The 106,241-nt window shown below is 68.2% G+C and carries 97 protein-coding genes, 1 tRNA gene and 1 pseudogene (1 of these 99 cut by a window edge); 36 read left to right on the top strand and 63 right to left on the bottom strand.

The features are described 5' to 3' along the window. The first annotated feature begins 189 nt into the window (after window positions 1–189). Window positions 190–1,041 carry a mycofactocin oligosaccharide methyltransferase MftM gene (mftM, locus tag SCNU_RS04105; RefSeq protein ID WP_009678095.1) on the top strand — a complete coding sequence of 284 codons (852 nt, stop codon included), beginning with the start codon at window positions 190–192 and terminating at the stop codon, window positions 1,039–1,041. Window positions 1,042–1,099: 58 nt separating this feature from the next. On the opposite strand, the gene SCNU_RS04100 is transcribed toward mftM, so the two are convergent. From SCNU_RS04100 to murA, 7 genes are all read right to left on the bottom strand, one after another. Further along, window positions 1,100–1,741: a MadR family response regulator transcription factor gene (locus tag SCNU_RS04100; protein WP_009678094.1), complete on the bottom strand. Its 642-nt coding sequence runs from the start codon at window positions 1,739–1,741 to the stop codon at window positions 1,100–1,102. Continuing rightward, entirely contained in the window at window positions 1,738–3,072 is a 1,335-nt protein-coding gene (locus tag SCNU_RS04095) for a MadS family sensor histidine kinase (protein ID WP_009678093.1), read from the bottom strand. Before SCNU_RS04095 ends, SCNU_RS04100 begins: the two co-directional genes overlap by 4 nt. Continuing rightward, window positions 3,069–4,247 carry an iron-containing alcohol dehydrogenase gene (locus tag SCNU_RS04090; RefSeq protein WP_009678092.1) on the bottom strand — a complete coding sequence of 393 codons (1,179 nt, stop codon included), beginning with the start codon at window positions 4,245–4,247 and terminating at the stop codon, window positions 3,069–3,071. The genes SCNU_RS04095 and SCNU_RS04090 overlap by 4 nt, the downstream gene beginning before the upstream one ends. A 67-nt stretch (window positions 4,248–4,314) precedes the next feature. Further along, window positions 4,315–5,853, bottom strand: coding sequence for a MadC family VWA domain-containing protein (gene madC, locus SCNU_RS04085; protein ID WP_009678091.1), 1,539 nt, complete (start codon window positions 5,851–5,853; stop codon window positions 4,315–4,317). A gap of 7 nt (window positions 5,854–5,860) precedes the next feature. Next, a complete protein-coding gene (locus tag SCNU_RS04080; protein WP_009678090.1) occupies window positions 5,861–6,874 on the bottom strand; it encodes a MadB family AAA-type ATPase in 1,014 nt (337 codons plus the stop codon). Window positions 6,875–6,903: 29 nt separating this feature from the next. Continuing rightward, window positions 6,904–8,175 (bottom strand): NDMA-dependent methanol dehydrogenase, encoded by a 1,272-nt coding sequence (gene mdo, locus SCNU_RS04075; RefSeq protein ID WP_009678089.1) that lies wholly within the window; start codon window positions 8,173–8,175, stop codon window positions 6,904–6,906. A gap of 200 nt (window positions 8,176–8,375) precedes the next feature. Next, a complete protein-coding gene (gene murA / locus SCNU_RS04070) occupies window positions 8,376–9,632 on the bottom strand; it encodes a UDP-N-acetylglucosamine 1-carboxyvinyltransferase (protein ID WP_009678088.1) in 1,257 nt (418 codons plus the stop codon). A 37-nt stretch (window positions 9,633–9,669) separates the two neighbouring features. Here murA and SCNU_RS04065 point away from each other — a divergent pair, with 37 nt between their 5' ends. Next, window positions 9,670–10,260 (top strand): cob(I)yrinic acid a,c-diamide adenosyltransferase, encoded by a 591-nt coding sequence (locus SCNU_RS04065; RefSeq protein WP_009678087.1) that lies wholly within the window; start codon window positions 9,670–9,672, stop codon window positions 10,258–10,260. A 14-nt stretch (window positions 10,261–10,274) separates the two neighbouring features. On the opposite strand, the gene SCNU_RS04060 is transcribed toward SCNU_RS04065, so the two are convergent. From SCNU_RS04060 to rpmE, 16 genes are all read right to left on the bottom strand, one after another. Next, a complete protein-coding gene (locus SCNU_RS04060; protein WP_009678086.1) occupies window positions 10,275–10,730 on the bottom strand; it encodes a DUF2550 domain-containing protein in 456 nt (151 codons plus the stop codon). 130 nt (window positions 10,731–10,860) lie between these two features. Then, entirely contained in the window at window positions 10,861–11,238 is a 378-nt protein-coding gene (locus tag SCNU_RS04055) for a F0F1 ATP synthase subunit epsilon (RefSeq protein ID WP_009678085.1), read from the bottom strand. 9 nt (window positions 11,239–11,247) lie between these two features. Beyond that, window positions 11,248–12,693 carry a F0F1 ATP synthase subunit beta gene (atpD, locus tag SCNU_RS04050; RefSeq protein ID WP_009678084.1) on the bottom strand — a complete coding sequence of 482 codons (1,446 nt, stop codon included), beginning with the start codon at window positions 12,691–12,693 and terminating at the stop codon, window positions 11,248–11,250. 39 nt (window positions 12,694–12,732) lie between these two features. Further along, a complete protein-coding gene (locus SCNU_RS04045) occupies window positions 12,733–13,686 on the bottom strand; it encodes a F0F1 ATP synthase subunit gamma (RefSeq protein WP_009678083.1) in 954 nt (317 codons plus the stop codon). A 1-nt stretch (window position 13,687) separates the two neighbouring features. After that, a complete protein-coding gene (gene atpA / locus SCNU_RS04040; RefSeq protein ID WP_009678082.1) occupies window positions 13,688–15,322 on the bottom strand; it encodes a F0F1 ATP synthase subunit alpha in 1,635 nt (544 codons plus the stop codon). Between the two features lie 66 nt (window positions 15,323–15,388). Then, a complete protein-coding gene (locus SCNU_RS04035; protein ID WP_040517528.1) occupies window positions 15,389–16,207 on the bottom strand; it encodes a F0F1 ATP synthase subunit delta in 819 nt (272 codons plus the stop codon). A gap of 124 nt (window positions 16,208–16,331) precedes the next feature. After that, the gene (locus tag SCNU_RS04030; protein ID WP_009678080.1) at window positions 16,332–16,886 is read right to left on the bottom strand and encodes a F0F1 ATP synthase subunit B; all 555 of its coding nucleotides are present in this window, start codon (window positions 16,884–16,886) and stop codon (window positions 16,332–16,334) included. A gap of 14 nt (window positions 16,887–16,900) precedes the next feature. Further along, window positions 16,901–17,143 (bottom strand): ATP synthase F0 subunit C, encoded by a 243-nt coding sequence (locus tag SCNU_RS04025; RefSeq protein WP_006896403.1) that lies wholly within the window; start codon window positions 17,141–17,143, stop codon window positions 16,901–16,903. 98 nt (window positions 17,144–17,241) lie between these two features. After that, entirely contained in the window at window positions 17,242–17,970 is a 729-nt protein-coding gene (gene atpB, locus SCNU_RS04020; RefSeq protein ID WP_009678079.1) for a F0F1 ATP synthase subunit A, read from the bottom strand. 301 nt (window positions 17,971–18,271) lie between these two features. After that, the gene (locus tag SCNU_RS04015; RefSeq protein WP_009678078.1) at window positions 18,272–18,763 is read right to left on the bottom strand and encodes a Cg1360 family ATP-synthase-associated protein; all 492 of its coding nucleotides are present in this window, start codon (window positions 18,761–18,763) and stop codon (window positions 18,272–18,274) included. A 27-nt stretch (window positions 18,764–18,790) separates the two neighbouring features. Further along, window positions 18,791–19,948, bottom strand: coding sequence for a glycosyltransferase family 4 protein (locus SCNU_RS04010; protein WP_009678077.1), 1,158 nt, complete (start codon window positions 19,946–19,948; stop codon window positions 18,791–18,793). A gap of 2 nt (window positions 19,949–19,950) precedes the next feature. Further along, the gene (locus tag SCNU_RS04005; protein WP_009678076.1) at window positions 19,951–21,201 is read right to left on the bottom strand and encodes a serine hydroxymethyltransferase; all 1,251 of its coding nucleotides are present in this window, start codon (window positions 21,199–21,201) and stop codon (window positions 19,951–19,953) included. Next, on the bottom strand, window positions 21,198–21,857 hold the full coding sequence (locus tag SCNU_RS04000; protein WP_009678075.1) for an L-threonylcarbamoyladenylate synthase: 660 nt from the start codon (window positions 21,855–21,857) through the stop codon (window positions 21,198–21,200). Before SCNU_RS04000 ends, SCNU_RS04005 begins: the two co-directional genes overlap by 4 nt. Further along, entirely contained in the window at window positions 21,854–22,786 is a 933-nt protein-coding gene (prmC, locus tag SCNU_RS03995) for a peptide chain release factor N(5)-glutamine methyltransferase (RefSeq protein WP_009678074.1), read from the bottom strand. The genes SCNU_RS04000 and prmC overlap by 4 nt, the downstream gene beginning before the upstream one ends. Continuing rightward, complete coding sequence (gene prfA / locus SCNU_RS03990) at window positions 22,783–23,856, bottom strand: peptide chain release factor 1 (protein ID WP_050792749.1); 1,074 nt, start codon at window positions 23,854–23,856, stop codon at window positions 22,783–22,785. Before prfA ends, prmC begins: the two co-directional genes overlap by 4 nt. Window positions 23,857–23,990: 134 nt before the next feature. After that, window positions 23,991–24,203: a 50S ribosomal protein L31 gene (gene rpmE / locus SCNU_RS03985; protein ID WP_009678072.1), complete on the bottom strand. Its 213-nt coding sequence runs from the start codon at window positions 24,201–24,203 to the stop codon at window positions 23,991–23,993. 294 nt (window positions 24,204–24,497) lie between these two features. Between rpmE and SCNU_RS03980 the strand changes: the two genes are divergently transcribed. Then, window positions 24,498–25,682, top strand: coding sequence for a diflavin oxidoreductase (locus SCNU_RS03980; RefSeq protein ID WP_009678071.1), 1,185 nt, complete (start codon window positions 24,498–24,500; stop codon window positions 25,680–25,682). A gap of 309 nt (window positions 25,683–25,991) precedes the next feature. Here the strand turns inward: SCNU_RS03980 and rho are convergent, their stop codons facing one another. From rho to SCNU_RS03945, 7 genes are all read right to left on the bottom strand, one after another. Next, window positions 25,992–27,908 (bottom strand): transcription termination factor Rho, encoded by a 1,917-nt coding sequence (rho, locus tag SCNU_RS03975; RefSeq protein WP_009678070.1) that lies wholly within the window; start codon window positions 27,906–27,908, stop codon window positions 25,992–25,994. A gap of 212 nt (window positions 27,909–28,120) precedes the next feature. Next, window positions 28,121–29,071: a homoserine kinase gene (gene thrB, locus SCNU_RS03970; protein WP_009678069.1), complete on the bottom strand. Its 951-nt coding sequence runs from the start codon at window positions 29,069–29,071 to the stop codon at window positions 28,121–28,123. Window positions 29,072–29,087: 16 nt separating this feature from the next. Beyond that, complete coding sequence (thrC, locus tag SCNU_RS03965) at window positions 29,088–30,173, bottom strand: threonine synthase (protein ID WP_009678068.1); 1,086 nt, start codon at window positions 30,171–30,173, stop codon at window positions 29,088–29,090. Further along, entirely contained in the window at window positions 30,166–31,473 is a 1,308-nt protein-coding gene (locus SCNU_RS03960; protein WP_009678067.1) for a homoserine dehydrogenase, read from the bottom strand. The genes thrC and SCNU_RS03960 overlap by 8 nt, the downstream gene beginning before the upstream one ends. Beyond that, window positions 31,470–32,894, bottom strand: coding sequence for a diaminopimelate decarboxylase (gene lysA, locus SCNU_RS03955; RefSeq protein WP_175284064.1), 1,425 nt, complete (start codon window positions 32,892–32,894; stop codon window positions 31,470–31,472). Before lysA ends, SCNU_RS03960 begins: the two co-directional genes overlap by 4 nt. Continuing rightward, the gene (argS, locus tag SCNU_RS03950) at window positions 32,891–34,543 is read right to left on the bottom strand and encodes an arginine--tRNA ligase (protein ID WP_009678065.1); all 1,653 of its coding nucleotides are present in this window, start codon (window positions 34,541–34,543) and stop codon (window positions 32,891–32,893) included. Before argS ends, lysA begins: the two co-directional genes overlap by 4 nt. A 133-nt stretch (window positions 34,544–34,676) precedes the next feature. Continuing rightward, window positions 34,677–35,060 (bottom strand): VOC family protein, encoded by a 384-nt coding sequence (locus SCNU_RS03945; protein WP_009678064.1) that lies wholly within the window; start codon window positions 35,058–35,060, stop codon window positions 34,677–34,679. 59 nt (window positions 35,061–35,119) lie between these two features. On the opposite strand from SCNU_RS03945, the gene SCNU_RS03940 reads away from it, so the two are divergent. After that, entirely contained in the window at window positions 35,120–35,941 is an 822-nt protein-coding gene (locus SCNU_RS03940) for a ribokinase (RefSeq protein WP_009678063.1), read from the top strand. Here SCNU_RS03940 and SCNU_RS03935 read toward each other — a convergent pair. Genes SCNU_RS03935 through SCNU_RS03925 form a run of 3 tightly spaced genes read right to left on the bottom strand, consistent with a single transcriptional unit; the run spans window position 35,926 to window position 37,888 of the window. Beyond that, entirely contained in the window at window positions 35,926–36,636 is a 711-nt protein-coding gene (locus SCNU_RS03935) for a haloacid dehalogenase type II (protein ID WP_238526289.1), read from the bottom strand. The genes SCNU_RS03940 and SCNU_RS03935 overlap by 16 nt on opposite strands. 25 nt (window positions 36,637–36,661) lie before the next feature. Further along, a complete protein-coding gene (locus tag SCNU_RS03930) occupies window positions 36,662–37,492 on the bottom strand; it encodes a shikimate 5-dehydrogenase (RefSeq protein ID WP_009678061.1) in 831 nt (276 codons plus the stop codon). A gap of 36 nt (window positions 37,493–37,528) precedes the next feature. Further along, complete coding sequence (locus SCNU_RS03925) at window positions 37,529–37,888, bottom strand: hypothetical protein (protein WP_009678060.1); 360 nt, start codon at window positions 37,886–37,888, stop codon at window positions 37,529–37,531. Between the two features lie 182 nt (window positions 37,889–38,070). On the opposite strand from SCNU_RS03925, the gene SCNU_RS03920 reads away from it, so the two are divergent. The 3 genes from SCNU_RS03920 to SCNU_RS03910 all read left to right on the top strand — a co-directional run bounded on the left by SCNU_RS03920 (window position 38,071) and on the right by SCNU_RS03910 (window position 41,376). Further along, complete coding sequence (locus SCNU_RS03920; RefSeq protein WP_009678059.1) at window positions 38,071–38,439, top strand: VOC family protein; 369 nt, start codon at window positions 38,071–38,073, stop codon at window positions 38,437–38,439. Between the two features lie 183 nt (window positions 38,440–38,622). Then, on the top strand, window positions 38,623–39,993 hold the full coding sequence (locus SCNU_RS03915; RefSeq protein WP_274378023.1) for an NAD(P)-binding domain-containing protein: 1,371 nt from the start codon (window positions 38,623–38,625) through the stop codon (window positions 39,991–39,993). A 75-nt stretch (window positions 39,994–40,068) separates the two neighbouring features. Further along, window positions 40,069–41,376, top strand: a complete 1,308-nt coding sequence (locus SCNU_RS03910; RefSeq protein ID WP_009678057.1) for a replication-associated recombination protein A — start codon at window positions 40,069–40,071, stop codon at window positions 41,374–41,376. 39 nt (window positions 41,377–41,415) lie between these two features. Here SCNU_RS03910 and SCNU_RS03905 read toward each other — a convergent pair. After that, window positions 41,416–41,488 (bottom strand) — tRNA-Arg (locus SCNU_RS03905). A 172-nt stretch (window positions 41,489–41,660) separates the two neighbouring features. Between SCNU_RS03905 and SCNU_RS03900 the strand changes: the two genes are divergently transcribed. Further along, on the top strand, window positions 41,661–42,893 hold the full coding sequence (locus tag SCNU_RS03900) for a DUF6745 domain-containing protein (protein WP_040517522.1): 1,233 nt from the start codon (window positions 41,661–41,663) through the stop codon (window positions 42,891–42,893). A 47-nt stretch (window positions 42,894–42,940) separates the two neighbouring features. After that, window positions 42,941–43,396, top strand: coding sequence for a hypothetical protein (locus SCNU_RS03895; protein ID WP_040517587.1), 456 nt, complete (start codon window positions 42,941–42,943; stop codon window positions 43,394–43,396). 31 nt (window positions 43,397–43,427) lie between these two features. On the opposite strand, the gene SCNU_RS03890 is transcribed toward SCNU_RS03895, so the two are convergent. The 4 genes from SCNU_RS03890 to SCNU_RS03875 all read right to left on the bottom strand — a co-directional run bounded on the left by SCNU_RS03890 (window position 43,428) and on the right by SCNU_RS03875 (window position 50,073). Then, entirely contained in the window at window positions 43,428–46,028 is a 2,601-nt protein-coding gene (locus SCNU_RS03890) for an AAA family ATPase (protein WP_040517521.1), read from the bottom strand. Then, window positions 46,025–47,329 (bottom strand): metallophosphoesterase family protein, encoded by a 1,305-nt coding sequence (locus SCNU_RS03885; protein ID WP_009678053.1) that lies wholly within the window; start codon window positions 47,327–47,329, stop codon window positions 46,025–46,027. The genes SCNU_RS03890 and SCNU_RS03885 overlap by 4 nt, the downstream gene beginning before the upstream one ends. Before the next feature lie 79 nt (window positions 47,330–47,408). Continuing rightward, window positions 47,409–48,581: a serine hydrolase domain-containing protein gene (locus SCNU_RS03880; protein ID WP_238526288.1), complete on the bottom strand. Its 1,173-nt coding sequence runs from the start codon at window positions 48,579–48,581 to the stop codon at window positions 47,409–47,411. Between the two features lie 28 nt (window positions 48,582–48,609). Further along, on the bottom strand, window positions 48,610–50,073 hold the full coding sequence (locus SCNU_RS03875; RefSeq protein ID WP_050792748.1) for a DHA2 family efflux MFS transporter permease subunit: 1,464 nt from the start codon (window positions 50,071–50,073) through the stop codon (window positions 48,610–48,612). Window positions 50,074–50,457: 384 nt separating this feature from the next. On the opposite strand from SCNU_RS03875, the gene SCNU_RS03870 reads away from it, so the two are divergent. The 4 genes from SCNU_RS03870 to SCNU_RS03855 all read left to right on the top strand — a co-directional run bounded on the left by SCNU_RS03870 (window position 50,458) and on the right by SCNU_RS03855 (window position 60,207). After that, a complete protein-coding gene (locus SCNU_RS03870) occupies window positions 50,458–51,255 on the top strand; it encodes a hypothetical protein (protein ID WP_009678050.1) in 798 nt (265 codons plus the stop codon). Continuing rightward, on the top strand, window positions 51,252–55,067 hold the full coding sequence (locus tag SCNU_RS03865; RefSeq protein WP_009678049.1) for an ABC transporter ATP-binding protein: 3,816 nt from the start codon (window positions 51,252–51,254) through the stop codon (window positions 55,065–55,067). The genes SCNU_RS03870 and SCNU_RS03865 overlap by 4 nt, the downstream gene beginning before the upstream one ends. 274 nt (window positions 55,068–55,341) lie before the next feature. Next, a complete protein-coding gene (locus SCNU_RS03860) occupies window positions 55,342–59,076 on the top strand; it encodes a multifunctional oxoglutarate decarboxylase/oxoglutarate dehydrogenase thiamine pyrophosphate-binding subunit/dihydrolipoyllysine-residue succinyltransferase subunit (protein ID WP_009678048.1) in 3,735 nt (1,244 codons plus the stop codon). A gap of 207 nt (window positions 59,077–59,283) precedes the next feature. Next, window positions 59,284–60,207, top strand: a complete 924-nt coding sequence (locus SCNU_RS03855; RefSeq protein WP_009678047.1) for a hypothetical protein — start codon at window positions 59,284–59,286, stop codon at window positions 60,205–60,207. A 111-nt stretch (window positions 60,208–60,318) separates the two neighbouring features. On the opposite strand, the gene SCNU_RS03850 is transcribed toward SCNU_RS03855, so the two are convergent. Next, window positions 60,319–60,924: a TetR/AcrR family transcriptional regulator gene (locus SCNU_RS03850; RefSeq protein ID WP_009678046.1), complete on the bottom strand. Its 606-nt coding sequence runs from the start codon at window positions 60,922–60,924 to the stop codon at window positions 60,319–60,321. A 78-nt stretch (window positions 60,925–61,002) separates the two neighbouring features. Here SCNU_RS03850 and SCNU_RS03845 point away from each other — a divergent pair, with 78 nt between their 5' ends. Continuing rightward, on the top strand, window positions 61,003–62,547 hold the full coding sequence (locus SCNU_RS03845; RefSeq protein ID WP_009678045.1) for a flavin-containing monooxygenase: 1,545 nt from the start codon (window positions 61,003–61,005) through the stop codon (window positions 62,545–62,547). 44 nt (window positions 62,548–62,591) lie between these two features. Then, complete coding sequence (locus tag SCNU_RS03840; RefSeq protein WP_009678044.1) at window positions 62,592–63,422, top strand: SDR family NAD(P)-dependent oxidoreductase; 831 nt, start codon at window positions 62,592–62,594, stop codon at window positions 63,420–63,422. 66 nt (window positions 63,423–63,488) lie between these two features. On the opposite strand, the gene SCNU_RS03835 is transcribed toward SCNU_RS03840, so the two are convergent. After that, window positions 63,489–64,367, bottom strand: coding sequence for a glycine betaine ABC transporter substrate-binding protein (locus SCNU_RS03835; RefSeq protein WP_050792741.1), 879 nt, complete (start codon window positions 64,365–64,367; stop codon window positions 63,489–63,491). A gap of 22 nt (window positions 64,368–64,389) precedes the next feature. After that, complete coding sequence (locus SCNU_RS03830) at window positions 64,390–65,007, bottom strand: MarC family protein (RefSeq protein WP_009678042.1); 618 nt, start codon at window positions 65,005–65,007, stop codon at window positions 64,390–64,392. Window positions 65,008–65,062: 55 nt separating this feature from the next. Here SCNU_RS03830 and SCNU_RS03825 point away from each other — a divergent pair, with 55 nt between their 5' ends. Then, a complete protein-coding gene (locus SCNU_RS03825; RefSeq protein ID WP_040517519.1) occupies window positions 65,063–66,160 on the top strand; it encodes a magnesium and cobalt transport protein CorA in 1,098 nt (365 codons plus the stop codon). A 276-nt stretch (window positions 66,161–66,436) separates the two neighbouring features. On the opposite strand, the gene SCNU_RS03820 is transcribed toward SCNU_RS03825, so the two are convergent. From SCNU_RS03820 to SCNU_RS03795, 6 genes are all read right to left on the bottom strand, one after another. Beyond that, on the bottom strand, window positions 66,437–67,012 hold the full coding sequence (locus tag SCNU_RS03820) for a suppressor of fused domain protein (protein WP_009678040.1): 576 nt from the start codon (window positions 67,010–67,012) through the stop codon (window positions 66,437–66,439). Window positions 67,013–67,103: 91 nt separating this feature from the next. Further along, window positions 67,104–68,273 (bottom strand): ABC transporter ATP-binding protein, encoded by a 1,170-nt coding sequence (locus SCNU_RS03815; RefSeq protein WP_009678039.1) that lies wholly within the window; start codon window positions 68,271–68,273, stop codon window positions 67,104–67,106. A 3-nt stretch (window positions 68,274–68,276) separates the two neighbouring features. Then, window positions 68,277–69,107 carry a carbohydrate ABC transporter permease gene (locus SCNU_RS03810; protein WP_009678038.1) on the bottom strand — a complete coding sequence of 277 codons (831 nt, stop codon included), beginning with the start codon at window positions 69,105–69,107 and terminating at the stop codon, window positions 68,277–68,279. Between the two features lie 6 nt (window positions 69,108–69,113). Then, window positions 69,114–70,373 (bottom strand): carbohydrate ABC transporter permease, encoded by a 1,260-nt coding sequence (locus SCNU_RS03805; RefSeq protein ID WP_083812549.1) that lies wholly within the window; start codon window positions 70,371–70,373, stop codon window positions 69,114–69,116. 38 nt (window positions 70,374–70,411) lie between these two features. After that, a complete protein-coding gene (locus tag SCNU_RS03800) occupies window positions 70,412–71,869 on the bottom strand; it encodes an extracellular solute-binding protein (RefSeq protein WP_009678036.1) in 1,458 nt (485 codons plus the stop codon). 160 nt (window positions 71,870–72,029) lie between these two features. Next, on the bottom strand, window positions 72,030–72,506 hold the full coding sequence (locus SCNU_RS03795; protein WP_040517518.1) for a YflT domain-containing protein: 477 nt from the start codon (window positions 72,504–72,506) through the stop codon (window positions 72,030–72,032). 37 nt (window positions 72,507–72,543) lie between these two features. Between SCNU_RS03795 and SCNU_RS03790 the strand changes: the two genes are divergently transcribed. The 4 genes from SCNU_RS03790 (at window position 72,544) to SCNU_RS03775 (ending at window position 76,743) form a co-directional block, all read left to right on the top strand. Further along, window positions 72,544–73,824, top strand: a complete 1,281-nt coding sequence (locus SCNU_RS03790) for a magnesium transporter MgtE N-terminal domain-containing protein (RefSeq protein WP_009678034.1) — start codon at window positions 72,544–72,546, stop codon at window positions 73,822–73,824. Next, a complete protein-coding gene (locus tag SCNU_RS03785; protein ID WP_009678033.1) occupies window positions 73,821–74,330 on the top strand; it encodes a DUF1003 domain-containing protein in 510 nt (169 codons plus the stop codon). Before SCNU_RS03790 ends, SCNU_RS03785 begins: the two co-directional genes overlap by 4 nt. Window positions 74,331–74,433: 103 nt before the next feature. Further along, on the top strand, window positions 74,434–75,558 hold the full coding sequence (locus tag SCNU_RS03780; protein WP_009678032.1) for a lytic transglycosylase domain-containing protein: 1,125 nt from the start codon (window positions 74,434–74,436) through the stop codon (window positions 75,556–75,558). Between the two features lie 42 nt (window positions 75,559–75,600). Next, window positions 75,601–76,743, top strand: a complete 1,143-nt coding sequence (locus SCNU_RS03775; protein WP_009678031.1) for an Mrp/NBP35 family ATP-binding protein — start codon at window positions 75,601–75,603, stop codon at window positions 76,741–76,743. A 61-nt stretch (window positions 76,744–76,804) separates the two neighbouring features. On the opposite strand, the gene tatB is transcribed toward SCNU_RS03775, so the two are convergent. From tatB to sigE, 4 genes are all read right to left on the bottom strand, one after another. Continuing rightward, a complete protein-coding gene (gene tatB / locus SCNU_RS03770; RefSeq protein WP_009678030.1) occupies window positions 76,805–77,224 on the bottom strand; it encodes a Sec-independent protein translocase protein TatB in 420 nt (139 codons plus the stop codon). Between the two features lie 38 nt (window positions 77,225–77,262). Continuing rightward, complete coding sequence (locus tag SCNU_RS03765; protein WP_009678029.1) at window positions 77,263–78,693, bottom strand: S1C family serine protease; 1,431 nt, start codon at window positions 78,691–78,693, stop codon at window positions 77,263–77,265. Between the two features lie 48 nt (window positions 78,694–78,741). Continuing rightward, the gene (locus SCNU_RS03760) at window positions 78,742–79,110 is read right to left on the bottom strand and encodes a zf-HC2 domain-containing protein (RefSeq protein ID WP_009678028.1); all 369 of its coding nucleotides are present in this window, start codon (window positions 79,108–79,110) and stop codon (window positions 78,742–78,744) included. An 89-nt stretch (window positions 79,111–79,199) separates the two neighbouring features. Next, window positions 79,200–79,913 (bottom strand): RNA polymerase sigma factor SigE, encoded by a 714-nt coding sequence (gene sigE, locus SCNU_RS03755; protein WP_420795013.1) that lies wholly within the window; start codon window positions 79,911–79,913, stop codon window positions 79,200–79,202. Window positions 79,914–80,041: 128 nt separating this feature from the next. Between sigE and SCNU_RS03750 the strand changes: the two genes are divergently transcribed. Beyond that, complete coding sequence (locus tag SCNU_RS03750; protein WP_009678026.1) at window positions 80,042–80,683, top strand: O-methyltransferase; 642 nt, start codon at window positions 80,042–80,044, stop codon at window positions 80,681–80,683. Between the two features lie 15 nt (window positions 80,684–80,698). Here SCNU_RS03750 and manB read toward each other — a convergent pair. The 3 genes and pseudogenes from manB to rfbD form a co-directional block, all read right to left on the bottom strand. Beyond that, window positions 80,699–81,792 (bottom strand): annotated as a pseudogene (manB, locus tag SCNU_RS03745) (mannose-1-phosphate guanylyltransferase). 38 nt (window positions 81,793–81,830) lie between these two features. Further along, complete coding sequence (locus SCNU_RS03740) at window positions 81,831–82,712, bottom strand: glycosyltransferase family 2 protein (RefSeq protein WP_009678024.1); 882 nt, start codon at window positions 82,710–82,712, stop codon at window positions 81,831–81,833. Window positions 82,713–82,721: 9 nt separating this feature from the next. Continuing rightward, window positions 82,722–83,639 carry a dTDP-4-dehydrorhamnose reductase gene (gene rfbD, locus SCNU_RS03735; RefSeq protein WP_009678023.1) on the bottom strand — a complete coding sequence of 306 codons (918 nt, stop codon included), beginning with the start codon at window positions 83,637–83,639 and terminating at the stop codon, window positions 82,722–82,724. A gap of 167 nt (window positions 83,640–83,806) precedes the next feature. Between rfbD and SCNU_RS03730 the strand changes: the two genes are divergently transcribed. Then, the gene (locus SCNU_RS03730) at window positions 83,807–85,522 is read left to right on the top strand and encodes an LCP family protein (RefSeq protein WP_009678022.1); all 1,716 of its coding nucleotides are present in this window, start codon (window positions 83,807–83,809) and stop codon (window positions 85,520–85,522) included. Between the two features lie 20 nt (window positions 85,523–85,542). After that, window positions 85,543–86,238 carry a TIGR03089 family protein gene (locus tag SCNU_RS03725; protein WP_009678021.1) on the top strand — a complete coding sequence of 232 codons (696 nt, stop codon included), beginning with the start codon at window positions 85,543–85,545 and terminating at the stop codon, window positions 86,236–86,238. 70 nt (window positions 86,239–86,308) lie between these two features. Here SCNU_RS03725 and SCNU_RS03720 read toward each other — a convergent pair whose 3' ends face one another. After that, window positions 86,309–87,478: an acyl-CoA dehydrogenase gene (locus SCNU_RS03720; protein ID WP_009678020.1), complete on the bottom strand. Its 1,170-nt coding sequence runs from the start codon at window positions 87,476–87,478 to the stop codon at window positions 86,309–86,311. Between the two features lie 75 nt (window positions 87,479–87,553). Further along, a complete protein-coding gene (locus tag SCNU_RS03715) occupies window positions 87,554–88,252 on the bottom strand; it encodes a TetR/AcrR family transcriptional regulator (protein WP_009678019.1) in 699 nt (232 codons plus the stop codon). A gap of 78 nt (window positions 88,253–88,330) precedes the next feature. Here SCNU_RS03715 and SCNU_RS03710 point away from each other — a divergent pair, with 78 nt between their 5' ends. The 4 genes from SCNU_RS03710 to SCNU_RS03695 are packed head-to-tail and all read left to right on the top strand — an operon-like array spanning window position 88,331 to window position 91,230. Next, on the top strand, window positions 88,331–88,705 hold the full coding sequence (locus SCNU_RS03710; protein ID WP_009678018.1) for a nitroreductase family deazaflavin-dependent oxidoreductase: 375 nt from the start codon (window positions 88,331–88,333) through the stop codon (window positions 88,703–88,705). After that, complete coding sequence (locus tag SCNU_RS03705) at window positions 88,702–89,520, top strand: dienelactone hydrolase family protein (protein WP_009678017.1); 819 nt, start codon at window positions 88,702–88,704, stop codon at window positions 89,518–89,520. The genes SCNU_RS03710 and SCNU_RS03705 overlap by 4 nt, the downstream gene beginning before the upstream one ends. Continuing rightward, window positions 89,517–90,215, top strand: a complete 699-nt coding sequence (locus tag SCNU_RS03700) for a GNAT family N-acetyltransferase (RefSeq protein ID WP_009678016.1) — start codon at window positions 89,517–89,519, stop codon at window positions 90,213–90,215. The genes SCNU_RS03705 and SCNU_RS03700 overlap by 4 nt, the downstream gene beginning before the upstream one ends. Window positions 90,216–90,219: 4 nt before the next feature. After that, a complete protein-coding gene (locus SCNU_RS03695) occupies window positions 90,220–91,230 on the top strand; it encodes an NAD(P)H-dependent flavin oxidoreductase (protein ID WP_009678015.1) in 1,011 nt (336 codons plus the stop codon). Window positions 91,231–91,245: 15 nt separating this feature from the next. Here SCNU_RS03695 and purE read toward each other — a convergent pair whose 3' ends face one another. Beyond that, window positions 91,246–91,767: a 5-(carboxyamino)imidazole ribonucleotide mutase gene (gene purE, locus SCNU_RS03690; RefSeq protein ID WP_009678014.1), complete on the bottom strand. Its 522-nt coding sequence runs from the start codon at window positions 91,765–91,767 to the stop codon at window positions 91,246–91,248. Between the two features lie 61 nt (window positions 91,768–91,828). Next, complete coding sequence (locus tag SCNU_RS03685; RefSeq protein WP_009678013.1) at window positions 91,829–93,061, bottom strand: 5-(carboxyamino)imidazole ribonucleotide synthase; 1,233 nt, start codon at window positions 93,059–93,061, stop codon at window positions 91,829–91,831. Between the two features lie 90 nt (window positions 93,062–93,151). On the opposite strand from SCNU_RS03685, the gene SCNU_RS03680 reads away from it, so the two are divergent. Next, window positions 93,152–93,712: a GtrA family protein gene (locus SCNU_RS03680; RefSeq protein ID WP_050792740.1), complete on the top strand. Its 561-nt coding sequence runs from the start codon at window positions 93,152–93,154 to the stop codon at window positions 93,710–93,712. Here the strand turns inward: SCNU_RS03680 and SCNU_RS03675 are convergent. The 3 genes from SCNU_RS03675 to SCNU_RS03665 are packed head-to-tail and all read right to left on the bottom strand — an operon-like array spanning window position 93,684 to window position 96,301. Then, entirely contained in the window at window positions 93,684–95,051 is a 1,368-nt protein-coding gene (locus SCNU_RS03675; RefSeq protein ID WP_009678011.1) for a HAMP domain-containing sensor histidine kinase, read from the bottom strand. The genes SCNU_RS03680 and SCNU_RS03675 overlap by 29 nt on opposite strands. 6 nt (window positions 95,052–95,057) lie before the next feature. Continuing rightward, window positions 95,058–95,750, bottom strand: coding sequence for a response regulator transcription factor (locus SCNU_RS03670; RefSeq protein WP_040517575.1), 693 nt, complete (start codon window positions 95,748–95,750; stop codon window positions 95,058–95,060). Beyond that, window positions 95,747–96,301: a PH domain-containing protein gene (locus SCNU_RS03665; RefSeq protein WP_009678009.1), complete on the bottom strand. Its 555-nt coding sequence runs from the start codon at window positions 96,299–96,301 to the stop codon at window positions 95,747–95,749. The genes SCNU_RS03670 and SCNU_RS03665 overlap by 4 nt, the downstream gene beginning before the upstream one ends. A gap of 122 nt (window positions 96,302–96,423) precedes the next feature. Here SCNU_RS03665 and SCNU_RS03660 point away from each other — a divergent pair, with 122 nt between their 5' ends. Continuing rightward, window positions 96,424–97,029 (top strand): hypothetical protein, encoded by a 606-nt coding sequence (locus tag SCNU_RS03660; RefSeq protein WP_009678008.1) that lies wholly within the window; start codon window positions 96,424–96,426, stop codon window positions 97,027–97,029. A gap of 4 nt (window positions 97,030–97,033) precedes the next feature. Here the strand turns inward: SCNU_RS03660 and SCNU_RS03655 are convergent, their stop codons facing one another. Then, a complete protein-coding gene (locus SCNU_RS03655) occupies window positions 97,034–97,834 on the bottom strand; it encodes a biotin--[acetyl-CoA-carboxylase] ligase (protein WP_009678007.1) in 801 nt (266 codons plus the stop codon). 133 nt (window positions 97,835–97,967) lie between these two features. Between SCNU_RS03655 and SCNU_RS03650 the strand changes: the two genes are divergently transcribed. The 3 genes from SCNU_RS03650 to SCNU_RS03640 are packed head-to-tail and all read left to right on the top strand — an operon-like array spanning window position 97,968 to window position 100,551. After that, window positions 97,968–99,593: an acyl-CoA carboxylase subunit beta gene (locus SCNU_RS03650; RefSeq protein WP_009678006.1), complete on the top strand. Its 1,626-nt coding sequence runs from the start codon at window positions 97,968–97,970 to the stop codon at window positions 99,591–99,593. A gap of 32 nt (window positions 99,594–99,625) precedes the next feature. Beyond that, window positions 99,626–99,880, top strand: a complete 255-nt coding sequence (locus SCNU_RS03645) for an acyl-CoA carboxylase subunit epsilon (RefSeq protein ID WP_009678005.1) — start codon at window positions 99,626–99,628, stop codon at window positions 99,878–99,880. Continuing rightward, a complete protein-coding gene (locus SCNU_RS03640) occupies window positions 99,877–100,551 on the top strand; it encodes a Maf family protein (RefSeq protein ID WP_009678004.1) in 675 nt (224 codons plus the stop codon). The genes SCNU_RS03645 and SCNU_RS03640 overlap by 4 nt, the downstream gene beginning before the upstream one ends. Window positions 100,552–100,642: 91 nt before the next feature. Here the strand turns inward: SCNU_RS03640 and SCNU_RS03635 are convergent, their stop codons facing one another. Next, window positions 100,643–101,548, bottom strand: coding sequence for a neutral zinc metallopeptidase (locus SCNU_RS03635; protein ID WP_040517515.1), 906 nt, complete (start codon window positions 101,546–101,548; stop codon window positions 100,643–100,645). Window positions 101,549–101,738: 190 nt separating this feature from the next. On the opposite strand from SCNU_RS03635, the gene SCNU_RS03630 reads away from it, so the two are divergent. From SCNU_RS03630 to SCNU_RS03615, 4 genes are all read left to right on the top strand, one after another. Beyond that, window positions 101,739–102,632, top strand: coding sequence for a sulfurtransferase (locus SCNU_RS03630; protein ID WP_040517573.1), 894 nt, complete (start codon window positions 101,739–101,741; stop codon window positions 102,630–102,632). Window positions 102,633–102,648: 16 nt separating this feature from the next. Beyond that, on the top strand, window positions 102,649–103,074 hold the full coding sequence (locus SCNU_RS03625) for a SufE family protein (protein ID WP_009678001.1): 426 nt from the start codon (window positions 102,649–102,651) through the stop codon (window positions 103,072–103,074). A gap of 16 nt (window positions 103,075–103,090) precedes the next feature. Further along, entirely contained in the window at window positions 103,091–104,524 is a 1,434-nt protein-coding gene (locus SCNU_RS03620) for a condensation domain-containing protein (RefSeq protein ID WP_009678000.1), read from the top strand. A gap of 207 nt (window positions 104,525–104,731) precedes the next feature. Further along, window positions 104,732–106,241 carry the 5' portion of an acetyl/propionyl/methylcrotonyl-CoA carboxylase subunit alpha gene (locus SCNU_RS03615; RefSeq protein WP_420795012.1) on the top strand. The gene runs 308 nt beyond the window's last position, so 1,510 of the gene's 1,818 nt are visible here — the first part of the coding sequence; its start codon is at window positions 104,732–104,734; its stop codon lies beyond the right edge, outside the window.

Raw genomic sequence — 106,241 nt, 5'->3', positions numbered from 1 at the left:
CGCCAGCACCGACGCGCTGACCTGGAATAAGTTACACACCCTTGCCGCTGACTCCCAAATCGCCAGGTCAACGAACCGATGGCTGGGTCGAACCCTGATCCGAGCACTGCTTCCGGCCTGTCCTTTCGGTCAGCGACAGGAGCCGACAGGTCAGTTACGGCCACCGGCATCCGGCCATAGCGTCGGATCATGACAACCGATTCAATCCTTCTCGCCGGGCCGGCGCAGTGCGACGACGAGCCGGATCTGCTCGTCTCAACCGTTCGATCGCCGGCAGACCTGGGGCGTTTCCACCGCGCCGGTCGGCTCCACTGGAGCCGCGAGCGGAATCTCCTGCGCATCGCGCACCCGTACTCCCCCGCGGATATCAGCGATGCGGTGGTGGTCGAAGAGTTGACGACGCTTGTCGAGGTCGGCGCGATCTCGGGCCAAGAGGAGTTCGAGGCGACCGCGGCGGAGTTCGTCGGCGGATGTGCGGACAACCCGCGCGATGGATGGCTGGGGTTCTATGCGAACTCGGTCAGGGAACTGCGCGCCGGAGCGGTTCCGTTCAGCGCAGTCCATCGTCGGGCGCGACGGCTGCTCGTCGGCGAATCGGTGCTGGAGGTCGGCTGCTGCTTCGGCTTCTTCGCCCTGCAGTGCGCCTCCGACGGATTCGATGTGACAGCGACTGACATCTGCGCCGGGGCGCTCGACCTGCTCGACGAGGCCGCGCGGGATCTCGGAGTCGGCGTCCAGACCGCCCTCAGCGACGTTCGGTCGCTGCGGTTTCCGGACAATCGTTTCGACACAGTGACGATGATCCATCTGCTTGAGCACCTGGCTCCGGTGGATGTCGATGCCGCGATCGCCGAATGCTGCCGGGTCGCCCGCCGTCGCGTCGTGATCGCGGTTCCGTACGAAGACGAGGTCTCACCGCACTTCGGGCATCGGACGATCCTCCGCGAACGGGATCTCGACGGCTGGGCCACGCGGCTGCCCGGTCTTCGAACGACGATCTTCTCCGAGCACGGCGGCTGGCTGGTGATCGATCTCGACTGATCGGGCGGGCGTGCGGTGGCGCGGCCCATTCGGGGAGTGCTCGCTCGCCGGACATCAGTCAGATCAGACCCCGTTTGCTCGCGACGTAGACCGCGTCGGTCCGCTTCGTGACACCGAGCTTCCGGATCACATTGCGAATGTGGAACTTCACCGTCGACTCGGAGATGAAGAGTGCGCGTCCGACCTCGGCGTTCGACTTCCCGTCCGCCAGCAGTTTGAGGACCTCATGCTCCCGGTCTGTCAGTGTCGCCGTGGACTCCTGCTCACCCGACACGGTACGCAGCACGATCGCGGCACTCCTCGGATCGAACGCGCTTCCGCCGTTCGAGACCGTGCGGATCGCACGGATGAGCTCGGTGGTGTCGACGTCCTTGACGACATATCCCTTCGCTCCGGCCCGTACCGCGCGAACCACGACGTCGTCGTCGAGGAAGGTGGTGAGCACCAGACTCGCGACACCGGGATGGCGGCGGGCGATCTCCCTGATCAGTCGCAGCCCCTCGTACTCGGTGCCCGCGGTGAGCTTGAGGTCCACCACGACGACGTCGGGCGCGGTGTGCGCGATCTCGGCGAGCGCGGCGTCGAAGGACCCGGCCTCCCCGACCACCTCCAGGTCCGCATCGCGGCCGAGCAGCGATCGAAGACCCTCGCGCAACAGCGCGTGGTCGTCGACGAGAACAGTCCGAATCGTTCCGCTCATGGTGTCCGCTCCTCTGCATCGGGGTGACCGGCGGTGGGCAGGTCGGTGGCGACCCGGACGCCGCCCAGGCGCGACCTGCGTATTCGGAAGGAGCCACCGAGTTCCTCGGCCCGTGACGCCATGTTCGCCAGCCCTCGGTGCTGAGCGGCGTCGCGGTCCCCGGCACGGGCCGAGCGGAGCATGCGGCGCAATTCGTCCGGGTCGCCGCCACCGTCGTCGTCGACGTGCAGGGTGACCCGATCGCCTGAGTATCCGAAGGTGACGGTCACCTGCGTCGCATCGGAGTGGACCGCGGCATTGAACAGCGATTCGCCCGCGATCCGGAGGACGGCGTGCTGGATCTCGCCGGGCAGCTCACGCGGACGGCCACGGACGGCCACTGAGGTGCGGGTGCGCGACGGCATGTGGAGCGCGCAGAGCTCGTCGAGCGTCTCGGCGATACTCGGCGCGGGCGTGCGTGCGTCGGCCAGCGTGTAGATGGCGTTCCGCAACTGCGCCATGGCGTCTCGCGTGAGCCGAACGGCCTTGTCGAGATGCTCGACGGCGGGTCCGGACACCGCGGGCCGGCACAGTTCCATCTGCAGACCCGCGGACATGACCGACTGACCGACCGAGTCGTGCAGTTCGCGCGCGATGCGCGACCGTTCGCGGCCGAGGAGCGCGGTCCGCTGCGCCGCCGACAACTCCCGTTGCGTCCGAAGCAGCTCTTCGTTGCGCTCGGCGAGTTCGGCTGCGCGACTGTTGGCCTCGGCGAAGAGCACGGCGTTCACCATCGCCACCGTCGCCTGGCCTGCGAGGATGCGCAGCACCGGCAAGTCGGCCGGATCGACGTCCCGCTCGGCCGCCGTCCACGCGGACAGACCGCCGACCACCCGCCCGTCGAGTTCGACCGGAACGTGGATGTGATGGTCGGAGACGATCGGCCCGTTCAGCACGTCCCGCTCGCCGCGGAGGACGTCGTTGAGCCGATTCAGCACCGGGTCCGGCAACTCCGTCGGCTGGACCGCCGTACGCGCGCCCTCGAAGGCCATGATCGCACCGTCGCCGGACGCGATCAGGTGCCGCGGCGTCGTCTCACCGAGCTGCCCGTCCGCGAGCGCGAACAACACCCATTCCGCCCCGAGGTGGTCACGTACGGTCTCCACCACCGCGACCACCAGTGCCTCCGGCCCCTCCGCGGTCTGGACGAGGGCCTTCGAGATGCCTTCCAGCGCCGTCATCACCCGACTGAGCCGGGCCGCGGTTCCCCGGAGCTCGGCGTAGTGCCCGCCCTTGACCGTGCGCAGGCCGACCAGGCTGGCCAGGTCCGGATCCGGGTCGGCCACGATCACATCGCCTGTCGGTAGAGGTCGAGGATCGCGGTCTCCTCGGGTCTGCGCGGATTGGTGATCATGCACGAGTCGGCCAGCGCATGCGTCGTCAACATGCCGAGGTCATCGGTCCTGACGCCCAGCGGCGACAGCGTCTCCGGCATCCCGACCCGCCCCGCGAGTCCGGCCACCGCGTCGGCCAGGCGGTCGGCGACGCTGCGCGGATCGCCCGACGTCGCCAGCCCGACAGCGTCGGCCAGCCGGACGAAGTCGTCGGCGCACACCACGGCGTTGTAGCGGATCACGTGCGGCAGCAGGACCGAGTTGATGGTGCCGTGGGGCGCATCGCAATAGCCGCCCACCGGATGACTCATCGCATGGGCCGCACCGAGGATCGCGTTCGTGAACGCCATCCCCGCACGCAAGGAGGCCATCGCCATCTCCTCGCCCGCCACCGCATCACCCGGATCGTCGACGAGTCGTTCGAGGTGGTTCCAGACGCCGACCATGGACTCCAGCGCCAACGAGTCGGTCAGCCTCCCGTGCGCCAGCGACACATAGGCCTCGATGCAGTGCGTCAGCGTGTCCATACCGGCCTGCGCCGTGACCTCCGGCGGCGCCGTGGTCAGCAGTGTCGGGTCGATGACCGACACGTTCGGCACCAGCGTCCGGCCGATGATGGTGACCTTCGTGCGACGGTCGAGGTCGTTGATGATGCAGAACTGAGAGACGTCCGCGCCACTGCCCGCGGTGGTCGGAACGGCGACCAGCGGCGGCAGCGGCCGGGCCGCCCGATCGATGCCCTCGTACTCGAGGATGAGTCCGCCGTTCGAGGCGAGGACCGCGATGCCCTTCGCGGTGTCGATCACCGAACCGCCGCCGAGAGCGATCAGGCCGTCCGCGCCATGCGCGCGGTAGTCGGCGAATCCCCGCGCGACCTCGGTGGCACGCGGGTTCGGGGTCACTCCCAGATAGACGGCGGGGACCGGTCCGTGCCGAGTGAGCTCGTCGACCAGCCGGTCCGGCCACGGCGTCTCCGCCAGCCGCCGGTCGGAGACGACCAGCGGACGGCGGACCCCGAGACCCGCCACCACACCGGCCACCTCGGCGAATGCCCCACGACCGAGCACGATCTCCGGGGTGTGGAACTTCGCGACGCTGGTCGCGGCCCGCCGGGATGTTCGGTCGGCGATCACCGGTCACCTCCTGGTCCGCATCCGTCCACTTCGGATCGGTTCGATCTCGCCCGGAACGGTACCGCGATCACCGCAGTGCCGCGCCCAGTTCGCCGGAGCGAGCGAGGATCTCCGCACCGTCCCGGGCAACGACGACACCGTCGCAGCTGTCGGCGTACTCGCTGAGCGCACAGCCTGTCTGACTCCAGTACCGAGACGGTTCCGGAGTCAGCCATGCGGTCCGATGGGCCCGCCTGGTCAGCTCCTCGAACACTTCGACTCGCGGGTCGAAGGCATTGCTCCGGGCGTCGCCGACGATCAACAGGCTGGTCCGTCGCGTGATCAGGTCGCCGAACCGATCCATCGTCTCCGACCACATCCGGCCGTAATCGCTCGTGGCGGCCAGATCGAGCCCGTCAGCGGCCAGCACCGCGGTGAGCGCTCCGTCAGCGCCCACCGTGCGCAAGGCGCTCGTGACCAGCACCGGTCGGTCGACGAAGGCGATCACTTCGCAACGATCACCGAACCGATGCAGAGTCTGCGCGAGCCGCAGGATGAATCCAGCCACCGGGCGGACCGAGATCGAGACGTCGACCATCACCAGCATCCGGACCGGGCCGGGCACCGCGCACCGCCGCCAGAGTTCGACCGGAACGCCGTCGGCGCGGACCGACGCGCGCATCGTGGCACGGACATCCAGCCGACCGACGTCGGTCCGGCGCGCAATCCTGCGGGGCGCGCCGCGCATCTGCTGCACGAGTCGATGACAAGCGCGATCGATGTCCGCCTGGTCCCGGTGCACCCGGTCGACCGCGGCCGACGGCGGGAGATCCGTGGCGGCCGCCTCCAGGCGCTGAGACAAGGCGCCGACGAACCGTTCCAAGGCGGCCTCGAGTTCGCGGAGCCGGACCTCGTCGAGTCCCTCAGCACCGTCGGCGCCGTACGCGCTCCGACCGTCCGCCGCATCGAGTGCCCGCAGCAGCGCCGCCGCGTCCGCCAGTCTGAGCGCCGTCCCCTCCACGCGCGCTGCGGAACCGACCAACTCGCCGACCTGCGCCGCGTCGGCGTGATCGACCTCGACGGTGTAAGTCACCCCGCCGACGACCGTCGACTCCTCGGTGCCCACCTCGAGTCGCTCCGATCCCGAAGACACGGAGAAGTCGTCGTTCTCGCGGTGCGCGCTCTGCGCGTGTCGTTCGCGCGCGTCCGGATCGTCGACCATCAGCTCGCCGATCTCGAATGAATGCTCATCCGCACCGATCATCCGACCGGCACCCGTGAACTCATCGTCCCATTGGACGTCCAGCGGCAGGTCGCCGAACAAGCCGCGAACCGCCATCGGGGCCCGGGTCCCGTCGCTGCCGTCCGCGCCGGCGAAGAAGAGCGCGAATGCGACGTCGAACGCCGGCGACTCGAACCCGTACTTGACCGTCACGCTGCGCAGTGCGATCCGCAGCCGGTCGAGGTCCGCGCCGCCGACGATCGCGAACGTCCGGCGGATCTCGATCACCTCGGCCGGCGAGGCACCGATCCCGAACGACCGCAGCGTGCGGCCGAACTGAACCGCCAGCGCGTCCAGTATCCTGTCGCTCACCGTGTCCGGGCCGTCCTGGCGCAGCTTCGTCATCGACCGCTCAGCTCCGCACCGCACTGCGCGCCCGCCCGGCGCCGAACGCCCGCGCGGTGGGCGATCCGACCGGGAGCGTGCCGTCGATGGACACCCGCTCCCCTTGCGTGGCCACCGTCGTCGCCATCGCGCTCCGCACATGGTCGAGGTCGGTGCCGAACTTCACCAGCATCGACAGCAGTGCGGGGTCCGGACCGTCGACCGGCTGGTCGGCACGACCGAGGATCGCCGCCGCCCGCGCGGCATCGATCACCTCCGCGATCGACGGACTCTTGCGCAGCGGCAGCTCGCGCAGTCGGCGCGCCAGTCCGACGACGTCGGCGATCACCGACTCCTCGACGTCCGGCGCTCGTACCGCGACGATCCGCTGTTCGCGCTCGGCGGTCGGGTACGACACCTGGAAGTGCAGGCATCGCCGCTTGAGTGCGGGCGACAGTTCCCGCGTGTCGTTCGACGTCAGGATCACCCAGGGCGCCGACCGTGCCGCGAAGGTCCCGAGTTCGGGCACCGTGACCTGCCGCTCGGCGAGGACCTCCAGCATCACCGCCTCCATCGCCTCGTCGGTGCGATCGATCTCGTCGACGAGCAGCACGGTCGGTGTCGGCGACAGGATCGCCGCCAGCAGCGGCCGTGCGACCAGGAAGTCCTCGGTGTAGATCCCGACGTCGGTGCCCGCGAGCGCAGCCGACGCGGCCGACAGGCTCTCGTACGACGACAGCTCGTCGCCGATCCGGTCCCGCAGCATCTGCACATGGAGCAGTTGGCGCGCGTAGTCCCACTCGTACAGCGCACGGGAGTCGTCGAGGCCCTCGTAGCACTGCAGCCGGATCAGGTCCCGGCCGGACGCGGCCGCCAGCGCTTTGGCCAGTTCCGTCTTCCCGACGCCCGCCGGGCCCTCGAGCAGCAGCGGGCGGTCGAGCAACGTCGCCAGGTGCACGACCACCGCCAGCTCGGAGTCGACGAGGTACCCCTCGCCGGCGAGCGCCTCGGTCAGCTGATCTGCAGTCTCGAATCCGATCATCGTCGCCGCCTCTCCGCTGTCTCGCCGAATCAGTACGTGCCGGTCAGCGCGTGGCGGACCATCGGCAGCATCGACTCGACGGTGCACTCGCGCGGATTGCCCGGCGTGCACCAGTCGCCCATCATGTGCTCGGCGATGGCGATCGCCTGCTTCTCCGACGTGTCGACTCCATCGCCGCGCCCCTCGTACTTTCCGGTGTTCATCCGGTTCTTGTCGTAGCTCGCGGTGGTCAGTGAACCGAAGTTGTCGGGGATGCCGAGGTCCTTCGACAGCCGGATGGCCTCCTCGACAGCGGCGTCGGCCGCCTGCACCGTGGTCATCCGGCTGGTGTCGACGCCCATCAGCCGCGCGATCTCCGCGAACCGTTCATAACGCGACGGCAGGTTGTACTCCCACACTCGCGGCAACGCGATCGCGTTGTTGAGTCCGTGATGGCTGTCGTAGAAGGCGCTGAACGCGTGGGAGAACGAATGGATCAGGCCGAGTCCGCCGGAATTGAACGCCTGCGCCGCGATGTACTGCGCATGCATCATCCCGGTCCGCGCCTGGAGATTGTGCGGGTCGTACACGGCGGTGCGCAGGTGCTGAGCCGTCAGTTCCATCGAGTACTTCGCGTTGCCGAGCGACGGCGCGAAGTCCAGACGAGAGACGAACGGCTCGCTCGCATGCGCGAGCACGTCGAATCCGCAATAGGCGGTGAAGTGCTCCGGGCACGAGTAGTACAGCAGCGGGTCGTCCATCGCGAGATCGACGAGGCAGGTGTCGTCGAACGCCACCCACTTGTGCGGATCGGCCATGTCGGAGGTGTCCGTCACGACATACGCCCAGGAGGTCTCCGAGCCGGTGCCCGCGGTGGTCGAGACCGCGATGTGCTTCGGGTTCTCCTTGTTCGTCGCCTTCGAGAAGCCCTCGAACTCGTTGATGTTGCGGCCGTCGTGCGCAATGACCATGCGTGCGCCCTTCGCGGCGTCGTGGCTCGACCCGCCGCCCACCGAGATGATGCCGTCGCACTTCTCGGACTGATAGCGCGCCGCCGCGTCCATCACGTTGAAGTCCTTCGGGTTCGACTGGACCTCGTCGAACAGCACCACGTCGACGCCTTGATACTCGATCTTTCCCGTGAGCTCCTCGATGATGCCCGAACCGCGCAGCCCGGTGGTCATCAGCAGCACTCGGGTCATGCCGAGTTCCTTGGCCTCGACGCCGAGCATGTCGTGGGCGCCGACGCCCAGCTTCGCCTTCGGGAACGGGTGGAACTCCTTGATCGGGAAGTCCCAGATCTGATTCATCTCGATCGCCATGGGGGTCAGCTCCTTCGGTGAGAGTGCCCGGCACTGGCCCGTGCCGAACTGTCCTCACCAGCGTGTTCGACGTCACATGGCGTCGACAAGAGCACCTGACCGGGTGCCGGAGAGATCAGCCCGGGAGGGCAGGAGTGTCCCTGTCCGATCGGACAGGTGATGGAGCCGGTTGCCCGACGGCGCGCTCGATCGCCCCTCGGTCAGCCCACCGCGCGCTCGATCTTTCCGCCGAGGTCGATCAACTGCTGCTCGAAGTTCGGGTAACCGCGATCGATGTGCTCGACGTCGTGTACCTCGGTGACCCCGTCGGCGACCAGTCCGGCCAGCACGAGGCCGACGCCGGCCCGGATGTCCGACGACCACACGGGTGCGCTCGACAGGGCCTCGACCCCGCGGATGACCGCGTGGTGGCCGTCGGTACGCGCGTCGGCGCCGAGCCGGACCATCTCCTCGACGAACCGGAACCGCGCCTCGAAGACGTTCTCGGTGATCATCGACATCCCGTCGGAGACCGCCGCGAGGCCGATCGCCATCGGCTGCATGTCCGTCGGATAGCCCGGATACGGCAGCGTCGCCGTGTTCACCGCCACCGGGCGCGTCGCCTGCGCCACGCGGAATCCGTCGTCGAACCGCTCCACGACGGCACCGGCGTCCTCGAGCTTCTTCAGCACGAGCCGCAGGTGGTCGGGATCCACCCCGCGCACCCGGATGTCGCCACGCGTCATCGCCGCCGCCACGCCCCACGTGCCCGCCACGATCCGGTCCCCGACGACATGATGGCGGGTCGGGGTCAACGAGGTGACCCCGGTCACGGTGAGCGTGGGCGAACCCGCGCCGTCGATCCGCGCGCCCATCTCGATCAGCATCTCGCAGAGATCGACGATCTCCGGCTCGCGAGCGGCGTTGTCGATGGTCGTGACCCCGTCGGCGAGCACCGCGGCCATCAGGATGTTCTCGGTCGCGCCGACAGACGGGAACTCGAGCGCGACGGCCGCGCCGGTCAGGGCCTCCGCTTCGGCGACCACGCACCCGTGCTCGATGGCGCTCTGCGCGCCGAGCGCACGCAGACCCGCCTGATGCATGTCGAGAGGACGCGAGCCGATGGCGTCGCCGCCGGGCAGCGCCACCACCGCGCGGTGCCTCCGCGCCATCAACGGGCCGAGGACGCACACCGAGGCGCGGAACTGCTTCACCGCGTCGAAGTCGGCGTGATACTCGGGTTCTGCGGGGACGTCGATGGTGACGACGTCCCCCTCGATGACGACCTCGGCGCCCAGACCGCGCAGGACGTCCGCCATCAGCGGCACGTCGGCGATCTCGGGCGCGTTCGTCAGCACCGTCCTCCCCTCGGCGAGCAGCGCCGCCGCCATCAGCTTCAGAACGCTGTTCTTGGCTCCTCCAACAGTCACCTCTCCAGCCAGTCGTGCCCCACCGGTAACCAAGTAGCGATCACTCACGCACACAGCTTATCGCCGGACGCGTAGGTTGACAGACATGGCAGTCCATCTCACTCGCATCTACACCCGCACCGGCGACGACGGCACGACCGGACTCTCCGACTTCTCCCGCGTCCCGAAGACGGACGCTCGCGTGGTCGCCTACGCCGACTGCGACGAGGCCAACGCGGCGATCGGCGCGGCCCTGACCCTCAGCGGCGAGGTCCCCGCGGACATCGCCTCGGTGCTGACGACGGTGCAGAACGATCTCTTCGACGCCGGCGCCGATCTGTCGACACCGGTGGTGGCGGATCCCAAGTACCCGCCCCTGCGAATCGAACCCGACTACATCGAGGCCCTGGAGAAGTGGTGCGACGCCTTCGGCGCCGAGCTCGAACCACTGGACTCGTTCATCCTTCCCGGCGGCACCGCGCTGTCGGCCTACCTGCACCAGGCACGGGTGGTGACCCGACGGGCCGAGCGATCGGCGTGGGCGGCGATCGGCGAACACCCCGACGACTCGTCGGTGCTTCCGGCCAAGTACCTGAACAGGCTGTCGGATCTGCTGTTCATCCTCGGCCGTGTCGCGAACGTGCGCGCGGGCGTCGCCGATGTGAAGTGGGTACCGGGCGGCGAACGCGACCGCTGATCAGCAGGGCCGAGTCACGCCGCCGGGCGGCGCCTGCGCGACCGCTGCGGCGCGCGTGCCTCGATCCACGACTGAAACGCCGTCGACACCGCCGGACTCATGCCCAGTTCGTAGCGGCCGCCGCGGCCCGACCGGCCGATCGCGAGTTCGACTATGCCGAAGTCGTCATCCATGATCTCGAGTTCCGTCCCGACCGGGCGTCGGCGGCCGACGATCTCGATCCGTCGTCGGGACATGCTCACGGTGGGGCCGGGACGCAATGAGCTGAGGCGATAGTAGGTCAGATTGTCGTCTCCGTACTGAACGGATCCGTGGCGCCAGCCCTCGTCGGCGTCGGCGGGCAGCGAGCGGAGCAGCACCGGCGTACCGGCACGTCTCACCTCGACCAAGCGGTAGACGACGCCTGCGGCGACGAAGAATCCCGCCACGACGACGCCGATGATGATCCACACCCACAATGCCAACCCCATCAACCTCCTCACATGCAGGTATACACGACGACGGTTAAGCCCTTCCTGAGACGACGACAGCCGCCCTGCTGTGCAGGACGGCTGTCGTCGTGTATGTCACATCATGTGCGAAGCGGGTCGCAGTTCCGGATCAGGCCACAGCTTCCACTGCGCGGACCCGGGACCTGGCGGCGAGGTACTCCTCGCTGCCCTCGGCTGCCGACTCCAGCACCGCGCGCTCGGCGGCGACGTCGATGTCGGAGACGAACTGAGCGGCCTCGGCCAGCACCGTGATCGAATCACCGGTCACGGACAGGAACCCGCCCTGCACGGCGATCGCCGTCTGGTTGCCGGAGGCCTCGGTCACCTTGACGAAGCCGCCGGGCGCGAGCTCGGCGAGCATCGGCGCGTGGCTCGCGAGGATGCCCAGCTCGCCGACCGTCGTCTGTGCCACGAGGAACGTCGCATCGCCGGAGTACAGCTCGGAGTCCGGCGAGACGACCGAGAGTCGGAAAGTCTTGTCAGCCATGGCGGGTGACTACTTTCCGGCGATCTTCTTGGCTGCGGCCTCGACGTCGTCGAGTCCGCCACAGCTGTTGAACGCCTGCTCGGGCAGGTGATCGAACTCGCCCTTGCACACGCGGTCGAAGGCGTCGATGGTCTCCGACAGCGGCACGACCGAACCGACCTGACCGGTGAACTTCTCGGCGACCAGGAAGTTCTGGCCGAGGAACTTCTGCAGGCGACGGGCGCGGGCGACCGTGACCTTGTCCTCCTCCGAGAGCTCGTCCATACCGAGGATCGCGATGATGTCCTGCAGTTCCTTGTACTTCTGCAGGATGCGCTTGACCTCGTTGGCGACGCGGAAGTGCTCGTCACCGACGATCGAGGCCTCCAGGATGCGCGAGGTCGACGTCAGCGGATCCACGGCCGGGTAGATGCCCAGCTGCGAGATCGGACGCGAGAGCTCGGTGGTCGCATCGAGGTGAGCGAACGTGGTCGCCGGCGCCGGGTCGGTGTAGTCGTCGGCGGGGACGTAGATCGCCTGCAGCGAGGTGATCGAACGACCCTTGGTCGAGGTGATGCGCTCCTGCAGCTCGCCCATCTCGTCCGCCAGCGTGGGCTGGTAGCCCACGGCCGAAGGCATACGACCGAGCAGGGTCGAGACCTCGGAACCGGCCTGCGTGAAGCGGAAGATGTTGTCGATGAACAGCAGCACGTCCTGGTGCTGAACGTCGCGGAAGTACTCGGCCATGGTGAGGGCCGAGAGAGCGACGCGCATACGCGTGCCCGGCGGCTCGTCCATCTGACCGAACACCAGGGCGGTGTCCTGGAGAACGCCCATCTCCTCCATCTCGAGGTGGAGGTCGGTGCCCTCACGGGTACGCTCACCGACGCCCGCGAACACCGAGGTGCCCGAGAACTCGCGAGCGATACGGGTGATCATCTCCTGGATCAGAACGGTCTTGCCGACGCCTGCGCCGCCGAACAGACCGATCTTGCCGCCCTTGACGTACGGGGTCAGCAGGTCGATGACCTTGATGCCGGTCTCGAGGATCTCAGTCTTGCCCTCGAGCTGGTCGAAGGCCGGGGGCTTGCGGTGGATGCCCCACTGCTCGCCGTCGCGACCGGTGCCGGGAGCGTCCAGGCAGTCGCCCAGCGCGTTGAAGACGTGGCCCTTGACGACGTCGCCGACCGGAACCGAGATCGGCTTGCCGGTGTCGACGACAGCCGCGCCGCGGACCAGGCCGTCGGTCGGCTGCATCGAGACGGTGCGGACCACGTTGTCGCCGAGGTGCTGTGCGACCTCGAGCGTCAGCGTCTTCGCGACCGCCGGGAGGGTGACCTCCGCGTGCAGGGCGTTGAACAGGGCGGGGATGGCGCCGCGCGGGAACTCGACATCGACGACGGGGCCGATCACCCGGGCGACACGACCGGCGGTCGCGGAAGCGGCCCCCGGTGTATCAGTGACTGCTGCAGTCATTGTTACTTCACTTTCCTTCAGGTGTGTCTCTTGTCGCGATCAGTTCGCCAGCGCCTCGACGCCGCCGACGATCTCGCTGATTTCCTGGGTGATCTGCGCCTGACGGGCCGCGTTGGCCTGACGGGACAGGGTCTTCTCGAGCTCGGTGGCGTTGTCGGTCGCCGCCTTCATGGCGGTACGACGTGCCGCGTTCTCCGATGCCGCCGACTCGAGCAGCGCAGCGAAGATGCGCGACGCGACGTACTTGGGCAGCAGTGCGTCGAGCAGTTCCTTGGGCTCGGGTTCGAAGTCCACCTCAGCCGTGACGACGGCGTTGGCGGAGTCCTCGAGGATGTCCTCCCCCATGTTCAGATGCTCGACCTCGAACTCGACGTCGATCGGCGCCATGCGGCGAACCACCGGCTTCTGCGTCAGCATCGACACGAAACGCGTGTAGACGATGTGCAGTTCGTCGACGCCCTCGACCTCTCCACCGCCCGGCAGCGCCACCGTCTCACCCGAACCGGCGAGGAACGAGTCCACCAGATGGTGGACGGCGGCCGCGCTGTCGGAGAAGTTCGGCTGCTGAGAGAAGCCCGACCAGCCCGCGGCGACAGGACGCTCGCGGAAGGTGTAGTACCCGATGCCCTTACGGCCCATCACGTACACGACCGGCTCTTTGCCCTCGCTGCGCAGGAGCGAGAGAAGTTCCTCGGTCTCCTTGAGCACGTTCGAGTTGTAGCCGCCACACTGGCCGCTGTCGCTGGTCACGACCAGGACGGCGGCACGGCGCGGGTTCTCCCGATCGGTCAGCAGCGGGCTGTCCAGCGACGTCGAGGCGTTCGCCAGCGTCGTGACGACCCGGGTGATCTCCTGGGCGTAGGGACGGGCGGCAGCCACCCGTGCCTGTGCCTTGGTGATCCGCGAGGTCGCGATCAGCTCTTGCGCCTTCGTGATCTTCTTAGTCGATTGAATCGACTTGATCCGTGAGCGCAGCTCCCGAATGGTTGCCATGTTACTTCTGCTTCTTCGTCACTCGGATCGTCTCGGGCTCGACGTCTTCGGCGGCCAGCGGATCGGCGTCGACGTCGACCACACGGCTCCCGTCGGCGGCGATGAAGCCTGCCTTGAAGTTGTTCGTCGCGGTCGCGAGAGCGGCCTTGTCGTCGGCGGTCAGCTTCTTGCCGCCGGCGATGTTGCTGTAGACGCCCGAGGCGGTGTGGTGCAGCTCGCCGAGCAGCTCGGCCTCGAAGCGACGCACGTCCGCGACCGGAACCGAGTCCATGAAGCCTTCACCGCAGAGGTAGAGCGACACGATCTGGTCCTCGACGGCGACCGGGCTGTACTGGTCCTGCTTGAGCAGCTCCACCCAGCGGGCGCCGCGCTCGAGCTGTGCCTTCGATGCGGCGTCCAGGTCCGAGGCGAAGGCCGAGAAGGCCTCCAGCTCACGGAACTGAGCGAGCTCCAGACGCAGCGAGCCGGACACGTCCTTGAGGCCCTTGGTCTGCGCGGCGCCACCGACACGCGAGACCGAGATGCCGACGTTGATGGCCGGACGGACGCCCTTGTTGAACAGGTCCGACTCCAGGAAGACCTGACCGTCGGTGATCGAGATGACGTTGGTCGGGATGAACGCCGAGACGTCGTTGGCCTTGGTCTCGATGATCGGCAGACCGGTCATCGAGCCGCCGCCGAGCTCGTCGGACAGCTTCGCGCAACGCTCCAGCAGACGCGAGTGCAGGTAGAAGACGTCACCCGGGTAAGCCTCGCGGCCCGGCGGGCGACGCAGCAGCAGCGAGATGGCGCGGTAGGCCTCGGCCTGCTTCGACAGGTCGTCGAACACGATGAGGACGTGCTTGCCCTGGTACATCCAGTGCTGGCCGAGGGCCGAACCGGTGTACGGAGCCAGCCACTTGAAGCCGGCCGAATCGGATGCCGGTGCGGCGACGATGGTGGTGTACTCCATCGCGCCGGCCTCCTCGAGGGCGGACTTGACGCCGGCGATGGTCGAACCCTTCTGACCGACGGCGACGTAGATGCAGCGGACCTGCTTCTCCGGATCGCCCGTCGCCCAGTTGGCCTTCTGGTTCAGGATGGCGTCGATGCAGAGCGCGGTCTTACCGGTCTTGCGGTCACCGATGACCAGCTGGCGCTGGCCGCGGCCGATCGCGGTCATGGCGTCGACGGCCTTGATGCCGGTGGCGAGGGACTCCTCGACCGGCTGACGCTCGAGGACGGAGGCTGCCTGGAGCTCGAGGACGCGGTCGCCCTCGGACTCGATGGCGCCCAGTCCGTCGATCGGTGCGCCCAGCGGGTCGATGACGCGACCGAGGAACTTGTCGCCGACCGGGACCGACAGGACGTTGCCGGTGCGCTTGACTTCCTGGCCCTCTTCGATGTTCTCCGAGTCACCGAGGATGACGGCGCCGACCTCATCCAGGTCGAGGTTCAGTGCGACACCGCGGATGCCGCCGGGAAACTCCAGCAGCTCGTTGGCCATGGCACCCGGAAGGCCGCTGACGTGAGCGATGCCGTCACCGGTGTCAGTGACGGTGCCGATCTCTTCGCGCGAGGCCTGGTTGCCCACGTCTTCGGTGTAACTTGCGATCGCGCTCCGAATTTCATCGGAGGAGATGGTCAACTCCGCCATGTTCCTGCTCTTCCTGGCTTTCTGGTTCTTGGTCTTGGGAATCGTTAGTGGTGGCGTGCGATGGTGCTACCGCAGGCCGCGACGCAGCGTCGCGATCTTGCCCGAGATGCTGCCGTCGATGCGCTCGTCGCCCACGCGGATCACAACGCCGCCGAGGAGCTCGGGGTCGATGTCGACATGCAGGGTGACGGGTGCCGAGTAGATCTCGGCGAGCTTCGCGGCGAGCTGATTGCGCTGCTCGCTCGACAGCTCACCGGCACTGGCGACGTAGGCGACCTTGCGGCCGTTGCTGGCCGCGGCCAGCTGCGACAGCTCGTCGATCGCATCGCCGGGGAGCTCATCGGTCGTCGCGACCGCATTGACGGCCAGACGCTCGGTGATCGGCTCCACCTTGCCGTCGATCAGCTTGCGCAGCAGCGCGGTGCGATCGGCGGTGGTGCGGGCACGGTCGGTCAGTGCCTGCTCCAGTGCCGTGTCGCCCTTGATCACGCGGGCGAGGCGGAACAGCTCGTCTTCGACGGTATCGGACTTGCCTGCGGCCTTGGCAGCCTGCAGCAGGGCCTCGCGGCCGAGCTGACGGAGGCCTTCGACCAGATCGGCGTCGCTGGACCAGGTGCGTGCCGCGGTCGAGGAGACGACGGAACGGGTGGTGTCAGAGACCTTGCCGGTCAGGACCTTGTCGGCGACCGCGGCCCGGTTGTCGGGTGCGGTGCTCGAGTCGGCCAGCGCGATGCGCAGCGAACGGTCACCGCTGACGGCGTCGGACACCGACAGCAGTTCCTCGCCGACGGTCACCGCATCGGTCGATGCGGCGGCCCCACGAAGGATGGTCTCCAGCTCAACGCGGGCCCCTTCGAGGGCTTCGCGGCTTGACGCTGCGTACATCTAGCTACATTCCTTGTCTAGGCGGATCCCGCCTGGGAGTCGGCTTGCCTCGGATGTGGCGGAGCGAGGGACGGAGATCTCTCCGGTCCCCTCGCCGGCCCGCACCATCGGTGTATCCATCGGATTACTTGGCGGTCTCGTTCGACACGCCGTCCAGTTCAGCCAGGAACCGATCGACGGTTCCAGCCTGCTTGACGTCGTCCGACAGGGACGCACCGACCAGCTTCTCGGCCAGATCGACCGACAGCTTGCCGAGGTCACCGCGCAGTTCGGAGACGACCTGCTGACGCTGCGCGTCGAGCTGGGCGTTGCCGTTGGCGATGATCCGGTCGCTCTCGGTGCTGGCCTGAGCCTTCATGTCCGAGACGATCTGCGCACCCTGGGTGCGTGCCTCGTCACGGATGGCAGCAGCCTCTTCACGAGCGCCTGCGAGCTGCTCGCGGTAAGCCGCCAGCTGCTGAGCCGCTTCGGCCTGAGCCGCCTCGGCGCGGGCGATACCGCCCTCGATCGTGTCGTGACGCTCGTCGAGCACCTTGCGGTACTTCGGGATGACGAACTTCCAGAAGACGAAGAGGACGACGGCGAAGGCGACCAGCGACCAGGTGATGTCGTACCACTCGGGAAGGAGTGGGTTCTTGCTCTCGTCTTCAGCGGCGAGAATCAAACTGGTGTTGATCATGTCGTGGTCTCTTATCAGAAGATGAAGCCGGCGACGATACCGATCAGCGCCAGGGCCTCAGAGAGTGCGATACCGAGGAACATGGTGGTGCGGATCTGACCGGCCAGCTCGGGCTGACGGGCGATACCCTCGATGGCCTTGCCGGCCACGATGCCGACGCCGATACCGGGGCCGATGGCTGCGAGGCCGTAGCCGATCGCGCCGAAGCCCTTACCCGTGATGGTTTCGTCGGCCAGAGTCTGGGCGATGTAGCTCATCTTTGCGATTCCCTTTCTTGGTGGCTCCCCACCCGGACGGGCGAGCGAGTCAGTCTGTGCCGGTCCGGCCGTCTGGCCGTCCCGAAGTCGTTATTCGGTCAGTGCGAGTCGGCGTGGATCGACTGGTCGATGTACACCGCGGTCAGCAGAGCGAAGATGTACGCCTGCAGCGCGATGACCAGGAGCTCGAAGAACGTGAAGCCGATGGCCGCGACGAGCGATCCCAGACCGGCAAGCGTCCAGATGCCGCTCTGGTCGATGATGAAGTACTGCGTGGCGGCGAAGAACAGCGCCAGCATGATGTGACCGGACAGCATGTTGGCCATGAGTCGGACGGTCAGCGTGAAGGGCCGCAGGATGAACGTCGAGACGAACTCGATGGGCACCAGGAGGAAGTGCACCGGGAGCGGCACACCGGGAAGCACGATCGACGACTTGATGAAGCCGAAGAAGCCGAACTTGGAGATGCCCACCCAGCAGTAGGTGACGTAAGCGGCCAGCGCCATCACCAGCGGCATGCCGATGCGCGCGTTCGAGGAGATGTTCAAGAACGGGATGATCGACGTCAGGTTCAAGAAGATCGTCGCGAAGAAGATGGAGGCGATGATCGGCAGGAACTTGCGGCCGTTGTCCTTACCGAGGATCTCCTCGGCGATGTTGATACGGACCCAGTCGATGAAGCTCTCACCGATGTTCTGCAGGCCGGTCGGCACGAGCTTGGGGCTGCGCAGAGCGAGCGCGAAAAACGCCGCGACGAGTACCGCCACGACGACTCGGATCAGCATGAGCCGGTCCATTCCCCACCAGGTGCCTTCTCCGAACAGCATCGGCGGGAAGAAGTCATCCAGGGACGGTGCGTGGAACTCGGCTGCGAGGGTGGCGCTCAGCGTTCTCTCCCGTTCTCGGGCCCGCGCAACTTCTCAGTAGGCGGGTTCCATCGTTCAGTGTGCGAGGTGCCGCAGTGCATTGAACTGCACATTGCCGCATCGTCCCGCGGGAAGCAGACTAGCAAGTCAGAAGGCCCAGCGACCAATCCGGGGCGACAATATCTGCATATCGTCCCGATGCAATCGTTCTACTATCAGTCGTAGTAGCTGGTCAGGCGACCCTTCGTGAAGCTCGTCACAATCAAGCCTTGGTGTCGGACTCCGGTGCGATGTAGGTCTGACGGGTGGTCAGCACACCCCACAGCTCACTGCCCAGGACCAGAACGATCGCGCCGATCAACATGCTGACCAGCGCGCCCTTGTTGTAGAAGGTCATGTCCTTGAGAATCGCCGTCACGGCGATGACGATGACCACTTTGACCAGATAGCCGCCCATCAGCGCACCCATGACGACTGTCGGCGAGGCCTTCGCGGTCAGCAGGATGGTGATGACGGTGATCAGAATGAACCCGCCTCCGATCGCGGCGCCGATGAGGACACCCCACAGTCCCGGCACGCCCTTCCAGGGCCACCAGATGAGCAGGCCTGCGACGATGAGGATGCCGAGGCCGCAGACGCCGTACTTCAGTCCCGCTTTCAGCGGCGCAGTCGGGTCGGTCGCCTCTTCGAGGGCCGCCGAGTCGATGCCGCTCGGGGTCGGTTCTGGTGCTTCGTTCTCGTCATTCGTCGACACGAGAGACCAGGTTAGCGAGCGGACACGCTATCGGGCGAACCGGCGACTCAGTCGCGGTGCGAACGTCGCGGCGAGCGCGACGATCAAACCCACGATGAAGATCGGCATCACGACCGACGCGGGCAGCAGGGTCCCGGCCGCCACGGAGAACGCCAGGACACCGACCCACAGGTAGATGAGCAGGGCGACTCGACGCTGGGAGTGACCCAGTTCGAGCAGTCGATGATGCAGATGCATCTTGTCCGGAGTGTAGAAGCCGACGCCCGCTCGGGTTCGCCGGATCACCGCCATCACCATGTCGAGCATCGGGATGAACATCACTGCGGCGACCAGGATCAGTGGCGACAGCAGCGTGAACATGTCCGCCGGTCCGTACGCGCTGCGAGCGACGCGCCCCGACGCACTCGTCGCCGCGGCGGCGAGCATCAGGCCGATCAGCATCGCGCCGGAGTCTCCCATGAAGATTCGGGCGGGTGAGAAGTTGTGGGGCAGGAATCCCAGGCACGCGCCGGCGAGCGCAGCGGTGATCAGCGCTGGTGGGTAGTAGCTGACGTCGCCGCCCTGGTCGTGCAGGAGTCCGAGCGAGAACAGGCAGATCGCGACGGCCGCGATGAGGCCGATGCCTGCGGCCAATCCGTCCAGGCCGTCGACGAAGTTGATGGCGTTGATCGTGGTGACCGTGATCGCCACGGTGAGCAGCCCGGCCTGCAGCGGATCGAGCACGACGGTGCCGATGTCGGCGAACGGCACGTAGACGAGGTACCAGCTCACACCCATGATGACCAGCACGCCTGCCGCGGTCAGCTGACCGACGAACTTCGTGAGTGCGTCGAGGCCCCAACGATCGTCGATGATGCCGACGAGGACGATCACCAGACCGGAGGTGATGACGGCCAGCATGTCGTGGGTGTACGAGAAGCCTCGGTTGAGTGCGGGCAGTTGCGCGGCGAGCCCGATCGCGCAGACGATGCCGATGTACATGCCCACCCCACCCAGCCGGGGCGTCGGGATCACGTGCACGTCACGCTGACGCGGGACGGCGACGGCTCCGAAACGAACGGCGAGAACGCGGACCAGCGAGGTGAGGAAGTAGGTGATGCCCGCCGCCGCGAGACCGACGAGGGCGAGCTCGCGAAGCGGCACGCCCGCCCCGCCGCCGGAGGTCTCCAGCGCGTATCCGAGCACGTCTACTTCTCCCCCACCGCGGCGACGGCCTCGGTGATCGCGGCCTGCCGAGCCACGTCGTCCGGGTCCGTGCGCATCGCGTCGATCATCAGATCGGCGACCGTGGACATCTCGGCGGGCCGCAGACCGTCGGCCGCCATGACCGCCGAACCGAACCGGATCGCCGAACCCTCGGCCACCGGGGCCTCGTCGAACGGCGTCACGGCCTTGTCGACGATGATCCGGCACGCGGCCAGTCGCCGGGCCGCCTCGCGACCCGAGATCCCGAGCGACGAGACCTCGACGACGGCGATGTGAGTGTCCGTTCCGCCCGAGACGGTCCGCAGACCGCGCTCGGCGAGCCTGGCGGAGAGTTCCGCGGCGTCGTCGGCGACGTTCCGCGCGTACGCCGCGTACCCCGGGCGCAGGCACTCGGCGAAGGCCACCGCCTTGGCGGCGATCGAGTGCATCGCGGGGGCGCCCTGGATGAACGGGTACACGGCGCGCGACAACGAATCCGCATGCTCACCGCGCGCGAGCAGCAGTCCGCCGCGCGGTCCGCGAATCACCTTGTTGGTCGCGACCGTCACCACGTCCGCGTGCGGAACCGGCGAGTCGAGCACGCCGCCGACGGCGAGCCCCGCCAGATGCGCGGCGTCGGCCCAGAAGATGCAGTCGGCCTCGTCGGCGATGGTGCGCATCGCGGCGAAGTCCCACGACCGCGAGTACGAGGTCCCGCCGGCCACCAGGATCCGCGGTCGATGGATCAGCGCCAGCTCGCGGATCTGATCGTAGTCGATCTGCTCGGTGTCGGCGCGGACCTCGTAGTTCAGGACGGTGAACCAGCGGCCGGACAGATTGGCGCGAGAGCCGTGCGACTGATGCCCGCCGTGCTTCAGACTCAGCGACAGCACCTGGTCGCCAGGTTGAGAGAAAGCCGCGTAGACGGCGAAGTTCGCCAGCGCCCATGACAGCGGCTGGACGTTCACGTACTCGGCGCCGAACAGTTCGTGCGCTCGGCTGATCGCCAGCTCCTCGATGTCGTCCACCACGTCGACGCCGCCGTGGTAGCGGTGCCCGGGGTAGCCCTCGGCGTACTTGTCCGCCAGGATCGAGCCCACCGCGGCGCGCACGGCGGGCGTGGCGGTGGATTCGGCGGCGAGCATCTGCAGACTGCCGCGGCGCCGCGTGGCCTCGCGCTGGAGCAGCGCGGCGATCTCGGGATCGCCTGCCAGCGGGTCGCCCGCGGCCGGGTCGAGGATCGGGTCGGTCACGACCGGCTCCGAAGTTCCTCGGCATCCACATCCAGCACCTCGGCGAGATGCTCCGCGGTGATCGCGCCCTCGCGCAAGATCTTGGGCTCCGGACCGGTGAGGTCGACGATGGTCGAGGCGACGGCGTGATCGGCCGGGCCGCCGTCGAGGTAGACCGACACCTTGTCCTGAAGCTGGTCGCGGGCCTCCGGCGCGGTCGTGGCCGGCGGATGCCCCGAGATGTTCGCGCTCGAGACCGCCATCGGCCCGACTTCCCGCAGCAGCTCGATCGCGACCGGATGCAGCGGCATGCGGATCATCACGCTCCCCGAGGTGTCCCCGAGGTCCCAGGCCAGCGACGGTGCCTGCTCGACCACCAGGCTCAGTCCACCGGGCCAGAAGGCCTGCACCAGTTCCCGTGCCTGCGGCGACACCGAACGCACCAGACCGTCGACGGTGTGCCACGAGCCGACGAGCACCGGCACCGGCATGTCGCGTCCGCGGCCCTTGGCCGCGAGCAGCGAGGCCACGGCCTCACTGTCGAACGCGTCGCAGCCGAGGCCGTACACCGTGTCGGTGGGCATCACCACGAGCCGACCGGCACGGGCCGCGCCCACCGCCGCCCGGATGCCTGCTTCTCGCTCGTCTGGGTCACTGCAATCGAACACCGCGCTCACGCGTTCCATCCTTCCACGCCGTCGCCCGCCGATCGCGCAGGGTCGTCTACGGCCCGGTGCACGGCGGTGACGAATCGGGGTCGCCCGGCCAGGTCGCGACGGGGCCGCACATCGGCGAATCCGCCCGCACGGGCGAGCGCGTCGCACACCGCCTCCGAGGTGGTGTCGTCGTGCTCGATCGCGACGACGGCTGCGGGGCTCAGCGCCGCGGCGAGGATCGGCACGAGCGCATCGATCAGTTCCATGCCGCTGTCGCCGGAGAACACCGCCTCGGGCGGGTCGTGGGCGACCTCCGGGGACACGGCTGCTTGCGCGGGCACGTACGGCGGATTGCTCACCACCACATGCGCACCGGTCAGGATCGGCGACATCGCCGTCGCGTCCGTCACGTCTGCGCGGACCACGCTCACCCGGCCCGCCAGGCCGAGATCATGGACGTTGCGGCGCAGGTACTCGGAAGCGGTCTCGGCCAATTCGACGGCGGTGACCTGGACGTCGGGCGCGTGGGCCGCGATCGCGACAGCGAGTGCGCCACTGCCCGAGCACAGATCGACGACCCGGATCGGCGCGATACCGGTTCGTCGCAGCTCGGCGATCTCGGCGACCGCCCATTCGACGATGAGCTCGGTTTCCGGGCGGGGGACGAAGACACCCGGCCCGACGGTGAGTTCGACGCCGGCGAAGTGCGCGCGGGAAGTGATGTGCTGCAACGGGACTCGTTGAACCCGACGCGACACCGCATCGTCGATGCGCGATCGGTCCGCGTCGGAGACGTCGTCGATCAGCAGCAGTCGGCCCGGTTCGACGCCCAGCACCTGCGCCACGAGCTCACCGGCTTCGGCGGCCGCCGAGTCGATGCCGGCCTCGGTGAGGCGCTGCGCCGCCGCGCGTCGCACGGCGTCCGCGGATCGCCGCAGAAGTCCGCTCACTGCTGCAGTCGTGCCTGCTTGTCGGCCTCGACAAGGGCGTCGAGGAGCGCGTCCATCTCGCCGCCGAGAACGGAGTCGAGGTTGTTGGCCTTGTACCCGATGCGGTGATCGGTGATCCGGTTCTCCGGGAAGTTGTAGGTGCGGATGCGCTCGGACCGGTCGACGGTCCGGATCTGCGCCTGACGTCCCGCAGACGCCTCGGCCTCCGCCTCCTCCTCGGCCGCCGCCTTCAGCCGAGCCGCGAGCACCTGCATCGCGCGCGCCTTGTTCTGCAGCTGCGACCGCTCGTTCTGGCAGGTCACCACAATGTTCGTCGGCAGGTGCGTGATGCGGACGGCAGAGTCGGTGGTGTTGACGCCCTGGCCGCCCTTGCCGGAGCTGCGGTAGACGTCGATGCGGAGATCGGACTCGTCGATCTGAATCTCCTCGACTTCGTCGGGTTCGGGATAGATCAGCACGCCCGCCGCCGAGGTATGGATGCGGCCCTGCGACTCGGTGACCGGTACTCGCTGCACGCGATGCACACCGCCCTCGAACTTCAGTCGCGACCAGACGCCGTCGCGGACGGTCTCGCGAGCCTTGATCGACAGCGTCGCCTCCTTGTACCCGCCGAGGTCTGACTCGGTCGCGCCGAGCACGGTGGCCTTCCAGCCGTGTCGCTCGCAGTACTTGAGGTACATCCGGACCAGGTCGGACGCGAAGAGCGCCGACTCCTCACCGCCTGCGCCGGACTTCACCTCGAGCACCACATCGTCGGAGTCGTGCGGGTCGCGCGGCGCGAGCAGATCGGTCAACGTCGCGTCGAGCTCGGTGACGGTCGCTTCGAGGGCGGGGATCTCCTCGGCGAACGCCGCATCGGCCTCCGCCAGTTCACGCGCGGCCTCGAGGTCGTCGCGAGCGGCGGTGAGCTTGGTGTACGTGGTCATCACCGGTGCCAGTTCGGCGAACCGCTTGCCCACGCGCCGTGCGTTGGCCGGATCGTCGTGCAGGGCGGGGTCGGACAGCTGGGCTTGGAGTCCGGCGTGTTCGGCGAGGATGTCGTCGATCGCGGACGGTTCCTGCGTACTCACGTGCTGGATCTCCTTAGTCATCACTGCGGGGTCGTCGCCGGCGACTGTACGTCGTCGCCGGGCGTCGTCGGCGAAACAACAGACGCCCGACCCGAGATCTCCGGGGAGATCTCCAGTCGGGCGTCTGAGGCGAGCTACTTGGCGCGCTTGCCGTAACGCTTCTCGAAGCGAGCGACGCGACCGCCGGTGTCGAGGATCTTCTGCTTACCGGTGTAGAACGGGTGGCAGTTCGAGCAGACTTCCACGGTGATGTGGCCGCCCTTGGCGGTGCTGCGGGTGGTGAACTCGTTGCCGCAACCGCAGTTGACGGTGGTCACCTCGTAGTCGGGATGGATTCCCTGCTTCATGTGATGTCCCTTCATCATGGCCGCCGGGTCACCGCTGATTTTCAGTGGTGTGAACCGGAACCGGACTGACCGGAGAATTATTCCACAGGGCCCCTCCGGTCGACCAATCGTGCAGGTGCCGGGCTTGCGGGCAGGTCGACCACGGCCGCGGAGTGAATCCAGTCTCTTTGCCATCGGCAACCTCGGGAACTCGCCGCGCGCGGGTTTACCCTGGTTTCGGCGACTCCGTCCGGGCCACCGTCGACGGCCCTCTCGCCCCGCATTCGCCCCGAGCGCTTGGAGTACCGAGAAGACATGACGACCGCGAACCCGACGAGTGATGCCGCTTCCTCCCGCGCCTCGAAACGGCCTCGCTGGTCCCGACGCAACCCCTATCACGCCACCGTCGTCCAGAACGACCTCCTGACCGCGCCCGAGAGCGACAAGGAGGTCCGGCATCTCGTCCTCGACATCGCCGACTCGGGACTGGACTACCGACCGGGCGACGCGGTGAACGTGACTCCGACCAACGAGCCTGCGCTGGTCGCCGCGATCGTCGAACGGCTCGGTGTGCCCGGGGAGACGATCATCGCCGACCGCAAGGGCGAACGCACTCTCACCAATGCGCTCACCCACGGCTTCGAGATCACCTCGACGTCGCCCTACCTGCTCGACCACCTCGCGAACGCGCGCGGCGTCGCCGAGGTCGCGGAGCTGCTGGCCGGCGACCGTACCCGCCTCGACGCCTGGTCGCGCGGGCGCGATGTGCTCGATCTACTGAATCTCGATCCCTCATGGAGCCCGACTCCCGAAGCCTTCCTCGCCGAACTGCGCCCGCTCGCAGCCCGGACCTATTCGATCTCCTCGTCTCCCTCCGTCCACGAGGGCACGCTGCATCTGACGCCTGCGACGGTCCGGCACATGGCCACCCCGGTCTGGGGCGACGGGCGCGACCGCGGCGGCGCCGCATCCACGTACCTCGCCGATCGCGTGGAACCGGGTGACACGGTCGGCATCTACCTGACCGCGAACAAGTCGTTCCATCTGCCGGAGCCCGACACCGACATCATCATGGTGGGTCCGGGCACCGGCATCGCCCCGTTCCGCGGCTTCCTCCACGAGCGCCGCAACGACGACGGCTCCGGCCGCAACTGGCTGTTCCACGGTGCGCGCCGTCGCGATCAGGACTTCCTCTACCGCGACGAGATGTGGGCGATGGAGGCCGACGGCAGCCTCCGCCTCGACGTCGCGTTCTCCCGCGAGCAGGACGAGAAGATCTACGTCTCGCATCTGATGGGCGGTCAGGGCGAGGAGCTCTACAGCTGGATCCGCGACGGCGCCGTCCTCTACGTGTGCGGCGACGCGACGCAGATGGCGCACGATGTGGACGAGACGCTCGTCGCGATCATCCGCGATTACGGCGACTTCGACGACGAGGGCGCCCGTGCCGAGCTCCAGCGTCTCCGCGAGTCGGGTCAATACCGCCGCGACGTGTACTGACGCGGAGCGTCAGGTTGAGCCGATTCACGAGGCCGAAGGCCGAGAATCGGTCGAAACCACGGTGAGGTTCACGCCAGACCCAGCCCGGCTGACACCGGTTTCGACTCGCTCCGCTCGCTCAACCAGCGGACTGGGGGCGCTCACCCAGCGGACTGGGGGTGCTCTACCTGCGGAGGCCCACCGGTACGACTAAGGCTGGTAGGAGTTCTCTCCTACCAGCCCTTCGTCACCTAGGCTTCGACCGATTCTCGGCCTTCGGCCTCGTGAATCGGCTCAACCTGAGCCTCCGGCTCAGTCTGCCGCTCCGCGTCAATCGTCGTTCATCACGCCGGGGGCGTTCTTGCTCACCTGCATCAGGAATTCGACGTTGCTGCGCGTCTTCTTGAGCTGCGCGACCAGCAGGTCGATCGCGGCCTGCGAGTCGAGGCCTGCGAGCAGGCGGCGGAGCTTGTGCACGATCGCGAACTCGTCGGGCGACAGCAGGAGCTCGTCCTTGCGGGTGCTCGAGAGGTTGACGTCGACCGCCGGGAACACGCGCCGCTCGGAGATCTTGCGATCGAGCTTGAGCTCGGCGTTGCCGGTGCCCTTGAACTCCTCGAAGATCACCGTGTCGCCGGTGGATCCGGTCTCGACCAGCGCGGACGCGATGATCGTGAGAGATCCACCGTTCTCGATGTTGCGGGCGGCACCGAGGAATCGCTTCGGCGGGTACAGCGCCTGCGAGTCGACACCACCGGACAGGATGCGTCCGGACGCCGGCGACGCGTTGTTGTACGCACGGCCCAGTCGGGTGATCGAGTCGAGCAGCACGACGACGTCCATGCCGTTCTCGACGAGACGCTTGGCGCGCTCGATCGCGAGCTCGGCGACGCTGGTGTGGTCCGACGGCGGACGGTCGAAGGTCGAGGCGATGACCTCGCCCTTCACCGAACGCTGCATGTCGGTGACTTCCTCGGGACGCTCGTCCACCAGGACGACCATCAGATGGCATTCCGGGTTGTTGGTGGTGATCGCGTTCGCGATGTCCTGCAGAATGGTCGTCTTACCGGCCTTCGGCGGCGAGACGATCAATGCTCGCTGCCCCTTGCCGATCGGCATGATCAGGTCGATGACGCGCGTCGACAGCCGCTCGGGCGTGGTCTCGAGACGCAATCGCTGGTTCGGGTACAGCGGCGTCAGCTTGGTGAAGTCCGGACGCTTGCGCGCCGACTCGATGTCGGTGCCGTTGACCGTGTCGAGACGGACCAGCGGGTTGAACTTCTGGCGCTGGTTGTTCGGGTTCTCCCCGTCGCGCGGCACCTTGACCGCGCCGGTGATGGCATCGCCTCGGCGGAGCCCGTTGCGGCGCACCATGTTCATCGAGACGTAGACGTCGTTCGGACCCGCCAGGTATCCCGACGTCCGGACGAACGCGTAGTTGTCCAGCACGTCGAGGATGCCCGCCACGGGAGCGAGCACGTCACCCTCGTTGACCTGCGGCTCGCCGGCGTTGCCGCCGCCGCCGTCGCGATCGCGTCCGCGACGACGCTCACGGAACCGGCGGCCGCGGCGGCGACCGCCGCCCTCGCCGTCGTCGTCGTTGTTGTCGCGGTTCTGGTTCTGGGGACCCTGATTGCCCTGGCCCTGGTTCTTCTGGCCCTGATTGCCCTGGCCGGACCTGTCGCCGGAGTCCTGGCTCTTCTCGCCCTGATTCCGGTTGCCGCCGTCACGATTGCCACCGTCACGGTTGCCGCCGTCACGATTCCGGTTCCGGTTGCGGCGGTTACCGTCGCCCTCGGAGTTCTGTTCACGCTGCTGGTCGCCGCGCGCCTGCGCAGGCTTCTCATCACGGTTCTGGTCGGCGTTCCTGTTGCCGCCTCGGCCGTTCTCATCCGCGCGGTCGTTGTCCGCGGACTTGGCGGCGCCGCCCTTGTTCGCGGGCGCGGCGTCCGGCTTCTCGACTGCGGTCGCCTGGACAGTCCGGTCCGCCGCACGCGTCTCGGCGGGCTTGTCCGCAGGCTTCTCGGTCGCGGGACTCTGCGCGACGACCTTCTCAGCTGCGGCTTTCGGCGCCGCGGCAGGCTTCTCAGTCGACGACTTCTCTGCGCCCGCGGCCTTCTTCGACGAGCCGGTCGCACCTCCGTGCTGGTGCGCACGGATCACATCGATCAGATCGCCCTTGCGCATCCCCGACGTGCCCTTGATGCCCAGCTCAGCCGCGAGGCCGCGCAGTTCCGGCAGCAGCATGGCGGAAAGTCCGGTACGGGCCCGCTTGGGTGCCTGCACATCCGTTTCGGTCACGGAATTCCTTTCGTTCCCCGGCTTCAGATGCCGGGGGCCCCGTCCAGAGAGTGGGCGGAGCAGCAAAATTTGTTGGTTCGCCGGACAATCGGGTGGAGATCACACACGCCCTGGGTCCCGGTGAAGCATTTCTAGAGTACCACCGGGTCACGACAGCGTCAGGAAACGACCTCGACGCCTTCTGCCACCTCAACCGGGATCATCGTGAATCCGAGGTCCGCCGCGAGCTCAGCCTCCTGAGCTCCGAGCGGGTTCGTTCCCAGCACGAGCACCGACGGTCCAGCACCCGATACGGTAGCCGCGTGCCCGCCTTCGCGCAATGAACCCACCAGGCGAGTCGTCTCCGGAAGCGCCTGCGCGCGGTATTCCTGATGCAGCCGATCCTGTGTCGCGTCGATCAGGCACTCCGGGGCTGCGGTGAGAGCGACCACGCCCAGTGCCGCACGGCTGACGTTGAAGACGGCGTCGGTACGCGGGACGGCGTCCGGCAACAGTCCGCGCGTCGCCTCGGTCGAGGACTCGACCTCGGGCACGAACACCGTCGCGACGACCGCCGGATGCAGATCGAGCCGACGCGCGAAGAACTCGCGCTCGCCGTGCGTCCAGGTCACCACCGCCGAGCCGAGCACCGACGCGGCGGCGTTGTCCGGGTGACCTTCGAACTCGCTGGACAACTGCACCATCTGCGCGTCGTCGAGCGCGGGTCGACGGCCGTCCCGGGCCACCAGCGCCGACGCCGCGGCCAGTCCGCCCACGACCGCCGCCGCGGACGATCCGAGCCCTCGCGAATGCGGGATCGCATTGCGGCACTCCAGGTGGAAGCCACGCACCGCGACGCCTGCGGTCTCGAAGCCGCGGACCACGGCGCGCGCGACGAGGTGCCGCTCGTCGAGGGGCACCTGATCTGCGGCCTCGCCGCTCACGGCGACCGTGATCCCGCCGTCGGTGACGGTGACCGCGACCTCGTCGTAGATCGACAGCGCCAGGCCGAGGCAGTCGAAGCCCGGCCCGAGGTTGGCACTCGATGCGGGCACCCGGACCCGGACCGAAAGTCCTTCGGGCAGAGTGAGTTCCGCGTCAGCCGCGCCGATGGTCGAGTGTGTGGTCATCGCCGTTTCCACGTCGTCAGTTCACACCCAGTGCAGTCGCGACCGCCACCGGGTCGACCTCGATGGCGTCGACCTTCGGCATGCCGAGCAGTGCGGTGTCGGGATCCTTGAGACCGTTGCCGGTGACCGTGCAGACCACGGTCTCGCCCGCCTTGACCCAGCCCTCTTCGCGGCTGGCCAGCAGACCCGCGACGCTCGCGGCCGATGCAGGTTCGACGAAGACGCCTTCGCGTCCGGCGACCAGCTTGTAGGCCTCGAGGATCTTCTCGTCGGTGGCCGCGCGGAACATGCCGCCCGACTCGTCCTTGGCGGCGACGGCCTGGTTCCAGCTCGCGGGCGAGCCGATGCGGATCGCGGTCGCGATGGTCTCGGGGTCACTGACCGGAGCACCGTTCACCAGCGGCGCGGCACCCGCGGCCTGGACACCGAGCATCCGCGGCAGCGAATCGATGATGCCGTCGGCGTGGTACTCGCGGTAGCCCTTCCAGTACGCGGTGATGTTGCCCGCGTTGCCCACCGGCAGGGCGTGGACGTCGGGAGCCTTGCCGAGCACGTCGACGATCTCGAACGACGCGGTCTTCTGGCCCTCGATGCGAGCCGGGTTGACCGAGTTCACCAGCTCGATCTCGGGGTAATCGGCGGTGACCTTGCGGGCCAGTTCGAGGCAGTCGTCGAAGTTGCCCTGCACCTGGATCACCTTGGCGCCGTGCATGACGGCCTGTGCCAGCTTCCCCATCGCGATCTTGCCCTCGGGAATCAGGACGGCGCAGGTGATGCCCGCGCGGGTGGCGTACGCGGCGGCGGAGGCCGACGTGTTGCCGGTCGACGCGCACAGGACGGCCTTCTTGCCGTTGTTGACGGCGTTGGTGACGGCCATCGTCATGCCGCGGTCCTTGAACGAACCCGTGGGGTTCAGACCCTCCACCTTGAGGTACACGTCGCAGCCGGTGATCTCCGACAGGACCGGTGCCGCGACCAGCGGGGTGGCGCCCTCGAGAAGCGTGACGATCTTCCAGCCGTCGCGGACCGGCATCCGGTCGCGGTAGGCCTCGATCAGTCCGGGCCAACCGCGGTGAACGGGCTGGTACTCGGTGTTAGTCATTGGTTCCCTCCAAACGGAGCACGCTGGACACCTTGAGTACGGAGTCCATCTTTTCGAGTGCGGCGACGGTTTCCGACTGTGCGCGGTCGGAGGCGCGATGAGTGACGACGATCAGGCGCGCATTGTCGCCCGCGCCCTCTTGGCGAACGGCGGCGATGCTGACGTCTCGCTTGGAGAACTCCCCCGCCACCTGCTGCAGCACGCCCGGCCGGTCGGCGACCTTCATCGAGACGTAGTAGCGGGTCGGGACCTCATCGATCGAGGCGACCGGCAGCGACGCGTAGGTCGACTCCAGCGGTCCACGACCGTGATAGACGCGGTTGCGCGCGGCCATCACGAGGTCGCCGAGCACAGCTGACGCGGTCGGTGCACCGCCCGCGCCCTGACCGTAGAACATCAGGCGGCCGGCGTTCTCTGCCTCGACTGCCACCGCGTTGAACGCGCCGTTGACGGTGGCGAGCGGATGGTCGAGCGGGACCAGCGCCGGGTAGACGCGCGCCGAGATCTTCTCGCCGTCCGGGGTCTGGATGCGCTCGCAGATCGCGAGCAGCTTCACCGTGCAGTCGAACTTCTTGGCGGCCTCGAGATCCTTCGAGGTGATGTTCGTGATGCCCTCTCGATAGACGTCCGACGCGGTCACCCGCGAGTGGAAGGCGATCGACGCGAGAATCGCGGCCTTGGACGCCGCGTCGTAGCCCTCGACATCGGCGGTCGGATCGGCTTCGGCGTAGCCGAGGCGCCCGGCCTCGGCGAGCACCTTGGCGTAGCCGGCGCCGGTCTCGTCCATCTCCGAGAGGATGTAGTTGGTGGTCCCGTTGACGATGCCCGCCACCCGATTCACCGAGTCACCCGCGAGCGACTGGGTCAGCGGACGGATCACCGGAATCGCTCCGGCGACCGCCGCCTCGAAGTAGAGGTCGACGCGGTTGTCTTCGGCGGTCTTGGCGAGCTCGCCCGAGTGGGCCGCGATGAGCGCCTTGTTCGCGGTGACGACGGACTTGCCGGAGCCCAGCGCGGCGAGGATCAGGGTGCGCGCGGGTTCGATGCCGCCGATCAGCTCGACGACCATGTCGACGTCCGCGCGGCCGACGAGTTCCTGCGGATCCTCGGTCAGCAGGGACGGATCGATGCCGTCGCGTGCCCGGCTCGCGTCGCGCACGGCGACGCCGCGCAGCACCAGCGGCGCGCCGACGCGCGCCTGCAGGTCATCGGCCTTGTCGGTGAGGATCCGCACCACCTCGGTGCCGACGTTGCCCATGCCCAGCACGGCAACGCCGATGGGACGAGTCGATTCGCTCATTCCGGATCCACCTCCAGGCTCAAGAAGTCCTCGACCGTCTCCCGCCTCAGCATGAGTCGGGCACGGCCGTCGTTGACTGTCGCAACCGCTGCGCGCGGCACCATGTTGTAGCGGCTCGACATGGAATAGCAGTAGGCACCGGTGGCACCGACCACGAGCAGATCGCCCGGGGCCAGGTCCTCCGGCAGCCAGCAGTCGCGAATAACGATATCGCCGCTCTCGCAGTGCTTGCCCACCACCCGGCAAACGACCGCCTTCGCCTCGGAGACACGCGATGCGAGTCGGACGTCGTATTCGGCGTCGTACAGCACGGTGCGGATGTTGTCGCTCATGCCGCCGTCCACCGAGACATAGCGGCGTACGGTGTTGCCGTCGAGCGCGACGTCCTTGACGGTGCCCACCCGGTACAGCGTGACGCCGGCCGGTCCGGCGATGCCTCGGCCCGGTTCCACCGCGATCATCGGCATCGGCAGGTTCAGCGACTCCGACTCCCGTCGGACGATCTCGACGAGCGCCTCGGCGAGCACGCTCACCGGCGGCGGGTCGTCGCTCTCCAGGTAGGAGATTCCGAGGCCGCCGCCGAGATCGAGCACCTTGATCTGCTTGGTCTTCTCGACGCCGAACTCGGCGACGACGTCAGCCAGCAGACCGATGACGCGGCGCGCCGCGAGTTCGAAGCCGTCGATCTCGAAGATCTGCGATCCGATGTGGCTGTGCAGCCCCACCAGGCGCAGGTTGTCCGCGGCGAACACGGCGCGCACCGCGTCGAGGGCGACACCGCCCGCGAGCGCGAAGCCGAACTTCTGGTCCTCGTGAGCGGTGGAGATGAACTCGTGGGTGTGCGCCTCGACACCCGGCGTGACGCGGACCAGGACGTCGGCGACCACACCGCGCTCACCGGCCAGCCGATCGAGACGCTCGATCTCGACCATCGAGTCGAGGACGATGTCACCCACACCCGCGTCGAGGGCGGCGGCCAGTTCGCTCTCGGCCTTGTTGTTGCCGTGCAGCGCGATGCGCTCGGGCGGGAAGCCCGCGCGCAACGCGATCGCCAGCTCGCCGCCGGAACAGACGTCGAGGGACAGCCCCTCCGACTCGATCCACTTGGCGACCTGCGTCGAGAGGAATGCCTTGGACGCGTAGTGCACACGTCCGTACGGCCCGAACGCGCTCTGCATGTCGGCGCATCGCGAACGGAAGTCGGCCTCGTCGTACACGAACAGCGGAGTGCCGTACTCCTCGGCGAGCTGTTCGACGGAGACGCCACCGATCGTCACGACGCCGGCGTCGTCACGGTCGGTGCCGCGCGGGTACACATTGTCCGGGATGCGCGAGAGCTCCTCCGGACGGTTGGGCCGCTCCGCGAGATGCGGTGCGGCGAGGATCTCGGCGTGGCGAGGGCCTGCAGGATGTGCCATCACATTCTTTCTGGGGCGGAGACGCCGACGAGCGCGAGGCCGTTGGCGAGGACTTGGCGGGTGGCGGCGCACAGCGCGAGACGTGCGGCGTGAACGTCGCCGGGCTCCTCGTCGCCCTGCGGCAGCACGCGGCACCGTGCGTAGAAGCGGTGGTACGCCCCGGCCAGCGACTCGAGGTAGCGGGACACGCGATGCGGTTCACGCAGCGTGGCGGCGGTGGCGACGACCTCGGAGAAGTCGCCGATCGTGCGGATCAGGTCTCCTTCGGCCTCGTCGTCGAGCAGTTCCAGGTGCTCGGTGCTCAGCGACAGGCCGAGTTCGGCGGCGTGCCGCGCGAGGGCCGACAGCCGTGCGTGCGCGTACTGCACGTAGTAGACCGGGTTGTCCGCCGACTGCTTGCGGAGCAGATCGAGGTCGATGTCGATGTTGACGTCGATCGACGAGCGGATCAGCGCGTAGCGAGCCGCATCCACCCCGACCGCTTCGACGAGATCGTCGAGGGCGATGACGGTGCCCGCGCGCTTGGACATGCGGACCGGCTGCCCGTCCTTGACCAGGTTCACCATCTGGCCGATGAGGACCTCGACGGCGTCGGCGTCGTAGCCGAGCGCCGCGGCCGCCGCCTTGAGACGCACCACGTACCCGTGGTGGTCGGCACCGAGCATGTAGATCAGGTGGTTGGCGCCGCGGTCGTGCTTGTCCTTGAGGTAGGCGATGTCGCCGGCGATGTACGCCGCATTGCCGTCGCTCTTGATGACGACGCGATCCTTGTCGTCGCCGTAGTTCGTCGACCGCAGCCACCAGGCGCCGTCCGCCTCGTACAGATTGCCGTTGGCCTTCAGCTCGGCGATGGACTCATCGACCAGCCCACGGTCGAACATCGAGTTCTCGTGGGTGTAGACGTCGAAATCGGTGCCGAACTCGTGCAGCGTCCGCTTGATGTGCGCGAACATCAGCTCGACGCCCTCGGCCCGGAAGGCCTCGCGAGCGTCGTCGACCGGCAGATCGAGAATGCCCGGCACCTTCGCGACCACGGTGCCCGCGATGTCGTCGATGTACTCGCCCGCGTAGCCGTCTTCCGGCGTCGGCTCGCCCTTCGCGGCGGCCATCAGCGAGTTCGCGAAGCGGTTGATCTGCTCGCCGTGGTCGTTGAAGTAGTATTCGCGCGTGACCTGCGCACCTCGCGCGGCCAGGACGCGACCGAGCGCGTCGCCGACCGCCGCCCAGCGCGTTCCGCCCAGGTGGATCGGTCCGGTGGGGTTCGCCGAGACGAACTCGAGGTTCACGTTCAGGGTCGACAGCTCGTCGCCGCGTCCGTAGTCCGCGCCCCGGTCGAGAACGCTGGCGACCGTCTGGTTCTGCGCCGCCGCCGCGAGGCGGAGGTTCACGAATCCCGGTCCGGCGATCTCCGCGGAGTCGATGCCCGGGTCACTTGCGAACTCGTCGGCGAGCCAGGTGGCCAGTTCGCGCGGATTGACGCCCGCACGCTTGCCGAGCTGCAGCGCGATGTTGGTCGCGTAGTCACCGTGTTCCGGACTGCGCGGACGCTCCACGACCACGGTCTCCGGAATCAACGACGTATCGAGGTCATGAGCTTGGAAAACCTTCTGCGTCGCAGCGCGAAGCAGAGCGGCGAGTTCGGTGGGAGTCACGGGAACCTATCTTATTGTCCCAGGTGCCGTTCGCGACAATCGGACCTTACCGCCGGTCCTCGTCGACGAGCCGGAGGCTCGATCGCCGCACCGGACGGCCGGCCCGGCGATGATCACGCCTCGACGGTGGCGCTCACGGCAGATTCAGCTGCCAGGAAACGCCGAACCGATCATTGACCCATGCGAAAGCCTGCGAGAAGCCGTAGTCGGCGAGCGGCATCAGCACACCCCCGCCATCGCCCAGTATCGCGACCAGCCGTTCGAGTTCATCCCGGTCGGCGACGTCGACGAACATCGAGCTCGACGGCGTGAAGTCGAAGGCGTGGTCGACGGCACTGTCGCTGACGAGGACTCGCTGTCCGGCCAGGTCGAGTTCGGCCAGCATGATGCCTTTGGACGGGTCCTCATGCGGCTGCGACGTGACGACGCTGCTTCCGGGGAACGCCGCCAGATAGAGCTCCACGGCGTCGGCCGCGACGGCTTTCTGGAACATCAGGAACGGGCGGATCTTCGTCATGGGTCCAAGCGTAGACACGACCCCCGACAGGTCCGACTCCGCGCGGCTAGCGTGAATCCATGACCTCCGTCATCGTCGTCGGCAGCATCAACCTGGACATCGTCACGGCCTGTCCGTCGTTTCCTCGCCCCGGCGAGACGGTCACCGGCTCCTCCGCGCGATACGCGCAGGGCGGCAAGGGCGCCAATCAGGCACGTGCGGCGGCCCTCGCAGGCGCGGACGTCACATTCATCGGCGCGGTCGGCGACGACGGCGCCGCCCGGACGGTTCTGCCGCCGCTGTCGGAGGCCGAGGTCGAGTTGCGAGTGACCACCGTCGAAGGCCCGACCGGCGTCGCGGTGGTCACAGTCGACGACACGGGTGAGAACACGATCGTCGTGGTACCCGGGGCGAACGCGGCCGTGGCACTCACCGCGGACGACCGGCGGGCGATCGCCGCCGCGGACGTGCTGCTGATGCAGTTCGAGATCCCGCCTGACGTGGTCCTCGACGCGGCGCGGACGGCGAACGCGCACGGCACCGTCGTGCTCCTCAACCCGTCGCCCGTGCGTGCACAGCCCGACGAACTCTGGGGGCTCGTCGACGCCGCGATCGTGAACGAGGCAGAGGGCCGGTCGCTCGCCGATCACCTCGGTTCGGTGGACGTCGTCGTCACCACCCGCGGCGGTCGGGGCGCGTCCCTTCGCGGTCGCGACGGAGTCGTCACGGTGCCCGGGATTCCGGTCGACGTCGTCGACACGACAGGTGCGGGCGACGCCTTCACCGGTGCGCTGGCCGCCGCCTGGGACCTTCCCGAATCCGAGCGCCTGCGGCTGGCGAACGAAGCGGGGTCTCGGGCGACGACCGTCCGCGGCGCCTGCGCTCCTCAGCAGCCCAACTGAGTCGCCAGTTCGTCGATCCCGCGAACATGGAAGTCGTCGGCCGGGTTCGGGGCCTCGTCCTTGGGTTCCGGCCCCCACTCGGACGGTCGTTCCACATAGGCCGTGCGCAGTCCGAAACTGCGGGCCGCGGCGAGATCGGACACGTGGGTTGCGACCATCAGCACCTCGCTCGGGTGCACCTGCATCAGTCGTGCGAGGCCCAGGTACACCTCGCTCGCCGGTTTGTAACGGCGCCAGAGGTCGGAGCCGCCGACGAAGTCCCACGGAAGGTCGCTCGCCTTGGCCATCTCGTTCAGGAGCGCGACATTGCCGTTGCTCAGCGCACAGATCGTGTACTTCGCCTTCAGCCGATGGAGCCCCGACGACGAGTCCGGCCAGCCGGGAAGGACGTGCCAGGCGTGCACTGCGACGTCGAGCTGCGCAGGCGTCGCGCACACGTCGTACCTCTCGCGCAGGAGCCGTTCGAGGGTTTCGCGATGAAGGTCGTCGAGCATCGTCCATTCACGATCGCCCGCCTCCACCTCCGCGAGGACGGGCCCGTAGGTGCGTCGCCAGTCACGCGCCAGCTGAGAGGAGTCGATCTGTGGAAACGTCTGCGCCAGAACGTGGCTGACGCCCGTGTACCAGTCGGCGACGGTGCCGAAGGTGTCGAAGGCGATTACTTTCACGGAGTCCGGGCCAACTGATGCGGTCACCGCACCAGTGTCGCATTCGGGACCGTCAGGACCGTGAGTACTCGGAGGCTTCGCGCACCTGATCGGGTGTCGGGGTCACTCCGGTGTACAGCGCGAATTGGGCGGCGGCCTGTCCGGCGATCACGGCGTCACCGCTGATCGTCTCTAGTCCGCGTGCGCGCATCGCCCGCACCAGCGGCGTGTCCGGTGGCAACGCGACCACGTCGAGGCAGCCGTTCGCCGCTTCGACGACCGCGTCGTCGAAGGGAAGCGAATCGGCCGCAGGGCCGCCCGCCATTCCGATGGGAGTCGAGTTCACGAGTGTCGCCGGACGTGCATCACCCAACTCCGGGACATACGCGAAGCCGTACTTGGCGGCAAGCGCGCCGCCGGCCGCATGGTTGCGGGCGACGATCGTCACGTCGGTGAACTCGGTGTCGCGCAAGGCGGCGACCACGGCTTTCGCCATGCCGCCGCTGCCCGCCACGGCGACGGGCGCGGTTCGGTCGAACGAGGACGCGGCGAGGAGGTCGGCGACTGCCTGATAGTCGGTGTTGTACGCACGCAGCACTCCGCCGTCGTTGACGATGGTGTTCACCGATTCGATGGCCGCGGCCGAGGGCTCCATCACGTCGATGAGATCGATCACCGACTCCTTGTACGGCATCGAGACGGCCGCGCCCCGGATGGGCAGGCCACGAATGCCCGCGACCGCGTCGACGATGTCGGCGGGCGCAAACGCCTTGTAGACGTAGTTCAAACCCAACTCGTTGTAGAGATAGTTGTGAAACCGCGTCCCGATGTTCGACGGTCGCGCCGCCAGCGAGACGCACAGGACGGTGTCACGGTCGAGGGTCCGGGAATGCGGGGCGGTCATGGGTCAACGGTAACGGCGCTCCTGCGTCGCCGCCGATCACTCGGCCAGAATCAGCTTGACCCGAGCACCCCAGCGTTCATGGGCCGCCTGGCGAGTCATGCCTACGGCGCGGCCGATGACCTCCCAGCTGACTGCCATGGTCCGGAGGACGATCACCGTTTCAATGCAGTCGAGTCCTGCCCCGAACTGCACCCGCAGACTCACCAACTGCCAAGCCAGCATTCGCTGCGCGGGTATCTCCGTCCCCTGCTCCGCATCCCACTCGACGGTACCGGGGAGCGGTCCGGTACCGATCAGCTCATCCGCGCACCTGCCGGCTTCGGTCGCCGCGGCGTTGAGGACTCTTCGGGACGATTCCGTCACGTCGACGCTGCACGCCCTGTCGATCAAAGTCATCACCAAACCTCCAATAGTGTCAAGCACACTTTGACACAAGGCCGTTATTTAGTCAAGCTTTACTTGACGTTGCCGACGAACCTGTTGACCGCCGGCCTGCACGCGCTTAACGTCGATCGCAGCATCGCGTGTCGGTGGCGGACAGCGTCAGACATGGAGGTGCCGGAGACGAAAGTCTTTCAATGGCAGTCAGTTTCAATCACACCATCATCGGAGCGCACGACCCGCAGGCGTCGGCCCACTTCTACCGCGAAGTGCTCGGCGCCCGCCCCGCTCCCGACTGGGGACCGTTCACCAACATCGTGCTCGACGACGCGACACTCCTCCAGTTCGCACCTGCGCCCGTGAACGACCCGATACACATGGCGTTCCTCATGAACGACGAGGAGTTCGATCGCGGATACGCGGCGCTCCAGCGGAGACAGGTCGAGCATTGGGCAGATCCGCAGATGCGGCGGCCCGGCGAGATCGCCACCGAGGACGGTCGTCGAGTGTACTTCAAGGACCCGTCTGGACATCTCCTGGAAATGCTCACGCAGCCCTATCTATAAAGATGTTCACCCTATCACGCCGGGAAATCACTGCTCGCCGAGTTTGACATCGGCAACCGGATTCATCATGGTGACCTTTGGGTTGTCCGCCGATCGGACTGACAACTACTGGTCCGATGGGCGACGGCCTTTTGCTTTTACGGCGACATCCCGGAGTGATTTCCGGTTTGAAAGGTAAACATTTTGAATAGCGAGAATTCAGTCGCGATCATCGGCGCGGGGCCGAGCGGAATGGCCGCCCTGCGCGCATTCAAGTCTGCGGAGAACTCCGGCGCCGAGATTCCCGACGTGGTCTGCTTCGAGAAGCAGGACGACTGGGGCGGCCAATGGAACTTCACCTGGCGCACCGGAACCGACGGATACGGCGAGCCCGTCCATTCGAGCATGTATCGAAACCTGTGGTCGAATGGGCCGAAAGAGGCGCTCGAATTCGCCGAGTACACATTCGACGAGCACTTCAATCGGCCGATCTCTTCGTATCCGCCTCGAGAAGTCCTGTGGGACTACATCAACGGCCGCGCACAGCAGTCGGAAGTGAAAGATCTCGTCCGTTTCGCCCATGTGGTCCGCCGTGTGGAATTCGACGATCAGAGGCGGAAATTCACCGTCACCGTCGACGATCTGCGAAATCACGTCACCGAGGTCCGCGTCTTCGACCAGGTGATCGTCTCGACCGGGCATTTCTCCTTCCCCAACGTGCCCGACATCACCGGAATCGAGAGCTTCCCGGGAGAGGTGATCCACGCCCACGAGTTCCGGGGCGCCGAACGCTTCGCCGGTCAGCGCCTGCTGCTCGTGGGCGGTTCGTACTCTGCGGAGGACATCGGTATCCAGTCCCACAAGATGGGCGCGCGGCACGTGACGATGAGCTATCGGTCCGGGCCGCAGGGCTTCGCCTGGCCGGACGGAGTGGACGAGAAGCCGCAGATCGAGCGGATCGACGGCAGCGTCGCGACCTTCGTCGACGGATCGTCGGGTGAGTTCGACGCCGTCGTCCTGTGCACCGGGTACCTGCACCACTATCCGTTCCTGCCCGACAGCCTGCACCTGCGTTCGCCCAACAACCTCTACCCGAACGACCTGTACCGCGGCGTGACGTGGAACGCGAACCCCCAGCTGCATTACCTGGGCGCACAGGATCAATGGTTCACGTTCAACATGTTCGACGCTCAGGCCTGGTTCGTCCGCGATCTGATCCTCGGCCGTGTCGAGCTGCCGGATGCAGACGCGCGCGCGTCGCACATGAGGCAGTGGTCCGACCGCTATCAGGCGGTCGCCGACGACGCTGCCGCGGTCCGATTCCAGGCCGACTACATCCGCGACCTGATCGAGCAGACCGACTACCCGATGTTCGACCTCGACGAAGTGGTCCGGATCTTCCTCGAGTGGAAAGCCGACAAGAAGCAGAACATCCTCACCTACCGGGATCAGGCTTATCGGTCGGTGATGACCGGGACGATGGCCGTCGTCCACCACACCCGGTGGATCGATGAGCTCGACGACTCCCGCGAGCGCTACCTCGACGCGCAGACCACTGCCGACAGCGTGAGCTGACGACAGCGGACTGTCGGTGGGCGAACCTACACTGAGGGCATTCGCTGAAGGTTCGCTCACCGGAGGAGGGACACCGTGCCGCAGCCGTCACTCTTCGAGCCCGACGATGCAGGCCGTCCGCTCGCCGACCGCCTACGACCGCAGTCGTTGGCAGCGGTGGTCGGGCAGGAGCACGTCCTGGGTCCAGACGGCGCCATCGGCCGAATGGTGACCGAGCATCGTCTCGCGTCGATGATCCTGTGGGGGCCGCCTGGCTGCGGCAAGACCACTATCGCGCGGCTGCTCGCCGAACAGACCGATCTGGCCTTCGAGCCGCTGTCTGCGACCTTCTCCGGTGTCGCCGACTTGCGCAAGGTCTTCCTGGCTGCGCAGAAGCGGCGCGAGGTCGGCCAGGGCACGTTGCTGTTCGTCGACGAGGTCCACCGTTTCAATCGCGCCCAGCAGGATTCGTTCCTGCCGTACGTCGAGGACGGCACCATCGTCCTCGTCGGCGCCACCACGGAGAACCCGAGCTTCGAACTGAACGCCGCACTCCTCTCGCGCTGCCAGGTGTTCGTGCTGAAACGACTCGACGAGGCCGCACTCACCACGCTCATCGGGCGTGCCGAGTCGCTGCTGAGGCGTGCGCTGCCACTGTCCGAAGACGGCCGTCAGGCACTGATCGCCATGGCCGACGGCGACGGTCGCTATCTGCTGAATCTCGTCGAACAGTTGCAGCACGTCAGCGGCACGCTCGACGTGGACGGCCTGGTCGATCTCGTACAGCGACGCGCCCCGCTGTACGACAAGTCCCAGGAAGGCCACTACAACCTGATCTCAGCGCTGCACAAGTCGATGCGCGGATCAGATCCCGACGCCGCTCTGTACTGGCTGGCCAGGATGCTGGACGGCGGGGAGGACCCGCTCTACGTGGCGCGCAGACTGGTGCGGTTCGCGAGTGAGGACGTGGGGATCGCCGACCCCGATGCCGTGCGTCATGCGCTCGCCGCGTGGGACGCGTACGAGCGGCTCGGTTCTCCCGAAGGGGAACTCGCCATCGCACAGATCGTCGTGTACCTCGCCACCGCACCGAAGTCGATCGCGGTGTACCGCGGCTTCGGCGCGGCCCGGAAGCTCGCGAAACGCACGGGGTCTCTGATGCCGCCCGCGCACATTCTCAACGCACCCACCGGGCTGATGCGCGAGCTCGGCTACGGCAGTGGCTACCAGTACGATCCGGACACCGAGGACGGCTTCTCCGGCGCCGACTACTTCCCGGAAGGTATCGGCAGGCATCGCCTGTATCGACCGACCGAGAACGGCTACGAGTCGACCGTCGGACGGCGGATGTCGGAGTGGGACCGACTGCGGACCGAGAGGCACGACGGCGGTGCGAACGCATGAAAATGCCGCTTGACCTGGTCTAGTCAAGCGGCATAAGAGTGCCCCCCGTAGGATTCGAACCTACGACCTTCTGCTCCGGAGGCAGACGCTCTATCCCCTGAGCTAGGGGGGCTCATCGGGCGAGAGCAACATTAGCGCACTCCCTCTCGACGGCCCAACACCGGGGTCGGTGTCGAGCGTCAGCCCGCTCCGCAGACCCGATTCAGCCATTGCGCATTCACCCGGATCGTGCCACTCTCTCCTACCATGATCTCCAGTGGAAAGGCGGCCACCGCCTACATCGCATGAGCGCGCGTGGCGCCGCTCGGCGTCGCGCAGCGAGTCGGGTGATCGAGCATCGATCGATCGAACCCCTCCTCCGCTCTTCTGAACAACTGCGCGGCGACTGGCTCCAGTCCGCATTGTCGACGGCTCCGGCCGACGTCGCCGCAGCCGAATCCGCGATCACCGACCTGTATCGGCTCGTCGGCCGCGGTCGACCGGAGTTCGTCTGGGCTCCCTCTCCCGGTGCGGCCGTCGACGTCGTCGCCGACCTCGGACTCGTCGGAGCCGATCCGCTCAAGTCGTCCGAGCGTGCGCGTGTGCCCGCACTGGTCGCCGAACTCATCACCGGATCGCACAAGGGGATGAAAGCCCGGATCCGACGCCGAGCGTCCTACGATCCGTTCCCGAAGCAGACGCCCTACCACCCGTTCGACCCGTACTTCCTCCCGGCCGACTCGGTGCCGGCCGAGTCCGACGTCTTCACCGTTCTGCGATCGGCGGTGTGGGACTCGATGCGGACCACGCTGCTCGACGGCGTCGTCGCACCGATCCGTCGAATGCGCCCACCGCCGACCGGCGTCATCACGTGGTACGGGCAGCACGAGGCCTATCGGATCGCGTACTTCGACATCGTGCGCCGGCTCGGGCTGGTGCGGTACGCAGATGCTGACGACTCGCTGCTCGACCTGCAGATCGCACTGGCCCGGGTGTGCGGCTGGTGGTGGGCGTTCGACGACGTGTGCGTGGTCTCGCATCGTCCCGTGGCTCTGCATCTGGAACCCGCGCCCGGAGCCTCGTCCGGCGAGCGCCGTCTGCATCACCGTGATGATCCCGCGATTCGATTCGCCGACGACACAACACTTTTCGCACTGCACGGCACCGTCGTTCCGGAATGGGTGATACGCGAGCCCACGATCGACCGCATCGCGTCGGAGCCGAACATCGAAGTCCGGCGATCGGCGATCGAACGACTCGGATGGGAGACGTTCATCGCACGGGCCGAGCTCGAACTGCTCGACCGGGTCCCCGATCCCGGAAACCCCGGCGCGCTCCTCGAACTGTATGCGACGCCAGACGATTGGTGTCCACGCAGCCGAATCCTGCTCGCCGTCAACGGATCCGTCGAGCGCGACGGGACACGGCGCCGCTACGGCCTCAACGTCCCCGCGTGGGCCGAGAGCGCCCTGGACGCCGCCGGGTGGACGTACGGGCTGCCAGGCCCCGCGTATGCGCAGCTGGCCCGCCGCACGTGATCGTCGGCGCGCGCATCCCCATTCCTTCGAACCGACAGGTGAATCCCATGAATCACGGACATGCTCCCACTCTCGCCGATCTCGCCGACCGCTCCGGTGTCGACGTTCTCGACCACCTCGACACCCAAGTCCGCGTACCGGTCATCGCCGGCCTCCAAGCGCAGGGCGATCTGATCGTCATCCCCGAGGATCTCGTTCCCCAGGTTCGGCCGTACTCGCAATCCATCCGACTCAATGTCGCAGGCAGCGGCATCGAGTTGCTTCGCAGCGAGTCCGGCGGCAATCCCCACACACTCGTCTCAGATCCGGGCACGTGCTTCTGGTACCCCAGCGTGAACGATCTGATTCGACTGTCGCTCGGCTTCCTCGAGACCCAGGTGAGCGCGTATCTCATCCATCCCGAGCACGGCGCGACGGGCATGGCACCGGGCCGCTACCTGATCCGGCGGCAACGCGAACGAAACGGCAGTTCGGGCACCGCCGATCGATTCGTCTACGACTAGGCCGTAGTGTGATTCGTCCGTGTTGCGAAGGTCAGACGGCGATCAGCTTGGCGCCGGCCACTTCTCGATAGCGGTCAGGAGTGCAGGTCAGCACGATGATCTGCGCGTCGCCGCCGGACGTGCCGAGCACCTGCGCCATCGAAGCCAGTCGAGTGGGGTCGGTATAGCCGAGCGCGTCGTCGAGGATCAGCGGGACGCCGTCCGCAGCGTCCACCAGCGTCGCGCAGGCGAGCCGGGCGAGAAGGCCCAGCTGTTCCTTCGCGCCGCCGGAGAGGGCGTCGACGTCGACCGTGACACCGTCCAGGGTGCGCGTCGTGATGACGAAGTCGTCGTCGATGTGGAAGCTCACGTCGTCGCCGAACACTGGGGCCGCGAGCTCTTCGAGGCGACGGGTGAAGGGATCGACGTACCGTGCGCGACTCTCGTTCCGCTTGCGCTGGAGCGTCTCGTACAGCGCACGGGCGCCCGCCGCACGTTCCGACACGCGGCGCAGTCGGGCCTGCGCGGCGTCGTCCTCCGCGACCGATTCGGCGAGCTCGTCGAGACGCCCGTCGCTGCGGCACACCTCGAGCTTGGTGGACAGCTCGGTCTGCAGCCGCTTCTCCTCGGCCAGCCGGGCGCGAAGCCGATCCTGTGCGGCTTCGGCCTGGGCCGCCTTCTCGCGAAGTCCGGTCAGGTCGAGTTGCTCGAGACGCTGGACGAGCTTCGCGAGCGAGGAACGCGCGGCGTCGAGCTCGCTCGCCGCCGAGTCGACTCGCCCCGCCAGCACCTCGTCCGATGCCGCAGCGGCCGCCTCCGACAGCTCCAGATCCAGGGTCCGCAGATCTGCCGCGATCCGGGCCCCGGACTCTTCGAGTGTCGTGGCCCGCAACTCCTGTTCGTTCACTGCCGCAAGCAGCGCGTCGCGCATCCGCTCGAGCTCGGTCACCCGGTCGGACGCCCGCCGCTCGTCGGTGCGCAGCTCCGCCGGATCCACACGCTCGCCGGCATCCGGAAGCTCCTCCGGGAGCCGTCCGACGAGGTCGAGGCGCTGACGCTCCAAATCGTCGGCGCCCGCCCCGCCGAGCTCCCGGCTCAGGCTCCGCTCCAGTTCCTGCACCTGACGCAAGGCCTCGGCGCGGCGTGCGGCCGCGGGAGCGACGTCCGACAACCGCTCGACCTCGCAGCGGCGCAACAGATCGGTCTCCCGTTCCCGGAGCGCGGCGAGTTCACCCGCCAATGCCTCGGAGTCGGCGCCCGGCCGGATCTCGATCCGCGCTGCGCCCGGAACCTCGACGACGGTCAGCGCCGCGGCCGCCACCTCGACCTCGCCATCGACCGGGTCACCGCCGACCAGCACCTCCCCTGTGCCCGATCGGCTGACCGCCACCGTGGCTGCCACGGCGTCGAGCCTCGCGCAGGCAGCGGTGATGTCCCGGTCGAGCGTCGACGCGGCGCGGACGTCGTCACCGGTCACCGAGATCTGTTCGGCGGCACTCCGTGCAGCCGCGAGTTCCCGCTGCAGGCGGGCGATCTCGCTCAATGACGTCTCCAACCGGGCCAATCGTGCGCGATCTGAGGCCACGACCGCCGCAGCCTCCGCGGCGCGCAGCGCCTCGCGCAGGTCGTGATGTCGTTTCACCGCCTCCGCGATCTGCGGGGCCATCTCGGCCGCGCGGTCGGCGGCACTGCGTGCACGACCGCGCGCCTCGGCCACCGCGTGCTCGTTCCGCTTCGTGGACTCGCGCAGCGCCTGCAGTTGCGCACGGCTCCGTTCGCGCATTCGGACAGCGTCGACCGCCACCTGATGAACCAGCTGCCTGTTGTCTGCCACCGCGCATGCCGCTGTCGTCTGCTCCCGGACGGCCTCCGCCTCGGCGAGCGCCGCCGTCGTCGTCTGCACTTCGACGTTGCCCGTCTGCTCATCGGCCAGCAACTGGCGGATCGCCTCGGCGACTCGCGGCAGCCGGTCGGCCGCATCCTGCGCGCGAGCGAGGATCTCCCGGCGCTCGGCGACTGCGGACGCCGACCGACTCGCGGCCTCGCGCGCTGCGGCCAGTTCGCCGGTCGGCCGGCCTTGCGCGATCGTGAAGTACTTCTTGTACTCAGCGGTCACCGCGGCGACCAACTCCTGGGTCTGCGCCGACTCGCCGCCGTCGGACTCCGCCTCCCCCGCGGCTCGATCGAGTGCCTGCGACAGGGCCGAGCTGTTCGCGAGATCACCCAGCCGCGGATCTGCGGACTGCAGCAGTCGCAGCGCCCCGAACAGCGTCTTGTCGAGGGAGTCGGCGAGAATCTGCTCCACCCGTTCGTGGGCTTCCCGTCCGGCGAGTTGTTCGCGCACCGGCTCGATGATCGTCAGTGCTGTCTCCGGCTGCCGGTTGAAGCGCTTGAAGTACTCGAATCGCCAGGGCCCGCAAGAGATCTCAGCGGAGACCTCGGTGCCGACGTCCCGACCCGACGGCTGCACCGCACGAACATTCTTCGACTTACTGCTGGATTGCGTCGTCAACAGGAGGTCGAACGCCTCCATCATCGACGACTTCCCCGCCTCGTTGTCGCCCTCGATGACGGTGACGCCGGACTCCGCGAACGCGACCTCTCGCGCCGCGACCCCGCGGAAGTTCTCGACCCGCAACCGATGCAGCCTCATCGTCCCGCTCCGATCAGCCGGTGCAGGAGTCCGAGAGCCGAGCGAGCGGCGTCCGCGTCGTTGCCATCGTCCGATGCCGCGCGCTCTGCCAGTTCGGCTGCCGCGAGCGCGGCGTAGCCCTGCAGATCGAGTGCGTCGACGTCGGACGGGTCCGAGACGACGGTGAGGTCGTGATGACGTTCCCAGATCTTCAGTGCCGCGAATCGGTCACCGAACTCGTCGAGCAGACCGCTGAGCGCGACGTCGTCCGCCACCCCGATCGTTCCGGTCAGCGACAGCTGCACCACGGTCCGCGACTTGTCGGGAATCGACGACAGCTGCTCGCGGAGCCTCACGATGTCGTCGGCTCCGTTGATGTCGTCCCGGAGCGTCCGGAAGGCCCACTGCCCCACGCGGTGCCGTGTCACGTCGACCGACCGCTCACCCTCTCGGCTCAGCCGGACCTCGAGGACGTGACCGGGCTCGGTTTCGACATGGTCGAAGGCGGTGACCTCGGGTGCGCCCGAATACCAGACCCGACCCGAATCCCCGACCGAGGTGACCGAGTGCCGATCGCCCAGCGCCACGTAGTCCACCAGCTCTGCGGCGATCGCGACGTCGAGGGTCGCCCCGCCGACGATCGACGGATCGTCGTTCGGGCTCAGCGAGTCGACCCCGCCGTGCCCGACCACGATCCGGATGTCGTCGGAGGCCGCGAGCTGTGCGATCTGGTCGTTAACCAGGTCGACGAGCGGCCGCTTGGTGGTCCATGGCGCGGCGACCAGGCTGATGCCCTCTCGCACGGCGACGACGCCGGGCTTGTCCAGGACGGTCACATTGTCCGGGCAGGCCGCGACGAACTCGCGCGACCGATATACGCTGGTCGCGTCCAGCGGGTCGTGATTGCCGGGAAGCAGATACACCGGAACCGGATAGTCGCCGAGGGCGTCGAGGGTGCGCCGGATGATCCGGGTCGACACACGGGGGTCGTCGAACACGTCGCCGCAGACCACGACGAACTCGGCGCCGGTCGAACGTGCGACCTCTCCGATACGGACGATCGCGTCCTCACGCGCCGCGTTATAAGTCGACTGCGCTTCGCCCGCCAGGAAGTGCCGCGTCATCCCGAGCTGCCAGTCCGCTGTGTGCAGGAACGTCACGGTGCGGCCGAGCGCCGGCGCCGGCCCGGGGGCCGACGCCCGCGTCGTCTCGATCGGATGACTGGGCACCGAGAACAAGGCGAGCGGTTCGAGGTCGAACAACGGCTCCGTCACGCACGTGGTGCTGTCGAGCGCCGAGTCGTCGTAGGCCGGCCGTGACATTCTCTGTTCCCTCCCCGAAGTCTGTGGGATCCGTTCAACCCGTCGAGACGATGGTACGAGGGAGCTCCGACAATTCCGGTCAGACGCGGCCGCGGACCTTCTCCGCGACGGCGCGGAAGGCGACGATCGCCTCTTCCACGTTCGTGTCGGCTTCGAGGTCCTCACTGTTCTGCGCGATGACGACGTGATCGCGCGGCGACACGTAGATGTACTGGCCGAGGACGCCGACGGCGAGGAAGTCTCCGCGGTCGCCGTCGCCGAGCCACCACTGATAGCCGTATCCGTACACCGACCCGGGCCGCGCCCGGCCCGGCATCACCACCGCGGCCGAGGGAGTCGTGGCATCGCGGACCCAGGAAGCGGGCACCACCCGGCGTCCGTTCGCCATGCCCCCGCGCGCGAACAGCAAGCCGAAACGTGCCAGGTCGCGGGTAGTCGCATGGTAGGACGCAAACGCCAGAGCGGTACCCGAGTAATCCTGGCCCACCGGTGTCGGTGAGGCCATCCCCGCGGGCCGCCAGATCTTGTCCTGGACGTAATCGGCGAGCGAACGGCCGGTGACCTTCGCGACCAGCCAGCCGAGGACGATCGTGTTCATCGACGCGTAGTTGAACGTCGATCCCGGCTCGCGTTCGCGCACCGATTGTTCGGCCTGCGCCTTCAGCGGCTCGCCGAGGACCATCCGGATGGTCGTGCCGGTGGACCCCGCCGTGACGTTCGCGACGTTCGACTCGTCGTACCGCTGGCCGGACGTCATGCGGAGCAGGTCCTTGATCGCCACGCCGTTGTATCCGGACCGCTTCAGCTCCGGCAGGTACCGGGTGATCGGGTCGTCGATCGACCTGATCCGACCCTCGCCGAGCGCGATGCCCACCGCGGTCGAAGTGATGGACTTGCCGACCGACCACGAGTTGAAGTGGCTGGCCGCCGTGTAGCCCCCGAAGTACCGCTCGTCGACGATCTCGCCGCCGGACAGGACGACGAGTCCACGCGCAGAGGTACGTCGCAGATAGTCGTCGAAGGAGCGCAGGCGGCCCTGATAGGGATAGGTCGCCGACACGCGGCCCGGGATGCGCGGCAGAGCGACGGGATGCGCCGACGGCGCCATGGTGGAGGTCGGGTAGAAGATCACGTTCGGCAGCACCGGCAGCGGCGACGGCGCGGGCACCGCGGCCGCGGGTCCGACGGTGAGCGAAGCGAACGCTGCGGCGGCGGTGAGCGCCGCCGCGCCGCGGACCATGCGTGAGTGCATGCAGGTTCCTCTGTGACGGGCCGATGGATCAGGGTCGGGCGGCACCGGTCTCGGCGGCGTCAACGCCACTCGCGGGACTCGACGCTCCGGTCGGCGCGCCCGGAGCCCCGGTCCGGACCAGGAACAGCGTCGCGATCGCGCCGATCAGCAGGACCGCGGCCCCGAGGTAGATCGACTGACCCATCGCGCGCGCAAAGCCTTCCCGGAGGAACTCCGGCAACTGCTGCACCGAGCCGCTGTGACTCGCGGTGTCGACGCCCGGCAGATTCGCGGCCAGCCGCGACATCATCAGCGCGCCGATGCCGGCCGAGCCGATCACCGAGCCGATCACGCGGGTGGTGTTGTAGACGCCGGCTCCCGCGCCCGCCTGATGCCACGGCAGGTTACGTGTCGCGGTCGCCGCGAGCGGGGCCCAGACGCCGGCACTCGACAGGCCCATCAGCAGGGTCGGTGCGACCAGCATCCACACCGGCGTCTCCGGCCGGAACACCATGCCCGCCCAGAACGAGGCGACCGCATAGCCGAACAGTCCGAGCGCCACCACGTTGCGCGGGTGCACGCGGTCCAGGATCCGGCCGACGATCGGCGCGAAGATGCCGGTCAGCACCGCCATCGGCACCAGGACCAGCGCCGAACGCAGCGGCGTCATGCCACCGACGAGCTGCAGGAAGAACATGATCGGGATCATCGAGCCCGACACGGCGAAACCCATGGTGGCGATGCCGACGTTGGACACGCTGAAGTTCCGGTCACGGAACAGCGACAGCGGAACCAGCGGCTCACCCTTCGTCCGGCTCTCCCACAGGAAGAAGAGTCCCATCACGACGGCTCCGGAACCGATGAGCGCCCAGATCCAGCCGGCCCAGTCGTACGACTCGCCTTCCTGGATACCGAACACCAGTGCCGACAGACCGACGGCGGACAGGGCGACGCCGATCCAGTCGAACTTGTGGTCGTGGGTCTCGACGTTCGGGACCAGCACCTGCGCGAGCACCAGGCCGGCGAGGCCGACCGGGAGGTTCACGAAGAAGATCCACTCCCAGCCGAACGAGTCGGTCAGGATGCCGCCGAGCAGCGGACCGACCAGGGTCGCGACGCCGGCCACGGTGCCCCACACGCCCATCGCCGCACCGCGCCTCTCCGGCGGGAAGATGCGGGTGATCAGCGCCATCGTCTGCGGCGTGATCAGCGCGGCGCCGAGGCCCTGGACACTTCGCGCCGCGATGAGTTCACCGATGCTCCCGGAGAGCCCGCACCACACACTCGCCGCCGTGAACAGCAGCAGTCCGGCCTGGTAGACGCGTTTGGGACCGATCTTGTCGCCGAGTCGACCCGCCACCAGCAGCGGCACCGCGTACGTGAGCAGGTACGCACTGGTGACCCACACGATGCCGTTCACGTCGGCGTCCAGCGCCTCCATGATCTGGGGCTGGGCGACCGCGACGATCGTCATGTCGACGAGGATCATGAAGAAGCCGAGACACAGGGCCATCAGCGCCGCCCATGGACGGTCCGTGACCGACTTGAACGCCGGAGTCTGCGGAGTCGATGTCACTCGAGTCCCCTTTCGAGCTGAGACACCCGTCTGGTGCCGAATGAGGGCATTAGGTTAACACCGATCACCGACCGTCGATCAACTCGATTCCCCCTGGCCCGACCGCCTTCGAGCAGTGTGACGCAGGCGATGCCGACTCCGGAATATTCCGCACCCTTCGTGGCTTGTACGAAGGTGGTTCACCGCGTCGTCCGCGGGTCCCGAGCCGCCGACGCCGACCGCCGGCCGACCGCGTCTGTCAGCGGTCGCGCATATTGTGGAGACGTCGCCCGACTACCGCTGTTCGCACCATCGAGCCGGAGCCAGAGAGGGAGAACCGACATGCGTAGATCGAAGTCCGTCGCACGCCAGGACCGCCGCGCCGACGAGCCGGCGCCCTCATCGGTGCCGTCCACCACCGCCGTGGATCCGCAGAAATCAGGTAAGTCGTCTCTGCTGGTCCTGACCGGTCTGATCGACAAGGCCCAGCGACTCCAGCAGCCTGCCGTCGCGAAGTATGTTCGCCGAATCCGGCGGAAGTACCCCGACGAGGGCCCGGAGCAGGTGATCCGGCGACTTGAGAAGCACTATCTGCGCACCGTGACCGCGTCCGGCGGCGCGGTCGGCGCGACCGCGGCCGTCCCCGGGGTCGGCACCCTCACGGCGGTCAGTGCGATCACCGCCGAGTCAGCGCTGTTCATCGAGGCGTCGGCGCTGCTCGCGCTCGCGATCGCCGAGGTGCACGGAATCGCACCCACCGACGGTGAGCGGCGCAAGGCGCTCGTGCTCGCGGTCGCTCTCGGTGAAGAGGGTGCGACGGTCGTCGGCAAGGCGCTCGGCGCCCGCAGCAGCGACGCCATCGCCAAACTCGGCGTGCCCGGGATCCCCGGCGCGAACCTCAACACCATCAATCGCGCCCTGGGCAACAAGTTCATCAAGAAGTTCACCATCGGCAAGGCGCCGGTCGTGATGGGCAAGCTGGTCCCGGGCGGCATCGGCGCGGTGATCGGCGGCGTCGGCAACCGTGCCCTCGGTTCGCGCGTGATCCGCAATTCCCGCGAGGCCTTCGGTCCCCCGCCCCACTTCTGGGACGTCGACGGAGAGGTGATCGCCCCGCGCCGAGCGATCGAGGCGGGTTGAGCGACGCCGCGGCGGCGTCCGCACCGGGCTGGATCCGGAGGCTCCTCAGCGAATGCGGGCGACACCGCCGACTGGCGATCCTGATGACGGCGGTGACCCTGGGAGCCGTCGCCGTCGATCTGGTGACACCGTTGATCACCAAGGCCGCGATCGACTCCGCGACCGGGCAGGCGGTCGCCCGGGTGGGACTCCCGGTGTTGATCGGGATCCTGCTGTTCGGCGCGCTCCTCCGCTACGCCTGTCAGTTCGGACGCCGCATGACCGCCGGCCGAATGTCGATCACCGTCCAGGACGACCTTCGACGACGGCTGCTCGACACCCTGCATCACGTCGACGGGCCGTCGCGCGACACCATCCGCACCGGCCAGGTGGTCTCACGGTCGATCTCGGACCTCCAGGTGGTCCAGTCGCTCCTCGCCATGGCCCCACTGTCGCTGGGCGGTGCGGTCCAAGTCGTGTTGTCGCTGGGCGTGATGGCGTGGCTGTCGCCCCTGCTGACGCTGGTCGCCGTCTGCATCGTGCCGCTCATCGCACTGATCGTCTACCGCAGTCGCAAACGACTCTTCGCCGCGACGTGGGCCGCTCAGCAGGCCTCTGCCGAGGTGGCGGGACATGTCGAGGAGACCGTGACCGGCGTGCGCGTGGTCAAGGGCTTCGGCCAGGAGCACCGCGCCACCGACGAGCTCGCCGCGCTCGGCGACCGCCTGTACCGATTCAAGCTGCGTGCGGCGAACATCAGCGCACGCTTCACCCCGACGATGGCGTCCATTCCCCAGCTCGGCATGGTCGCCGTGATCGGACTCGGCGGGTACCTGGTGTACCTCGGCGAGATCACCCCGGGCACCTTCCTCGCCTTCTCCACCTACCTGGCGACGATGACCGGGCTCGCCCGCATTCTGACGAATCTGGTGGTGAACGCGCAGCTCGCCGCGTCGGCGGTCACCCGCGTCTACGAGGTCATCGATCACCCCCGCGACGACGCATTCGACCAGACCGGGACCGTTCCCGCGGGTCCTCTCGGAATCTCGTTCACCGGCGTCGAACTCGGATACGGCGAGCGCCAGGTGCTGCGCGGCCTCGACCTCACCGTGGCGCCCGGTGAGTGCGTCGCCGTGGTCGGCGGTCCCGGCTCCGGCAAGTCGACCCTCGCCGAGCTCCTGACCGGCGCCTACCGGCCCGAGCACGGCAGCGTCGCCTTGGTCTCCGGAGCCGATGTCTGCGACATCGGCAGCCTGTCCACCGATGAACTGTACGGCGCGGTGGCGTTCGCCTTCGACGATCCCTTCCTCTATTCGGCGAGCATCGCCGCGAACATCGGGCTCGGGCCGGTCGCCGCGCCGCGCGGCTCCGACGACGCGATCATCTCGGCGGCACGGGCCGCGGCCGCGGACTTCGCCGCCGATCTGCCCGACGGCTTCGACAGCGAAGTCGGCGAACGCGGCCTCACCCTGTCCGGCGGGCAGCGCCAACGCGTCGCGCTCGCGCGTGCTCTCTACCAGCACAGTCGCGTCCTGGTCCTGGACGACGCCACCTCCGCGGTCGACGCCGCCACCGAAGCCCGGATCTTCGCGCACTTCCGGGCACTGGGAACGACGATGCTGGTGCTCGCGCATCGGGACTCGACCCTCGCCATCGCCGATCGCGTGGCCGTGCTCGACGACGGCGTCGTCTCCGACATCGGGACGGTCGCCGAACTCACCGAGCGCAGCGCGCGCTTCCGGGCGCTGATGTCGCCCACCGACACCCTCGAACAGCGTGCGGCGGCCGCGGCCGGGGTTCGTGCACAGAACCGCATCGGCGTCGACGCGCTCTGGCCGGGCGGCGTGGACGGACCGGCGCCGACCGCTCGACGGGAGGCCGCGCCGCCGGTCCGCTTCGGCCCGGGCAGCGGTGGTCGTGCCGGTGTGCTCGGCGCCATGCCTGCGACCGACGAGATCCGCGCCGCGGTCGACGCGCTCCCCCCCGCCGACGACGACCCGCGAGTCGACGTGGCGGCGGCTCGCGCCGAACGGTCCGACTTCAGCCTTCGGCAGATCCTCCGTCCGGTCCGGTGGCTGCTCGCGGTGGTCTTGGCGACCATCGCGGCGGACACGGTGATCGGGCTGGCCTTCCCGACGCTCGCCCGCACCGTGCTCGATGCCGGGGCCCGGGCGGACGCGACGCTGATCGGACTGGCCACGCTTGCGGGCGTCGCGCTGGTCGCCGCAGCCTGGGCGGAGGGTGCGGTCAACGTCGTCGCCGCGGCCCGGGCCGGCGAACGGGTGCTCTACAGCCTCCGCGTTCGGAGCTACGCGCACCTGCAACGACTCGGCCTCGACTATTACGAACGCGAGTTGTCGGGGCGGATCATGACGCGGATGACCACCGACGTCGACGCCTTGTCGGGGTTCGTTCAGAACGGTCTGTCGTCGGCGGTCGTCGCGGTGCTGACGCTGGTCGGCGTGTTCGGTGCGCTGCTGGCCACGGATTGGGAGCTCGGCCTGGTGATCGCGCCGGTGTTCCCCGTCCTGATCGTCGCGACGATCTTCTTCCGGCGAATCAGCTCACGCGCCTACACCCGCACGCGGGAGCTGGTCTCAGCGGTCAACGCCGACTTCCAGGAGAACATCTCCGGCCTGGCGACCACCCGGGTGTACCGTCACATCCCGGCGGCTCAGGCCGAGTTCGGCAGGCGGAGCGACGAGTGGGTCGCCGCGCGGATGGATTCGCAGCGCGCGATCTCGGTGTACTTCCCGTTCATCACCTTCTGCTCCGACGCGGCGACCGCCGTCGTCCTCGGCTTCGGTGCCCATCAGGTGGCGGCGGGCGCGATGTCGTCGGGCACCCTGATCGCCTTCGTGCTCTACCTCGCGATGCTGTTCGGTCCGGTGCAGCAGTTGACCACCGTGTTCGACTCCTATCAGCAGGCAGCGGTCGGCCTGCGCCGGATCCGCGACCTGCTGCTCGCCCCGAGTTCGCTGGTCGACGCGCCTGCGGCCGACGCCGAGGCCTCGGCCGCGGTGCTCGCCGCACCGGACTTCGACGGCGAGGTCCGACTCGATGGCGTCGACTTCCGATACGCGGGAGCCGAGCACAATGCCCTCAGCGACGTGGACCTGCACATTCCGCAGGGCACGTCGCTCGCGCTGGTGGGAACCACGGGCGCGGGCAAATCGACGATCGTCAAGCTGCTCGCCCGGTTCTACGACCCGACCACCGGCGCGGTGCGAATGGACGGCACCGATCTCCGCGAGATCGATCTGCACCGCTATCGCAGTCGGCTCGGCGTCGTTCCCCAGGAGCCGCATCTGTTCGCCGGGACCGTCGCCGACAACATCGCGTACGGCCGCCCCGGTGCCTCGCACGAGAAGATCGCCGAGGCCTCACGCCGTGTCGGCGCCGCGCAGATGATCGCCGACCTGCCTGGCGGCATGGAGTTCGGCGTCTCCGAGCGCGGGCGCGGGTTGTCCTCCGGGCAGCGTCAGCTCATCGCCCTCGCGCGAGCAGAGCTGGTCGAGCCCGATCTGATCCTGCTCGACGAGGCCACCGCCACCCTCGATCAGGCGACCGAGGCGCAGGTGCTGGCGGCGGGCGAGGCGCTCTCGCACCGGCGGACGAGTGTGATCGTCGCCCATCGGCTGGCGACCGCGGCTCGCGCCGATGTGATCGCGGTGGTCGAAGGCGGCCGGATCGTCGAGATCGGCACGCACGAGGAATTGTTCGCCGCGGGTGGCGAGTACCGGCGGCTGTGGGATGCGGGCGTCTCGCCCGACGACTGCGAGGAGGCCTGCGCGGCGGGCGTTGAAGACGCGGGGCGGGCCGCCGCGGGATGACACGCGACAGTTCGATACTCAGCAGCTCTCAATCTCTCGATCCAACGTCACAACATCCCATCGACCGGGACAAATCCGACGGTCACATGCCGCGATGCGGGTGATTTTCACCACTTAACGCGGTGTGTCCTGGTCTGTGGGCCACTCCGTGCCCCGGCCGCCAATCGTCCGCGTACCATCGATTGATGGCAGGTCGGCCCCGGTTCACAAGACCCAGCGGACCGTCCGCCAAGTGATCTAAGAACACCTGGGTGAATTGAGGCGAGACAACGCTGTGAGCAGTTCGATTTCCGAATCAGACTTCGGACAAAACGAATGGCTGGTCGAGGAGATGTACCAGCGATTCCAGACCAACCCCGAATCAGTCGATCCGAGCTGGCACGAGCTTCTCAAGAACTATCGCCCGGGCACGACTGCATCCGCTCCATCGGCCAACGGCTCAGCGCCGGCCGCCCCCGCGACAGCTGCGGCCCCGGCAGCTCCGGCCGCACGCGTGGCACCGAAGCAGGCCGTGACGCTCGACACCGAGCCGACCAAGGCCGCGCCCGCCGCCGCTCGCACCCCCGCTCCCGCCCGTGAGTCGGCGGCTACCAAGGCCGCCTCGGGCACCAGTCGCACCGCGGCCGCCGCGAAGCCCGCCGCCGACGCAGGCACCGACTCCAACCAAATCCTGCGCGGACCGGCGGCGGCCATCGTCCGCAACATGTCCGCCTCGCTCGAGGTGCCGACGGCGACCAGCGTGCGCGCCATCCCGGCGAAGCTGATGATCGACAACCGCGTCGTCATCAACAATCACCTGGCCCGCACCCGAGGCGGCAAGGTCAGCTTCACCCACATCCTCGGCTACGCACTGGTCCAAGCGATCAAGTCGTTCCCGAACATGAACCGCCACTTCGCCGTGATCGACGGCAAGCCGAACGTCGTCACCCCGGCGCATACCAACCTCGGCCTCGCCATCGACCTGCCCGGCAAGAACGGCAACCGCACCCTGGTCGTCGCGGCCATCAAGGGCTGCGAGTCGATGAGCTTCTCCGCCTTCGTCGCCGCGTACGAGGACATCGTGCGCCGCGCGCGCGACGGCAAGCTCGGCGCGGAGGACTTCGCGGGCGTCACCATCTCGCTGACCAACCCCGGCACCATCGGCACCGTCCACTCGGTCCCGCGTCTGATGCAGGGACAGGGCGCGATCATCGGCGCCGGCGCGATGGAGTACCCCGCGGAGTTCCAGGGCGCCAGCGACGAGCAGATCGCCGAGATGGGCGTCGGCAAGTTGATGACGCTGACCTCCACGTACGACCACCGCATCATCCAGGGCGCGGAGTCGGGCGACTTCCTGCGCAAGGTCCACAACCTGCTGCTCGACGACGGCTTCTGGGACGAGCTGTTCACCTCGCTCCAGATCCCGTACGAGCCGGTCCGCTGGCGGCGCGACATCCCGGCCGGACTGGTCGACAAGAACACTCGCGTCCTCGAGCTGATCGCGGCGTACCGCAGCCGCGGGCACCTGATGGCCGACACGGATCCGCTGATGATGGACACCGCGGCCAAGACCTCGCATCCGGACCTGGACGTCCTGACCTACGGTCTCACCCTGTGGGACCTCGACCGGTCGTTCAAGGTCGGCGGCTTCCACGGCCAGACCGACATGAAGCTGCGCGACGTCCTGTCGATCCTGCGCGACGCCTACTGCCGTCACGTCGGTGTGGAGTACACCCACATCCTCGATCCCGAGCAGCAGCGCTGGCTCCAGGATCGCGTGGAGATCCAGCACAGCAAGCCCCCGGTGGCCGAGCAGAAGTACATCCTGAGCAAGCTCAACGCCGCCGAGGCCTTCGAGACCTTCCTCGCGACCAAGTACGTCGGCCAGAAGCGCTTCTCCCTCGAGGGCGCCGAAGCCGTGATCCCGATGATGGACGCCGTCCTCGACCAGAGCGCCGAGCACAACGTCGAAGAGGTCGTCATCGGCATGCCGCACCGCGGCCGTCTGAACGTCCTGGCGAACATCGTCGGCAAGCCGTACTCGAAGATCTTCACCGAGTTCGAGGGCAACCTCGGCCCCGCTGACGCACACGGTTCCGGCGACGTGAAGTACCACCTCGGCGCCGAGGGCAAGTACTACCAGATGTTCGGCGACAACGAGATCACCGTCTCGCTCACCGCGAATCCCAGCCACCTCGAGGCCGTGGACCCCGTGCTCGAGGGCATCGTCCGCGCCAAGCAGGACAGCATGGGTGAGGCGCGCGAGTTCGCCGTTCTGCCGCTGATGCTGCACGGTGACGCCGCGTTCGCCGGCCAGGGCATCGTGGCCGAGGTCCTCAACATGTCGATGCTGAACGGCTACCGCACCGGCGGCACCGTCCACATCGTCGTGAACAACCAGGTCGGCTTCACGACCGCACCCGAGCACTCGCGGTCGACGCAGTACTGCACCGACGTCGCGAAGATGATCGGCGCACCGGTCTTCCACGTGAACGGCGACGACCCGGAGGCCTGTGTCTGGGCCGCCAAGCTGGCCGTCGACTACCGCGAGGCGTTCAACCGCGACGTGGTCATCGACCTGGTCTGCTACCGCCGCCTGGGCCACAACGAGGGCGACGATCCGTCGATGACGCAGCCCGCGATGTACGACGTGATCAACAACCTGCGCAGCGTCCGCAAGAGCTACACCGAAGCCCTGATCGGCCGCGGCGACATCTCGACCAAGGAGGCCGAGGACGCCCTGCGCGACTACCAGGGTCAACTCGAGCGCGTCTTCGTCGAGGTCAAGGAACTCGAGCGGTTCACGCCCGAGGCGTCACCGTCCGTCGAGGGCGAGCAGACGCTGCTGACCAAGCTCGTCACGGCGGTCCCGCAGGAGAAGCTCGCGCAGATCGGCGACGCCTTCGGCAACCTGCCGGAGGGCTTCAACGAGCACCCGCGCGTGCGCCCGGTCATCAAGCGCCGTCACGACATGCCGGTCAAGGGCGACGTCGACTGGGCGTTCGCCGAGATCCTGGCGTTCGGCACCCTTGTGCAGGAGGGCCGGACGGTCCGACTGTCGGGTCAGGACTCGCGTCGCGGCACGTTCACCCAGCGTCACTCGGTGCTGATCGACCGGGAGAACGGCTCGGAGTACACGCCGCTCAACCATCTGCCCGACGCCACCGGCCGCTTCCTGGTGTACGACTCGCCGCTCAGCGAATACGGCGTCCTCGGCTTCGAGTACGGATACGCACTCGCCGATCCCGAGGCCCTCGTGCTCTGGGAGGCGCAGTTCGGTGACTTCGTCAACGGCGCCCAGTCGATCATCGACGAGTTCATCAGCTCGGGCGAGGCCAAGTGGGGCCAGCGCAGCGACGTCGTCCTGCTGCTGCCGCACGGCCACGAAGGCCAGGGTCCCGATCATTCCTCGGGTCGTATCGAGCGCTTCCTGCAGCTCTGTGCCGAGGGCTCGATGACCGTCGCACTGCCGTCGACCCCGGCCAGCTACTTCCACCTGCTGCGTCGCCACGTACACGACGGCATCAGCCGTCCGCTGGTGGTCTTCACCCCGAAGTCGATGCTGCGGAACAAGGCTGCGGTCTCGCCGGTCGAGGACTTCACCGACGGCAAGTTCCTGTCGGTGATCGACGATCCGAAGTTCGCGAAGCAGGGCGGCGACCGCGACAAGGTGCAGCGTGTGCTCCTCGTCAGCGGCAAGCTCTACTACGAGCTGGCGGCGAAGCAGGAGAAGGAGGGCCGCGACGACGTCGCGATCGTCCGCGTCGAGCAGTTGTACCCGGTTCCCTACCGCCGGCTCGCTCGCACTCTCGAGCAGTACCCGAACGCGAACGACTTCGTCTGGGTCCAGGAAGAGCCCGCGAACCAGGGCCCGTGGCCGTTCCTCGGCCTCTGGCTCCCGGAGATGCTCCCCGAGCTGCTCGGCGGGCTCCGCCGGATCTCGCGTCGCGCGATGTCGGCCCCGTCGTCCGGCTCCAGCAAGGTCCACGCCGTGGAACAGCAGGAGATCGTCGACGGCGCGTTCAGCTGATCTGAATCCCGCTGACGAAGGCCGCCTCACCGTTTCGGTGAGGCGGCCTTCGTCTGTCCGCGTCACTCCCCGGCGTCCGCTCCCCGAACCTGCATCCGCGCACGTCGGGGGTGCCGCGGATGCAGGTTCGGGGAGCGGATGCGGCAGATGGTCGTACCTGTGGACGGCGCGGGTGCGGGTTCGGCAGTTCCGGCGTGTACTCGGTCCATGTGGCCGACAGACAGACACGGACTCGTCCATCGAGACGACGCGCTCCAGAACGGGATCTCGGACCGACGGATCGCCGCGGCGGTACGAACGGGCGAACTGATCGTCGCCGTGCGCGGAACGTATCTTCCAGCCGCGGTGCTCGTCGGCCGAGACGACTCCGAAGCCCACGTCTACCGGCAGCGATGCATCGCCGCGGCCCTGGGCCCGGGCAGGCCCGTCCTCAGCCACGATTCGGCAGCGGCCGTGCACGGCATCGACCTGCTGTATCCCGACCGGTCTCGAGTCCACGTCACCAACGGCCGTCTCTCGGGAGGTTCCCGGCGGCCACGCCGCGTCATCCACAATGGACTTCTCGCCGACGACGATGTGGTCGAACTGGACGGAGTCCGGGTCACCAGCGCGGCACGGACCGTCGCCGACATCGCGTTGTCGACCACCCGACTTCCGCAGGCTCTCACGGCATTGGATTCGGGACTCCGAGCAGGACTGCTCGTCCACGAGATCGAGCCGCGCTTCCACACCGGTCGCCGGAACTGCGGTTTCGCTCGCCACGCGTTGTCGTTCGCCGACGGGGATTCGGCCTCGCCCGGGGAGTCGTGGAGCCGCGCGCAGATGATCGAGGCGCGGCTGCCATTGCCGAGACTGCAGGTCGAGTACCGACTCGCGTCCGGTCGTCGGGCGTTCTGCGACTTCGGCGTCGACGACAGGTTCGTCGGCGAGTTCGACGGACTGATCAAATACCGTCGCGACATGCGCGGCGGCGAGGAACCCGAGGAGGTCGTGATCCGGGAGAAGCTCCGCGAGGACGAACTCCGCGACCTCGGTCTCGACGTCGCGAGATGGATCTGGGACGACCTCCGCGCCCGGCGCCTGGTTCCCAGGCTTGAGCGGCATTACGACAAGCTCGGTATCCGCTACTGACCGGCGCATCCGCTCCCCGAACCTGCATCCGCGGCACCCCCGACGTGCGCGGATGCAGGTTCGGGGAGCGGCTGTCGACGACGGGAGCGGGACGCGCCCGCCCGCTCGTCGTCAGTCCGTCGCGACCACCGCGCCGACCAGACCGGCCAGCGTCGGCAGGGCCCCGACGAAGATCTGCACCAACTGATCACGGGTGACCACCGGGTCGTCGATCCACCTGACGAGCGATTCCTCGACGAAGGCGATCCAGCCGGCGACGGCCAGTTCGATCGCGGGTGTCCGCTCGATCCCGATGGACGGCGCGCGCGACAGGATGCGTTCGGTCATCGCCGCGCGCGTCCGGTCGGCGACGGCGCGGATCGCCGCATCGGCACTCGCCGCGCCGCGGATGACGCCGACGAACCCGCGGCCGTTGTCGGCGACGTAGTCGACGTATGCGGTGATCGACGCCTGGAGCATCTCGATGGTGTCGCCGATGTCGTCACGCGGCGCGGTACGAGCCAGCATCTCCTCCGCCTGCTCGGTGATCACGCACAGGTGGAAGTCGGCCTTGGACTCGAAATAGTGGAAGATCAGGCCCTTCGACACTCCCGCAGCCTCCGCGACCGCCTCCATCGTGACCAGTTCCAGGGGCCGATCGCGGGCCAGTTCGACGCCGAGGTCGATGAGTTGACGCCGGCGCGCGGCCGGACTCAGACGAGTTCTGGCGGAGGTCATGCACCAACCGTAAGCGCTTATTGACTCGAATTCAATTGCCTATTGACTCGCAGTCAACACGCGCTTATGGTTGGCACCATGACAACGCATGATGTAGAGATCGCGATCATCGGCGCCGGGTTCTCCGGCCTCGGCGCAGCCATCAAGCTCGCCCAGGAAGGCGTCGACGACTACGTCCTCCTCGACCGCGGCCACGACTTCGGCGGCACCTGGCGCGACAACGTCTACCCCGGCGCCGCGTGCGACGTCCCCTCGCACCTGTACTCGTACTCCTTCGCTCTCAACCCGGAGTGGTCGCGGTCGTACTCGCACCAGCCGGAGATCCACCGCTACATCAACGCCGTCGCCGACGAGCACCAGATCGGCGACCACGCACTGTTCGGCTCCGACGTCACCCACGCGGAGTGGGACGAGGCGACCAGCCGCTGGCGCATCGACTACGAGCGCGACGGCGAGAAGCTGTCGCTGACCGCACGCACCCTGGTCGGCGGCGTGGGCCCGCTCTGTGAGCCGAACCTCCCCGACATCGACGGATTCGACGACTACCGGGGCAAGATCGTCCACTCCGCCCGATGGGACACCGACTACGACTTCACCGGCAAGCGCGTCGCCGTCATCGGCACCGGCGCCTCGGCCATCCAGATCGTTCCGCAGCTTGGCAAGGTCGTCGGCCACATGGACGTCTACCAGCGCACCGCACCGTGGATCATCCCCCGCAACGAGCGCCCCTACCTGAGCGTCGAGAACTGGGCGTTCAAGAATATCCCCGGCCTGCAGGCGGCCATCCGCGGCGGAATCTACTCGTTCAACGAGGTCGTCGCGGCGGGCATGACGTACGCTCCGAAGGCTCTCAAGCCGGTTGAGGCACTGAGCCGGGCCAACATCTTCCGCGGCATCCGCGACCCCGAGCTCCGCAAGGCCGTGACGCCGAAATTCGCCGTCGGCTGCAAGCGGATCCTGAAGTCGAACGAGTGGTACCCGACGCTCGACCAGGACAACGTCGAGCTGGTGACCGACGGCATCGCCCGCGTCACCGAGACCGGGATCGTCACCTCCGACGGCACCGCCCGCGACGTCGACGTGATCGTCGTCGCGACCGGTTTCCACGTCACCGACTCCCCGGTGTTCGACACCATCGTCGGCACCGACGGCAAGAGCCTCGCCGACGTGTGGGCGGTCGAGGGCATGCAGGCCTACAAGGGCTCGTTCATCAACGGGTTCCCGAACTTGATGCTGCTGATCGGCCCCTCGACCGGTCTCGGCCACACCTCGATGGTCTACATGATCGAGTCGCAGTTGAACTACCTGGTCGACTACGTCCGCAAGACGCGTGCGCGGGGCATCGTGCGGACCGAGGTCACCAAGGCGGCGCAAGACCGGTTCAACGCCGACATCCAGCACACCCTCCGCAACAGCGTGTGGATCAACGGCGGCTGCGCCTCCTGGTACAAGGACGCGAACGGCAACATCACCGTCCTGTGGCCGGGATTCACCTTCAACTTCCGCAATCAGACGCGGTCGTTCGACCTCGACGCCTACCAGACCCTGACGGCCGATGCCGTGACCACCACGACGCCTGACGACGCGGCGCCCGCCGACGACGCCGTCACCGTCGACGCCTGACTCCAACACCAACCGTTCAGTTCACCGAACTTCCAGGAGAATCCATGAAGGACTTCAACAACAAGGTCATCGTCATCACCGGAGCAGGATCGGGCATGGGCCGCGACCTGGCCGTCAAGCTCGCCAAGCGCGGCGCCAAGATCGCCATCTCGGACGTGAACCCCGACGGACTGGCCGAGACCGAGCGCCTCGTCGCCGCAACCGGCGCCCAGGTGCACAGCCAGCTCCTCAACGTCGCCGAACGCGAAGCCGTGCTCGAGTACGCCGACACCGTCGCCGGACATTTCGGCACCGTGAACGCCATCTTCAACAATGCGGGCATCGCACACCACGGCGAGGTCGAGACGATGGAGTTCAAGGACATCGAGCGTGTCATGGACATCGACTACTGGGGTGTCGTCAACGGCACCAAGGCCTTCCTGCCGTACCTGATCGCCTCGGGCGACGGTCATGTCGTCAACACCTCGTCGCTGTTCGGTCTGCTCGCCGAGCCGGGCCAGGCCGCCTACAACTCGGCCAAGTTCGCAGTGCGCGGCTTCACCGAGGCGCTCAACCAGGAGATGATCATCGCCAAGCACCCGGTCAAGGTGACCTGCGTGCACCCGGGCGGCATCAAGACGGCGATCGCCCGCAACGCCACCACCTCGGGCGATCACGACCAGGCGAAGACCGCGGAACTGTTCGACAAGTACCTGGCGAACACCAGCTCGGAGAAGGCAGCCGACATCATCATCAAGGCCGTGGAGCGCGACCGCGCCCGCGTCCTCGTCGGTGCCGACGCGAAGGTGCTCGATGTCTGTGTGCGGTTGGTCGCCTCCGGCTACCAGGGCATCGGTGCCCGGATCACCGGGTGGGCGCTGAACCGCACCAAGTAGCACGCCCCCGAACGGGAAGAGCCGCCGCGACAGACCGTCGCGGCGGCTCTTCGCTGTCTGCCCCGATCAGACCCCGTGGGTGCTGATCCACTCATTCGCGACGGCTCCCGGGGCAGCGCCGGCCTCGACCCGCGCGGCGAGCTCCGCCAGATCCGCGGTGGTCAGCTCTCCGGCGACCCGGCTCAGCGCCTTCATCTGCGACTTCCCGATCTGTCCGGCGCGATAGACCGGAACCAGGTCCTGGGCCATCGGACCGGCGTCCTGCGAACGCAGCGCCGTCACATCGTCGCGACCGGTGAGGGCGGTGGCCGCCTCCAGTCCGGTCAAAGTCCCCAGTGCCCGGCCGTCGCGGACTCGGTCGGCCACCTCGGACGGCGTCCGGCGGTCCTCGATCGCACCGAAGCGGCAGACGTCGAACGACTGGCGTTCCTCCGCTGTCAGGACCCCCGTCGTGACCAACGGCAGTCCCGGCGGCAAGGCGGCGCACTGCGACAGATCGGTGAGCTGATGCGCGTCGACCAATGCCTGCGCCACCACCAACTGCCTGCGATCGCTCACCCCCGCCGGATCACCGATGGTCACCCCCTGCGGCAGCGCGCGGTTGACCGCGTTCTCCACGTCCTCACTCGACCGAGCCTCGGGATTCGGTGTCAGCGAGGTCAGCAGGTCGCCGGTGAACGCCGGGAACAAGTCGACGTCGCCCTGGGCCGCCGCGTCGAGCAGGCGACGGTCTCCGGCCGCTGAATCGAGCACGTCGATCGGCACACCGGTCCGGGCCAGTGCCCCGCCGTAGATCTGGGCGGCGACGCGCATCGCGGGCGTGCCGTCGCTGCTCACGCGCAGCGGCACCGGATCATCGGATCCGCAGGCCGTCACCAATGCGAACAGGGCGCCGGCCGCGACCACGGCTCCGGCCAGGCGGCGGGGAAATCGTCGAGTAGACATCGCCGCCAACGTTAGTCGACGCTCACGCCGTCGCGGCGAAGCCGATCACCGACGTCGCGATCAACTGCACCGCGATCGCCGCGAGCAGCAGGCCGGCGATCTTTGCGAGAAGGGTGATCCCACTGACGCGGAGCACCTTGATGATGCTCGTCGAGAACATCAGTGCCAGCGCGACGACGGCGTGCGCGGTGAGGATCCCCGCCGCGATGGCCGTGTACCCGCTGATGTCGCCGTGCACCTGACTGACCGCCACGATGACCGCGGCGATCGCGCCGGGCCCGGCCAGCAGGGGCGTTCCGAGCGGCACCAGCGCCACGTTCACGTCGTCGTCGACCTTGTCGGCGCTCGACGCGCCCAGCCCAGTCAACAACTGCAGCGCCACCAGCAGCAACAGCAGTCCGCCTGCGCCCTGGAGTGCCGGAATGCCGATGTGCAGGTACGCCAGAATGGCCCGACCGCCGACCGCGAACAGGCTGATCACGAACAGCGAGACCAGCGGCGCCTGCCATGCGGCCTTGCGGCGATACTCCGGCGACCTGCGGCCGACGAGCGACAGGAACACCGGCACCTGTCCCGGCGGGTCCATGATGACGATCAGCGTGATGGCCGTCGTCGTGTATACGGAGACGTCGAATGGCACGGACTGAGTGTAAGCGTGGGCCGCGGCGGCTCGCTAAGGTCGACGTGTGCCGTCCATGCCGAGAATGCTGCAGCCCGGAAACCGCGGCCAGGGGAAGGCGGCGGCCGTCTCCCCGCCGCCGGTGCCGGTGGCTCGCGCCGTGGTGGACTGTGGTGTCTACGTCGACGGCGTCCGGCAGCCGACGCCGCCGGACTTCCGTGCTGCGCTCGCGTTCGTCCGCGCGACGGGCAGCGGTTTCGTCTGGCTCGGGCTGCACCAGCCCGACGAGCGGCAGATGAACGACGTCGCCGCGGCTTTCGGCCTCCACCCGCTGATGGTCGAAGACGCGGTCCACGCCCACCAGCGCCCGAAGCTCGAGCTGTACGACGACACGATGTTCCTGGTGCTGCGGACCGTCAAGTACATCGATCACGACGACGACGAGGTCGCTAACGACATCGTCGAGACCGGCGAGATCATGGTCCTTGCCGGCCGCGACTTCGTCATCACCGTCCGGCACGGTGATCACACCCACCTCGCCGGAGTCCGGAGCAGGCTGGAGGCCGAGCCCGATCACCTGCGCCTCGGTCCCGCGACGGTCGTGCACGCCGTCGCCGACCGGGTGGTCGACTCGTACGTCGACGTCGTCGACGACATGGAGTCCGACGTCGACGATCTCGAGGAGCGCGTGTTCGCCGCCTCGTCACGTGATCTCGACATCGACATCGTCTACCTGTTCAAACGCGAGGTGCTCCAGTTGCGCCGCGCGGTCCATCCGCTCGGATCGCCGCTGTCGCTGCTGTCCGGCACCAACGGCACCCTGGAAGCCGCCGCGCTGACACCCAACGGCAAAGAGATCCGCAAGCACTTCCGCGACGTCGCCGACCACCTGACCGCGGTGAACGAGATGGTCGTCGAGTACGACGAGCGCCTGACCACGCTGCTGAACGCGGCGGCCACCAAGGTGAGCACCCAGATGAACACCGACATGCGAAAGATCTCCGCCTGGGCGGGCATCGCCGCGGTCCCGACCGCGGTCGCGGGCATCTACGGCATGAACTTCGACTACATGCCCGAACTCCACAACAAATGGAGCTACCCGGTCCTGCTGCTGATCCTGCTGTCCGTCTGCTTCCTTCTCTGGCGCATCTTCCACCGGTACAACTGGCTGTGAGCGCGCGGCGGAGCCGCGGGTTGAGCCGCGCGGCGGAGCCGCGGGTTGAGCCGCGCGGCGGAGTCGCGGGTTGAGCCGCGCGGCGGAGTCGCGGGTTGAGCCGATTCACGAGGCCGAAGGCCGAGAATCGGTCGAAACCATGGCGAGAATCGATCCGAACCCGGGACACCCAGCCCGCGTGACACAGGTTTCGACTCGCTCCGCTCGCTAATGGGGCGTGTAACCAACGATGGGGCCGCGCCCGCTAATCCGGTGGAAGAACTCTGCCCCGGCCGACTACGGCGCGACCGCCGCGCGACGCGGGTCGGTGACGTCCGTGCCGGCTTCGGTCCATGCGGCGCGCAGTTCGTCCGCGCCCTTGAGCCGGACCCAGGCGGCCTCGTTCGCGGTGATCGGCACGGCGCGCAGGAAGCGGACGGGATCGGCGGGGTCGTCGAGCGGCAGATCGGTGAAGCGGTCGTCGGCGGTCAGCAGGAACGCCGAGCAGATGGCACCGGCCCACAGCGGCTCCTGCAGATCGACCAGGGAGTCCTCTGCGAGGATCAGCCCTTCGACCGCCGGCGCCGCGGCCAGCATCGCCAGCGACTTGTGCAGTCCCGGCAACGGCATCGTCGCACGCATCGTCATGGTGACCTCGGCGCGCGGACCGCGAACCGGATCGGGCGCGAAGTCGGACGGATCGTGCATCGGGTGACGGGCGCATCCGACCGTCGCGTACACCACGTCGTCACCGTCGGCGAAGCGAAGCACGTCGATCGGCTCGACGCCGAGGAACGTCACCGACGCGCGCTGCGGCTGCGTTCCGACCGCCGCGGACACATGCGCGACCACCTTGTCGCCGACTGAGCTCATCGGACCAGTCAAGCACAAGACAGCACTGTCGTTCGGTGTCACCCGGTGGCACCGAACGACAGTGCTGTCGTCGTGACTGTCTGCCGGCGTACTAGCGCAGCGAGACGCCACTCGCGGTGTCGAAGACGTGCAGGCGATCCGGATTCAGCGCGAGGGTGAGACGCTCGCCGCGTCGCGCCTGCGTGTACGGCGCCAGACGCGCGACCTTCTGACCACCCGCGGTCGTCGAGCCGAGATCCTCGGCGAGCTCCGACAGCACCCGGTTCGCCGCATCGGGCGCATCCCAGCCGAAATAGACGTACTTATCGGAACCCATCGACTCGACCAGGTCGACGGTGATCGGGAACGACAGGAAGCCCGCCAGCTCGGCCTCATGGGTCAGCGCGGCGTCCACCAGGTGCTCGGGACGGATGCCGAGCAGCACCTCGCCGTTGCAGCCCGCGGCCCGCGCCCGGCCGGTGATGTCGTTGTAGTCGGCGAAATCGATGTGCCCGATCGACGTGTCCACACCGCTCGCGGTGAGCCTGCCCGGGATGAAGTTCATCGACGGAGAGCCGATGAAGCCCGCGACGAAGAGGTTCGCCGGACGGTCGTACAGCTCCTGTGGCGCACCCACCTGCTGGACGTAGCCGGACCGCATCACGACGACGCGGTCGCCGAGGGTCATCGCCTCGGTCTGGTCGTGCGTCACGTACACGGTGGTCGTGCCCAGTCGCGCCTGCAGCGATGCGATCTCGGTTCGCATCTGGACGCGGAGTTTCGCGTCCAGGTTCGACAGCGGCTCGTCCATCAGGAAGGCGTTCGGCGTCCGCACGATCGCGCGGCCCATCGCGACGCGCTGCCGCTGACCGCCCGACAGGTTCGCCGGCTTGCGATCGAGGTACTCGGTGAGATCGAGCATCTTGGCCGCGTCGTTCACGCGCCGCTCGATCTCGGCCTTGTCGACCTTCGCCAGGGTCAGCGGGAACGCGATGTTCTGCCGCACGGACATGTGCGGGTACAGCGCGTAGCTCTGAAAGACCATCGCGATGTCGCGGTCCTTCGGAGCCACCTCGTTCATCCGCGTGCCGCCGATGCGCAGCTCGCCCGAAGTGATGTCCTCCAGACCCGCGATCATGTTGAGCGTCGTCGACTTTCCGCAGCCGGACGGGCCGACCAGAATGACGAACTCGCCCTCGGCGATACTCAGGTTCACCTCGTGCACGGCCATCGAGCCGTCCGGGTACTGCTTGGAGACGTTCTCCAGAACGATGTCGGCCATGGGTTATCCCTTCACCGCGCCGGAGGTCAGACCGGCCACGATACGACGTTGGAAGAAGAGCACGAAGATGATGATCGGAATGGTGATGACGACGGCCGCTGCCGCGATCGCACCGGTGGGTTCCTCGAACTGACTGCTACCGGTGAACTGCGAGATCGCGACGGGCGCGGTCTCCGCGTTCTCGGTCGACGTCAGTGACAACGCCAGCAGCAGGTCGTTCCAGGCGAAGATGAACACCAGGATCGCCGCGGTCACCACGCCCGGCGCGGCCAGCGGCACGATCACCCGCCGGAACGCCTGCGACGGGGTAGCGCCGTCCATCTGCGCCGCCTTCTCCAGATCCCACGGGATCTCCCGGAAGAACGCGGACAGCGTGTAGATCGCCAGCGGCAGCGCGAAGGCCACGTACGGCAGGATCAGCCCGAGCCAGGTGTCGAACAGACCGAGGCGTCGCTCGATGTTGAACAGCGGGGTGACGAGCGAGATCTGCGGGAACATCGCGATCAGCAGCGCGGCGCCGATCAGCACCTTCTTGCCGCGGAATTCGAGGCGCGCGACCGCGTAGGCGGCCATCGTGCCAAGGACCACGGCGATCACCGTGGTGATGAGCCCGATGCCGATCGAGTTGATCAGCGCGGACGTGAACAGGCTCGTGTCGAAGATGCCCTTGTAGTTCTCGAAGGTCCACTGCTTCGGGATGAAGCTGCCGTCGGTGACGCTCCCGGGCGGCTTGAACGACAGGCTGATGATCCACCAGAGCGGGATGATCGCATAGAGCACCACCAGGACATTGGCGACGGTCCACCCGACTTTACGACGAAGGTTCGCGTTCATCAGTGGTCACCTCCCCTCGTCGTCGGAGCCGGGCGCCGCGGCGCCGAACCCCTTGATGAACACGAACGCGATGATCGCGACGCACACGAAGATCAGAATGCTGATCGCCGATCCGACACCGAGGTTGAACGCCTTGAACAGGTTGTCGTAGCCGAGCATCGACACCGACCCCGTCCCGTTGGAGCCCGCGGTCAGGACGTAGATGTTGTCGAAGATCCGGAACGCGTCGAGCGTACGGAACAGCAGGGCCACCAGGATGGCGGGCTTCATCAGCGGCAGGATGATCCGGAACAGCCGCGTCCACGCACCGGCTCCGTCGAGCTGCGCGGCCTTCAGCAGGTCGTCGGGCACCAGCGCGAGACCGGCGAGCAGCAGCAGCGCCATGAACGGCGTCGTCTTCCAGACTTCGGCGAGGATGATGATGAACAACGACGGCCACTGCTGGGTCAGCGGTGCCGATCCGTCCGGCAGGAGGTTCGCCAGGTAGCCGGTGCCGGGTGTCCACGCGTAGTACCAGGAGAACGCCGCGGCCACGGTCACGATGCCGTAGGGAATCAGCACCACGGTGCGAACGGTTCCCCGACCGAAGATCGTCCGATGCATCACCAGGGCGATGGCCATGCCGAGCACGAGTTCGATGAGCACCGAGACCAGGGTGATGAACACCGTCACGCCCAGCGCCGACCACCAGTACCCGTCGCTGAGCACGGTGGCGTAATTCGAGAACCAGATGAACTGCTGGTCGTCCGGAGCGGTAAGCGTCGCCTTGTTCAGCGACAGCCAGAACGCGTAGACGATCGGGTAACCGGTCACCAGGGCCATCACGATCGCGGCGGGCGCGATCAGCCAGTACGCCAGCTTGCGCTCCGACGACTTGCGGCCGGTGGCCTTGCGTCCGGGTCCGTCCGCCTGGGCGGGTGTGGGACCGGTGTCGAGGATCTCGGTCATCGGACCTCCGTGGTCGCTGCGAGGTGCGGACTGCGAGGCGGCGGCCGACGCGGCGCCCACGGGCACCGGCGGCTGCTGAGTCATCGGTTCCGTCGGCCGTGCCGGCTCGACGGGCGGGCCGGTCACGGGTGTCGGGGGCGCGACCCAGACGTCCGAATGCACCGAGGGCGCGCCGTCGGAGGCCGGGACGTCGTCGGACTCCGCAGCCGCGTTGTCCTCGGGTCGCATGTGCTTGCCCGGAGTGCTGTCCGGCATCGGCGAGTTGGGATTCAGCCCCCAACCGGCACCGGACTCCGGCGGGCTCTGGTCGTCGTTCATGCCGTCGTCGTTCATGCCGTCGTCGTTCTTACCGTCGGTCACGGGATGATCCCCTCGCCGTCGATCGCCTTCTGCACCTGGTCGGCCAGATCGTCGACCATCTGTGCCGGGTCCCAGGCGCCGACCGGTGCCAGTGTGGCGGTCACCAGCGTCGAGATCGCCTGGTACTGCGGCGACGCGGGCCGGATCGCCGCATGATCCGCCTCCAGCTGGGTGCGGATGTCGTCGCCCATCGGATAGGCCAGCTTGAAGTCCTTGTCGTCGTAGATCGCCTCGATGGTCGGCGGGGTGCCGCCGGAGATCGCATAGACCTTCTGCGCCTGCTCACCGGTCATGCACTTCGCCGCCTCCGCAGCCAGCTCCGGCTGCTGCGAGGTGGACGCGACGGCGAGGTTGAGCCCGCCGAGTGTCGATTTCGCCGGCTTGTCCGGGAACACGCCGGGGAAGAGTGCGAAGTCGAATCGCTTGCGCATCTTGACGTTGATCGGCGCCAGCTGCGCGTCGGTCGGCGGGTTCTCCTCGTCGGTGAGCATGTCCTTGTAGGGCGCCAGAACGTCCTGAAGGAAGGCGACGTCGCCGGTGGCTCCGTTGGTGCGGGCCGATGCCCACACGAACGGCCAGTTGATCTCGAACGCGGCCTTGCCGGTCTCCATGCCGAGTCGCGCCGTGCCCTCGTCCGACTGCGTGATGGACGGATCGTGGCCGGGAGCGGTCGCGACGGCCTTCATCACCTGCAGCGCCTTGAGTGTGGACGCACGGTGCGCCGGAGTGTCGTTGAGGGTCACCTTCGACGGATCGTTCGGGTCCAGCACCGAGCCGCCCGCACTCGCCAGCAGCGAGTTGAACCACACCATCAGACCCTCATACTGCTTGGCCTGGACCATGATCCAGCTGGGTCCGCCCTGCTTCCTGATGATCTGCGTCTCGGCCAGCATGCGGTCCCACGTGGTGGGCGCCTTCCGCGTGCCGAGCATCTCCTTCGACAGGTCGGGGCGGTACCAGAGCAACTGCGTGTTGGTCCACAGCGGCGTCGCGTACAGCCGCTTGGACGGGTCGTCGGGCCGCTGCCACATGGCGCTGGCCACCGGACCCGCGAGGTTCGTCCTCTCGATCTCCGCGGCGGTGTCCTCCGGAACCGGGACCATCCAGCCCGCGTTGGCGAACTCCGCGGTCCAGACCACGTCCATGGCCATGAGGTCGAGCGTGTGATCGTTGCCGGCGAGCCGCCGCGCCAACTGCAGACGCTGGTCGTCCGCCCCCTTCGGCAGCACGTTGGCCTGCAGCTTGTATCGGCCGCCGGACTCGTCGCTGCATGTCTGTGCGAACTGCTTGATGTAGTCGAAGCCGTCCGCCGGCGCATAGATGTTCAGAACGCCCTGCTCGTAGCCGTTCGAACAGCTGGCCAGCATCGGCGCGACGACCGCCGCCGCCAACGCCGCCGCCGACAGCCGCCGGACGAGCGATCGTGTCCTCGGCGCGGATCTACCCTTGCTCATCTCGCTGCCAGCCTCCTGCCTGTCGGCCTCGTCTAAGAATCAGCTGTGAAAGCCGATGCGGGGCTTAGGTTATCCCACGACAGGTGACATAGCGCACACGATGACCCCACGGCGCGCCAGAGTTCGCACCGCGACCGACTTCGCCGCGGGTCCGCGAGGTCTACAGGGCCAGTTTGGCCAGCATGTCTCGCGCCTGTTCCGCAGTGCGCGGATCACAGAGGACGTCGTACCGGCCGGCGACGAGCTGCATGGTCGAGGTGAAGTCACGCTGACCGCGCGTGGCGGCGTACGGGATCGCCGCACTGATCAGGCCGAACACCATGCCGGCGATGACGCCGAACAGGATCGGCGTCCAGGAGGTGCCGACGACCAGCGAGACCAGCGCGCCGAAGAACAGGCCGAGCCAGGCGCCCGAGCCGATGCCGCCTGCGACCACCTTGCCCCAGGTGAGCCTGCCGAGCACCTTCTCGACCTGCATCAGGTCGACGCCGACGATCGTCAGATTGTCGACCTGGAACTCGTTGTCGGACAGGTAGTCCACGGCGCGCTGCGCCTGCGCGTAGGTGTCGTAGGACCCGACCGGCCAGCCCTTCGGGGGCGTCGGCAAGCCCGGCATCGGTCGCATTGGGTTCGTCACTTCGGCTCCTGAGCTCGGATCACTTTAGGCTTGACGCATGACGCCCGCCCTCAAGGTCTTTGTCGCCAGACTAGTCGGCCTCGCCGTCCTCGGCCCCGACGGTGAATCGATCGGCCGGGTCCGCGACGTCGTCGTGTCGATGCACATGCCGGGCAAGCAGCCTCGCGCTCTCGGTCTCGCAGTCGAGTTGACCACCCGCAGGCGGATCTTCGTGCCGATGCTGCGCGTGACCAGCATCGAGCCGGATGCAGTGACGCTGACCACCGGCCACGTGAACCTGCGCAAACTGCGGGTCCGGCCGAACGAGGCGCTCGCGGTGGGCCAGATCCTCGACACGCGGGTGCGGATCGACGACCCCGACTACCCCGAGTTGCACGACGTCGACCTGACCGTCGTCGACCTGGCGATCGAACAGAACCGGACGCGCGACTGGATGGTCAGCCGCGTCGCGCTGCGCACCACGCGCAAGGGACTGCGCAGGCGCGGCGAGACCATCGTCGTGCAATGGCGACATGTGCTCGGCATGAACCGGCTCGAACTGTCGCGGCCCGGACAGGGCGTCGAGATGGCCCTGGCCCAGTTCGAGGACATGCGCGCGCCGGACGTCGCGAACGCACTCCGCGAGCTGCCGGTCAAGCGCCGGAACGAGATCGCCGGCGCCCTCGACAACGAGCGGCTGGCCGACGTCCTCCAGGAGATGCCGACCGACGATCAGACGGCCATCCTGGGCAGCATGGAGCCCGACCGCGCCGCCGACGTGCTGGAGGCGATGGACCCCGACGATGTGGCCGACCTGATGGGCGAGCTTCCGCAGGCCGAGGCGGAGGCCTTCCTGTCCCGCATGGACCCCGAGGACTCGGAGTCCGTCCGCCGACTGCTGCTGCACTCCCCCGACACCGCCGGCGGCGTCATGACTCCGGAACCGCTCATCGTCACGGCGAACGCCACCGTCTCGGAGGCGCTCGCCCGCGTCCGCGACCCGGACGTGAACTCGGCGTCGGCGAGCATGGTGTTCGTCGTCCGGCCGCCGACCAACACGCCGACCGGCAAGTTCCTCGGTGCGGTCCACACGCAGGCGTTGCTGCGCGAACCGCCGGCCAACCTGGTCGGCGGCATCCTGGACACCGAGATGCCGCGTCTGATGGCCGACGACTCGCTGGAGAAGATGACCCGCTTCTTCGCCACCTACAATCTGGTGTGCGCTCCGGTGATCGACGAAGCCGACCACCTCCTGGGCGCCGTCGTCGTCGACGACCTCCTCGACGCTCTCCTCCCGCGTGACTGGCGCGAGACCGACCCCGAAGGGACCGCTCCATGAGTCCTGCCGGACGCCATCTCGACACGCCGAGCCCGCGCCGCGGCCGGTTCAACTTCAACCTCGACTCCGACGTCGTCGGCGTCTACAGCGAGCGAATCGCCCGGTTCCTCGGCACCGGCCGCTATCTGCTCATCCAGACGGTCATCGTGGTGGTCTGGATCCTGCTGAACATCGGCATCTTCGCCTTCGAGTGGGATCCGTATCCGTTCATCCTGCTCAATCTGGCGTTCTCCACACAGGCCGCGTACGCCGCTCCCCTCATCCTGCTGGCGCAGAACCGGCAGGAGAACCGCGACCGCGTCTCGCTCGAAGAGGATCGTGCGCGCGCCGCCCAGACCAAGGACGACACCGAGTTCCTCGCCCGTGAACTCGCCGCCGTGCGACTGGCCGTGGGCGACACCGTCACCCGCGACTATCTGCGCCGCGAGCTCGACGACCTGGTCGACGAACTCGTCGATCGGATCGTCGCGAAGACGGCCGAAGCCGAAGAAACGGATCCGACATGACCGACGGAAATCGTGCATGTATGCTGGCTCACAGTCGTCGGGGGGATGATCGCAGACTTCCCCCGATTTCGATGTGAACGACACGCGAGTGAAGTGAGAACCGATGGGGATGACGTTCTGGCGCAGCCACCCGAACCGGGTGCACGTGCCGCGCCGCGGGCTCGCCGTCGGCACCACTGCCGCGGCCCTCGGCGTCCTGGTCCTGGGCGGCACGGTCTCGAGCGTCGCCGCCGACCCCGCCTCCACACTCGCCACCCAGTCCAGCGTCGATCTCGCCGGCGATCAGACCGTGCTGGCCGCTCGGGCGGTCGCCGACACGGTCCCCGCGGGCGACACTCCGCTGGTCGGATTCGCACCGCCCGCCGACCCGGCTGCGGTCGCCGGTGACGGCGACGCCCAGTTCCGGCTGGCCGCTGACCTGCCGGCAGGTCCGCTCGGCATTCCCGGCGTCGTCTTGAAGGCATACAAGCTCGCCGCGACCCGCGTCGCCGCCGAGTCGCCGCAGTGCAAGCTGCCGTGGTACCTGCTGGCCGGCATCGGGCGCATCGAGTCCGGGCACGCGGGCAACGGCAACGTCGACGCCTACGGCAACACCCGCACCAAGATCCGCGGCCCGGTGCTCGACGGCTCGCTCGCAGGCAATGCCGTCATCCACGACTCCGACGGCGGCCGCCTCGACGGCGACGCCGGGCACGACCGCGCCATGGGTCCGATGCAGTTCATCCCGAGCACCTGGGCGGCCTGGGGCGGCGACGGCAACGGCGACGGAAAAGCCGACCCGGACAACGTCTTCGACGCCACCTATTCCGCCGGACGGTACCTGTGCGCGGGCTTCACCGACATCATGGCCGGGCAGAACAAGGTCAACGCCGTACTGCGCTACAACCATTCGATGCCGTACGTGAACAACGTGCTGGGCTGGGCCGCCGCGTATGCGGCCGGAGTCATGCCGACGACGCCGATCCCGGAGATGTCGGCGGCGCCGGACGACAAGGACAAGAAGAAGGACAAGGACAAGAAGGACGGCAAGAAGCCCGACGGCACGTCGACGCCGTCGTCGCCGAAGTCCTCGACACCTCCGAGCAAGACCTCGCCGGCGAAGCCCCCGCAGGCGTGCCTGGGCGTCATCTGCCTGCCCCCGGGGATCGGGCCCGTGCCGCAGCCCGATCCGAAGCCGAAGAAGTCGTCGCCCGCGCCCACTGGAACGTCCAAGCCCGCGAACCGCTGAGCCGGAAGTCCGGTTCCGTCTCGGCAGCGATATGGTTGAGGCGTGACCACCCCCGCCACTCCCACTGAATCCGCCGTCCGGTCCGCACTCAGCAAGGTGATGGACCCGGAGATCGGCAAGCCGATCACCGACCTCGGCATGGTCAAGTCCGTCGCCGTCGGCCCCGACGGCGGTGTCGACGTCGGCGTGTATCTGACCACTGCGGGGTGTCCGATGCGGACCAAGATCTCGGAGAGCGTCGAGACCGCCGTCGCCGATGTCCCCGGCGTCGGCGCCGTCCGCGTGGAGCTCGACGTGATGGACGACGAGCAGCGCACCGAGCTCCGCAAGAAGCTGCGCGGGGATCGCGCCGAGCCGGAGATCCCGTTCGCCAAGCCCGGCAACCTGACCCGCGTCTACGCGATCGCGTCGGGCAAGGGCGGCGTCGGAAAGTCCAGTGTCACGGTCAATCTCGCCACCGCCCTCGCCGACCGCGGCCTCTCCGTCGGCGTGCTCGACGCCGACATCTACGGACACAGCGTGCCGCGCATGCTCGGCAGTGACGCGAAACCGACCCAGGTCGAGTCGATGATCATGCCGCCGCAGAGTCACGGCGTGAAGTTCATCTCGATCGGTCAGTTCACCGACGGCAACACCCCCGTCACCTGGCGCGGACCGATGCTGCACCGCGCATTGCAGCAGTTCCTCGCCGACGTCTACTGGGGCGACCTCGACGTCCTGCTGCTCGACCTCCCGCCCGGCACCGGCGACGTCGCGATCTCGATCGCCCAGCTCATCCCGGGCGCCGAGATCCTCGTGGTGACGACCCCGCAGCAGGCCGCCGCGGAGGTCGCCGAGCGCGCGGGCGCCATCGCCCTGCAGACCCGGCAGAAGATCCTCGGCGTCGTCGAGAACATGTCGTGGATGGACCTGCCCGACGGGTCACGGATGGAGCCGTTCGGATCGGGCGGCGGTCAGATGGTGGCCGAGCGCCTCACGCGTGCGGTCGGGTCCCCCGTCGAACTCCTCGGCCAGGTCCCGCTGGAGCAGGATCTCCGCGAGGGCGGCGACGCAGGCACCCCGGTCGTGCTGTCGGCGCCGGAATCCGGCTCGGGGTCCGCTCTGCGTGCCATCGCCGACAAGCTGGCCGTCCGCCGTCGCGGACTGGCGGGCATGAGCCTCGGCATCGACACCACGCGTCACTGAGCGCAGCGAAGGTCCGCCGGCCGCTCGACGCGAAGTCCGCTCCGATGCCGGTCTGGTGTCGCTAGGTCGCGTCCCAGTCGGTCACGTCGTGCTTGCGGGGCGTGTCCGGCTCCTTCGGGGCGACTGCGGGGGTCGACGGCTGCTGCTTGGGCACCGTACGGCTGATGTCGAGGGTGTCGCGGACCGACTTGCTCATGTCGTCGATCGGTGAGGAGTCGCCGTCGAAGATGTGCTTGGTGACGATGCTCTTCGGGCTCATCTGCCGGAGCTCGTTGAGCTGGCTCAACGGCTCGCGCAACTGGTCGAACTCCGGCCCCATCTCGTCGCGGAGCTGTGATGACGCACCGGTGGCGTAGTCGCGGACCTTGCGCAGCGAGCCCATCGCCCAGGTGACCGCACCGGGCAGACGTTCTGGACCGAGGATGATCAGGGCGGCCGCCAACAGAATGAGGAGTTCACCCCATCCGACACTGCTGAACATGTTTCCTCGCCGCTCTCTGAACCCGTCCGACCGCCGGCCTAGTCGCTGACCGGTGTGAGCTCGCCGTCGAAGTATCGACCGTCACGCCAGTAGGTGAACTTCACCGGCTCTCCGATTTTCGACGTCCGAACGGCAACCGTCAATTCGTCCGCGCCCTCGATGGAGCGACCGTTGAACTTGGTGATCACATCGCCTTCGCGGAGACCGGCCTGCGCGGCCGGGCTGCCGGGCGCGACGTCCTTGACCTCCGCGCCGAAGATCCGGTCGTTCCGCACCGTCGCGGCGGTGATGCCGACCGACGGATGCTTGACCTTTCCGTCCTTGATCAGGGTGTTCGCGATCGGGATGACCTCGTTGATCGGTATCGCGAAACCGAGACCGATGGAGCCGCCGCCGGTCATCGCCCCGGCCGTGTTGACGCCGATCACCTGACCGTCGTCGTTGAGCAACGGTCCACCCGAATTACCGGGATTGATCGAGGCGTCCGTCTGAATGGCGTTGATCACGGCGTCGGTGTCGGAGTCCGCATCCGGACGCAGCGGCACCGGGCGGTCGAGCGCGCTGACGATACCGCTCGTGACGGTCTTGTCCAGGCCGAGCGGCGAGCCGAAAGCGATCACCTCTTGACCGATCTGCAGCTTGTCCGAGTCGCCGAGCTTCGCGACGGTCAGATTCGCGACGTCGTCGACCTTGATCACCGCGAGGTCGGTCTTCACGTCACGACCGACCAAGCGGGCCGGGACCCGCTGGCGGTCGGAGAAGACGACTTCCAGCTTCGCCTTCGAATCGTTGGCGGCCTTCGAGATCACATGGTTGTTGGTGACGATGTAACCGGCCTTGTCGACGATGAAGCCGGATCCGGAGCCGCCGTCCACAGCCGTCCGGACCTCGATCGTGACGACCGAGTTCGCCGCGGCCTTCGCCACCCGCTCGACATTGGTCGTAGCACCGTCCGAATCGGGACTCTCGCCTTCCAGATGCACCGTGTTCGCGTGCAGCGGGGTGACGACCTCGGCGGTCCAGCGACCGACGAGTCCACCGAACAGACCGACGAACAGCGCCAGCAGACCGAGGGTGGCGAGCGCCCACCAGTGGACGCGTCCGCCGAAGAGCACGTCGCGGATCCCCATCTTGGGACCCGAGAGCGTCGGGCCGGTCGACGGGTCGGCGCCGACCGCGGGTGCCGACATGCCGACCGCACTGTCGGGGTCGCGCCACGGATCCGGTTCCGGAGTCTCGTCCGGCTCGGGTTGCGCGTACGGATCGCGCTGCAGGGTCTCGGTCTCCCCCGCCGGCTGCCGGAATGCCTCGGCGAGGACGGCGTCGGGCGGTGCGATCTGCGGCTGCGGCCGATCGGCGGGCACCGCGTCGGGCGCGAACGACCCCTCGACGCCCGCCGGTCGGCCGAAGGTCGCGGCGGCCTCGGACACCGACGCGGCGTCGGAGACCGGATCGTGCGCGGGCAGCATCGGGTCGGTCGGCCGATTATCGGACGAGGGAGAGCTATCGGTCACGGGTCAGCGGCCCCAGCGGTTGGTGCGCCGGTCGCTCCGGAGATCGATCTCCTGCGTCGGGATCTGGCTCAGTTGTGCGCGGAGCGAGTCCGGCACGCTCAGGTCGTTCTGGCAGGTCTGAAGCATCGACCGCGCGCGAGCCTGCGCGGTCACCTCACGGGCGCAGTCCGGGCACATCGCCAGGTGCGCGTCCGCGCGCGCGGCCGCCTGTGCGGTCAGTTCGTTGTCGACGTACGCGACGACGGCTTCCGGATTCAGATGCTGGGTGGACGCGAAACCCGTCGGACGTCGGTACCCGGGATTCGGCGTGATCGACGACGCGGCAGGCAGCCACCGGCTCCCGCGTGAACGTCCTGCCTGACCCAGACCCACCGGCGTCGCCCCTCTCATCGCATGCACTTCCAGCTCACTCTAACGCCACCGCCCAGGGTAGCCGACGAAAGCCGGGAGGGTCGTGGAGGTCACTCCGCCGCCGCGACCGAGCGGCTGTCGGTGTAACCGCGCGCTGCGAGGTACTGGCGGATGCCCTGGCGGCCACGGTGGATACGACTCCGGACGGTGCCCATCTTGACGCCGAGCGTGGTTCCGACCTCCTCGTACGACAGCCCTTCGATATCGCACAGCACGACCGCCGCACGAAATTCCGGAGCCAGCGAATCCAGGGCGTCCTGAAGATCCGGATCGAGATTGGCGTCGGCGAACGCCTGCTGCGGATCGGGCGTATCCGTCGGGATGCGGTCGTAGTCCTGCTCGAGCGCCTCCATGCGGATCTTGCCGCGCCGACGGACCATGTCGAGGAACAGGTTCGTCGTGATGCGGTGCAGCCAGCCCTCGAACGTGCCCGGCTTGTAGTTCGTCAACGACCGGAACACACGAATGAAGGTCTCCTGCGTCAGGTCCTCCGCATCGTGCTGATTTCCGGAGAGGCGGTACGCGAGGCGGTATACGCGATCGGCGTGCTCTGACACGAGTTCGTCCCAGCTGGGCATGAGGTTCCGATCGCCGGTCGCGTCGAATCCGGCGGTGCCACGGAACGCTGCCGCCGAGCTGTCGTCTGCTTGGCCAATCATCGGGACGGTCATCGTGTAGGTGCCAGTTCCTCTCTTCGCCTGCCGGACGCACCGGCGCGATTCTTCATGAACAACGCATTCGGAGCCATCGGTATTCCGGACCATTGCGGTCTACCTTTCCCCACCCGAATGAGGGCCTCCTGTACCTGGCCTGAGTGTTTGATAAGGATGGACGACCGCCCGACCGGCGTGCCCGCAATCCCAGGTCAGCGACGTATGGCACCCTCGATGTCATGAGTGACACCGCGGCCGCAGCCCAGACCCTGAGCGATTACGCAGAAGGCGCCATCATCGAAGACGACGCGCTGGTCGAGGCACGACTGCGCGCCGAGGAGCTCGGCGCGTCCGCGATCTCGCCCGCCACCGGGGCACTCCTGTCGTTGCTGGCCCGCGTCGCGGGTTCGAAGCACGTGGTGGAGATCGGCACCGGCGTCGGGATCAGCGGACTGTGGCTGCTCGCCGGAATGCCGGAGAACGCCGTGCTGACCACGATCGATCCGGAACCCGAGCATCACCGTGCGGCTCGCGAGACGTTCGGCGACGCCGGCATCGCACCGGGTCGCACCCGGCTGATCAACGGTGCACCCACCGATGTGCTGACCAGGCTCGCCGACGACGCCTACGATCTCGTGTTCGTCGACGGCGCGCCCCTCAGCTACCCGCTCTTCGTGACCGAGGCGATCCGGATCCTGCGACCCGGCGGCCTCGTGGTCGTGAACAACGCCTCCGCCGACGGCACCATCGCCGATCGCGAGGCGAACGATCCGCGCACCCTCGCCGCACGCGAGGCCGCGTCGATCATCGCCGAGGACGACCGCCTGCTGCCGGCCGTGATCCCCGTCGGGACCGGGCTGCTGGCCGCGGCGAAACTCTGAGGCGACCGCCGGGGATCAGACGTCGGTCGAGAACCTGATGCCGTTCTCCGGGATCTGGACGCCCGGCCATACGCGGGCGCCGCGCAGGAGTTCGCACCGTGCGCCGACCTGCGCGCCGTCGCCGATGACGGTGTCGCGGACGAGTGCGTGGGCGCCGACCGTCGCGCCGAAACCGACGATGCTGCGCTCGACCACCGCGCCGGCCTCGACCGTCGCGCCGTCGAAGACCACGGCGCCGTCCAGCCGGGCCCCCGCTCCGACGCGCGCGCCGCGCCCGACGACCGTGCCGCCGATCAGGACTGCGTCGCGCGCCACGTCGGCGCCGTCGAGCGCGAGCGACTCACCGCACGGCTTCTGCACCGCGGGCGAGGGCGCGATGCCTCGCACCAGGTCGGCCGATCCGCGCACGAAGTCCTCCGGTGTGCCCATGTCGCGCCAGTAGGCGTCATCGACGTGCGCCTGAATGTGCCTGCCCTGCGCGAGCAGGGAGGGGAACACCTCGCGTTCCACCGACACCGGCCGGCCGGCCGGGATCTCCCCGATCACCTTGCGGTCGAAGACGTAGGTGCCCGCGTTGATCTGGTTGGTCGGCGGATCCTGCGTCTTCTCCAGAAACGCCGTCACCCGCCCGTCGGCATCGGTGGGCACGCAGCCGAACGCGCGGGGGTCGCCGACGCGCACCAGGTGCAGCGTCACCTCGGCACCGGACGACTCGTGGGTCGACAGGACGTCGCGGATATCGGTGCCGCCGAGCACGTCGCCGTTGAACACCAGCACGGTGTCGGCCGTGAGCTCGTCGTACACGTTGCGGATACCGCCGCCGGTGCCGAGCGGTTCGCTCTCGGTCACGTAGGTGAGATCGAGGCCGAGGTCGGATCCGTCGCCGTAATGGTCGGAGAAGACGTGCGCCTGATACGACGTGCCCAGCACGACGTCGGTGATCCCGGCCTCGCGGATCCGCGACAGCAGATGCGTGAGGAACGGCGCAGAGGCGTGAGGAACGGCGTCCCCGCCGTCGGCAGCATCGGCTTGGGCGCCGACAGCGTCAGCGGCCGCAGCCTGGTGCCCTTGCCTCCGACGAGGATCAGCGCCTGAACTGAAGAGGTCACAGAGGTTCCTTCCTTGTCCACGGTCACGTGGTTGCTGGTCACGCCTGCCCGCTCTCGCGTCGCTGCTCGCGCAGCGCGGCCGCGACGGCGATCTTCGACCGGACCGCGAGGCCGGCCCGGAGCGCGAGACGCAGCGGCGCGCGCAGCGGTCCCGGATGGCGGTCGGCGTTGAATCGGTAGGCGCTCGCGTGATGCGCGGGGATCATCTTCTCGGGGTGTTTGCTCACTGAGTGGCTCTTCGCGTGCATCACCGACGAGGTCGGCACGAAGACGTTCAGCCAGCCCGACTTCCCGAGACGATCGCCGAGGTCGACGTCCTCCATGAACATGAAGTAGCGGGAGTCGAAGCCGCCGATGTTGTCGAAGGCCGCCCGCCGCAGCAGCAGGCACGAACCCGAGAGCCAGCCGACCGGGCGTTCGGTGAGGTCCGCGTCGTCGTCGCGGTACGCGGCGGTCCACGGGTTCGACTTCCAGACGGCGCCGAGCACGGCGTGGCCGGTACCCGAGACCAGGTCCGGCACCCGGCGTGCCGACGGGTACACCGATCCGTCCGGCTCGGTGATCAGCGGACCGAGGCTGGCGGCGCGCGGCCACCGGCGGGCCGCGTCGAGCAGTTCATCGATCGCACCCGCCGACCATTCGACGTCCGGGTTGGCGACCACGATGAACTCCACGTCGTCGTCCACCTCGGCGACGCCGCGGTTCACCGCGCCCCCGTATCCGATGTTGCCGCCGGTCCGCACGAGCGTCACGTTGTCGTACGCGGCCTCCGCCTGCTCCGGCGCACCGTCGGTGGATCCGTTGTCGGCGATGATCACCTGCGCGGTCTGACTCGACGCGGCGGTGAGGGTGCGGAGGAAATTGTGCAGGTAGTCGCCCGATGAGTACGTCACGGTCACGACGGCGAAGCTGGCAGTCACCGGCTCAGACTAACCGAGCAGGCCGTGGTCATCTGACCGGGCGGTAAGCGAATCGTGGACCGCGTCACGCCAGCTCCGCAGCGGCGACAGTCCGGCGGCCGCCCAGCTCGCCCCGGAGAGCACCGAGTACGACGGGCGCGGCGCCGGGCGGGGGAACTCGTCGGTCGTGCACGGCTGCACGCGCTCGGGATCGGCTCCGACTTCGGCGAACACGGTTCGCGCGAGCTCCCACCACGACGTCGCCCCCGCATTGGTCGCATGCACGACCGCCCCAGCCGCGAGAGCCGGCGAATCGAGCCGGTCGACCAGCTCCCAGAGGGCCTTCGCCAGGTCCGGCGCATAGGTCGGCGAGCCGACCTGGTCGTCGACCACCCGAACGACGTCGCGTTCGGTCTCCAGCCGCACCATCGTCGCAACGAAGTCGGCGTCGCCGCGTCCGCCGGTGAACACCCACGCGGTCCGCACGACCACCGTCGCGGGATCCGCGCGCTGCGCGGCGCGATCGCCCTCGAGCTTGCTCGCGCCGTAGACCGTCGCCGGTTCGACCGTCTCGTCGGCCGGTTCGAACGGCCGCGGCGCCCCGTCGTCGCCGAGCGCGGTCGTGGCGTAGGCGTAGTCCGTCGAGAGGTGGATCAGCCGGGCCCCCGACGCGCCCGTCACCGCAGCCAGATTCGCCGGCCCGTCGGCGTTGACGGCCCACGCGGCCTCGCGGTCCGATTCGGCGGCGTCCACCGCCGTGTAACCCGCGGCGTTGATGACGACGTCGCCGGGTGCGATGCCCGCCAACGCCTCGCGAACCGAGTCATCGCTTCGGATGTCGATGTCGTCCGAGGTCAGGGGCACGACGTCACGGTCCGGCCGGGACGCCAGGAGCGCGCGCCCCACCTGCCCGGCGGCACCGACGATGAACACCTGCTGCGAACTCATGGGTCACCATCCTGGCCCATTCGCGTCGTCCGCGCGCCCCGACCGGCGCGGCCCGTGCTGCAGATCACCGTGGTCTCCCCCGGCTGCGCCTCCCCGGCAACCCGGCGCGGCATCAGTATTCTTGCGAGAGATCAGCGCCGCAGACGAGGGAAGGGACGACGCGACAGGTGGAGTCAGGACGCGAAGGCTCGACGGAGCCCGAGGGCAGGGACACCGAGCGCCCGCGACGCGGCCGCACCGGCGGTTCCGCATCGCGGCGTTCGACGCCCACTCGGACCGGGGCGGGCGCACGCTCCCGTCGAGCGTCGGAGGAGATCCACACCAGCCGTCGTCGACCGCGTGCCGAACACACTCAGACGGCGCCGCCCGCGGGCCCGCCGCCCGGCAGTCTGCGCGCCGCGCTGCGACTGTGGGCCACGCGGCCGATCGCGGGCGTCGCGCCCAAGAACATCGGCCGCGCCGTCGTCGCGCTGGCGACGGTGATGATCCTCGTCGTCACCGGACTCGGCTGGGCCAAGGTCCGCAGCCTCAACGGCGCGGTGACCCTCCTCAGCGATCTGGGCCTGGGTGGCGGCGACGACGGAGCCGTCGACATCCTGCTCGTCGGCACCGACTCGCGCGTCGACGCGAAGGGCGACCCGCTGCCGGAGGACGAGCTGAAGTGGCTCCGCGTCGGCGGCGACGTCAGCACCAGCACCGACACCATCGTGCTCGTGCGCATCCCGGAAGACGGTTCCAAGGCCACCGCGATCTCGATTCCGCGCGATACGTACGTCGACGTGCCGGGCATCGGCATGAGCAAGATCAACGCCGCGTACGGCGCGACCAAGGAGAGCGTCCGGACCACCGAGGTGGAACAGGGCACAGCCGAGGCTCAGGCGGAGAAGGACGGGACCAAGGCCGGCCGCAAGGCGCTGATCGACAGCGTCGCGAATCTCACGGGCATCACCGTCGACCACTACGCGGAAGTCGGTCTGCTGGGGTTCGCGTTGCTGACCGACGCGGTCGGCGGCGTGGACGTCTGCCTCAAGAACGCGGTGAACGAACCGTTCTCCGGAGCCAGGTTCCGCGCCGGACGGCAGACGCTGAACGGGCCGAAGGCACTGAGCTTCGTCCGTCAGCGCCACGACCTCCCTCGCGGCGACCTCGACCGGATCACCCGTCAGCAGGTCTACATGGCGTCGCTGGCCCAGAAGATCCTCTCGACACAGACGCTGACCAACACCGGGAAACTGCAGGAGCTGCAGGACGCGGTCTCGCGGTCGGTGATGATCGACAGCGGATGGGACATCCTGTCCTTCGTCGAGAACCTCAAGGACCTCACCGGCGGAAACGTCAAGTTCGCCACCATCCCGATCGAGGATGACCAGGCGTGGAGCGACGACGGCACGCAGTCGGTGCTGAAGGTCGATCCGCAAGCGGTCCACACCTTCGTCGACAGCCAGCTCGGCCGTAGCTCGCAGGCGAAGTCGTCCAATCCCCGCAGCGACTACACCGTCGACGTGGTGAACGCGGGGACAGTCGACGGCCTGGCCTCGAACGTCCAGCGCCTCCTCGTCGGACTCGGCTACGGGCAGGGCGCCACGTCCAGCAAGCCGATGAACGAGTTCGATTCGCTCATCTTCGCCGGCTCCGCCGACAACGAGGGCGCGAAGCAGCTGGTGAAGGACCTGAAGGCCGGAGAGATCGAGATCCGCGAGGACTCGTCGCTCCCCGAGAACAAACTCCGCCTGGTCCTGACGAACACCTATAACTTCGGACTCGGCGCGCTCTCCGGCACGGGCGAGGAGAGCACGTCGGAATCGAGCGCGACCACGTCGTCGAAACCGCAGGCCGGACCGGTCATCAAGGCCGACACCGACGGCCCCGTCTGCGTCAACTAGCACTCACTCGAAGGGTTCCGATGAGCCGATCCACTGTCACCGGCGCGATTCTCGCCGCAGTCCCCGACCACGCTCGTCCGCTGCTGACCTACTACAACGAGTCGACGGGCGAGCGGACCGAGCTCTCCGCCGCGACACTCGGCAACTGGGCCGCCAAGATCGGCAACTACCTGCGCGACGAGCTCGGCCTGGCGGCGGGCGACCGCGTGCGCGTCGATCTCCCCGAGCACTGGCAGACCGCGGCGGTACTGCTGGGCGCGTGGTGGGCGGGCGTCGCCGTCGACGTGGCCGACGACGCCGCGGACGGTCGTGCCGCCTTCGTCTCCCATGACCGCCTCGACGCGCACGACGAGGACGAGGTGATCGTCGTGCCGCTCGATCCGTTCGCGATGGGCGTGCGCGATCTGCCGGTCGGCGTCAGCGACTTCGGCGAGGCCGTCCGCGCGCACGGCGATCGTTTCGTCGCCGGCGGCGCGGGCACCGACGCCGTCGACGCGATCACCGTCGAGCAGGTGCTCGCCGCGGTGGACCCCGACCTCGCTCCGGGCGACCGAGTGCTGACGACTCGCGGTTGGCGCACGGCTGAGGACGTCGTCGCGAACTTCGCGGCCCCGCTGCTCGCCGGCGCGTCGCTGGTGTACGTCGGCGGCGACGCCGACGACGTCCGGCTGTCGAAGATCGCCGCGACGGAGAAGACCGGCTCCACCCGCACCTGACAGCAGTGTTCCCCGTTACCACCGGGTGGTAACGGGGAACACTGTTGATCGTTGCGGACCGGTCAGCCGATCAGCCGCGCAGCAGGGCGCGGCTCATGACGACGCGCTGGATCTGGTTGGTGCCCTCGTAGATCTGCGTGATCTTGGCGTCGCGCATCATGCGCTCGACCGGGAAGTCGGTCGTGTAACCCGCGCCGCCGAACAGCTGGACGGCGTCGGTGGTGACCTCCATGGCCACATCGGAGGCCAGGCACTTCGAGGCCGAGCTGATGAAGCCGAGGTTGCCCTCGCCGCGCTCGGCGCGGGCGGCCGCGGTGTAGACCATCAGGCGTGCGGCCTCGACCTTCATCGCCATGTCGGCGATCATGAACTCGACGCCCTGGAACTGGCTGATGCTCTTGCCGAACTGCTTGCGGTCCTTGACGTAGGCGATGGCGGCGTCGAGCGCGCCCTGGGCGACGCCGACGGCCTGTGCGCCGATCGTCGGACGAGTGTGGTCGAGCGTCGCGAGGGCGGTCTTGAAGCCGGTGCCCTCGTCGCCGATGACCCGGTCCTCGGGAATGGTGCAGTTCTCGAAGTACAGTTCGGCGGTGGGGCTGCCCTTGATGCCGAGCTTGTGCTCCAGCGGGCCGACGGTGAAGCCCGGGTCGTCCTTGTGGACCATGAACGCGGAGATGCCGTTGGCGCCCTTCTCCGGGTCGGTGACTGCCATGACGGTGTACCAGGTGGACTTGCCGCCGTTGGTGATCCAGCACTTGGAGCCGTTGAGGACCCAGCTGTCGCCGTCCTTGCGGGCGCGGGTCTTCATCGACGCGGCGTCCGAGCCCGCCTCGCGCTCGGAGAGCGCGTAGGAGGCCATCGCCTCACCCGACGCGATCGACGGCAGCACCTTGGCCTTGAGCTCGTCCGAACCGGACAGGATCAGGCCCATGGTGCCGAGCTTGTTGACGGCGGGGATCAGGGAGGCCGAGACGTCGACTCGCGCGACCTCTTCGATCACGATGCAGGCGGCCACCGAGTCGGCGCCCTGACCGTCGAACTGCTCCGGCACGTGCACGGCGTTGAAACCGTTGGCGACCAGCGCGGCGCGGGCCTCCTCCGGGAAGCGGGCGTTCTCGTCCACGTCCTTGGCGTGCGGCGCGATCTCCTTCTCGGCGAGCGCGCGGATGGCCTCGCGCAGCGCCTGGTGCTCCTCCGGAAGCTGGAAGAGGTCGAAATCGGGGTTCCCGAACTTGCCCATCAGTTCTCCTTTGATGTCGCACCAAGCGTGTCACCGAGTGCCGTCATATTCTTCTCTTCAAGTTCACCACGGCACTCAGTGCCGCGTCAATTGTCTCCGCACCTCGTCAGCGACGTCATCTGGCGACGTTCCCGCTGGAAAACTCACCACCGCCACCTGCTGGGACCCCGGACGTTCGGCGTCCGCATACGCGCCGACCGCGCCGTGGATGGCCAGCAGTTCGGCGTGCAGGGTGGCCGCGGTCGCGTTCTCGTCGCCCCTGATCATCGAGCGGAGCAGGTAGTTGTGCGCGCCGGTGACGGCCGCGGCGAACGCGATGATCCGCACGCGCGGCACGTCCGGCCGACGGCGACGCAGGAAGTCCTCGAACGTGCGCTGATACCGATATGTCGTGACGAGCTCCCGGTCGCGGAGCGCCGGCACCTGTGCGACCACCCGATAGCGACGGACCGCGAGATCGCGGACGGTCGCGAAGTGCGCGAAGACCAGTTCCGCGGCGGCGCACACCGACCACCACGGATCGGCGTCGGCCTCCTCGTCGGCGCGGAGCTGGTCGCCGACCTGTTCGAGCAGCGACTCGTGGTCGGCGAAGATCAGATCCTCCTTGGACCGGAACTGCCGAAACAGGGTCCGGCGCGAGACACCCGCAGCCGCCGCGACCTCGTCGACCGGCGTCGACTCGTAGCCGCGTTCAGAGAACAGACGAATCGACTCGGCGACGACGTGCATGCGGAACTCCGCGGGATCGGTGTGCACCTGATCGGTCGTCGCCATGACCGTCATTATTCCGCAGATCGCGCCCCGGCAGGCCGCGACCTCGCCGAACCGGAGTCGATGGGGCAAGCTGGACCCATGAAGGTCCCGCATGTCGTCGCGCGCATCAACAAGTACGTCACCAATCCGATCCAGGGCCTCTGGGCCGATCGCCTCGCACCGTGGGCGGTGGTGGAACACATCGGCCGGAAGTCCAACCGGCAGTACCGAACTCCAGTCCTCGCCTTCGTCGACGACGGCCGCATCAGCATCGCTCTGAACTACGGCACCGAGTCCGACTGGGTCAAGAACGTCCTCGCGGCAGGCGAGTTCACCCTGATTCGCGAGGGCAAGCCCCTCGCGATCGCCGGCGCGCGGATCCTGCCGTCCGACTCCCCCGATGTCGTGAAGTCGGCGCGGATCCCGGCGATGCTCGCCGACTCAGTCCTCTACGGCCGAGTCGTCGACGCATGAGCGACCGCCTCGAGGACTTCGCCCGCGACGAGTTCACGGCCGACGGCGTCACCCACCGCTACTACCGTCGTGGCGCTGGTCCCGCGGTGGTCGTGATCCCGGAGATCCCCGGCATCACGCCGAAGGTCGCCGATTTCGCACGCCGGGTCTCGAACGCGGGACTCACCGTGTTCGTCCCGTCGCTCTTCGGCGTCGACGGGGCCGATCCGAATCCGAACGGCCTGCGCGGGCTCCCGCGCACCGGTGCGTTGATGGCGCGGTCGCTCACCACGGTGTGCGTGAGCCGGGAGTTCACCGTCTTCGCCACCGGCAAGTCCTCACCCGTCGTCGACTGGCTGCGCGCCCTCGCCCGCCACGCGCACGCCGAATGCGGCGGTCCGGGCGTCGGCGCCATCGGCATGTGCGTCACCGGCGGATTCGCTCTGGCCATGGCGGCCGATGAGACGATGCTGGCACCGGTGCTGTCGCAGCCGTCGATGCCGCTCGGCATCAGCCCGTCCCGCCGACGAAACATCGACATCTCGCCCGACGACCTGTCGACGGTGAAAGCCCGGTGCGCCAAGGGACTTCAAGTGATGGGTGCCCGATTCGAGGGCGACGTGCTGGTCCCCGGAAGCCGGTTCGAGTTCCTCCGCGAGCAGTTGGGCGAGGCGTTCATCGGCGTCGACCTCCCCGATGAGTCGGCCAACCCCGCCGGACTCCTTCCGCCGCACTCGGTGGTCACGGAGCATCTGATCGACGAGCCCGGCGAGCCCACCCGGGACGCCCTCGACGCCATCATCGACTTCTTCCGCGACAAGCTGTCGGTCGGATGACCAGCGCCGTCGATCTGACGCCGCTGGACGATCCGTTCACCGGCGCGCTCACCGGCAGGCAGTCGCACTTCGCGCGGGCCCGGGGACGGATCACGGCCTTCGATCCCGAGGTCTCGGTGTTCTACGGGCATCCCCGCGAGATGACCGACGCCGACTGGGCCGATCTGGCGGCGCTCGCCGGCCCCGGGCACACCGTCGGGCTCCGCGACCGTCGCACCCCGGTTCCCGCCGGATGGACGCACATCGAGACCTTCGACCTGGTCCAGTACTCGGGTGAGAACGTCACGCCGCGCGCCGATCCCGAGGCGGTGGTGCTCGGCCGCGAGGACGTCGCCGAGATGACCGCACTGGTCGAGCTGACCCGTCCCGGCCCGTTCCTTCCGCGCACCGTCGAGATGGGCGCGTACCTCGGCCTCCGCGACGTCGACGGCAGGCTGCTGGCGATGGCCGGACAGCGACTGCGCCTGCCGGGATGGGTCGAGATCAGCGCCGTGTGCACTCACCCGGACGCGCGCGGCCGGGGATTCGCCCGACGGCTGGTCGCGGCGGTCGCGCAGCTGATCGTCGACGGCGGCGACACCCCGTTCCTCCACACCACCGCGGACAATCCCGCGCGAGGGCTGTACGAGGCGATGGGCTTCGTCCTGCGCAGCGACGTCAGCCTGGAGATCCTCCGGGTTCCGAGAGGAGAATAGGACCGTGTTCAGCTTCGACCGCCTGACCGTCCCGATCGCCGGAGCCCCGATGGCCGGCGGCGCCTCGACGTCCGCGCTCACCGCGGCCGTCTCGAATGCCGGGGGCCTCGGATTCTACGGAGGTGCCTACCTCACGCCCGAACGACTGCGGGCGACGATCAACGAGATCCGCACGCTGACCGACGCCCCGTTCGGAGTGAATCTGTTCGTCCCCGAGGAGATTCCCTTCGATGAGCAGGCCTTCACGACGTACCGCGACCGGCTCGTCCCGCTCGCCGAGCGCCTCGATGCGCCACTGCCCGAGAACGTCGCGTTCACCGACGACGACTTCGACGCCAAGGTCCAGGTCCTCATCGATGAGCGAGTGCCGGTCGCCTCGTTCACCTTCGGTTGCCCCGACGCGGCGACGATCGACCGGCTGCACGCCGCGGATGTGTTCGTCGCCGGCACGGTGACGTGCGTCGACGAGGCACTCCTCGCACGCGAGGCCGGCGTCGACGCCCTCTGCGCGCAGGGCGTGTCGGCGGGCGGTCATCGCGGGACCTTCCGGATCCTCGACGACGATCCCGGGTTCGACACCCTGACGCTGCTCACCGCCGTCGTCGACGCCACCGGACTCCCGGTGGTCGCCGCGGGCGGCGTCGGCTCGCGCGCGGACGTCGTCGCGTTGATCGACGCGGGGGCGACCGCCGTACAGATCGGAACGCTGCTCCTGCGCTGCCCGGAGGCGGGTACCAAGCAGGCGCATCGCGATGCGCTGGTCGACCCGAGGTTCGCCGAGACGGCGACCACCCGCGCCTACTCCGGGCGGCTCGCGCGCGGACTGGTCAACGATTTCATCGCTGCGCACACTGCGGCGGCGCCCCCGGTCTACCCGCAGATCAACACCCTGACCGGCGGGATCCGGCGGGCGGGCTCCGCCGACCCCGAGGTGATCAACCTCTGGGCGGGCACCGGGTTCCGCGCCGCGCAGGCGATTCCCGCGGCGGAGGTCGTCGCCGCGCTGCGACCGTAGGAGACCCGAGCGGGGTCAGTCCTCGAACAGGCTCCGGCGCAGCTTCTCGTCCTTCTCCAGCACCATCTCCTCCAGGCCCGCCTGGAACTTCGCCATGGCCGCCTGCAGTGCCGGATCCGAGGCTCCGAGGATGCGGGCCGCCAGCAGACCCGCGTTCCGGGCACCGCCGATGGAGACCGTCGCGACCGGGACGCCCGCGGGCATCTGCACGATCGACAGCAGCGAGTCCATCCCGTCGAGGTACTTGAGCGGCACCGGGACGCCGATCACGGGCAACGGCGTCGCCGAAGCCACCATGCCCGGCAGATGGGCGGCGCCGCCCGCACCGGCGATGATCACCTGGATGCCGCGCGCCGCGGCGTTCTCGGCGTAGTCGAGCATTCGCTGCGGTGTGCGGTGAGCCGACACGACACCGACCTCGAAGGGCACGCCGAACTCGGCGAGCGCCTCGGCCGCGGCCTGCATGGTCGGCCAGTCGGAGTCGCTGCCCATGATCAGTCCGACGCGGGGTGCGGGCGGGGTGTTCGGTGCGGTCATAGATGTCTCCAGTCGATCGGTGCGGATGGTGTCTGAGGCTACTGCCCCGGAGTCGTCGTCCTCACTCGCCGTGCGGATCCCAGCCGTCGGTCCACCGAGCCGTGCTCATCCACTGGGCGGCCCGCTCGGCTCGCTCCCGAACGTCCTCGACGGACTCGCCCGGCTGCCCGACGATGTTCACGTGGCCGATCTTGCGTTCGGGGCGTTCGGACTTCCCGTACAGGTGCACCTTCGCCTCGGGCATCCGCGCGAACAGATGGTGCAGCCGCTCATCCATCGACATCTCGGGCGCGGTGTCGGCGCCGAGGATGTTCGCCATCACCACGACGTCCGAGCGCGCCGAGGTGTCGCCGAGCGGATAGTCGAGCACCGCGCGCAGATGCTGTTCGAACTGCGAGGTGACCGCGCCGTCCATCGTCCAGTGGCCGCTGTTGTGCGGACGCATGGCGAGTTCGTTGACGATGAGCTCGCCGTCGACCGTCTCGAACAACTCCATCGCCATGGCGCCGACGACGCCGAGCTCGTCGGCCAATTTCAGCGACATCTGCTGAGCGCGCTGCGCCGCGTCGTCGCTCAGTCCGGGCGCCGGTGCCAGTACGACGGCGCATTGCCCGTGCCGCTGGACGGTCTCGACCACCGGCCAGGCGGCGCCCTGCCCGTACGGCGAGCGCGCGATCATCGCCGACAGCTCGCGGGCCATCGCGACCTTCTGCTCCACCATCAGCACGGTGTCGCCGCCGGCCTGTGCATCGAACACGGCCAGCGCCTCCTCGCGGGAGTCGGTCAACCACACGCCGCGGCCGTCGTATCCGCCGCGGACCGCCTTGATGACGACCTGCCAGTCGTGGGTCTCGCCGAACGCCGTCAGCACCTCGCGCGCGGCGGCGACGTTCCCCGAGAGATCGGCGAAGTCGGGCACGGGCAGACCGAGTGCGGCGAGCTTGGTCCGCATCGCGAGCTTGTCCTGGGCGAAATGCAGCGCCTTCGACGGCGGTCGTACCTGGACGCCTTCGGCTTCGAGCGCCTGCAGATGGGCCAGCGGCACCCCCTCGTGATCGAAGGTCACGGCCACTGAGCCTTCCGCCGCCGCACGCAAGGCCTCGAGATCGTCGTGCGATCCGAGAACGACGTTCGCGCTCACCTGCGCGGCGGGATCGTCGGCGCCGCCGGCGAGCACCCGCAGGCACTGGCCGAGTGCGATGGCCGACTGGTGGGTCATTCGTGCGAGCTGGCCGCCGCCGATCATGGTGACGGTGGGCATGCCGGTGCTGCGCCGGTCCGGGCTGGAAGTCACCGGTCAATGGTGTCATGCCGAGGCGGCGAGACGCGCACCACCGCCGGTCGATGACGATTCGACGAGGCGTAGTACGTACACTCGAACCTTGTGCCGACTATTGACGGGGCAGTGAAGAGCCTGCCGGAGCCCGTGCGACGTCTGGTGCTCAAGCACAGCGAACTGATCAAATTCGCAATCGTCGGCGGCACCACTTTCGTCGTCGACATGGCCGTCTACTACGCACTGGTGTTCAGCGTGCTCGAAGCGAAACCGGTGATCGCAAGGATCATCTCGGGCGTGGTCGCGGTGATCCTCAGCTACGTCCTGAACCGCGAATGGGCGTTCAAGAACCGCGGCGGACGCGAGAAGCATCACGAGGCCATGCTGTTCTTCGGCATCAGCGGAATCGGCGTGCTCCTGGCCGCTGCTCCGCTCTGGCTGGGCAACAACGTGTTCAACATGCGCGAGAACATCCAGGGCGTCGAACTCGCGATCGTCGACTTCATCCTGGGCTTCATCATCGGCAACCTGCTCGGCATGGGGTTCCGCTTCTGGGCGCTCCGCCGGTTCGCCTTCCCCGACGAGCAGCCGCGTGGCGGTGAGGGCGGATCCACCGACATCCATCCCAACTCGGACGAGCTCAGCGATGAGGAACTCGGACACGCGTGACGTCGGGGCCTGCGCCGTCGGCGCCGCCTGACTCCTCACCCGCATCGAGTCCGCCCGTCGCCGAATGCATCGGCGCCACCACCGAGAACACCGCGGGCCGGCGCGACACCAAGTCGAGGCGACCGCCGTCCGCCTCCACCAGCGCCCGCGCCAACGACAGTCCCAGCCCACTGCGGCCGCCACCCGAGACGCCTCGGCGGAAGATGCCGGGCACCAGGTCGTCCGCGACGCCGTCGCCCTCGTCGGACACCGTGATCCGCACCATCTCGTTGGTCTGCACGGCCCCGACACGGACCACGCAGTCGCCGGCACCGTGGACCAGAGCGTTGTCGACCAGCACGCTCAGTGCCTCCCGAAGCCTGCCCGGCCGCCCGTAGGTCGCCTGATCCGGCTCGTCGATCACCATGCGCAGCGACCGGCCCGCCGCGCGGTACGCGGGCTCGAAGTCGTGGACGAGGGTCTCGACCACCGCTGCCACGTCGATCGCCGCGCGCGCCTTCGAGTCCGCACGGGAGGCGGCGATCATCTCGTCGAGTTCGTCGGCGAGCCGCTCCACCTGCTCCATCCCCGCCTCGGCCTCGGCCACCACTGCCGGGTCCTCGTGGAGGGTCAGCTCGTCGAGCCGAAGGTGGATCGCGGTGAGCCTGCTGCGCAGTTGATGCGAGACGTCGCCGATGATCTCCCCCTCGCGCTCCAGTCGCAGGGCGATCTCGTCGTTCGCGTCGGCCAGCGCCGCCGACACCCGGTCCAGCTCGTCGATCCCGTACGTCGGCCAGTCCGACGAGAAGTCGCCGTGGGCCATGGCCGCCGCGCGTCTGGCGACATCGGACAGCGGTTCGGACAGCCGCCGCGCGGTCACCACCGCCACCATGGCGCCGCCGACCACCGCGACCAGGATCGCGAGCAGCATGGTCAGCACGGCGAGCAGCTGGGTGGGCCGCACGTCCTCCTGCGGGATCGCCAGCGTGAGATCGGCGTTCGGCCCGAGGTTGACCGACTCGGACACCGCGGCACCGTCGAAGACGTACCCGAGCTGCCGCGTGCCGCGGTCGTAGCCGCCAGGCGCGGTCGGATCGGGCACCCGATAGGTCAGCGTCAGCCGTCCGTTCGACGGCACCAGCAACCGGAACTGCTCGAGGTCGAGGTCGTGCGGCTGCACCGCACGACCGGCCGCCTCCTCGGCGAGCACGTGCTCGCTCATCCGCTTGAGCCGCTGCGAGAGGTCCTGGTGTGCGGACGTGGCGAACCAGTCCCAGGTGATGATCGTCATCGGGACGCCGAACATCACGCCCATCGCGACGAGCGACGCGATCATCATCTTCAGTATTCGGTGCCGCATGCCTGCCTACGGATCGAAGCGGAAGCCGACACCGCGAACCGTCACGATGTGCCTGCGCTCCTTCGGCCGGTCGTCGCCGATCTTCCGCCGGATCCACGAGATGTGCATGTCGAGAGTCTTGGACGAACGCAGGTCGGTCGACCCCCACACCGCTGTCATGATGTCGTCGCGCGAGACCACCTCGCCGGCGCGCTCCATCAGGAACCGCAGCAGGTCGAACTCCCGGTTCGCCAGCGTCAGGTCCTCTCCGTCCACCACCACCCGGCGGGCGCGCGAGTCGAGTCGGATGCCGCCGATGTCGAGGACCTCCTCCTCGTCGACGGCGGCGACGCTGCGCCGCATGAGCGCACGGACGCGCGCCAAGAGTTCGGCGAGCCGGAAGGGCTTGCCGACATAGTCGTCGGCGCCCGCGTCCAGACCGACCACGAAGTCGACCTCGTCGGTGCGGGCCGTCAGCATCAGCACCGGCAGCTGCGGCAGTTCGCTCCGGACTCGGCGACAGACCTCGAGCCCGTCCATGCCCGGCAGTCCGAGATCGAGGATCAGCAGGCCGTAGTCGCCGGTCATGACCATCTTCAGGGCGTCGGGGCCGGTCCCGGCGATGTCGCAGTCGTTGCCCTCGCGAGTCAGCGCACGCGCGAGCGGCTCGGCGATCGCCGTGTCGTCCTCGGCGAGGAGCACCGCACGCGACCCGGTCATCGGCGCCACTCCCGATCGTCGTACCGGAACTCACCTGACCGCGTGTCCGGCTCGTCGTCCTCGTCGAGCAACTCCTGGTACAGCTGCGCGTGCACGGCTTCCACCTGCGGAATGTCATGGAACGACAGCGGCTCGTCGGACGCCGACTCGATCACCAGCGTCCCCGTGCGGAGCATCCGGTCGACGAGTCCGTGCCGGAACTCCACCGTGTTGATCCGGCGGATCGGAATGTCGATGCCGGATCGGGTGAGGATGCCGTTGCGGTAGATCACCCGCCGGTCGGTGACGACGAAGTGCGTCGTCTTCCACGACAGCAGCGGCCGAGCGAGGAACCACGCGGCCGCGAGCAGCCAGAGCACGCCGATCACCACGGTGAACCAGAACTTCACATCATCGGCCATCGACGACGCCCTCGTGTAGCCGATCGCCACTCCCGCGGCGCCGGTGAACATCCAGAACGTGAGCACCGGCAGCAACAGGCTCTTCCAATGCGGATGCCGGTGGATGACGACGACTTCGCCGGGCGCAAGGTTCTCGCGCGGGTAACCCATGAGATTTCACCTTAGTGCCGGATTCTTAGGAGGGGCTGATATCGGGTCTACACTGGCCGCATCGGGGTCCCCGCCCCGCGATCGCAAACAGTGACAACAGGCAGTGACAACAGGCAAGGACCATGACGTACAACGATCCGCATGACCCGGGCTACCACCAACAGCCGCCGCCGACCCGCGCCTACAGCCAGCCCGGCGACTACCCGCAGTACCCGGACGCCAACGCCGCCGACTACAGCCGGAGCGCATACGACCCGTCGTATGCGCAGCAGCCCGCCCCGAGCAAGCCGCCGCGGCGCGGCCCGGACATCGACCCGTTGATGTTCTGCGGCGGCGTCCTGATGACCGGCGTGGTCACCGGTCTCGCCGCGTGGCTGGCCGCCTGGGTGATCCGCGCGATCACGCAGAAGATCAACGAGTCCGGCCAGTTCGGCATCTGGAATCCCCTCGCCCAGGACGAAGTCTGGTTCGCGGTCGCCGGCTTCGTGTGCGCGATCCTCGGTGGCGCCCTCTGGTACCTGCTTCAGGTGGGCACCCCGGCACCGAATCAGTTCTACCGCTGGATCGTCGGACTGCTGATCGCGGCCGCCGTGATCCTGCCGCTGCTGCTGTCGGATCAGATCTCGTCGGGGATCGGCACGGCCGTCCTGCATCTGATCATCGGGCTGCCCGTGCTCACACTGATCCCGACCATGGGACACGCCAGCAGCAACCGCAACCGGAGCTGACGGCTTACGAGCCGGGTGCCGGCCGCAGGTGGGTCACATCGCCCGCCGACGCGGTGACTCGACCGTCGGGCCCGTCGACCACGACCCGTCCCTCGTCATCGATGTCGACGGCGCGTCCGATCACCTCGGCGTCGCCGGGGAGGATCAACCGGACTCTCGAACCGAGCGTCGCGCTGACCGCGCGGTAGTTCTCGGCGAGCGCGGCGATGTCGTCGGGCCAGGAATCCAGCCGCACCGACAACGCTCGCAGATACGCGCCCGCGACCCGCGTCTGATCCACCGGACCGTCGGTGAGTCCGCTGATCGACGCAGCGGTGTCCGGTGCCGACCCCACGGGCAGATCCAAATTCAGTCCGGTGCCGATCACCGCGACCCCGCCACCGCCCGGCGTGAGCCGGAACTCCGACAGGATGCCGGAGATCTTGCGGCCGCCCGGGGCGAGCACGTCGTTGGGCCACTTGAGTTCCAGGCCCGTCCCGGTCAGCTCGGTCACCGCGTCGTGGACCGCGAGTCCGGTCAGCAACGACAGCCAGCCCAGATGATTGATCGCGGACGGGTCGACGGCCACCGCCGCCGAGATCGCGAGCTGCCCGGGCGGGGTCTCCCAGACTCTCGCGTGCCGGCCACGGCCCGACGTCTGCCGTGCCGAGATCAGCACTGTGCCGCCGAGGTCCTCGCCGGCGTCGATGCGCGCGATCAGATCGGCATTCGTCGAGCCGGTCTCCGCGACCACCTCGATCGCGTGCCATCGAGTACCCGCCAGATCGCTCGTCAGGACTCGCCGGTCAGGGACGTCGATTCTCATGAACCTGCACTCTACGGGCCACGAGTGAATACACTCACAGCACTCCCGTCCGAGTGATTTCTAATGTGAGGATATTCTCACATTCTCGCCGCGGTTGACCTGACCTGGGTGCGGCTCGTTAGCATCGGATCCCATGACGACTGCTTCACGCGACGACGGCGCCGCGCCGGACATCCACACCACGGCGGGCAAGCTCGCCGATCTGCGCAATCGCCTCGCCGAGGCCGAGTTCCCAGTCGGCGAAGCCGCTGCTGAGAAGGTTCACGCCAAGGGCAAGCTCACCGCCCGCGAGCGCATCACCCACTTGCTCGACGAGGGCTCGTTCGTCGAACTCGACGCCCTGGCGCGTCACCGCTCCACCAACTTCGGTCTCGCCGAGCGCCGCCCGATGGGCGACGGCGTCGTCACCGGGTACGGCACCGTCGACGGCCGCGAGGTCTGCGTCTTCAGCCAGGACGCCGCGGTGTTCGGCGGCAGCCTCGGCGAGGTCTACGGCGAGAAGATCGTCAAGGTCATGGACCTGGCGATCAAGACCGGCCGCCCGCTGATCGGCATCAACGAGGGCGCAGGCGCCCGCATCCAGGAGGGCGTGGTCTCCCTGGCCCTCTACGGCGAGATCTTCGGCCGCAACGTCCGCGCCTCCGGCGTCATCCCGCAGATCTCGCTGATCATGGGCCCGAACGCCGGCGGCCACGTGTACTCCCCCGCGCTGACCGACTTCGTGGTGATGGTCGACCAGACCAGCCAGATGTTCGTCACCGGCCCCGACGTCATCAAGACCGTCACCGGCGAGGACGTGACCCAGGAGGACCTGGGCGGCGCGCACACCCACATGACCAAGTCGGGCGTCGCCCACTACGTCGGCCAGGACGAGGAAGACGCCCTGGACTACGTCAAGGAGCTGCTGGGCTACCTCCCGAGCAACTGCCGCGCCGAGGCCCCGCGGATGCCCGCGCCCGAGCGCGTCGGCGCCATCGAGGACAACCTCACCGAGGACGACATCGCGCTCGACACGATCATCCCGGACTCCCCGAACCAGCCGTACGACATGCACAACGTCATCCGGAACATCCTCGACGACGAGGAGTTCCTGGAGGTCCAGGCCGAGCGCGCGATGAACGTCATCGTCGGCTTCGGTCGGGTGGACGGCCGCAGCGTCGGCATCGTCGCGAACCAGCCGACCCAGTTCGCCGGCTGCCTCGACATCGACGCCTCGGAGAAGGCCGCGCGCTTCGTCCGCACCTGCGACGCCTTCAACGTCCCGATCGTCACCCTGGTCGACGTCCCGGGCTTCCTGCCCGGCACCGAGCAGGAGTACAACGGCATCATCCGCCGCGGCGCCAAGCTGCTCTACGCCTACGGCGAGGCGACGGTCGGCAAGATCACCGTCATCACCCGCAAGGCCTACGGCGGCGCGTACGACGTCATGGGCTCCAAGCACATGGGCGCCGACGTGAACCTCGCGTGGCCGACCGCGCAGATCGCGGTCATGGGCGCCTCGGGCGCGGTGGGCTTCGTCTACCGCAGCCGCCTCAAGGAGGCCGAGGCGAACGGCGAGGACGTCGACGCCCTGCGCCTCGAGCTGCAGCAGGAGTACGAGGACACCCTGGTGAACCCGTACGTCGCCGCCGAGCGCGGATACGTCGACGCCGTCATCCCGCCGAGCCACACCCGCGGTCAGATCGCGAACGCCCTCAAGCTGCTCGAGCGCAAGATGGTGCAGTTGCCGCCGAAGAAGCACGGCAACATCCCGCTGTAAACCGCTCACCGATCGAGAAAGGCGACTCGCACATGACTGCAGACATTCACAGTGCAGACGTCGACGGCACGAGCGGCGATGAGAAGCCGGCCCGTCCGTTCCTGACCATCGTCGACGGCAACCCGACCGACGAGGAGCTGGCCGCGCTGGTCGGCGTCTTCGCCGCAGCGGGCGGCGGCTCGGCCGATGCCGGACCGCAGCTCCGCAATGACTGGGGTCGTCCCGTCGACATGTTCCGCGAGAGCTGGGGCCAGCCCGCCAGCTTCACCAACCGCGGCGGCTGGTGACAGCGCCGCACAGTTCCACCTCGACGACCGTCGTCCTCGGGTCGGCATCGCCCGCACGCCTGCGCGTGCTGCGCGACGCCGGTCTGCGGCCGGCGGTCGTCGTCTCTGATGTGGACGAGGACGCCCTGCTCGACGAGCTGGCGGGCGCACCGCACGCCCAGATCGTCACCCGTCTCGCCGAGGCGAAGGCCGACGCGGTGGTCGCCGCAGTGCTCGGCGGAGACGCCCCCGAAGCCGCGGGAGCAGTCGCCGACGGGGTCGTGCTGACCTGTGACTCGATGCTGCTCACCGGCGGCGTCCTGGCAGGCAAACCGCACACCGTCGAGGCCGCTGTCAACCGCTGGCAGCAGATGCGCGGGACCACGGGCCACCTCATCACCGGGCACTGCGTCCGGCGGCTGCGTGACGGGGCGGTCGTCGCATCTGCGGCGCACAGTCAGTCGACCGCGATCTTCTTCTCCGACGTCTCCGACGACATCCTCGCCCGCTACGCCGCCACCGGCGAGCCGCTCGAGGTCGCCGGCGCGTTCACCCTCGACGGCCTCGGCGGCTGGCTGATCGACGGCATCGACGGCGATCCGTCGTCGGTCATCGGCATCAGCCTCCCCCTGGTCCGCCGCCTCCTCGCCGACGTCGGCGTCGATGTGACGGACCTCTGGGTCGTCGAGTAGCCGCGGCGGGGCTGCGCCCGACTGGTCTGCGCGAACGTCCGCCGCGGCCTTCCCGGGGTGGACACGCGTCGACCGCGCGACGAGCTCTCGCTCAGCTCTTCAAGACTGCGGGCCAGTAGCGCTTCAGGCAGTCGCCGGGCTGGCCCTGACGCTTGAGGTTGTCGCTGAAGCCCCGCCAGAGGGCCTCCGCGCGCGCGACCGAGGTGCCGTGTCCCTGCCCGGGGGCGGCGTCGCCGACGCTGACGATCAGCGCCGCCGCCTGCAGGATCGATGTGAACGAGAGGTCCTTGCGCTCGAACACGGTAGCCGCCCAGTTGCCGGCGAAACAGTCCGCGATCAATTCCTTGTCATCACCGGACGGCCCGCCGGTCTCGCTCACCCCATAGGCCTTGCCCAGGCGGTACACGACGTTGTGCCCGTACTCGTGGGCGATGATCGTGGCGGCGGTGAAGTCGCCCAGCATGATCCCGGACGATCCCATCAGCTTGCCGTTCCAGATGTCGGTGAACGTCTGCACGGGCAGGATCACCGAACCCTGGCGATTGGTTCCGCTGCCGTCCGGCTGATTGTCGCGGGGGCAGAAGAAGGCGTTCGGGAAGTCACTCGGAATACCGTCGGGCAGTTCGCCCGACCCGAGGCAGTCGCTGTGGAAGGCCTGACCCGGTGCGATGAGCACACGCCCGGCGCTCGCCTCCTCGATGTTGAGCTGTGCGAACCAGTCCTGCCAGACCACGTCCAGGTCGTCGAGTACCGCTGTCAGGTACGCGGGCACCGCAGTCGACTCATTGGCATCGTTCACTCCCGACGGAGCCAGCCGTTTGGCCGAGAACACCGGAAGCTCGGGACATTCGGTGGCCGAGCAGTGGATCGGCTCCTTGGGCGTGGCTCGTTGCGGCGTGCCGTCGACCCCGCATCCGACCAGGCCGAGCATCGCCACGACCGCCACCACCGGCAGGACCAGCGCCCGGCGCCCCCGCCATGTTCCCCGACTCGACATGCACGGAACGCTAACACCGACCCGACCGATGGTCGCGCGAGGTGTCATTCGGTCGATCGCGCAGGCCGGGCGCCTGATCGCCGCGATCCGCCAGAGCGATCCGCCGCAACACATCGGGGTCGGCGTCCGTATGCTGATAGCGGTGGCCGGTTTCGGCCGCGTCCCAACCAGCAGAGGCGGGAGACCCTCAGTGACTGTGGAATTCGATCCGAATCCGGCTTTCGCCAAGTTCGCACATCCGGAGCGCTTGGTGACGACCGAGTGGCTGTCGGCGCATCTCGGCGCGCCCGGCCTGAAGATCATCGAGTCGGACGAGGATGTGCTCCTCTACGACATCGGCCACATTCCGACCGCTCAGAAGGTCGACTGGCACCTCCACCTGAACGATCCGGTGACCCGCGACTACATCAACGGCGAGCAGTTCGCGAAGTTGATGAGCGAGAAGGGCATCGCCCGCGACGACACGGTCGTGATCTACGGCGACAAGAGCAACTGGTGGGCGGCGTACGCCCTCTGGGTCTTCACGCTCTTCGGTCACGAGGACGTCCGACTGCTCGACGGCGGCCGTGACGCGTGGATGGATGAGCAGCGCGAGACCTCCTTCGACGTCCCCGTGTACCGCGAGACCGACTACCCGGTCGTCGAGCGCGACGACACCAAGATCCGCGCCTTCGCCGAGGACGTGCTCGCCGAGCTGGGTTCCACGCCGCTGATCGACGTCCGGTCGCCGCAGGAGTACACCGGCGAGCGCACCCACATGCCCGACTACCCGCAGGAGGGCGCGCTGCGCGGCGGTCACATCCCGACGGCCGTGTCGATCCCGTGGGCCAAGGCCGCCGCGCCGGACAGCCGGTTCCGCACGCTTCCCGAGCTCCAAGAGGTCTACGCCGGATTCGATCCGAAGAACCCGACCATCGCGTACTGCCGCATCGGCGAGCGCTCCAGCCACACCTGGTTCGTGCTGACCCACCTGCTCGGCTTCGAGAACGTCCGGAACTACGACGGCTCGTGGACCGAGTGGGGTAACCGCGTTCGCGTCCCGATCGTGATGGGCGACGAGCCCGGCGCGGTCGCAGGCAACTGATCTCCGGAAGATTCGCATGACATTGCCCGCTCCCCTCGCCGAGATCGTGTCGGACTTCGCCGAATTGGCCGACTCCGACAAGGTCACCCTGCTCCTGGAGTTCTCGCGTGAGCTCCCGGACCTGCCGGAATCACTGAAGCCGGAGGCGATGGAGCCGGTGCCGGAGTGCCAGTCCCCGATCTTCCTGTCGGTCGACGCGTCCGACGCCTCGGCGGTGCGGCTGTTCTTCAGCGCGCCGCCGGAGGCGCCGACGACCCGCGGGTTCGCGTCGATTCTGCACGAGGGCCTCGACGGCGCGACCGCCGACGAGATCGCCGCGGTGCCCAACGACTTCTTCCACGATCTGGGGCTGTCGTCGGTCATCAGCCCGCTCCGGTTGAACGGCATGGCGGGCATGCTGACTCGTATCAAACGGCAGGTCTCCGAGCAGACCGCGAGCTGAGACTCTCGCCCAGGCAATGGATTTCCAGCAGATTCTCGACGCTCCGATCGAACCCGGAGGCCTGGTCGAGTGGATACCGGCGGTGCCGGGCGGTCTCGGCAGTTGGCGCCGCGACGTCCGCGAGACGTCCCACAATCACGAGCAGCATCTGCGGTCTGCCTTCGAATACCGTGCGCTGACGCATCGTGAAGGCGGTCGCGAATCCTGGCTCGGTCTGTCCATCGAGTTCGACGAGCCGATGTCCGTGCCCGCGGTTCGCACGGCGATCGTCGCGTACATCAACCGCCACGAGGTGCTGCGCACCCATGTCGTGTTGAAGGCCGACCGCCAAGCTCACTATCGCACCGAGCGTTACACCACTCAGACGGACACGGTGCACGTGAAGGTGGCGCGGATCGGCTGGTACACCGAGACGCCGCTGCTGCTCGAGCAGATCGCCGGGTCGTTCGACCGCGCGACCGCTCCCCTGCACTGGCCGGCCTACCGGTTCGCCACCGTCGCCCGCCCACGGAGTTTCACGCTTCTCTTCGCCGCCGACCACTCTCTCGTCGACGGCTACTCCCTGGTGACCGCCCATCACGAGCTGACGGAGCTCTACCGCGCCGCGCGCGAGGGGCGCCCGCCGATGCTCGAGCCGGTCGGCAGTTACCTCGACTTCTCCGACGCCCAACGCCGGGCCGCCGACGCCGCGGACACCGACCATCGGGCCGCACGCACCTGGGCGGAGTTCATCGGACGCTACGGAGGCACGATGCCGCCGAATCCGCTCCTCACCCCGCTGGCATCGTCGCCGACCCGTCCCATAGGCGCCTCGGAGGCCAACGAGCCCGCGCCCGTCACGCCCGTGCAGCCCGCCCGCACTCGGCTGCTGCTCGACGACGCTGCCGCACTCCGATACGAGGACTACTGCGCCGCGTCGGGGGCGTCGCTCGTCGGCGGACTGCTCGGCGCTCTGGCGGTCGCCTTCCGGGCGACCACCGGGGCCGACGACTTCGCGATCATCATGCCGCGACACACCCGCACCGAGCGATCTTGGTCACATTCTCTGGGGTGGTTCGTCGGCCTCGCACCGCTGGTCGTCGACGTCTCCGACGATCCGCCGTTGGCCGAAGCCGCTCGGCGCAGTACCGAGGCCCTGACCGCGACCCGCCACGGCAGCGAGCTCCCGTTCCTTCGTGTGGCGGATCTCATCGGACTGGCGGGTTCGCCGACCATGGTGGTGTCGTACATGGATACCCGGGCCACGCCCCGGGCCGCCGCAGGCGACGAGGGGGGCGCACGCGTTCTACGCAGCCATTCCTACGCCGATGACGAGGTCTACGTATGGGTGAATCGCACGCCGGGGGGAATCCGGATGCATGCGCGATATCCAGCGCACGGCGCGGAGGAGGTGTCTGTTTTCCTCGACCGCTTCGCCGACCTACTCGCGCGTACGGCCAAAGACGGGTAGACCATTTTCTGGACTTGCGCGAGACGCCCCGCACCGAGCATTTGTTCGGTGCGTTAATCTGAGTCGCGGAAATCACGTTGGCCCGTGGAATGCGAGCCACGTGTCGGACGCCACGAGCGGGAGACTCCCGCGCGAGACGCAGCCCGTCGACCCCGGATGGTGACAAACCGTCCCCGACAACGGCCCGCCCCCGGCGGCGCCACAGGAGTGCCAGTGACCAGTTCCGCTGAGATCAGTCAGACGACCATCAGGAAGGTCCTCATCGCCAACCGCGGTGAGATCGCCGTCCGTGTCATTCGCGCCGCGAAGGATGCAGGCATCGCCAGCGTCGCCGTGTACGCAGAGCCGGACGCCGACGCACTGTTCGTCCAGTTGGCCGATGAAGCCTTCGCTCTCGGCGGCCAGACCTCGGCCGAGTCGTACCTGGTGTTCGACAAGGTCCTCGACGCCGCTGCCAAGTCGGGCGCCGACGCCATCCACCCCGGCTACGGCTTCCTCTCCGAGAACGCCGAGTTCGCGCAGGCCGTGATGGACGCCGGGCTGACCTGGATCGGCCCGCCCCCGGCCGCGATCCGCGACCTGGGCGACAAGGTGACCGCTCGCCACATCGCCGAGCGCGCCAAGGCGCCGATGGCCGCAGGCACCAAGGACCCGGTCAAGGGCGCCGACGAGGTCGTCGAGTTCGCCAAGGAGTACGGCGTGCCGGTGGCCATCAAGGCGGCCTTCGGCGGCGGCGGTCGCGGCATGAAGGTCGCACACACCGTCGAGGAGATCCCCGAGCTCTTCGAGTCGGCGACCCGCGAGGCCGTCGCAGCCTTCGGCCGCGGTGAGTGCTTCGTCGAGCAGTACCTCGACAAGGCCCGCCACGTCGAGGCTCAGGTCATCGCCGACCAGCACGGCAACGTGATCGTGGCAGGCACCCGCGACTGCTCGCTGCAGCGCCGCTTCCAGAAGCTCGTCGAGGAGGCCCCCGCGCCGTTCCTGACCGACGACCAGCGCGCACGCATCCACAGCTCCGCCAAGGCCATCTGCAAGGAGGCCGGCTACTACGGTGCGGGCACCGTCGAGTACCTGGTCCAGGGCGACACCATCTCGTTCCTCGAGGTCAACACCCGACTGCAGGTCGAGCACCCGATCACCGAGGAGACCGCGGGCATCGACCTGGTGCGCCAGCAGTTCCGCATCGCCGAGGGCAAGGTCCTCGAGTTCACCGAGGATCCGGCGCCGCGCGGCCACTCGTTCGAGTTCCGCATCAACGGTGAGGACGCCGGTCGCGGCTTCCTGCCCGCACCGGGCCCCATCAGCGTCTACCGCGAGCCGTCGGGCCCCGGCGTCCGCGTCGACTCGGGTGTCCGCCAGGGCGACGTCATCGGCGGCCAGTTCGACTCGATGCTCGCCAAGCTGATCGTCACCGGCGAGAACCGCACCCAGGCCCTGGAGCGCGCGCGTCGTGCCCTGGCCGAGTTCGAGGTCGACGGTCTGGCGACCGTGATCCCGTTCCACCGCCACATCGTCTCGAACCCCGCGTTCATCGGCAGCACCGATGAGAACGGCGTCGAGAGCTTCGAGATCTACACCAAGTGGATCGAGACCGATTGGGAGAACCCGATCGAGCCGTTCACCGGCGGCCAGCCGCTCGACGACGAGGACGACGCTCCGCGCCAGAAGGTGGTCGTCGAGGTCGGCGGTCGACGCGTCGAGGTCTCGTTGCCGGGCG

This window comes from Gordonia neofelifaecis NRRL B-59395, assembly GCF_000192435.1.
Taxonomy (GTDB): domain Bacteria; phylum Actinomycetota; class Actinomycetes; order Mycobacteriales; family Mycobacteriaceae; genus Gordonia; species Gordonia neofelifaecis.
The sequence above is the reverse complement of the archived record's forward strand: the minus strand, read 5'-3'. Positions and strand labels throughout refer to the sequence as shown.

What these genes read in the sequence shown, in the direction of transcription:
- atpA (WP_009678082.1), bottom strand. Translation starts at nt 15,322, where the DNA reads ATGGCGGAGTTGACCATCTCCTCCGATGAAATTCGGAGCGCGATCGCA.
- SCNU_RS03920 (WP_009678059.1), top strand. Translation starts at nt 38,071, where the DNA reads ATGGCAGTCAGTTTCAATCACACCATCATCGGAGCGCACGACCCGCAG.
- SCNU_RS03655 (WP_009678007.1), bottom strand. Translation starts at nt 97,834, where the DNA reads ATGAGAATCGACGTCCCTGACCGGCGAGTCCTGACGAGCGATCTGGCG.
- SCNU_RS03700 (WP_009678016.1), top strand. Translation starts at nt 89,517, where the DNA reads ATGACCAGCGCCGTCGATCTGACGCCGCTGGACGATCCGTTCACCGGC.
- mftM (WP_009678095.1), top strand. Translation starts at nt 190, where the DNA reads ATGACAACCGATTCAATCCTTCTCGCCGGGCCGGCGCAGTGCGACGAC.
- mdo (WP_009678089.1), bottom strand. Translation starts at nt 8,175, where the DNA reads ATGGCGATCGAGATGAATCAGATCTGGGACTTCCCGATCAAGGAGTTC.
- SCNU_RS03625 (WP_009678001.1), top strand. Translation starts at nt 102,649, where the DNA reads ATGACATTGCCCGCTCCCCTCGCCGAGATCGTGTCGGACTTCGCCGAA.
- thrC (WP_009678068.1), bottom strand. Translation starts at nt 30,173, where the DNA reads ATGACTAACACCGAGTACCAGCCCGTTCACCGCGGTTGGCCCGGACTG.
- SCNU_RS03790 (WP_009678034.1), top strand. Translation starts at nt 72,544, where the DNA reads ATGACGCCCGCCCTCAAGGTCTTTGTCGCCAGACTAGTCGGCCTCGCC.
- SCNU_RS03820 (WP_009678040.1), bottom strand. Translation starts at nt 67,012, where the DNA reads ATGAGCTCAGTCGGCGACAAGGTGGTCGCGCATGTGTCCGCGGCGGTC.
- SCNU_RS03675 (WP_009678011.1), bottom strand. Translation starts at nt 95,051, where the DNA reads ATGCGGCACCGAATACTGAAGATGATGATCGCGTCGCTCGTCGCGATG.
- SCNU_RS03645 (WP_009678005.1), top strand. Translation starts at nt 99,626, where the DNA reads ATGACTGCAGACATTCACAGTGCAGACGTCGACGGCACGAGCGGCGAT.
- SCNU_RS03940 (WP_009678063.1), top strand. Translation starts at nt 35,120, where the DNA reads ATGACCTCCGTCATCGTCGTCGGCAGCATCAACCTGGACATCGTCACG.
- SCNU_RS04080 (WP_009678090.1), bottom strand. Translation starts at nt 6,874, where the DNA reads ATGATCGGATTCGAGACTGCAGATCAGCTGACCGAGGCGCTCGCCGGC.
- sigE (WP_420795013.1), bottom strand. Translation starts at nt 79,913, where the DNA reads ATGGTCCGGAATACCGATGGCTCCGAATGCGTTGTTCATGAAGAATCG.
- SCNU_RS04055 (WP_009678085.1), bottom strand. Translation starts at nt 11,238, where the DNA reads ATGGCTGACAAGACTTTCCGACTCTCGGTCGTCTCGCCGGACTCCGAG.
- SCNU_RS03815 (WP_009678039.1), bottom strand. Translation starts at nt 68,273, where the DNA reads ATGGCCGACATCGTTCTGGAGAACGTCTCCAAGCAGTACCCGGACGGC.
- SCNU_RS03785 (WP_009678033.1), top strand. Translation starts at nt 73,821, where the DNA reads ATGAGTCCTGCCGGACGCCATCTCGACACGCCGAGCCCGCGCCGCGGC.
- SCNU_RS03665 (WP_009678009.1), bottom strand. Translation starts at nt 96,301, where the DNA reads ATGGGTTACCCGCGCGAGAACCTTGCGCCCGGCGAAGTCGTCGTCATC.
- SCNU_RS03750 (WP_009678026.1), top strand. Translation starts at nt 80,042, where the DNA reads ATGAGTGACACCGCGGCCGCAGCCCAGACCCTGAGCGATTACGCAGAA.
- SCNU_RS04045 (WP_009678083.1), bottom strand. Translation starts at nt 13,686, where the DNA reads ATGGCAACCATTCGGGAGCTGCGCTCACGGATCAAGTCGATTCAATCG.
- SCNU_RS03945 (WP_009678064.1), bottom strand. Translation starts at nt 35,060, where the DNA reads ATGACGAAGATCCGCCCGTTCCTGATGTTCCAGAAAGCCGTCGCGGCC.
- SCNU_RS03805 (WP_083812549.1), bottom strand. Translation starts at nt 70,373, where the DNA reads ATGAACGACGACCAGAGCCCGCCGGAGTCCGGTGCCGGTTGGGGGCTG.
- SCNU_RS03800 (WP_009678036.1), bottom strand. Translation starts at nt 71,869, where the DNA reads ATGAGCAAGGGTAGATCCGCGCCGAGGACACGATCGCTCGTCCGGCGG.
- SCNU_RS03660 (WP_009678008.1), top strand. Translation starts at nt 96,424, where the DNA reads ATGACGTACAACGATCCGCATGACCCGGGCTACCACCAACAGCCGCCG.
- SCNU_RS03705 (WP_009678017.1), top strand. Translation starts at nt 88,702, where the DNA reads ATGAGCGACCGCCTCGAGGACTTCGCCCGCGACGAGTTCACGGCCGAC.
- thrB (WP_009678069.1), bottom strand. Translation starts at nt 29,071, where the DNA reads ATGACCACACACTCGACCATCGGCGCGGCTGACGCGGAACTCACTCTG.
- SCNU_RS03635 (WP_040517515.1), bottom strand. Translation starts at nt 101,548, where the DNA reads ATGTCGAGTCGGGGAACATGGCGGGGGCGCCGGGCGCTGGTCCTGCCG.
- SCNU_RS03620 (WP_009678000.1), top strand. Translation starts at nt 103,091, where the DNA reads ATGGATTTCCAGCAGATTCTCGACGCTCCGATCGAACCCGGAGGCCTG.
- atpB (WP_009678079.1), bottom strand. Translation starts at nt 17,970, where the DNA reads ATGCTGTTCGGAGAAGGCACCTGGTGGGGAATGGACCGGCTCATGCTG.
- SCNU_RS03845 (WP_009678045.1), top strand. Translation starts at nt 61,003, where the DNA reads ATGACAACGCATGATGTAGAGATCGCGATCATCGGCGCCGGGTTCTCC.
- SCNU_RS03925 (WP_009678060.1), bottom strand. Translation starts at nt 37,888, where the DNA reads ATGACTTTGATCGACAGGGCGTGCAGCGTCGACGTGACGGAATCGTCC.
- SCNU_RS03930 (WP_009678061.1), bottom strand. Translation starts at nt 37,492, where the DNA reads ATGACCGCCCCGCATTCCCGGACCCTCGACCGTGACACCGTCCTGTGC.
- SCNU_RS03710 (WP_009678018.1), top strand. Translation starts at nt 88,331, where the DNA reads ATGAAGGTCCCGCATGTCGTCGCGCGCATCAACAAGTACGTCACCAAT.
- SCNU_RS03715 (WP_009678019.1), bottom strand. Translation starts at nt 88,252, where the DNA reads ATGGCGACGACCGATCAGGTGCACACCGATCCCGCGGAGTTCCGCATG.
- SCNU_RS03960 (WP_009678067.1), bottom strand. Translation starts at nt 31,473, where the DNA reads ATGAGCGAATCGACTCGTCCCATCGGCGTTGCCGTGCTGGGCATGGGC.
- tatB (WP_009678030.1), bottom strand. Translation starts at nt 77,224, where the DNA reads ATGTTCAGCAGTGTCGGATGGGGTGAACTCCTCATTCTGTTGGCGGCC.
- SCNU_RS03875 (WP_050792748.1), bottom strand. Translation starts at nt 50,073, where the DNA reads ATGGCCCTGTGTCTCGGCTTCTTCATGATCCTCGTCGACATGACGATC.
- purE (WP_009678014.1), bottom strand. Translation starts at nt 91,767, where the DNA reads ATGACCGCACCGAACACCCCGCCCGCACCCCGCGTCGGACTGATCATG.
- SCNU_RS03900 (WP_040517522.1), top strand. Translation starts at nt 41,661, where the DNA reads ATGAGCGCGCGTGGCGCCGCTCGGCGTCGCGCAGCGAGTCGGGTGATC.
- SCNU_RS03810 (WP_009678038.1), bottom strand. Translation starts at nt 69,107, where the DNA reads ATGAACGCGAACCTTCGTCGTAAAGTCGGGTGGACCGTCGCCAATGTC.
- SCNU_RS03980 (WP_009678071.1), top strand. Translation starts at nt 24,498, where the DNA reads ATGACGACCGCGAACCCGACGAGTGATGCCGCTTCCTCCCGCGCCTCG.
- madC (WP_009678091.1), bottom strand. Translation starts at nt 5,853, where the DNA reads ATGACGAAGCTGCGCCAGGACGGCCCGGACACGGTGAGCGACAGGATA.
- SCNU_RS03850 (WP_009678046.1), bottom strand. Translation starts at nt 60,924, where the DNA reads ATGACCTCCGCCAGAACTCGTCTGAGTCCGGCCGCGCGCCGGCGTCAA.
- SCNU_RS03670 (WP_040517575.1), bottom strand. Translation starts at nt 95,750, where the DNA reads ATGACCGGGTCGCGTGCGGTGCTCCTCGCCGAGGACGACACGGCGATC.
- SCNU_RS03855 (WP_009678047.1), top strand. Translation starts at nt 59,284, where the DNA reads ATGTGGCCGACAGACAGACACGGACTCGTCCATCGAGACGACGCGCTC.
- SCNU_RS03725 (WP_009678021.1), top strand. Translation starts at nt 85,543, where the DNA reads ATGAGCCGATCCACTGTCACCGGCGCGATTCTCGCCGCAGTCCCCGAC.
- SCNU_RS04025 (WP_006896403.1), bottom strand. Translation starts at nt 17,143, where the DNA reads ATGAGCTACATCGCCCAGACTCTGGCCGACGAAACCATCACGGGTAAG.
- SCNU_RS04060 (WP_009678086.1), bottom strand. Translation starts at nt 10,730, where the DNA reads ATGGGGTTGGCATTGTGGGTGTGGATCATCATCGGCGTCGTCGTGGCG.
- SCNU_RS04030 (WP_009678080.1), bottom strand. Translation starts at nt 16,886, where the DNA reads ATGATCAACACCAGTTTGATTCTCGCCGCTGAAGACGAGAGCAAGAAC.
- rho (WP_009678070.1), bottom strand. Translation starts at nt 27,908, where the DNA reads ATGCTGCTGCCGGAACTGCGCGGCCTCGCGGCTGAGCTGGGCATCAAG.
- rfbD (WP_009678023.1), bottom strand. Translation starts at nt 83,639, where the DNA reads ATGAGTTCGCAGCAGGTGTTCATCGTCGGTGCCGCCGGGCAGGTGGGG.
- SCNU_RS03825 (WP_040517519.1), top strand. Translation starts at nt 65,063, where the DNA reads ATGCCGAGAATGCTGCAGCCCGGAAACCGCGGCCAGGGGAAGGCGGCG.
- SCNU_RS04100 (WP_009678094.1), bottom strand. Translation starts at nt 1,741, where the DNA reads ATGAGCGGAACGATTCGGACTGTTCTCGTCGACGACCACGCGCTGTTG.
- SCNU_RS03720 (WP_009678020.1), bottom strand. Translation starts at nt 87,478, where the DNA reads ATGGGCAAGTTCGGGAACCCCGATTTCGACCTCTTCCAGCTTCCGGAG.
- SCNU_RS03835 (WP_050792741.1), bottom strand. Translation starts at nt 64,367, where the DNA reads ATGTCTACTCGACGATTTCCCCGCCGCCTGGCCGGAGCCGTGGTCGCG.
- SCNU_RS03870 (WP_009678050.1), top strand. Translation starts at nt 50,458, where the DNA reads ATGCGTAGATCGAAGTCCGTCGCACGCCAGGACCGCCGCGCCGACGAG.
- atpD (WP_009678084.1), bottom strand. Translation starts at nt 12,693, where the DNA reads ATGACTGCAGCAGTCACTGATACACCGGGGGCCGCTTCCGCGACCGCC.
- SCNU_RS03780 (WP_009678032.1), top strand. Translation starts at nt 74,434, where the DNA reads ATGGGGATGACGTTCTGGCGCAGCCACCCGAACCGGGTGCACGTGCCG.
- SCNU_RS03890 (WP_040517521.1), bottom strand. Translation starts at nt 46,028, where the DNA reads ATGAGGCTGCATCGGTTGCGGGTCGAGAACTTCCGCGGGGTCGCGGCG.
- SCNU_RS04035 (WP_040517528.1), bottom strand. Translation starts at nt 16,207, where the DNA reads ATGTACGCAGCGTCAAGCCGCGAAGCCCTCGAAGGGGCCCGCGTTGAG.
- rpmE (WP_009678072.1), bottom strand. Translation starts at nt 24,203, where the DNA reads ATGAAGCAGGGAATCCATCCCGACTACGAGGTGACCACCGTCAACTGC.
- SCNU_RS03765 (WP_009678029.1), bottom strand. Translation starts at nt 78,693, where the DNA reads ATGCTGCCCGCGCACGATCCGGTCTCCGACGCCGCGTCGGTGTCCGAG.
- SCNU_RS03895 (WP_040517587.1), top strand. Translation starts at nt 42,941, where the DNA reads ATGAATCACGGACATGCTCCCACTCTCGCCGATCTCGCCGACCGCTCC.
- SCNU_RS03840 (WP_009678044.1), top strand. Translation starts at nt 62,592, where the DNA reads ATGAAGGACTTCAACAACAAGGTCATCGTCATCACCGGAGCAGGATCG.
- SCNU_RS04065 (WP_009678087.1), top strand. Translation starts at nt 9,670, where the DNA reads ATGGCAGTCCATCTCACTCGCATCTACACCCGCACCGGCGACGACGGC.
- SCNU_RS03650 (WP_009678006.1), top strand. Translation starts at nt 97,968, where the DNA reads ATGACGACTGCTTCACGCGACGACGGCGCCGCGCCGGACATCCACACC.
- SCNU_RS03880 (WP_238526288.1), bottom strand. Translation starts at nt 48,581, where the DNA reads ATGCACTCACGCATGGTCCGCGGCGCGGCGGCGCTCACCGCCGCCGCA.
- SCNU_RS03885 (WP_009678053.1), bottom strand. Translation starts at nt 47,329, where the DNA reads ATGTCACGGCCGGCCTACGACGACTCGGCGCTCGACAGCACCACGTGC.